The 115343-nt window shown below is 47.9% G+C and carries 107 protein-coding genes and 2 tRNA genes (1 of these 109 running past the window's edge); 53 read left to right on the top strand and 56 right to left on the bottom strand.

Annotation, left to right across the window (positions count from 1 at the left end):
• The 9 genes from AMJAP_RS00540 to AMJAP_RS00500 form a co-directional block, all read left to right on the top strand.
• Positions 1-1595, top strand: the 3' portion of a protein-coding gene (locus AMJAP_RS00540; protein WP_019621133.1) for an ATP-binding protein. The gene continues 349 nt to the left of window position 1, outside the view; only the last 1595 of its 1944 coding nucleotides appear in the window; the start codon falls outside the window, past its left edge; its stop codon occupies positions 1593-1595.
• The gene (locus tag AMJAP_RS00535) at positions 1592-2944 is read left to right on the top strand and encodes a sigma-54-dependent transcriptional regulator (RefSeq protein ID WP_019621134.1); all 1353 of its coding nucleotides are present in this window, start codon (positions 1592-1594) and stop codon (positions 2942-2944) included. The genes AMJAP_RS00540 and AMJAP_RS00535 overlap by 4 nt, the downstream gene beginning before the upstream one ends.
• Positions 2945-3176: 232 nt before the next feature.
• Positions 3177-4157: a TRAP transporter substrate-binding protein gene (locus AMJAP_RS00530; RefSeq protein WP_019621135.1), complete on the top strand. Its 981-nt coding sequence runs from the start codon at positions 3177-3179 to the stop codon at positions 4155-4157.
• A 57-nt stretch (positions 4158-4214) separates the two neighbouring features.
• The gene (locus AMJAP_RS00525) at positions 4215-4733 is read left to right on the top strand and encodes a TRAP transporter small permease (protein ID WP_019621136.1); all 519 of its coding nucleotides are present in this window, start codon (positions 4215-4217) and stop codon (positions 4731-4733) included.
• Entirely contained in the window at positions 4733-6040 is a 1308-nt protein-coding gene (locus AMJAP_RS00520; RefSeq protein WP_019621137.1) for a TRAP transporter large permease, read from the top strand. Before AMJAP_RS00525 ends, AMJAP_RS00520 begins: the two co-directional genes overlap by 1 nt.
• A 233-nt stretch (positions 6041-6273) precedes the next feature.
• On the top strand, positions 6274-9474 hold the full coding sequence (locus AMJAP_RS00515; RefSeq protein WP_019621138.1) for an NAD-glutamate dehydrogenase domain-containing protein: 3201 nt from the start codon (positions 6274-6276) through the stop codon (positions 9472-9474).
• Between the two features lie 68 nt (positions 9475-9542).
• Entirely contained in the window at positions 9543-10022 is a 480-nt protein-coding gene (locus AMJAP_RS00510) for a universal stress protein (RefSeq protein WP_019621139.1), read from the top strand.
• A gap of 81 nt (positions 10023-10103) precedes the next feature.
• Positions 10104-10658, top strand: coding sequence for a nuclear transport factor 2 family protein (locus AMJAP_RS00505; protein WP_019621140.1), 555 nt, complete (start codon positions 10104-10106; stop codon positions 10656-10658).
• Positions 10659-10775: 117 nt separating this feature from the next.
• The gene (locus AMJAP_RS00500; RefSeq protein WP_019621141.1) at positions 10776-11453 is read left to right on the top strand and encodes an SDR family oxidoreductase; all 678 of its coding nucleotides are present in this window, start codon (positions 10776-10778) and stop codon (positions 11451-11453) included.
• Between the two features lie 139 nt (positions 11454-11592).
• Here AMJAP_RS00500 and AMJAP_RS00495 read toward each other — a convergent pair whose 3' ends face one another.
• Complete coding sequence (locus AMJAP_RS00495; RefSeq protein WP_019621142.1) at positions 11593-12423, bottom strand: phytanoyl-CoA dioxygenase family protein; 831 nt, start codon at positions 12421-12423, stop codon at positions 11593-11595.
• A gap of 82 nt (positions 12424-12505) precedes the next feature.
• Here AMJAP_RS00495 and AMJAP_RS00490 point away from each other — a divergent pair, with 82 nt between their 5' ends.
• Positions 12506-13414 carry a LysR family transcriptional regulator gene (locus AMJAP_RS00490; protein ID WP_169336944.1) on the top strand — a complete coding sequence of 303 codons (909 nt, stop codon included), beginning with the start codon at positions 12506-12508 and terminating at the stop codon, positions 13412-13414.
• Between the two features lie 91 nt (positions 13415-13505).
• Here AMJAP_RS00490 and AMJAP_RS00485 read toward each other — a convergent pair whose 3' ends face one another.
• Positions 13506-14498, bottom strand: coding sequence for a GlxA family transcriptional regulator (locus AMJAP_RS00485; RefSeq protein WP_019621144.1), 993 nt, complete (start codon positions 14496-14498; stop codon positions 13506-13508).
• Between the two features lie 108 nt (positions 14499-14606).
• Between AMJAP_RS00485 and AMJAP_RS00480 the strand changes: the two genes are divergently transcribed.
• Positions 14607-15191 (top strand): peroxidase-related enzyme, encoded by a 585-nt coding sequence (locus tag AMJAP_RS00480; protein ID WP_019621145.1) that lies wholly within the window; start codon positions 14607-14609, stop codon positions 15189-15191.
• Between the two features lie 85 nt (positions 15192-15276).
• Here AMJAP_RS00480 and AMJAP_RS00475 read toward each other — a convergent pair whose 3' ends face one another.
• Both AMJAP_RS00475 and AMJAP_RS00470 read right to left on the bottom strand, forming a co-directional pair.
• Entirely contained in the window at positions 15277-15483 is a 207-nt protein-coding gene (locus tag AMJAP_RS00475; protein ID WP_019621146.1) for a hypothetical protein, read from the bottom strand.
• 84 nt (positions 15484-15567) lie between these two features.
• Positions 15568-16356: an AraC family transcriptional regulator gene (locus tag AMJAP_RS00470; RefSeq protein ID WP_019621147.1), complete on the bottom strand. Its 789-nt coding sequence runs from the start codon at positions 16354-16356 to the stop codon at positions 15568-15570.
• A gap of 101 nt (positions 16357-16457) precedes the next feature.
• Here AMJAP_RS00470 and AMJAP_RS00465 point away from each other — a divergent pair, with 101 nt between their 5' ends.
• Together AMJAP_RS00465 and AMJAP_RS00460 are read left to right on the top strand one after the other, a co-directional pair.
• Complete coding sequence (locus tag AMJAP_RS00465) at positions 16458-17654, top strand: YbfB/YjiJ family MFS transporter (RefSeq protein ID WP_019621148.1); 1197 nt, start codon at positions 16458-16460, stop codon at positions 17652-17654.
• 114 nt (positions 17655-17768) lie between these two features.
• Entirely contained in the window at positions 17769-19433 is a 1665-nt protein-coding gene (locus AMJAP_RS00460) for a formate--tetrahydrofolate ligase (protein ID WP_019621149.1), read from the top strand.
• Between the two features lie 19 nt (positions 19434-19452).
• Here AMJAP_RS00460 and AMJAP_RS00455 read toward each other — a convergent pair whose 3' ends face one another.
• Entirely contained in the window at positions 19453-20379 is a 927-nt protein-coding gene (locus AMJAP_RS00455; RefSeq protein WP_019621150.1) for a YeeE/YedE thiosulfate transporter family protein, read from the bottom strand.
• A 193-nt stretch (positions 20380-20572) separates the two neighbouring features.
• Here AMJAP_RS00455 and AMJAP_RS00450 point away from each other — a divergent pair, with 193 nt between their 5' ends.
• The 4 genes from AMJAP_RS00450 to AMJAP_RS00435 all read left to right on the top strand — a co-directional run bounded on the left by AMJAP_RS00450 (position 20573) and on the right by AMJAP_RS00435 (position 24159).
• Entirely contained in the window at positions 20573-21166 is a 594-nt protein-coding gene (locus AMJAP_RS00450) for a helix-turn-helix domain-containing protein (RefSeq protein ID WP_019621151.1), read from the top strand.
• A gap of 12 nt (positions 21167-21178) precedes the next feature.
• Positions 21179-21376 carry a hypothetical protein gene (locus AMJAP_RS00445; RefSeq protein WP_019621152.1) on the top strand — a complete coding sequence of 66 codons (198 nt, stop codon included), beginning with the start codon at positions 21179-21181 and terminating at the stop codon, positions 21374-21376.
• Between the two features lie 123 nt (positions 21377-21499).
• Positions 21500-22429 carry an MBL fold metallo-hydrolase gene (locus AMJAP_RS00440; protein ID WP_019621153.1) on the top strand — a complete coding sequence of 310 codons (930 nt, stop codon included), beginning with the start codon at positions 21500-21502 and terminating at the stop codon, positions 22427-22429.
• Positions 22430-22551: 122 nt separating this feature from the next.
• The gene (locus AMJAP_RS00435) at positions 22552-24159 is read left to right on the top strand and encodes an NAD(P)/FAD-dependent oxidoreductase (protein WP_019621154.1); all 1608 of its coding nucleotides are present in this window, start codon (positions 22552-22554) and stop codon (positions 24157-24159) included.
• Positions 24160-24189: 30 nt separating this feature from the next.
• Here AMJAP_RS00435 and AMJAP_RS00430 read toward each other — a convergent pair whose 3' ends face one another.
• The 8 genes from AMJAP_RS00430 to AMJAP_RS00395 form a co-directional block, all read right to left on the bottom strand.
• Positions 24190-25407, bottom strand: coding sequence for an efflux RND transporter periplasmic adaptor subunit (locus AMJAP_RS00430; protein WP_019621155.1), 1218 nt, complete (start codon positions 25405-25407; stop codon positions 24190-24192).
• A 7-nt stretch (positions 25408-25414) separates the two neighbouring features.
• Positions 25415-27796 carry an ABC transporter permease gene (locus AMJAP_RS00425; RefSeq protein WP_040404193.1) on the bottom strand — a complete coding sequence of 794 codons (2382 nt, stop codon included), beginning with the start codon at positions 27794-27796 and terminating at the stop codon, positions 25415-25417.
• A gap of 10 nt (positions 27797-27806) precedes the next feature.
• On the bottom strand, positions 27807-28526 hold the full coding sequence (locus AMJAP_RS00420) for an ABC transporter ATP-binding protein (protein ID WP_040404294.1): 720 nt from the start codon (positions 28524-28526) through the stop codon (positions 27807-27809).
• 159 nt (positions 28527-28685) lie between these two features.
• Positions 28686-29729: a 2Fe-2S iron-sulfur cluster-binding protein gene (locus AMJAP_RS00415; protein ID WP_019621158.1), complete on the bottom strand. Its 1044-nt coding sequence runs from the start codon at positions 29727-29729 to the stop codon at positions 28686-28688.
• A 119-nt stretch (positions 29730-29848) separates the two neighbouring features.
• Positions 29849-30874: a hypothetical protein gene (locus AMJAP_RS00410; protein WP_019621159.1), complete on the bottom strand. Its 1026-nt coding sequence runs from the start codon at positions 30872-30874 to the stop codon at positions 29849-29851.
• A 485-nt stretch (positions 30875-31359) separates the two neighbouring features.
• Positions 31360-32676 carry a sigma-54 interaction domain-containing protein gene (locus AMJAP_RS00405; protein ID WP_019621160.1) on the bottom strand — a complete coding sequence of 439 codons (1317 nt, stop codon included), beginning with the start codon at positions 32674-32676 and terminating at the stop codon, positions 31360-31362.
• 217 nt (positions 32677-32893) lie between these two features.
• Positions 32894-34978, bottom strand: coding sequence for an elongation factor G (gene fusA, locus AMJAP_RS00400; RefSeq protein ID WP_019621161.1), 2085 nt, complete (start codon positions 34976-34978; stop codon positions 32894-32896).
• A gap of 370 nt (positions 34979-35348) precedes the next feature.
• The gene (locus tag AMJAP_RS00395) at positions 35349-35912 is read right to left on the bottom strand and encodes a phosphoribosyltransferase (RefSeq protein ID WP_019621162.1); all 564 of its coding nucleotides are present in this window, start codon (positions 35910-35912) and stop codon (positions 35349-35351) included.
• A 194-nt stretch (positions 35913-36106) separates the two neighbouring features.
• On the opposite strand from AMJAP_RS00395, the gene AMJAP_RS00390 reads away from it, so the two are divergent.
• A complete protein-coding gene (locus AMJAP_RS00390; protein WP_019621163.1) occupies positions 36107-37405 on the top strand; it encodes an NCS2 family permease in 1299 nt (432 codons plus the stop codon).
• Positions 37406-37479: 74 nt separating this feature from the next.
• On the opposite strand, the gene AMJAP_RS00385 is transcribed toward AMJAP_RS00390, so the two are convergent.
• The 3 genes from AMJAP_RS00385 to cueR are packed head-to-tail and all read right to left on the bottom strand — an operon-like array spanning position 37480 to position 38797.
• A complete protein-coding gene (locus AMJAP_RS00385; RefSeq protein ID WP_156815145.1) occupies positions 37480-37899 on the bottom strand; it encodes a c-type cytochrome in 420 nt (139 codons plus the stop codon).
• Between the two features lies 1 nt (position 37900).
• Complete coding sequence (locus AMJAP_RS00380; RefSeq protein ID WP_019621165.1) at positions 37901-38380, bottom strand: DUF411 domain-containing protein; 480 nt, start codon at positions 38378-38380, stop codon at positions 37901-37903.
• A gap of 3 nt (positions 38381-38383) precedes the next feature.
• Positions 38384-38797 (bottom strand): Cu(I)-responsive transcriptional regulator, encoded by a 414-nt coding sequence (gene cueR, locus AMJAP_RS00375; protein ID WP_019621166.1) that lies wholly within the window; start codon positions 38795-38797, stop codon positions 38384-38386.
• 98 nt (positions 38798-38895) lie between these two features.
• Here cueR and AMJAP_RS00370 point away from each other — a divergent pair, with 98 nt between their 5' ends.
• From AMJAP_RS00370 to AMJAP_RS00360, 3 genes are all read left to right on the top strand, one after another.
• Entirely contained in the window at positions 38896-39129 is a 234-nt protein-coding gene (locus tag AMJAP_RS00370; RefSeq protein ID WP_156815146.1) for a hypothetical protein, read from the top strand.
• Positions 39130-39319: 190 nt separating this feature from the next.
• On the top strand, positions 39320-41527 hold the full coding sequence (locus tag AMJAP_RS00365) for a heavy metal translocating P-type ATPase (protein WP_019621168.1): 2208 nt from the start codon (positions 39320-39322) through the stop codon (positions 41525-41527).
• Positions 41528-41634: 107 nt separating this feature from the next.
• Positions 41635-41904 (top strand): hypothetical protein, encoded by a 270-nt coding sequence (locus AMJAP_RS00360; protein ID WP_019621169.1) that lies wholly within the window; start codon positions 41635-41637, stop codon positions 41902-41904.
• Here the strand turns inward: AMJAP_RS00360 and nhaB are convergent.
• Positions 41892-43391 carry a sodium/proton antiporter NhaB gene (nhaB, locus tag AMJAP_RS00355; protein ID WP_019621170.1) on the bottom strand — a complete coding sequence of 500 codons (1500 nt, stop codon included), beginning with the start codon at positions 43389-43391 and terminating at the stop codon, positions 41892-41894. The two genes, AMJAP_RS00360 and nhaB, sit on opposite strands and share 13 nt — an antisense overlap.
• Positions 43392-43651: 260 nt before the next feature.
• Between nhaB and AMJAP_RS00350 the strand changes: the two genes are divergently transcribed.
• The 7 genes from AMJAP_RS00350 to AMJAP_RS00320 all read left to right on the top strand — a co-directional run bounded on the left by AMJAP_RS00350 (position 43652) and on the right by AMJAP_RS00320 (position 52366).
• The gene (locus AMJAP_RS00350) at positions 43652-44383 is read left to right on the top strand and encodes a glutathione peroxidase (protein ID WP_019621171.1); all 732 of its coding nucleotides are present in this window, start codon (positions 43652-43654) and stop codon (positions 44381-44383) included.
• Positions 44384-44650: 267 nt separating this feature from the next.
• On the top strand, positions 44651-46120 hold the full coding sequence (locus AMJAP_RS00345) for a di-heme oxidoreductase family protein (protein WP_026340045.1): 1470 nt from the start codon (positions 44651-44653) through the stop codon (positions 46118-46120).
• Between the two features lie 132 nt (positions 46121-46252).
• Positions 46253-47530, top strand: coding sequence for an imelysin family protein (locus AMJAP_RS00340; protein ID WP_019621173.1), 1278 nt, complete (start codon positions 46253-46255; stop codon positions 47528-47530).
• A 3-nt stretch (positions 47531-47533) separates the two neighbouring features.
• A complete protein-coding gene (locus tag AMJAP_RS00335; protein WP_019621174.1) occupies positions 47534-48997 on the top strand; it encodes a di-heme oxidoreductase family protein in 1464 nt (487 codons plus the stop codon).
• The gene (locus tag AMJAP_RS00330; RefSeq protein ID WP_019621175.1) at positions 48994-50082 is read left to right on the top strand and encodes an imelysin family protein; all 1089 of its coding nucleotides are present in this window, start codon (positions 48994-48996) and stop codon (positions 50080-50082) included. Before AMJAP_RS00335 ends, AMJAP_RS00330 begins: the two co-directional genes overlap by 4 nt.
• On the top strand, positions 50072-51190 hold the full coding sequence (locus tag AMJAP_RS00325) for a DUF1513 domain-containing protein (RefSeq protein WP_019621176.1): 1119 nt from the start codon (positions 50072-50074) through the stop codon (positions 51188-51190). The genes AMJAP_RS00330 and AMJAP_RS00325 overlap by 11 nt, the downstream gene beginning before the upstream one ends.
• Positions 51191-51292: 102 nt before the next feature.
• Complete coding sequence (locus AMJAP_RS00320) at positions 51293-52366, top strand: LbtU family siderophore porin (RefSeq protein WP_019621177.1); 1074 nt, start codon at positions 51293-51295, stop codon at positions 52364-52366.
• A 41-nt stretch (positions 52367-52407) separates the two neighbouring features.
• Here the strand turns inward: AMJAP_RS00320 and gcvA are convergent, their stop codons facing one another.
• Positions 52408-53301: a transcriptional regulator GcvA gene (gcvA, locus tag AMJAP_RS00315; protein ID WP_236588735.1), complete on the bottom strand. Its 894-nt coding sequence runs from the start codon at positions 53299-53301 to the stop codon at positions 52408-52410.
• Between the two features lie 231 nt (positions 53302-53532).
• On the opposite strand from gcvA, the gene AMJAP_RS00310 reads away from it, so the two are divergent.
• Positions 53533-53730, top strand: coding sequence for an RSP_7527 family protein (locus tag AMJAP_RS00310; RefSeq protein WP_019621179.1), 198 nt, complete (start codon positions 53533-53535; stop codon positions 53728-53730).
• A 96-nt stretch (positions 53731-53826) separates the two neighbouring features.
• On the opposite strand, the gene AMJAP_RS00305 is transcribed toward AMJAP_RS00310, so the two are convergent.
• The 5 genes from AMJAP_RS00305 to AMJAP_RS00285 form a co-directional block, all read right to left on the bottom strand.
• Positions 53827-54222, bottom strand: a complete 396-nt coding sequence (locus AMJAP_RS00305; protein ID WP_019621180.1) for a hypothetical protein — start codon at positions 54220-54222, stop codon at positions 53827-53829.
• Positions 54223-54520: 298 nt separating this feature from the next.
• Positions 54521-55477, bottom strand: a complete 957-nt coding sequence (locus tag AMJAP_RS00300) for a DUF3179 domain-containing protein (RefSeq protein ID WP_019621182.1) — start codon at positions 55475-55477, stop codon at positions 54521-54523.
• A 151-nt stretch (positions 55478-55628) separates the two neighbouring features.
• Positions 55629-55715: transfer RNA gene (locus tag AMJAP_RS00295), tRNA-Leu, on the bottom strand.
• An 81-nt stretch (positions 55716-55796) separates the two neighbouring features.
• Positions 55797-55883, bottom strand: a tRNA-Leu gene (locus tag AMJAP_RS00290).
• Positions 55884-55951: 68 nt separating this feature from the next.
• Positions 55952-57013, bottom strand: a complete 1062-nt coding sequence (locus AMJAP_RS00285) for a zinc ABC transporter substrate-binding protein (RefSeq protein ID WP_019621183.1) — start codon at positions 57011-57013, stop codon at positions 55952-55954.
• A gap of 85 nt (positions 57014-57098) precedes the next feature.
• On the opposite strand from AMJAP_RS00285, the gene AMJAP_RS00280 reads away from it, so the two are divergent.
• From AMJAP_RS00280 to znuB, 3 genes are read left to right on the top strand one after another with little or no spacing between them, the layout of a single operon-like run.
• Positions 57099-57593 (top strand): Fur family transcriptional regulator, encoded by a 495-nt coding sequence (locus AMJAP_RS00280; protein WP_019621184.1) that lies wholly within the window; start codon positions 57099-57101, stop codon positions 57591-57593.
• Positions 57590-58378, top strand: coding sequence for a zinc ABC transporter ATP-binding protein ZnuC (znuC, locus tag AMJAP_RS00275; RefSeq protein ID WP_019621185.1), 789 nt, complete (start codon positions 57590-57592; stop codon positions 58376-58378). The genes AMJAP_RS00280 and znuC overlap by 4 nt, the downstream gene beginning before the upstream one ends.
• On the top strand, positions 58378-59169 hold the full coding sequence (znuB, locus tag AMJAP_RS00270) for a zinc ABC transporter permease subunit ZnuB (protein WP_019621186.1): 792 nt from the start codon (positions 58378-58380) through the stop codon (positions 59167-59169). The genes znuC and znuB overlap by 1 nt, the downstream gene beginning before the upstream one ends.
• A gap of 1 nt (position 59170) precedes the next feature.
• On the opposite strand, the gene AMJAP_RS00265 is transcribed toward znuB, so the two are convergent.
• Positions 59171-60043 (bottom strand): DMT family transporter, encoded by an 873-nt coding sequence (locus AMJAP_RS00265; protein WP_019621187.1) that lies wholly within the window; start codon positions 60041-60043, stop codon positions 59171-59173.
• A gap of 235 nt (positions 60044-60278) precedes the next feature.
• Between AMJAP_RS00265 and AMJAP_RS00260 the strand changes: the two genes are divergently transcribed.
• The gene (locus AMJAP_RS00260) at positions 60279-61373 is read left to right on the top strand and encodes a PQQ-dependent sugar dehydrogenase (RefSeq protein WP_019621188.1); all 1095 of its coding nucleotides are present in this window, start codon (positions 60279-60281) and stop codon (positions 61371-61373) included.
• 3 nt (positions 61374-61376) lie between these two features.
• Here the strand turns inward: AMJAP_RS00260 and AMJAP_RS00255 are convergent, their stop codons facing one another.
• The 3 genes from AMJAP_RS00255 to prlC form a co-directional block, all read right to left on the bottom strand.
• Entirely contained in the window at positions 61377-61964 is a 588-nt protein-coding gene (locus tag AMJAP_RS00255; protein WP_019621189.1) for a DNA-3-methyladenine glycosylase I, read from the bottom strand.
• 30 nt (positions 61965-61994) lie between these two features.
• A complete protein-coding gene (locus tag AMJAP_RS00250; protein ID WP_019621190.1) occupies positions 61995-62252 on the bottom strand; it encodes a YheV family putative zinc ribbon protein in 258 nt (85 codons plus the stop codon).
• 153 nt (positions 62253-62405) lie between these two features.
• Positions 62406-64439: an oligopeptidase A gene (gene prlC, locus AMJAP_RS00245; RefSeq protein WP_026340048.1), complete on the bottom strand. Its 2034-nt coding sequence runs from the start codon at positions 64437-64439 to the stop codon at positions 62406-62408.
• 129 nt (positions 64440-64568) lie between these two features.
• On the opposite strand from prlC, the gene AMJAP_RS00240 reads away from it, so the two are divergent.
• Entirely contained in the window at positions 64569-65108 is a 540-nt protein-coding gene (locus AMJAP_RS00240) for a gamma carbonic anhydrase family protein (RefSeq protein WP_026340049.1), read from the top strand.
• Between the two features lie 124 nt (positions 65109-65232).
• Here AMJAP_RS00240 and AMJAP_RS00235 read toward each other — a convergent pair whose 3' ends face one another.
• From AMJAP_RS00235 to AMJAP_RS00225, 4 genes are read right to left on the bottom strand one after another with little or no spacing between them, the layout of a single operon-like run.
• On the bottom strand, positions 65233-66990 hold the full coding sequence (locus tag AMJAP_RS00235; protein WP_019621193.1) for a DUF2326 domain-containing protein: 1758 nt from the start codon (positions 66988-66990) through the stop codon (positions 65233-65235).
• 7 nt (positions 66991-66997) lie between these two features.
• Positions 66998-67231, bottom strand: a complete 234-nt coding sequence (locus AMJAP_RS17845) for an ABC-three component system middle component 6 (protein ID WP_376787803.1) — start codon at positions 67229-67231, stop codon at positions 66998-67000.
• Complete coding sequence (locus AMJAP_RS00230; protein ID WP_019621194.1) at positions 67225-67815, bottom strand: ABC-three component system protein; 591 nt, start codon at positions 67813-67815, stop codon at positions 67225-67227. The genes AMJAP_RS17845 and AMJAP_RS00230 overlap by 7 nt, the downstream gene beginning before the upstream one ends.
• Position 67816: 1 nt before the next feature.
• Complete coding sequence (locus AMJAP_RS00225) at positions 67817-68086, bottom strand: hypothetical protein (RefSeq protein WP_156815147.1); 270 nt, start codon at positions 68084-68086, stop codon at positions 67817-67819.
• A gap of 184 nt (positions 68087-68270) precedes the next feature.
• Here AMJAP_RS00225 and AMJAP_RS00220 point away from each other — a divergent pair, with 184 nt between their 5' ends.
• The gene (locus tag AMJAP_RS00220; RefSeq protein WP_328702002.1) at positions 68271-68513 is read left to right on the top strand and encodes a gamma carbonic anhydrase family protein; all 243 of its coding nucleotides are present in this window, start codon (positions 68271-68273) and stop codon (positions 68511-68513) included.
• A 182-nt stretch (positions 68514-68695) separates the two neighbouring features.
• Here AMJAP_RS00220 and AMJAP_RS00215 read toward each other — a convergent pair whose 3' ends face one another.
• The 12 genes from AMJAP_RS00215 to AMJAP_RS00160 form a co-directional block, all read right to left on the bottom strand.
• Positions 68696-68968, bottom strand: a complete 273-nt coding sequence (locus tag AMJAP_RS00215) for a hypothetical protein (RefSeq protein ID WP_019621197.1) — start codon at positions 68966-68968, stop codon at positions 68696-68698.
• A complete protein-coding gene (locus tag AMJAP_RS00210; protein ID WP_201356397.1) occupies positions 68958-69359 on the bottom strand; it encodes a hypothetical protein in 402 nt (133 codons plus the stop codon). Before AMJAP_RS00210 ends, AMJAP_RS00215 begins: the two co-directional genes overlap by 11 nt.
• A gap of 453 nt (positions 69360-69812) precedes the next feature.
• Positions 69813-70451, bottom strand: a complete 639-nt coding sequence (locus AMJAP_RS00205) for a hypothetical protein (protein ID WP_019621199.1) — start codon at positions 70449-70451, stop codon at positions 69813-69815.
• 2 nt (positions 70452-70453) lie between these two features.
• The gene (locus tag AMJAP_RS00200) at positions 70454-70687 is read right to left on the bottom strand and encodes a DUF2188 domain-containing protein (RefSeq protein ID WP_019621200.1); all 234 of its coding nucleotides are present in this window, start codon (positions 70685-70687) and stop codon (positions 70454-70456) included.
• Between the two features lie 28 nt (positions 70688-70715).
• Complete coding sequence (locus AMJAP_RS00195) at positions 70716-71162, bottom strand: hypothetical protein (protein WP_019621201.1); 447 nt, start codon at positions 71160-71162, stop codon at positions 70716-70718.
• A 246-nt stretch (positions 71163-71408) separates the two neighbouring features.
• Positions 71409-73784 carry a Lon protease family protein gene (locus AMJAP_RS00190; RefSeq protein WP_019621202.1) on the bottom strand — a complete coding sequence of 792 codons (2376 nt, stop codon included), beginning with the start codon at positions 73782-73784 and terminating at the stop codon, positions 71409-71411.
• Between the two features lie 132 nt (positions 73785-73916).
• Positions 73917-74747: a shikimate dehydrogenase gene (gene aroE, locus AMJAP_RS00185; protein WP_026340050.1), complete on the bottom strand. Its 831-nt coding sequence runs from the start codon at positions 74745-74747 to the stop codon at positions 73917-73919.
• A gap of 1 nt (position 74748) precedes the next feature.
• Positions 74749-75663 carry an oxygen-dependent coproporphyrinogen oxidase gene (gene hemF / locus AMJAP_RS00180; protein WP_019621204.1) on the bottom strand — a complete coding sequence of 305 codons (915 nt, stop codon included), beginning with the start codon at positions 75661-75663 and terminating at the stop codon, positions 74749-74751.
• 52 nt (positions 75664-75715) lie between these two features.
• Positions 75716-76273 carry an L-threonylcarbamoyladenylate synthase type 1 TsaC gene (locus tag AMJAP_RS00175; protein ID WP_019621205.1) on the bottom strand — a complete coding sequence of 186 codons (558 nt, stop codon included), beginning with the start codon at positions 76271-76273 and terminating at the stop codon, positions 75716-75718.
• Between the two features lie 5 nt (positions 76274-76278).
• Positions 76279-76791: a 5-(carboxyamino)imidazole ribonucleotide mutase gene (gene purE / locus AMJAP_RS00170; RefSeq protein WP_019621206.1), complete on the bottom strand. Its 513-nt coding sequence runs from the start codon at positions 76789-76791 to the stop codon at positions 76279-76281.
• Between the two features lie 119 nt (positions 76792-76910).
• Positions 76911-78026 carry a DNA-processing protein DprA gene (gene dprA / locus AMJAP_RS00165; RefSeq protein WP_019621207.1) on the bottom strand — a complete coding sequence of 372 codons (1116 nt, stop codon included), beginning with the start codon at positions 78024-78026 and terminating at the stop codon, positions 76911-76913.
• A gap of 27 nt (positions 78027-78053) precedes the next feature.
• Positions 78054-79097, bottom strand: coding sequence for a LysM peptidoglycan-binding domain-containing protein (locus AMJAP_RS00160; protein ID WP_019621208.1), 1044 nt, complete (start codon positions 79095-79097; stop codon positions 78054-78056).
• Between the two features lie 143 nt (positions 79098-79240).
• Here AMJAP_RS00160 and def point away from each other — a divergent pair, with 143 nt between their 5' ends.
• The 5 genes from def to AMJAP_RS00135 are packed head-to-tail and all read left to right on the top strand — an operon-like array spanning position 79241 to position 84895.
• Positions 79241-79747: a peptide deformylase gene (gene def / locus AMJAP_RS00155; RefSeq protein WP_019621209.1), complete on the top strand. Its 507-nt coding sequence runs from the start codon at positions 79241-79243 to the stop codon at positions 79745-79747.
• A 3-nt stretch (positions 79748-79750) separates the two neighbouring features.
• Entirely contained in the window at positions 79751-80719 is a 969-nt protein-coding gene (gene fmt, locus AMJAP_RS00150; protein ID WP_019621210.1) for a methionyl-tRNA formyltransferase, read from the top strand.
• Positions 80719-82017, top strand: a complete 1299-nt coding sequence (gene rsmB, locus AMJAP_RS00145) for a 16S rRNA (cytosine(967)-C(5))-methyltransferase RsmB (protein WP_019621211.1) — start codon at positions 80719-80721, stop codon at positions 82015-82017. Before fmt ends, rsmB begins: the two co-directional genes overlap by 1 nt.
• A 40-nt stretch (positions 82018-82057) precedes the next feature.
• Complete coding sequence (trkA, locus tag AMJAP_RS00140) at positions 82058-83434, top strand: Trk system potassium transporter TrkA (RefSeq protein WP_019621212.1); 1377 nt, start codon at positions 82058-82060, stop codon at positions 83432-83434.
• A gap of 12 nt (positions 83435-83446) precedes the next feature.
• Positions 83447-84895 carry a TrkH family potassium uptake protein gene (locus AMJAP_RS00135; protein WP_019621213.1) on the top strand — a complete coding sequence of 483 codons (1449 nt, stop codon included), beginning with the start codon at positions 83447-83449 and terminating at the stop codon, positions 84893-84895.
• A 65-nt stretch (positions 84896-84960) separates the two neighbouring features.
• Here AMJAP_RS00135 and AMJAP_RS00130 read toward each other — a convergent pair whose 3' ends face one another.
• A complete protein-coding gene (locus AMJAP_RS00130; RefSeq protein WP_019621214.1) occupies positions 84961-85845 on the bottom strand; it encodes a lysophospholipid acyltransferase family protein in 885 nt (294 codons plus the stop codon).
• 123 nt (positions 85846-85968) lie between these two features.
• Between AMJAP_RS00130 and AMJAP_RS00125 the strand changes: the two genes are divergently transcribed.
• From AMJAP_RS00125 to AMJAP_RS00095, 7 genes are all read left to right on the top strand, one after another.
• Positions 85969-86415 carry a YtoQ family protein gene (locus tag AMJAP_RS00125; RefSeq protein ID WP_026340052.1) on the top strand — a complete coding sequence of 149 codons (447 nt, stop codon included), beginning with the start codon at positions 85969-85971 and terminating at the stop codon, positions 86413-86415.
• Positions 86416-86522: 107 nt separating this feature from the next.
• Positions 86523-87497, top strand: a complete 975-nt coding sequence (gene glyQ / locus AMJAP_RS00120; protein WP_019621216.1) for a glycine--tRNA ligase subunit alpha — start codon at positions 86523-86525, stop codon at positions 87495-87497.
• Complete coding sequence (gene glyS / locus AMJAP_RS00115) at positions 87497-89587, top strand: glycine--tRNA ligase subunit beta (protein WP_019621217.1); 2091 nt, start codon at positions 87497-87499, stop codon at positions 89585-89587. Before glyQ ends, glyS begins: the two co-directional genes overlap by 1 nt.
• Before the next feature lie 83 nt (positions 89588-89670).
• Positions 89671-90225: a D-glycero-beta-D-manno-heptose 1,7-bisphosphate 7-phosphatase gene (gmhB, locus tag AMJAP_RS00110; RefSeq protein ID WP_019621218.1), complete on the top strand. Its 555-nt coding sequence runs from the start codon at positions 89671-89673 to the stop codon at positions 90223-90225.
• Between the two features lie 13 nt (positions 90226-90238).
• Complete coding sequence (locus AMJAP_RS00105) at positions 90239-90544, top strand: hypothetical protein (protein ID WP_236588734.1); 306 nt, start codon at positions 90239-90241, stop codon at positions 90542-90544.
• Between the two features lie 908 nt (positions 90545-91452).
• Complete coding sequence (locus tag AMJAP_RS00100; protein WP_019621220.1) at positions 91453-92289, top strand: hypothetical protein; 837 nt, start codon at positions 91453-91455, stop codon at positions 92287-92289.
• Positions 92290-92506: 217 nt separating this feature from the next.
• A complete protein-coding gene (locus AMJAP_RS00095; RefSeq protein ID WP_019621221.1) occupies positions 92507-92809 on the top strand; it encodes a hypothetical protein in 303 nt (100 codons plus the stop codon).
• A 250-nt stretch (positions 92810-93059) separates the two neighbouring features.
• Here AMJAP_RS00095 and AMJAP_RS00090 read toward each other — a convergent pair whose 3' ends face one another.
• From AMJAP_RS00090 to AMJAP_RS00080, 3 genes are all read right to left on the bottom strand, one after another.
• Positions 93060-93986: a hypothetical protein gene (locus AMJAP_RS00090; RefSeq protein WP_019621222.1), complete on the bottom strand. Its 927-nt coding sequence runs from the start codon at positions 93984-93986 to the stop codon at positions 93060-93062.
• Entirely contained in the window at positions 93976-95670 is a 1695-nt protein-coding gene (locus tag AMJAP_RS00085) for an AAA family ATPase (RefSeq protein ID WP_026340055.1), read from the bottom strand. Before AMJAP_RS00085 ends, AMJAP_RS00090 begins: the two co-directional genes overlap by 11 nt.
• 111 nt (positions 95671-95781) lie before the next feature.
• On the bottom strand, positions 95782-96717 hold the full coding sequence (locus AMJAP_RS00080) for a hypothetical protein (RefSeq protein WP_019621224.1): 936 nt from the start codon (positions 96715-96717) through the stop codon (positions 95782-95784).
• 273 nt (positions 96718-96990) lie between these two features.
• Between AMJAP_RS00080 and AMJAP_RS00075 the strand changes: the two genes are divergently transcribed.
• The 4 genes from AMJAP_RS00075 (at position 96991) to AMJAP_RS00060 (ending at position 99965) form a co-directional block, all read left to right on the top strand.
• Positions 96991-97182, top strand: a complete 192-nt coding sequence (locus tag AMJAP_RS00075) for a hypothetical protein (protein ID WP_201356396.1) — start codon at positions 96991-96993, stop codon at positions 97180-97182.
• Positions 97183-97205: 23 nt separating this feature from the next.
• Positions 97206-98150, top strand: coding sequence for a hypothetical protein (locus tag AMJAP_RS00070; RefSeq protein WP_201356395.1), 945 nt, complete (start codon positions 97206-97208; stop codon positions 98148-98150).
• Between the two features lie 3 nt (positions 98151-98153).
• A complete protein-coding gene (locus tag AMJAP_RS00065; RefSeq protein ID WP_019621226.1) occupies positions 98154-98930 on the top strand; it encodes a hypothetical protein in 777 nt (258 codons plus the stop codon).
• A 114-nt stretch (positions 98931-99044) separates the two neighbouring features.
• Entirely contained in the window at positions 99045-99965 is a 921-nt protein-coding gene (locus tag AMJAP_RS00060) for a DUF6216 family protein (RefSeq protein WP_019621227.1), read from the top strand.
• A gap of 401 nt (positions 99966-100366) precedes the next feature.
• Here the strand turns inward: AMJAP_RS00060 and AMJAP_RS00055 are convergent, their stop codons facing one another.
• The 5 genes from AMJAP_RS00055 to AMJAP_RS00035 form a co-directional block, all read right to left on the bottom strand.
• The gene (locus AMJAP_RS00055) at positions 100367-102244 is read right to left on the bottom strand and encodes a TniQ family protein (protein ID WP_019621228.1); all 1878 of its coding nucleotides are present in this window, start codon (positions 102242-102244) and stop codon (positions 100367-100369) included.
• Positions 102241-103185 (bottom strand): TniB family NTP-binding protein, encoded by a 945-nt coding sequence (locus AMJAP_RS00050; protein WP_019621229.1) that lies wholly within the window; start codon positions 103183-103185, stop codon positions 102241-102243. The genes AMJAP_RS00055 and AMJAP_RS00050 overlap by 4 nt, the downstream gene beginning before the upstream one ends.
• Positions 103182-105134, bottom strand: coding sequence for a Mu transposase C-terminal domain-containing protein (locus AMJAP_RS00045; protein ID WP_083935290.1), 1953 nt, complete (start codon positions 105132-105134; stop codon positions 103182-103184). The genes AMJAP_RS00050 and AMJAP_RS00045 overlap by 4 nt, the downstream gene beginning before the upstream one ends.
• The gene (locus AMJAP_RS00040) at positions 105058-105786 is read right to left on the bottom strand and encodes a TnsA endonuclease N-terminal domain-containing protein (protein ID WP_019621231.1); all 729 of its coding nucleotides are present in this window, start codon (positions 105784-105786) and stop codon (positions 105058-105060) included. The genes AMJAP_RS00045 and AMJAP_RS00040 overlap by 77 nt, the downstream gene beginning before the upstream one ends.
• Before the next feature lie 223 nt (positions 105787-106009).
• A complete protein-coding gene (locus tag AMJAP_RS00035; RefSeq protein WP_019621232.1) occupies positions 106010-106384 on the bottom strand; it encodes a helix-turn-helix domain-containing protein in 375 nt (124 codons plus the stop codon).
• A gap of 645 nt (positions 106385-107029) precedes the next feature.
• On the opposite strand from AMJAP_RS00035, the gene AMJAP_RS00030 reads away from it, so the two are divergent.
• Both AMJAP_RS00030 and AMJAP_RS00025 read left to right on the top strand, forming a co-directional pair.
• Positions 107030-107791: a HipA family kinase gene (locus tag AMJAP_RS00030; protein WP_156815149.1), complete on the top strand. Its 762-nt coding sequence runs from the start codon at positions 107030-107032 to the stop codon at positions 107789-107791.
• On the top strand, positions 107788-108657 hold the full coding sequence (locus AMJAP_RS00025; protein ID WP_019621234.1) for a hypothetical protein: 870 nt from the start codon (positions 107788-107790) through the stop codon (positions 108655-108657). The genes AMJAP_RS00030 and AMJAP_RS00025 overlap by 4 nt, the downstream gene beginning before the upstream one ends.
• Positions 108658-108790: 133 nt before the next feature.
• Here the strand turns inward: AMJAP_RS00025 and gyrB are convergent, their stop codons facing one another.
• Genes gyrB through dnaA form a run of 4 tightly spaced genes read right to left on the bottom strand, consistent with a single transcriptional unit; the run spans position 108791 to position 115043 of the window.
• On the bottom strand, positions 108791-111217 hold the full coding sequence (gene gyrB / locus AMJAP_RS00020; protein WP_019621235.1) for a DNA topoisomerase (ATP-hydrolyzing) subunit B: 2427 nt from the start codon (positions 111215-111217) through the stop codon (positions 108791-108793).
• 18 nt (positions 111218-111235) lie between these two features.
• Positions 111236-112324 (bottom strand): DNA replication/repair protein RecF, encoded by a 1089-nt coding sequence (gene recF, locus AMJAP_RS00015; protein ID WP_019621236.1) that lies wholly within the window; start codon positions 112322-112324, stop codon positions 111236-111238.
• Between the two features lie 42 nt (positions 112325-112366).
• A complete protein-coding gene (gene dnaN, locus AMJAP_RS00010) occupies positions 112367-113470 on the bottom strand; it encodes a DNA polymerase III subunit beta (RefSeq protein WP_019621237.1) in 1104 nt (367 codons plus the stop codon).
• A gap of 28 nt (positions 113471-113498) precedes the next feature.
• A complete protein-coding gene (gene dnaA / locus AMJAP_RS00005) occupies positions 113499-115043 on the bottom strand; it encodes a chromosomal replication initiator protein DnaA (RefSeq protein WP_019621238.1) in 1545 nt (514 codons plus the stop codon).
• Positions 115044-115343 lie beyond the last annotated feature (300 nt).

The raw sequence follows: 115343 nt of genomic DNA, 5'->3' as shown, positions 1-115343 counted from the left end.
CTGAACAGATAGAAACACTAAATAAGACCCTGACAGAACTGGATACTAATGTCATCCAGAAGCTCGAGATACAGCAGAAGAAAAGTGCTGAAAACCAACGCCTAAGATGGGTCGCATCAAGCTTTCTCAGTGATATAAACCGACTCATTGAAGATGAGCAGCAATATCTGTTCAGTCTGTTTAATCAGGAGTCCTCTGATTCCTGGATCTCTATGAACAACTTCGGCAAAGATGCTGTCAGCACAATCAATGCGGACCTACAACGGCTGTACCGTATCAAGGCTGATGTAAACCTGCTGATAAACTTAGTAGACAGAGCTCAACATCTACCCGACCTCAACTCTCTGATCGCAACCCAGACCCACTCCGATGAGATCATTCAGCGAATTAAACAAGACATCGAAGCGGTGGGAAATTTACGCGGTATCCAGGCCTTGAAGCAAACCATTATCAATATCGTTTTTCTGACCCGGGGGGAAAACAATATGTTTACCATCCGCAGTAAGGAACGCGCTATTCTGCAATCCGGAGAATCTCTACTCAGCCGTATCAGAGAAGAGCTTGGTGTCTTGAATCAACAGATTAAGATTCAGACCGATCAGGCTGAATCGGCCGCACAGATCTCCGCACAAAATGCCCGAGAGACAATTAAGAAAGGTCGTATCTGGATGCTGTTAATGGTTGCCGCCAGTTTAATATTCTCCATTCTGATTGTCTGGCTCTATGTGGGCCGGAATATGGTGGGCAGAATTACCAGCCTGGATCGCAGTATGCGTTCAATTGCCAGCGGTAATTTGGAGGAACAAGTACAGGTAAAAGGTAGTGATGAAATTGGTACTATGGCGCGCTCACTGGTCAGCTTCCGGGATCAGATAAGTGCCCAGCAGGAAGAGTTGGTACAGGCAGGCAAACTGGCTGCGCTCGGCCAGTTATCCGCCGGTATTGCCCACGAAATTAACCAACCGTTATCAGCCATCGGGCACTACTCGCATAACGGCTTACGCCTGATGAAGTCAGGACGGCTGGACGAAACAGAAAAAAATCTGAACCAGATATCCAACCTTACTAAGCGGGCAACCACCATCATTACCCGCCTTAAATCAATGGCCCGTAAGCAGCAGGAAAACCTTGTTATGGTCGATCTGCGCCTTGTACTGGATAACGTGCTGTCGATGCTTGAAGGGGATGAGGTTCGAAAACTCACCACAATAGAACTGAGCTTTGACAACGATCGCAGCCTGGTTAAAGCCGATCAGGTGCAATTGGAACAGGTCGTCCTTAACCTGATCACCAATGCATTGGATGCGATAAACAATCAGCAGGAAAAAACAATCATCATTGATTGCCGGCATATTCAGGACCGGTTTGATATTCATATAAGTGACAACGGCCCGGGCATTAGCAGGGAATTACGTGAACAGATTTTCGAGCCATTTTTCACTACCAAACGCCGTGGGCAGAGCCTGGGCCTGGGTCTGTCCATCTCCTATAACATCGTAAAAAGTTTTGGTGGCCGGCTCACTGTCGCAGATGAGTCAGCCAGCGGCGCATCATTTTGTATCCAGTTACCCGAATACCGGAGAAGTAAGTCATGAACTCAGCCGTAGCTGATGGCCAGGTAATTATCATTGATGATGAAGAAATTGTCCGTGAATCTATGACTCAGACACTGCAACTCGAAGGCTATAACGCAATTGCTTTTGAGAACCCTCTGAGCGCGATTGCGCAGTGCTCAATGAGTTGGCAAGGGGTCATTATCTGCGATGTACGTATGGATATTATGGGTGGGCTTGAGGTATTACAAAAGATCCTCGAGATCGACCCTGAGATCCCGGTAATAATGTTTAGTGGTCACTCGGATATCGCCATCGCTATTCAGGCAATACGTCTGGGAGCATACGATTTTCTGGAAAAAACCGATGACCCTCAACACCAGATCAATACCGTACAACGGGCCTGGAAAAAACGTCGACTGGTGCTTGAAAACCGTAGTCTTCGCCAGGCGATAGAGGGGCAGCACGAAATTGAGAATCGCCTGGTTGGTCAAACGCCTGCTATCGTCCGACTGAGAGAAACCACTTTACAACTGGCACAGGTCGATGTGGATCTGATTATCAATGGTGCAACGGGCACCGGTAAAGAGGTTGTCGCTAAGTGTCTGCACGACTTTAGTCCCCGGGCTGAAAAACCTTTTGTTGCGCTTAACTGTGGTGCGGTCACGGAATCAGTTATCGAAAGCGAGTTGTTTGGTCATGAAGCCGGGGCATTTACCGGGGCCAATAAAAAGCGTGTCGGAAAAATAGAGTACGCCAGCGGCGGCACTCTGTTTCTCGATGAGATAGAAAGTATGCCAGCTTCACTGCAGGTGAGACTGCTACGGGTATTACAGGAACGAACGCTGCAGCGCTTAGGCGGCAATGCCACTATCAGCATTGATATCCGGGTTATTGCAGCATCTAAAGTGAACCTGCGTGAGTCTGCGGATCAGGGCATATTTCGGGAAGACCTTTATTACCGCCTGAATGTGGCCAGTATCGAGATCCCCTGCCTGGATCAACGTAAAGAAGATATCCCGGTGCTGTTCAGTAATTTCGTCGAACAGGCTAATCAACGCTTCAACCGTGACAGTCGCCCCATACCAGAGCAACTGTTACGGCAGTTACGTACGCAGAACTGGCCTGGCAATGTACGTGAATTACGTAATGCTGCAGAGCGATGGACTCTGGGTCTGTCGATCGGGGCAGATACTGACACTACGCAGACCAATGATGGAAGTCTGGATGACCTTATCGACAGCTACGAGCGTGAAATCATCTCGGCTGCTCTGATGGCCAATAAGGGTCAGGCCGAACTGACCGCAGAAGCTTTAGGGATTCCACGTAAAAAACTCTATCTGCGGATGAAAAAGCACGGCCTCGAGCGAAGTGATTTTGTTAGTGACTAGTTTGACAGGCCGCTCATTGCATAGATGAGTGAGTTAAAACTGACTCAGCACAATCTATCACGCTGAGTCAAAACTGACCCACGAAAGCAATTGACGCTCAAATCAAAAAAGCATAACCCTTTGTTTTATATCTAATTATTTTTAATTTTCAGGTCTGGTATAAGGTTTGCAATTTATCAGGGTAGCAAATGCCTTTGGTATCGCTAACAAACCATTGATCTGGAGAATAATAATGAAATTTGTACCTAAGAAAACCGCTGCCCTGCTAGCATCCCTACTGACACTGGGATCAGCAGGCAGCGCTTTAGCAGAGACTCAGTGGCATATGCCTACGCCTTATGGTGATGCTAACCTCCCTACTCAGATCGCTCACCAGTTTGCTGAAGAGATAAAAAGCAATACCGCAGGAGATCTGGACATTACTGTTCATTCCGGCGCTTCGCTGATCAAACACCCTGAAATTCCTCGTGCTGTAAAAACAGGCCAGGTACAGCTGGGTGAAGTATTTATCGGCATCATGGGGAACACCCATCCGGTCTTCAAACACGACAACATTCCGTTCTTAGCCACGACTTATGACAGTGCAGAAAAACTCTGGAATGCAGCCAAGCCTGAAGTTGAAAAGCAACTTAACAAAGAGGGCATGATGTTGCTGTATACCGTGGCATGGCCTGCTCAGAGCCTGTACACCAAAGCACCCGTTAATACTTTAGCAGATCTGAAAGGCTCAAAAATGCGCGCCTACAGCCCTTCAACTTCACGTCTGGCTGATCTGATGAATACATCTCCTACCACCGTTCAGGTACCAGAAATTCCTCAGGCATTCAGCACCGGTATTATCGATGCGATGATTACATCCCCTTCAACCGGCGTTAACGGTCAGGCCTGGGATTACCTGAGCCACTACACCGATGTCCGTGCCTGGATTCCTAAAAACGTCGTAGTAGTAAATAAGCGTTCTTTCATGCGTCTCGATAAGAAAACCCAACAAGTGATTCTTGCAGCGGCAGCCAATGCCGAAGTGAAAGGATGGGCAGGCGTTCGAGGAAAAGCACAGGAAGATACTAAGACGCTGGCTGAAAAAGGCATCGTTGTGTCAGAACCTTCTGCAGAGCTGATGGCTGAGCTGAATAAGATCGGTGCCACCATGATCGAGGAATGGAAAGCAGAAGCACCTGAAGTTGAAGCAATACTATCTAACTTCAATCAGTAATATTCGTCGCAACAGGTCCTGCTGATCCAGCAGGGCCCATTTAAGAGGTTTATTATTATGCGCTCACTACTCGATAAGCTTTATCTGGCATCAGGGTACTTGTCGGGGTTCTGTATTGTCCTGATTACGTTAATCATTACCGCACAAATTGTCGGTCGGTTGTTTGGCTTTATTGTACCTTCAGCTGAAGATTTTTCCGGTTACGCTTTGGCCGCCTCTACCTTTTTTGGCCTTGCTTATACCTTTCGTGAAGGCGGACATATCCGGGTTACTCTGGTTATCCAGCACTGGACTCGCGGCTCACGCTACATTCAAGAGTTACTAGTACTGTTTTTTGCACTGCTGCTAGTCAGCTTTATGTCTTTCTACTCAATCCATATGGTCTGGGAATCTTATATTTTTGAAGAGGTCTCCTCCGGCTATGTATCAATCCCGATCTGGATGCCTCAGGTGCCTGTTGCACTGGGCATTGTGGTGTTAAATATTGCCGTCCTGGATGACGTTATCGCTCTGATTAAACGCCATACCCCTTCTTATAAAGCCCATGAAGGCGAGCTTCATCTGGAGGAAATCTGATGGATACTACAATTATTGGCGTTTCCCTGGCTGTATTTATGCTGCTCATGCTGGCCCTGGGTGTCTGGGTTTCACTGGCTCTGTTTGGTGTAGGTGTATTGGGCCTGCTTCTGTCGGGTAACGATCAGATCGGTTTGCTCTTTGCGACCTCAACCTGGGGTGCCAGCACCTCCTGGTCCCTGACTGCTCTGCCATTATTTATCTGGATGGGTGAGGTTCTGTTTCGCACCCGGCTTTCTGAAGACCTTTTCAAAGGGCTATCACCCTGGTTAAGTGGTTTGCCTGGCAAGCTGCTCCATGTAAACGTATTAAGCTGTGGCATTTTTGCCGCGGTTTCGGGCTCTTCCGCTGCAACTGCCGCAACCATCGGCCGTATGACTTTGCCCGAGCTGAAAGCACAGGGATACAGTGATCGTATGGCAGTGGGTACACTGGCCGGTTCTGGCACCCTCGGGTTGCTGATTCCACCATCGATTATCCTGATCGTTTATGGCGTTGCCGCCGAGGTGTCTATCGGACGTCTGTTCATCGCCGGCGCACTACCCGGGTTGTTACTGGTAACTCTGTTTATGGGCTATACCGCTATCTGGGCCCTGTTGAATAAAGACGAGCTGCCTAAGCACGATAAAACCCATGTCTCTTTTGCTGAAAAGATAAAAGCGCTACGCCTATTGTTGCCGATAATGGGCCTGATCGGGTTTGTACTGGGCTCAATATATGGTGGTTTAACCACGCCAACTGAAGCAGCTGCTCTGGGCGTTGTCGGTGCATTGTTTCTGGCTGCCGTCACCGGTTCGCTGGATAAATCCAGCTTCGGTGAAAGCCTCACCGGTGCAGTTAAAAGCTCCTGCATGATCGGTATGATTCTGGCGGGCGCTCACTTTCTCACTCTGGCAATGGGTTTCCTTGGGATTCCCCGAGCGTTGGCTGAGTGGATCGGGCATATGTCACTTTCTCCAGGTCTTCTGCTGATTTACCTGACAGTGCTATTCGTCGCACTGGGCTGTTTCCTGGATGGAATCTCGGTGGTCGTACTAACCGTTGCCGTTGTACTGCCAATGGTGCAGCAGGCGGGTATCGATTTGCTCTGGTTCGGTATCTACATCGTTCTTGTAGTCGAGATGTCTCAGATTACACCCCCGGTCGGTTTCAATCTTTTCGTCATTCAATCACTAACCGGTAAGAACATCCTGTATGTGGCCCGCGCTGCATTGCCGTTTTTTCTGCTGATTTTGTTTGCCGTGATATTGATCTATATATTCCCGGAGATCGTCACCCACTTACCGATGTCCATGAGCCAACGATGAATTAAAGAGGGCCGCTGCGATGGAATGTTACGGCTCTCAGCTTTAAATCTCTATTAACTAAACAGTCTCACTAATTAACCCTGCCTCCTGCGCTTTACACAAAGCAAGGAGGACAGCTGTCTGACAAAAACGACTAGCACTGAGCATAACCGAATCTGGCACACACGGATTCAAATCGAAAACTGACAGAGATACATCCGGGTTTGATCACCCTTTAAGAGGTTAAACAGGTCATGAAAGCGCAACTTGATAAGAACAAAAATAAGACCGAAACAGGCCCTTCACTCATCCATCGCTGCAGCTTTAGTGAAGCCTTTCCGTCACAACAGAGTATTGATTTTTCGGTTATGGGTAGTGGCAATCTGATCGCACTATCAGACCTGCTACCCATGATCGAAAACCTGGGTGTTGATGTGCTAACGTCTGAAAGCCAGACTGAAGATAAAGCATGGCAGGTCAGGCTGACGCTGCGACCGCAAGCCCAGCAGTTACTGCTATCAGAATCGATGCAGTGTCAGTTTTCTGAAACCCTGTTAGCTATTGCCAACAGAGCCGTCGACAACGATGGCTTTAATAAGCTTATTACCTTGTGTGGATTCGAGCTGCGTACCTGTGTTCTGTTCCGATCCGTTGCCCGCTACCTGTTACAGATCAATCTGCCTTTCAGCCTGTCCTCAATGGAGTCCACCTTATGTCGACATCCAAAGATTGCGACACAGATTGCTGAACTCTTTATCCGTAAGTTCAACCCTGAAAAACAGGCCTCAGAACAGCAACTGAGTGATATTCGCACGACCCTGAACTGCCATATCGATGTGGTCGAATCTATCGATGATGATCGTATCCTCAACAGCTTCATTGAGGTGATCGAAGCGATGGTACGAAGTAACTTTTTCTGCGAGGAGATCTGGCACGATAGTTCACGCTGTCTGGCCTTTAAGCTACTACCTGCAAAAATCGCACTGATGCCAAAACCGGCACCGGCTTATGAGATTTTTGTCTTCAGTCCGGAAGTTGAAGGAGTACACCTGCGCGGAGGAAAAGTTGCCCGAGGAGGACTGCGCTGGTCAGAACGGATGGAGGATTATCGCACCGAAGTACTGGGGCTTGTAAAAGCTCAGATGGTTAAAAATGCGGTTATCGTACCGACAGGAGCTAAAGGTGGTTTTGTTTGTAAAACCCTTGAGGACGGCACCGACCCTGAGCAGAGAATGGAGCAGGTTCGTCATGCCTATTCGTCTTATATCCGTGCGCTGCTTGATCTGACAGATAACCGTATTGATGGTTGTACCCAACCGCCCAAAGATGTCATCCGCTATGATGATGACGACGCTTATCTGGTGGTGGCTGCGGACAAAGGTACCGCAACCTTTTCTGACACCGCCAATGCTATCGCCTGTGAGCAGGGATTCTGGCTGGGTGATGCATTCGCCTCCGGTGGATCGCAGGGTTATGACCATAAAAAAATGGGTATCACCGCCCGTGGTGCCTGGGAGTCGACCAAACGGCTATTTAAAGAGCTGGGGCATGATGCCCAGACTACGCCGTTTACCGTCGCCGGTATCGGCGATATGTCGGGGGATGTATTCGGTAACGGTATGCTGCTGTCGAACCAGATCCGTCTGGTCGCGGCCTTCAATCACCGTCATATTTTTATAGACCCCAACCCTACCCCTAAACTGTCATTTAATGAGCGATTGCGGCTGTTCAAACTGCCACGTTCATCCTGGAGTAATTACAATCCAGCACTCATATCACAAGGGGGCGGAGTATTTTCACGCACAGCGAAGAAAATCCCACTATCGACACCTATGCGACAACGTCTGGGGTTAGCTGAAGAGATTGAGCAACTCAGCCCCGATGAATTGATCCGGGCCATCCTGCGAGCCGATACTGACCTACTGTGGAATGGTGGAATAGGTACTTACGTTCGCGCCAGCCATGAACGGGATCAGGATGTCGGCGACCGGGCTAGTGATGCCCTGCGGGTAACGGCTCTTGAACTAGGTGCAAAAGTAGTCGTTGAAGGCGGTAATCTGGGCCTTACTCAATCCGCACGTATCGAGTTTGCGCGTAAGGGAGGTCTGATTAATACCGATGCTGTGGACAACTCTGCCGGAGTCGACTGCTCCGACCACGAGGTCAATATCAAGATCCTGCTGAATCCAATGATTGAGTCCGGCCGTATGGATGCCGCTGAACGCGATCAACTACTGGATCAGATGACCGATGACGTCTCAGCGCTGGTACTGCTTAACAACTACCGACAAAGCAAGATGCTCAGCCAATCGAATCAGACCGCGCCTCTATTTATCGCCAAACATGCGCAACTGATTCAATTACTGGAACGTGAGGGACGGCTCGACCGACAGTTAGAGCAGCTGCCCGATGATGCCGAGATTGAACGACGTATCGCCAACAAGGAAGGACTTACCCGACCCGAAATAGCGGTTTTGCTGGCCTATAGTAAAAGTCGTTTATTCGAAAAATTGATTGCTACCGACCTTATCGACGACGACCAGATCGCAGCTGAGCTGCTTAGTTATTTCCCGTCCCTGCTACAACAGCAGTATCGCAAAGAGATTGCCGCACACCCGCTGCGCAGGGAAATACTCGCCGCGCAACTGACCAATCAGGTCATGAATCGCATGGGTTCGACCTTCAGCATTTTGTTGTTGGAAGAGGTCAGAACAAACTGTGGCCAATGGATCCGCTCTTACACCGTGGCTCGCGAAGCGCTGGGTATTTCAGACATAGTAAAAGAGATCGATCAATTAGGATTTCAGATCACTAACGAGCAGCAGATGTCACTACAGCTGAGGATTCACCATCCGCTTGAAAAAGCGACTCACTGGTTGCTAAAGAATGCAGACTGGTCGATGACAACAGCGGCGATTATTGCGCACTTCAAACAGGCTGTAGGCCATACCAGTGAACAACTACACAAGAACCAGCTTAATCAGCGCGATCGGGATGATAGTGACACAGTCACTCCACCCCAACGCGTCACCCAAGCCAAAGTCGAGGCGCTAGAATTTCTCTACTACGGCTTTGATATCGCCAAAATTTCAGCAATGACCGGTTGTCATCTTAGCTTTGCTGCAGCGGCTTTTTTTGCCCTTAACACTCAGTTGGAGCTGTTTTGGCTACGGCGTTCGATCGACCAGTTACCGGCGATCGATAAATGGCATCGTAAGGCCAGACAGGCACTGATTCAAAGCCTTGATACCGGTATTCAGGAAAAAGCTATTCAGCTGATAAACAGCAATACGGAATTAAGCAACCTGACCGATTTTAACACTGCCACCTCAGAATCAGTTGGCCTTGGACAACTGACAGATTTGATTCGTGACATTAAATCAGAACCCCGCATAAACATGGCGATGATGACGGTCATAGTTAATCAGCTTCTCGAATCATTAAACGATCGCTAACTTCCGAGAACCTTGGCATTAACCCATAACTGTTCGCTGATAAACATCAGCGATGTAAGGAGTACATCATGTCTCTACCTGAAATTAAAACGATCCTTTATACCACTTCCCTGGGTAAGCATACGCGCCCGGTTTTTCGGCAAGCGGTCAAGATGGCCAGCCTGAATAAAGCCAGAATTATCATGCTACATGTGGTGGAGCCTATTGGTGAAACCGGTCAGGTATTAATACAGAAATATTTGCCTAAAGACCTGATTAAAACTGTCCACGATGAGGGTTTGAAAACAGTTAAACTGAATATGAAAGAGCGGGTACGTAAATTCTATCAGGACGAAATCGAGAAACTTGAAGAGATCCCCGGGGTAGAGATTGATCAGGTGGTCGGCGAAGGTAATCGCTCCGATGTTATTGTCGAACTGGCCAATAAGATTGATGCTGACCTGATATTGATAGGCTCACATAACAGCTTTGGCCGCAGCAGCCGCACTACGCGACAGGTAATTAAATATGCAACACAACCGGTGATGGTAATCCCGACCCGTAACTAAGAGTTACCTAATTTTCTAAGAGCCAGGACCTAAGGTCCATCGATTGTTGAGACGTAATACAAATATAACTGAAGAAGCATTATGAATAAGCGATATCAGAACCTGATCAGCCAATATATAAAGGCTAAAGATAATAGTAAGCCTCACATTATGGCTAAAGTATTTGCTGAGCAGGCAGTGCTGAAAATGGATGTGCAGACCGACAACATATCGTTTCCGGCTGAAGTACAAGGTGTGGATAAAATAACCCGTACACTGGTTCAGGATTTCAACAATAGCTACGATAATATCTACACTCTCTGTATCACCAATTCGGTTAATCAACATCAGCACCAAAATCACCTCAGTTGCCGCTGGCTGGTTTGTATGACAGAGAAATCAAGCGGATCATTACGACTGGGTTATGGGGACTACCATTGGCGTTTCGAAGGGCAATCTTCAGGCCTGATCAGTCAATTAAAGATCACTATCGATGATATGCAGATCCTGCCTGAAGGCATAGAGACTGAGATATTGTGCTGGTTTGATACTCTGCCTTATCCCTGGGCGCTCTCATCTGAGCTAAAAACAACGATGCCGGATATCGAACTCTTGTACAAAACGCTGCAGCCTCTTTTTCAGAAAGAATGCCTCTGAGTGCACAGGATTAAAATCGTATTTAAGGAACTGACAACCCCTTTAAAACAGCATTAACTCTAACGCAATAAAACCTAGATAATCCCTCAACTCTCTGCAGATAAGGAACCGGAACAGATGCCAACTATATTAATTACCGGTGCTAACCGGGGTATCGGACTTGCCCTGGCGCGATCATACGTTAAAGACGGATGGCGTGTCTTAGCCACCAGCCGCACGCCCGATGAATCCCTGATTAAAGGTGCTGAATCCTTGCCGCTTGATCTGACCGATGCGGACTCAATTAAAGCTTTGCAACAATCACTTGCGGGCGTTCCTATTGATATTGTCTGGAATAACGCAGGTGTCTATCTGGATAAAAATCAGCCCCTCGAACAGGTTGATAACCTGGACTGGCTACGGTCATTTGAAATCAACTGTATCGCCCCTATCCGTATCGCAGAAGCCTTATCTGAGAACGTTATGTTATCGCAACGAAAAGTAATTGCTTTCACTACCAGCAAGATGTCTTCACTCGCGGGGAATGGGGTCGGAGCGTATGCCTACCGCTCATCAAAGACAGCACTCAATATGGCCGTGCGCTGTTTTGAGCAAGACCATAAAGCTCAGGGAATCAGTTGCCTGCTGCTGCATCCAGGTCATGTAAGAACAGATATGGGAGGACTAGAAGGAGCTATCGACTTAGAAACCAGCGTTGCAGGTATGCGAAAAATAGTTGATCAGATTAACCCTACCCTTCGTATTGAAACGAGCAGAGGTTTTTTTGATTACGACGGTAGCAGCATTCCCTGGTAAGTAGGCCAAAGTTGCAAGCCATCCTCACGCCTGCTGATAAGAATTAGCCCGGGGGTTCGATTAGTTGTCTATCGATGACTTAACCACCTCTCTCAGAGAATGATTTTTTCACTACCCCCAAGCATCCTCATTCAAACACTTAAACAGTATAAAACTCAGGAAATATGGCATTATCCGCTGGATAACAGCCCGGCTTAACACGGACCTCTTCCGGATTTACACTTGGGTCAGTACCGGGTCTGGGATCCCAGATTGCATCGTCGCCCAACCAGCGCGTTGAGAATGCTATACGATCCTGAGTAGTTGACTGGTTGCCTGCTGAACCGTGCAGGGTCCAGGCCGAAAACAGCAGCGCATCTCCAGGCTGAAGATCGAAACCGGCAATGTCGTAGTCTTCACGGGCAGCTTCGATATCCGGACAAGGAATTCCCTCTCCTGTGCCCGTCCAGGTATTCTTTTTAACTCCTGAGGCACCAAAGGCTTCAGGCAAGTAAAACACATCATCCTTATGCGAGCCTTTCACGAACTCCAGACCGCTGCCTGCCACCGTTACGGGCGTCAGGGCCAGCCAGATCGATGCGATCTGTTTACCCCTGAATGGCCAGTAGGGTATATCCTGATGCCAGGGCGTGGGGGTCGCCGTTTCTGCTTTCTTGATCAATAGATGATCAAAATAGAAACGCGAGGTTTGGCTCTGCATCGCTTGAGCTGACAGACGAGCGCAACCAGAATTCTTGGCGTATTGGTAAACCAGATCATTAGAACGCCAAAGGTAGCGGTCGGTAAACATGCGCCCCTTTTCAGCCCCTGGATTAGCGTCATTACAAAGCTCCCCAGGGTTGTCGAGCTGATGTTTTCCGAAGGCAATCAATTTCTCCACCCACTCAGGGTCGACAGCGTTGCGTACACAGACAACTCCATCTTGCTGATACTGGCGAATCTCGTCCTCTGTTAGATCTCTCTGGCTCATGTCGACTTCCTTTTTATTTATTGTTGACCCGACTATAGCGCTAACAATAGTATTGATTAAGTCGATAATGCTGATACCTATTATGGAAAAATTTGATTACAGCGCGCTGAGTTTCAAAAGTCTCAAGACCCTAAAGCTTATCTATGAGCTGGGTTCCCTGACGGCGGCGGCCATTGAGCTTGGACAGAATCAACCAACCGTAAGCTATACGCTCGACCAAATGCGTGAAGCACTGCAGGACCCTCTTTTTGTGCGCTCTGGCCGGGGCGTGTCCCCTACTCAACGCTGTCATCAGATAATGCCTGAGATTGATAGCCTGCTCAGGGGTATGTCTGAGCTACTCCAGCCAGAAAGCTTTGAGCCCGCAAGTGCCAGGCTGGATATAACGCTGTCCTGTAATCAGTATGAATTACAGGTGATCGTTCCGAATTTGGTGCAACGAATCAGCCGTTTAGCTCCCAATATCCGAATGACATTCATTCAGTCCCATGTCAGTGGTCATCAGCAGCTGCAACGCGGTCAGTGCGATCTACTGCTTTCGCCGGTCATGCATGATTACGAAGCTCTCTATAAACGCGCGCTCTTTCAGGATCGCTATGTTTGTCTAATGTCCGCAGAGCATTCATTGGCCAGGCAAGAGATCGGGCGTGATGAGTATATAGAGGCTAAGCATTTAGAGATTCATTATGAGGGGGGTTGGAAACCCACTTATTTAGACACCCCGGAGCTTCAAGGGGTGAATTTAAATGTCGCTCTACGCCTGCCGAGTATCTCTAACTTCATCCCGACCATCGCCAGCACCGATCTGGTGATGACGCTGCCAGAACGCTTAGCAAAGCTGATTGGCGGGCCTATGTTGATTAAAGATCCGCCCTTCACTAGTCGTTTTGAGCTATGCCTCTACTGGAACAAAATGACCCACCACTCGAAGGCCCATCAATGGTTACGTGAGCAGATAGTCGAGGTTTGTAACGAACTGGACAGCCCATAGCCAGTGCCTTCGCTATAACGAAGCTCTGAATTGACCTCTCAGAATTGAGTATATTTAAGAAGGTACACGACTTAATAAAACTGCGCTGGGATTATCCAGCTTCTTGCTTATGCTGAAGTCGATAATTGCTGGGGGAGAGCCCCAGTTCTTTATTAAATAATCGGCGTAGAGAGCTCTGGCTGCTATAACCTACTCTTTCGACAATCTGTTCGATACTGAGACTAGTTGTCTCCAATAGCAACTTAGTTTGCTCAAGTCGAATACGTTGATGGTAGTCGGACAAACTAATTCCATTAGCTTTTTTAAACCGACGCGAGAGTGTTCTCAAACTGACCGAATGCATCTTTGCCAACGCTTCCATGTTTAACTTCTGAGAAATATCCCTTTGTAACTGACTCTCAACCGCCAGAACCAGGCTGTCTTGATGGTCCGTTTGCTCCTGCATGAACAAGTACGGTGACGCGTAGCTTTTCGAGGCATCGATTAACATAGTCCGCGCTGCATTCTGGGCTAACTGCCTACCCACCTGCTGCTCAACAATCTGCAACATAACCCCCAGATTTGCAGTCATTGAACCGGTACAGTATGTTCCTTCATTGTTTACAAGTAGCTGATCAGCTCGATGGTTAACCCCGGGATAACGGCTTCGGAAAAGCCCGCCAAGCCACCAGCCTGTCGTTGCCTCTTGCCCATCCAGCCCCCCAGTTTCAGCCAATAAAAAAACCCCGCTACAATTAGCAGCGATCACTGCTCCTTGCTCAACTCTGCGCTGCAACCAGTTAATTTCTTTATCGAGAAGTTTCAGATTCTTAAGTAGCGATTTCGCATCCATGTGATGAATACCAGGCACCACAATTAAGTCCGCCTGAGGGGCGTCTTCTAAGGAAGAATCCATCAGCAAGCGCATGCCATTAGAGCAGGTGACAGGCTCCCCTGTGAGCGATGCCAGCTGACAATGGTATAGATCGCTTTCTTCTCCGCGCTGTTGTTTCCATATCGTATTGGTAACATTAAACACATCAAAGGGGGAGCTCAGACCAGAGGCCTGGCATCCATCAAATGCTAATCCGAGTATTTGATACATATTGTCCTAATTTGCACGCTAATTGACTGCTTTGTGTCTCATTTTTGTCGCTAGTGATAGGTAGACTAACTCACGAGTTATTTAAAATGAAGCCAAAGGTGATCATAAATGAGCCAATTACCCATCAGTCGCTACCCTGTTCCGGACCTGGATTCTTTACCCGAAGATATTCTCTCTCGTATTCTGGAAGTGCAGGAAAAAGCACGTTTTATCCCCAACGTTTTTTTAACGCTGGCCCATCGACCCGCCGAATTTAGAGCCTTCTTCATTTATCATGATGCCATTATGGAGCGCGAAGGCAGTACCCTAAGCCCGGCTGAAAAAGAGATGATTATCGTTGCAACCAGTGCCGCTAACGGTTGTCAGTACTGCGTAGTAGCGCATGGAGCTCTGCTTCGCGTCTTCGCTAAAGCGCCGTTGCTAGCGGATCAGATCGCCATTAACTATCTTCATGCGCCTATCAGTGAAAAGCAAAAAGCGATGCTGACCTTTGCTTTGAAACTCTCACGCTCTCCTGAACTTATAGCAAGCGAAGATTATGACCTGCTCAAAACGCATGGCTATGACGACGAAGATATTTTAGACATCACGGGCATAACGGCTTTCTTCGGATTATCCAATAGAATGGCTATCGTGACTAACATGCAAGCCAACAAGGAATTTTACACAATGGCACGCGAGCCAAAGGCTTAATCTGATCCATTGAAATGTAGCACATGGACGTGTTCATGATCTTTCAAAGCAACTAGAGAGCTTTTGCTAATATAACCTGACTCTGTCAGTTTTCAGACGCTTGGTGTTTATCAATATACGCCTGCATCGACGCTAAATTCAGCTGATCAACCTGAGCCTGAATTTCCAGCCTGACATTCGCCTTAGCCTCTGTTGAATAAGCACGATAAAGAACATAATTCACACCCAGCGATATAACAAACAGCAGTACGATAACAATAACCGCATCCAGATTCAGCTCAAACTTTTTCAACTCAGTATCCCTCAAAAACTAACGCTATATAATTCGGCTAAAACAGTAACACAAGGACGATTGTTGGAGATATGCATTCACTCCCTACCGGCTGTGCTTTCTGTATTGCGCTGGACTAATACCAAATTTCTCCCTGAACATATAGATAAAAGGAGACGCGGAACTATAGCCAAGCTCTAAGGCGATCGAGGTAATATTCTGCCCCGTATTCAACAATTCTATCGCCTGCATCAACCGTAACTGCTGGCGCCACTGTTTCAGTGACATACCGGTTTCCCGGCGAAAGCGGCGGTCCAGTGTCCGCAACGACACTGCCAGCGAGTCTGCTAACTGTTCAGACGTATCGCTGCTGTCTGGCTGCTCATAGAGTTGATTACAAAGACTAATCAGATCACCGCTTACCGGCCAGGGAAGGTGTTGGTCATTCCTTTCCAAACGGCTCAGAGACTGGAGCAGCAACTGCACCAAATCATTCTCATAGCCTTGTAACGGATACTCAACCTCGATATCCGCCGCCGCCAGGATAAGCTCCCGCATTAACGATGTGATTTGTAACACTGAAGCACTATCTGCAGCGAGGCCCTGATAGCTGGATTCGATATAGAGGCTTTTCAGATCAGCACCATACCCGCTATATACACTGTGCTGGCAACCACCGGGCAACCAGATCGCTTGTTCCGGTGGGATAAAATATCGCTCACCGATCAGATCCACCACCAGCACACCAGAAACAGCGTACAACAACTGATGCCAATCATGTCGATGGGGCGGGAAAAAGTGACCTGCGGGCATCACTTCCTGTCGTACATAAAGCTCTCGGGGCAAAGACTTCATCGCCAACAGGCTGAGTTCATTTGTAGAGTTGGATGTCATAAGCCATCTGTCTGGTTTTATATATATTTTGTCATTTTATAGAAAGATAACAAACACCTCACCCGTTAATCTACAAATCTCCACAAACCTGAGACCTGAGTATGCCCGATATTAGTAAATTCCGAATGCTACTCACCTGCGTTCTAGGGGTCGTCGCCACCATCGGCATCGCCCGTTTTGCTTATACGCCGATGATACCGGAAATGGCCCGGGGCACCGGCATGAGTGAGTCAGTCGCTGGCTATCTGGCTGCCGCTAATTACGCGGGGTATCTCAGTGGCGCACTGCTGATCTCTTTTATCCACAGCCTGGCGTTAAAAGCCCGCCTGTTCAAAATAGGACTGATAACCGCTGTATTAACCAGCATGGCAATGGCGCTGACAACACTAGAGCCCGTCTGGTATCTGTTGCGTTACCTGTCGGGCTTGAGCAGCGCTGCCGGTATGTTGCTTGGCGGTGGTTTACTGATGCACTGGCTCATGAAACGTAACCATAAAGCGGAGTTGGGCATCTTCTTTTCAGGCCTGGGCATCGGCATCGTTATCACGGCGATTCTTGCGGTTATCATCAAAGATATATTCAGCTGGGACCAGCAGTGGCTGGTTTATAGCGGCGTGACCTTAGTGCTGATCATACCCGTATGGTTCTGGCTGCCTGATTTTAGTGTTGAGCAGCCTCTGGCGAAACACTGCACTAAACACAGCGCTCTTCCTTCAAGCTTTATGCCGGTGCTACAACTTGCCTACTTCTGCGCTGGGGCCGGTTATGTTATCTCCGCTACCTTCCTGATTACGATTGCCGAGAGCATCGAAGCATTAGCCGGACAAGGCTGGATGATCTGGCTGGTTGCCGGGATAAGTTGCGCTCCCGCTAGCGCCCTATGGGATAAAATCATCAACACCACCGGCCAGTGGCAAGCGCTGTTTATTGCCTACATCCTCAATGCCCTGAGCATTCTGATTCTACTGCTTAGTCAGGATTTAGCGGCCGTCATCCTCAGCGCACTGATCTATGGCGCCAGTTTTATCGGCATCGTCAGTATGATGCTGTCGATGGTAGGCCGTTTATTCCCTGACAACCCATCCAAACCGATGAGTCGGCTGACCTTCAGTTACGGTATTGCTCAGGTCATCGCTCCCGCTATCGTGGGCTATATGGCGGAGTACTACGGTAACTTTAATAACGGCCTGATGCTGACGCTGGCAATAATGCTAACCGGCAGTATTGCCTTAATCGTCGCCCAGCGTATTCAACACCACGCAGGGCTGGCCTCTGCACCGTTAAGCCATCAAACGTAACAGCTAAAGCACTTAACATCAGAGAATAAAATCACTAAATAAATTGACTCTGGCCCTGTTTATTCCCATGTTTAATGAATCGTAGCGAAATAACTGATCACTTAGGAGCCTGTTATGGCCACAGATGTCGAGATCGCTCTACAGTTCAGCCCCCTGCCTATCACCGAAATCAGTGAAAGACTGGGCATAAATAGTGACCACCTTCACCCTTTTGGTCGGGATATCGCCAAGATAGACCTAAAAGCGCTAACCCAGAACAAACAAAAGCCAGGCAAGCTAATTCTGGTTTCTGCTACGACACCGACCCCCTCCGGTGAAGGTAAAACCACCACAACGATCGGGCTGGCTCAAGCATTTTCACAGTTGAATGAATCAGTATGTATGGCACTACGCGAGCCGTCACTCGGGCCTTGTTTAGGCATGAAAGGGGGCGCGACTGGTGGAGGCTATAGTCAGATAATGCCCGCCGACCGGATCAATCTTCACTTTACCGGTGATTTTCATGCCATCACCAGTGCTAATAATCTGGTATCCGCCGCCATCGATAATCACATCTATCAAGGCAATGACCTGGGTATCGACCCCCGACAGATCGTCTGGCGACGGGTGATGGATATGAACGACCGAAGTCTGCGTAACATTGTCCTCGGCCTCGGCGGAAAAATGCAGGGGATTCCGCGGGAAGGAGGCTTCGATATTACCGCCGCCTCTGAAGTCATGGCGATGCTCTGCCTTGCTGAAGATGCTGAAGACCTGAAGCGGCGCCTGGATCGCACGCTAATTGGCTATACCTACGCAAGTGAACCCGTCTATGCTGCTCAGCTCAAAATTACCGGCGCGATGATGGCCCTTCTGCGGGATGCGCTTCAACCAAACCTGGTACAAAGCTTTGAAGGCACACCAGCCTTTGTTCATGGAGGCCCTTTCGCCAATATCGCCCATGGTTGTAATAGCGTTATCGCCACCCGAATGGCGATGCAATACGCCGACTGGACTATCACTGAAGCCGGTTTCGGCTTTGATTTGGGTGCCGAGAAGTTCTTCGATATCAAGTGCCGCACAGCTAATCTGGACCCTGATGCCGTGGTTTTGGTCACCACCGTACGGGCATTGAAAATGCACGGCGGTAAATTGAAAAACAATTTGGAAACAGAAGATCTTGTAGCGGTACAACAAGGGCTGGGGAATCTGGATAAACACATTGAAAGTGTTGCGATTTTTAATAAACAACCCGTCGTAGCGCTGAATCGGTTTGCCACCGATACCGATGCTGAAATAGCGATCATTCGAGAGCGTTGCGCGGCGCATGATGTCGCCTTTGCGGAAACAACCCACCATGCCGATGGTGGTAAAGGGGCTATCGAACTGGCCAAAGCGGTCATCCGGTCGGTGACTCAGAACGCACCCTTTAAGCCGCTGTATGATCTGGATTTAACGGTATTGGAGAAGGTCCGGGCAGTCTGCAAATCAATGTATGGCGCAGACGATGTCGCATTTACAAAAGATGCCGAAAAAGACCTCAAGTTAGTCCAACAACTTGGGTTAACTCATCTGCCAGTGTGTATCGCCAAAGCCCCCAGCTCACTGTCAGATGACCCGGAACTACACGGCAGACCACGGGACTTTGAAGTGACCGTTAGGTCGATTCAAATTAATGCAGGGGCGGGGTTTCTGGTCATCCTGACCGGTAAGATCATGCGTATGCCCGGACTACCAAAAGAGCCCGCCGCCAATGGTATTCAACTACTCAAAAACGGTGTCATCGAAGGGCTTGAATGACGACAGCAGATAGCAATAGTTAAGCACATTTCCCCTCATCCAGCCGGAGTCTGTCGTAGAGATTCACCCCCAGGGCGATACCGATCAGCATCGCTATGACGGTGACAAAACCGGACGGAGAAAATGCGGGCAGGGCTAGCAATAGCTGCGAGTCATTGCCTCCCATTGCCAGGGCTGCACCCAGCCCCATCAAAATACCCGCCAGCAAGTGAATCAACCAGACGTTCCAGCGTGGGAATCTGAATTCAAACTGTTTGATCCGCCAAGCCGCGAGAATCATGCCGCCAAGCAACGCGAGAAGCAGATAGTATCTTGGTAGTAGCGGCCACCTTGTACTTTCACCATGCAAAGCTGCAGCGCTCAGATCATGTAGCAGACCACTGGGCGTCCAACCAGGCTCATACAAGAAAAGAAAACTAGCAAGAAGACCTATTCCCATCATGCCAAGCCAAAGCCCTTTACGTAATCTGTCACCCAGTAAAGCCCAGACAGTAATCGCGACAGACAAACTAGCAAGGGCAACATAAGTAAGTGTTGATGGTGCGGGTAATTCAGTAGCGGCGGTATCTAGTTCTGCATTCGCCAACGCACACCAGCCAATAATCCAACCAGCCAAGGTTGCCAGCATCTGCAAATGCCCGCGTGATAGTTTGCTCAGCGTCGATACGCCACAGCCCTGATTAAAAGCCGTGCCTAACCCAAACAGTAAACCTCCCAAAGCAAACCAGCCATTGGCCTCATAGACTTTAAACGGAAGACTGCCGCCCATAAAGATAGCAGTAGATGCTGCCACCCAGGCCCACACGCCCGATAAAAGAATGGCCAGCATAAACATCGGATTCCCGCCCAGCCACTCTTTTATACCCCGTACCATGCACAGGCCCGTGCTTTGAGCCAGATAACCCAGCAGAACAGCCAACAATAGCGCGCCAAGAAAGAAAACCATTATTTTTCACCTTTATAAGCTTTAACCATAATAGCCCAGACTGATTTTTAGCTGAAAAGTGAACATTAAGATCGGTTTAGCCAAACAGGCAAACCAAATACCCATACGAAACTTGCGTCTAAAGGATACTTTATCCTCTGATTGAATCCTGTAATGTCTAAAACTCACAAGCAGTGCAATGGGTAGGTTTCCGATGAGTGACTGGCCTTTTTTAATACAGACATATCGCAAAGATAACGGGCTGAAGCAAGATGCTCTGGCCTATCTGCTAAGTGTCGACCAAACTACCATCTCACGCTGGGAGCGAGGTAAAGACACGCCATCACTGGCCATTCAAAAACGCTTACGCGACCTGTTCCTCACCAAAGAAGATAGCGCCTTAATGGCGGCAACCCGCATGGTTCGATCTGCATTTGGCCGAGCAACCATCACTATACCCGGCACCAAAATCATCGAAGTGTCAGACGGCTATGCTGAGCATTTCAAATCCAGCCGCAACGATATGAAAGGAGCGCTAATACGCCATTTTGTCGGCGATGACTTTTACGAAAGGTACATGGTGCCCGTGGGGGATATAGGAATCTACAGTGGAGAAATTGCCCGTGTTGATTACGTCGCCCCAGTCATTTTTGATGATGGTTCTTCCGGCTATAGCCAATCCTCCGTGGTACCGGTTTTTAACGCAGGTTCAGTCTATACAGTGTCACAAAGCCAGTTTGTAAGTGAACAAGTTTTCCGCAGTCGCCCCCCTATTCGGATATACCGTTTTGATGAATTGATTGATTAGGAGATTTATTCGATGACCACCTCAACACTCTGTACTAACAAATTATTAATGACCGCTCTGTGCAGTGCATTAACCGTCTGGATTCTCACACCGGTTTTTATCCAATTCGGTGAAACATTGATCCAAACAAGCGGACAGTTTATTCAGGATGCAAATCAAAACGTGCAAAACCGCGTACTGCCGTCACTCTGCATGACATCGGCTGACTGATTTTTTCGAATCATCTCGTTCAGTCGCTGACTCCACCTAAAAACACCTGTGAAGATTGTTGTTTGAAATAAAGTACTGCTGAAAAATAAAGCCGTCGATCTGCTTTATTGAGGAAGTGCTGAAATGAAAACACTCATAAAAAAACTATGTGTAATACTAGCAACCCTGCTTTGGATTCAAACGGCACAAGCCGCCAATAAACTCACCCAACTGTCAGAAAACGCCTATGTCTTTTTGGGCACAGAGGACTATTCGGCCAATAATAGCTATGGCGCGAATGCCGGTATTATTATTGGCGACAAATCGGTTTTAGTTATCGATACACAGATCTCTTCGCTGCGGGCACAGGAATTTATTCAAGCGATTCGCGAAATCACTGACAAACCTATTCGCTATGTTTTAAATACCCATTTTCATTCGGATCACACCTTTGGCAATGCTGACTTTTCTGCATTAGGCGCAACTATTATTTCTCATCACATGGCTGATGTGTATATGAAGAAGTGGTCACAAAAAATTCTTGATAACGGCTGGTCAGGACTGACCTCCGATCAGGCGCAAGGAACCCGTATTACTTATCCAGATATGACTTTCCAAGACAAACTGGTTATCGATTTAGGCGGTATAAAACCCGAAATTATATTCCACACTCACTCCCATACTCAGGGCAGTGTATTTGTGCACCTGCCTAAACAACAAATAGTCTTCGCCGGAGATGTCTTATTCAATGACTATCACCCGAATATGAGCGCCTCAGACGTTGCTGGCTGGGTTAAAACACTTGATCTGATAAGTGCGTTGAACGCCAAAACAATTGTCCCAGGACATGGAGAGCTCTCCGTAAACAAAGACCTGACTGAGCTACGCAGTTACTTGCTATTCTTTGATGAGAAAGCGAAACAGTTTGCTGAAATGTCAGATGACAGAAAAGAGGTACAGCTAAAACTTCTAAAGGTATTGCCCCATCGCGCCCATGGTGAGAGCGCGATAAACTCCAGCCTGAAGTGGAAATATATGCGCAAGCCTGCATCTGCAAGTAAAACCCAAAAGTAGTGCAGCCTGCTAAATCAAACTCTTCGGCATCCACCGCAGAAATACAGTAAAATGCCCGCTTTACTATAACTAAGTAACGTCAAGAGCGGTTTAAGCCCGCTCTTTTTTCGGGTTTTTATCAGATGATACGTGTTTCAAATATTAAACTGCCGCTGGATCATGACGAGCAGGCTTTCACCGACGCCATTTTAACAACTCTGGGCATCACCACAGAGCAGCTCACCACGGTGGAGATACGCCGGCGCGGTTATGATGCCCGCAAGAAGAACACGATCTTCCTGATCTATACCCTCGATATCGACACCACCATTAACGAAGCGGTATTGGAAAAACACGCGGGCAATCAATCGATTCGCCTGACGCCTGATATGACTTATAAGTTCGTCGCTCAGGCACCAACCGATCTGCAGGAACGCCCATTAGTCATTGGCTTTGGTCCCTGCGGACTGTTGGCAGGTCTGGTGCTGGCGCAGATGGGCTATAAGCCGTTGATTATTGAACGCGGTAAAGCGGTACGAGATCGGACTAAGGACACTTTTGGCTTCTGGCGTGAGAAAAAATTAAACCCGGAATCCAACGTACAGTTTGGTGAAGGCGGCGCTGGCACCTTCTCTGACGGCAAGTTATCGACTCAGATTAAAGACCCGAAGCAGTATGGTCGAAAAGTTCTGACCGAGTTTGTCGAAGCCGGCGCGCCGGAAGAGATTATGTATGTCAGCAAGCCGCATATTGGTACTTTCAGACTGGTATCGATGGTCGAAAAAATGCGCGCTAAGATTATTGAAATGGGCGGAGAGATCCGTTTTAGCGCCCGGGTAGATGATCTGCATATCGAAGCGGGCCAGGTCACCGGCATAACTCTGGCGAATGGCGAAACGATAAAATCTAAGCATATCGCCCTCGCGATCGGTCATAGCGCCCGTGATACCTTTCAGATGCTATTCGATAAGAATGTTTATATGGAAGCCAAGCCCTTCTCGGTCGGTTTCCGTATAGAACACGAACAGTCACTGATCGATCAGGCCCGGTTCGGTAAGAACGCAGGGAACCCCATTCTTGGTGCGGCGGATTATAAGCTGGTGCATCACTGCAAGAGCGGTCGTTCCGTATACAGTTTTTGCATGTGCCCTGGTGGCACCGTAGTTGCAGCCTCCTCTGAAGAGGGTCGGGTCGTCACCAACGGTATGAGCCAGTACTCCCGTCAGGAACGTAACGCCAACAGCGCTATCGTAGTAGGAATCGACCCTGCCGATTATCCCGGCAATCCACTAGCCGGTATCGACCTTCAACGGCAATTAGAAAGTAACGCCTATCTGATGGGAGGCGAAAACTACGATGCTCCAGCTCAGAAAGTAGGCGATTTTCTTAAAGGCGGTTCATCTGAAGCACTCGGCACCGTTAAACCTTCATTCAAGCCCGGTATAAAACTAACCGACCTATCGAAAGCTCTGCCCGATTTCTGTATTGAAGCTATTCGTGAAGCAATTCCTGAATTTAACAAGAAAATCAAAGGCTTTGCCAAAGACGATGCACTACTAACTGGCGTTGAAACCCGTACCTCCTCTCCGGTTTCGATTAAACGAGGCCATGATATGCAGAGCATCAACACTCAGGGCTTATACCCTGCAGGGGAAGGCGCAGGTTACGCCGGTGGCATTATGTCAGCAGCGATCGACGGTATTAAAATAGCCGAAGCGATTGCGCTGAGCATCAACGAGCAGCAGGGGTAACGCCGAAAAGCTCTCATACAGAGAACTGACTCAGGAGCGAGAGCTCACCTTGCTCCCGTCAGTCAGTTCTGCAGGGGGATAGAGCACGATCTGCTCGCCCTCCTCGAGGCCGCCCAAGACTTCAGCACTGATACCGTTGTTATGATCAACCTCTACAGTCCTCAGCGCTGCCACACCCGACTCAATCACATAGACCGCCCAACGGCTGCCCTCCCGGAATAAAGCGCTGGAGGGAACAATTAGTGCGTCAGACTGCTCCCAGATAACGATACGAGTCTCTACTCTGAAGCCATGCCCAAGGCTGGCACGCTGTTCGATATCACCCACAAACTGAATAGTGGTTTTAACCCGTTGCTCTTCGACCCCCAGGGCGGAGAATTTAGTAAACCCCCAGGGTTCAACTTTCTCAACGACACCCTTCAGTGCATCCGCGCCGCCCCAGTTTTCGATAATCACCCTATTACCCGCCTTTACCTTTACCGCATCGGTAGAGAGCAGTTCTACAACCACTTCCAGGGCTTCGTTGATATCACCAATCTCCAAAATAGCCTGCCCAGCCGGCAGCGTCGTTTCACTTTCCTGTAGCACCCGCAGAATACTACCGGAGTGCGGTGCCAGTATGTTGATCACGTCAGAGCCTGCTGCACTGTTATCGGTCTGCCCCGGAACAAAGGTAATCAGCTGTGACCGGGCGGTTGCCAGATCCGCCTGACGCATTGAAATAGCGGCTTTTGCCATATCCAGCTGGGCGCTGGTCGCTCGAGAAGTCCGCTTAGCCTGATCCAAAGCAGATACACTGATCGCTCCGCGTTTTTGAAGATCACTGATACGCGCAAGTTCTGCACTGCTTAATTCGGTATCAGCCATCGCTTTATTCAGCTCTGCCCGGGCCAGTCGTACCGCCGCTTCCGCAGATGAAACAGCGGCACGGGCCTGTTCACGACTGCGGCTATCCAGTGCCACAGGGTTGGATGGCAGCATACGGGCTATTACCGTTTTATTCTGAACAACCCGGTCACCCGGCTCAACATCGATACGTAATAGCCTTCCGGTAACCGGCGTTGAGACAACATAGGCATCCCGCACCTGTGTTTTACCCTCATCGTCGATGGTTTCATGCATTGCCCCCCGCTGGACAGCACCAACATCCACCAGCAGTGGTCGTGGCATAAACGCCCAGACCAACAGCAACACGATAACAGCAACACAACCCAGTAATAACCAGTGTCCCGACCGTTTTGATGCCATAACGTCTCTACTCCCTCACTTTCAAAGCTGAAACCAGATCTATCCGGTCGATATCTCGCTTTACCAACCAGCCGGACAACAGTGCCGCGATAATCACCGCCAGCGCCGCTATGCCATAGCTTTGCGGCACAAACACCGCCGATACCCGGTAAAGATCGGTACTGAAGCCTTCAGATATCGCAAACACCAAAAAATATCCGAGCAGTCCGCCCAACGGTAACGCCAGTAACGTAATAATACTCAGCTCAGCCAACAGCACAAACGCTGTTTCCCCACGGGTAAAACCTATGACTCTGAGACTGGCAAGGTCCCGGGCCCGCTCAGCAAAAGCGATACGCGCACTGTTATAGACGATACCAAAAGTAATCACCCCGGCGATGGCCGCCATCAGATAGCGCACCGCGCCAGCGCTGGTGTCAATCAGCGTCTGAAACGCCTCCCGGGCCTCCTGCTTAAGACTCACCCCAGCAATCGCTGGTAACAATTTAATCTGCCTATAAATTGCATCCTGCTTTGCACTGTCGATACGCAGATAGGCCCCTGATACCCGATGCGGTTCGCGCAGCACACGATTAAGGCTATCCAGTGCCATATAAGCAGGCGAACCAATTAATGAATCTGCCACCCCCGTCACCGGCACCTGTAGCTGCGGTTGACGCCCCTCTCTGACATCCAGACTCAACATATCTCCCGGGTTCACCTGGAGAATATCCGCCAGCGCGACAGCCAGCACAACGCCCTCTGTACGCAGCGGGATCGCTTGCTGTCGAACATCCAGCGCCCGGTTAAGTCTGGCAGCTGGAGGTAACCCGGTAACCGCTCCGCGGTAGCTGTGCTGCCCATTGCTGAACAGAACAGCAACGGTGCGGACCGGCTCCACCTCTATAACACCATCGATGCTCTGTAATTCATACAAAACCTTGTCAGATAGCGGCTCAACGAAACTTACCGATAGATCACTCCGATCGATCAGACTAAAACTCAATTCCAGCGTTCGGTCAAAAGCACTCATTACATTGAGCATCGCCACCGCCAGCGACATACCTGCTGCTATGCCGATCACTCCACCTGCAGCCCTGCCGGGCTGGCGCAGTAGCCGCCGGGCAACCATCCGCCCCGGCGGGTCCAGAAAGCGCTTTAGAAATGAAGCCAGCGCAGCAGAACGACTATAGTCTGCGGGCGCCGGTGGCTGCATCGCCACCGCCGGGGTGAGACGAAAAACAGACTGCAACACCACCATTCCACCCGCTGCCGCGGCCAGAATACTCACCAGGACCCCGATGAGAAACGTTATCGGATCAACCTGAAACAACAGAAAAGGAAATTTGTAATAGCTTTGATATACCTGCGCCAGACTTCTACCGGAGAGCACCCCCAGCAAGCACCCGATCAGCGCCCCGCCAACGGCGATAACAAAAACAAACTTCATATAATGTAGCGTGATTTCAACGTCTCTGTAGCCAAACGCTTTCAGCAGACCGATCTGCTCCCGCTCCGCCTGAATCATTCTGGAAACAACGATATTGAGCAGAAAGGCCGCCACCGCCAGAAACACCGGCGGCACCGTACGACTGGAGACCCTCAGACCACTGATCTCCTCTTCGATAAAACGATTAGACACATGATCCGCCAACCCATAGGCGCCCAACCCCCCATAGGGTTCCAGCAGAGTATCGACCCGATCGAGCATCGCAGGCAGGGAACTGTCTGCAGAGGCTCCCAGCAGTAGTTGATTGAAGGCACCGTTCATATCGTAGACGGCCGCCAGCGCCGATTGGCTCATCCAGATCACCGCAAACCGGGCATCATCGGGCACAAACTCTCCAGGAGCCGCTGAATACAGAAATTCGGGAGCCTGTGCCAAACCAACGATCCTGAAAGCTCTGCGGGCTCCGTGCATTGTTGCAGACAAAGAATCACCGGGATTCAACCCATGGGCTCTGGCAAAATCCTGCAACAGGATGATTTCATCCTCATGGGAGGGATCGGGACGCCTTCCGGACGTAAGGTAGATATCATTAAGTCTGGCCTCTCCCCGATCAGGCAGCGATACAGCCTGAGCGCTCAGCGGCAGTGGCTGGCCCTGAATATTAATCAGCGCACTGCCGGTCACCCTGCCTGCGACTGCCGTTACACCTTCTAATTCAGCTATCCGATCCAGTAGTGACTGGGGAGCCCGCTGCAAAGGAGCAAAGACCTGCGCAAGTCGATGGCGCTCATAATAGGCCGTTCGGGTATCTTCAAGCGACCGAACTAAACCATTCATCATCACCAGCATCAGTACACCCAGAGCGATCACCAGTGCAATCGCCATCACCTGCCCCTTCATGCGCCACAAGTCTCGCAATAATTTACGATTAAGCGGTGAGATTCCTATTAGGGCAGGCATAAGACGATACTCACCAGACAAGATCTTGGGCTAAGGTTTTTTGAGTGTTCAGATCAACCTTTCTAATCAGTCCGTCAGCAAAATGGATCACCCGATCGGCCATACCCGCAATCGTTGCGGCATGAGTGATAATAATCACCGTAGTACCCAGTTCCCGATTCACCTGCTGCAGCACCTCCATCACCTGTCGGCCACTGGTACTATCCAGTGCCCCGGTGGGTTCATCACAAAACAAAACTCTGGGTTGCTTTGCCACCGCCCGGGCAATTGCTACCCGTTGCTGCTCACCGCCTGACAGCTGCGCCGGGAAATGATCCATCCGTTCACTCAGCCCCACCAGTGCCAGAGCCTCTTCCGGGCTAAGTGGGCTTTCGGCAATTTCGGTCACTAGCTCAACATTTTCGCGCGCGGTAAGACTTGGCATCAGATTATAAAACTGGAAAACAAAGCCGATATGGTCACGACGATAGAGGGTCAGATCAGCATCTGACATGCCGCTCAGGCTTCGATCAAAAAAGGTTATGCTTCCCTCAGTTGGCTGATCAAGCCCCCCCAATATATTCAGTAAAGTCGATTTACCGCTACCGGAAGCCCCCAGTAAAACCACCAGTTCCCCTTGCAATAGCTGCAGGTCTACCCCTCGCAGGGCCGATACTGCAGCCGGACCCTGACCATATACCTTAGTCAGCCCGGCAGTGCTAAAGACAACTTTGGCGTTTTCTGAATCCATATTTTCAATATCTGCGCTAAGAATCATTAACTATAAGAATACAAAGGGACTTGATGTTGCGCACTGAAAAATTATAGCCTCCAATAAAAAATATAACCCATAAATAAAAACGCCGGCCCTGATCTAAACCAGGGCCGGCGTTGGTAGATTATCTGGCTGTCAGACTAATCGGTCGGAAGCTGGCGTTTCCGGCAGAGCCTGATCAAAGAAGCCTTCGGTATGGATCATATCGTCCTGAGCACCTAACTGTTTTGCTGCAGAGATACAGGTATCAACAAATTCAGGGCTGCCCGCAATATAGATCGCATGCTTTGACAGGTCTGGGTAGTGATCTTTGAGAATATTAGGAATACGGCCACTGAGCACTCCCTCTTTCTCTTCCTGAGTTAAAGTTGGAATAAACTTAAAACGACGATGACGTACATTCCACAACTCTAACTGCCCCTTACAATAGAGATCTTCCTCTTTGCGGGCTGAGAACATCAGGTGAACCGGCTTATTATATCCACGACGCAATGCTGCATCCGCCAGGCCCATTATCGGTGCCAGACCGGTGCCTGCCGCCAGACAAAGTACCGGAGCATCGGTACCAGGGTCGCCGATAAACGTTCCATATGGACCAGACAGGTTAACCATCGTACCCGGGAGCACTTCATCATGTACCCAGTTACTGGTTTCCCCATCAGGCACTCGGGTGATCTGCAGTACAATCTCGCCATCCGGACGAGGAGCGTTAGCAATTGAATAGGATCGTGGTGTTACAGTGCGGGAAGTGTTCGTCAGACTCACGTATTGACCGGGCCAGAAACGAATGGCTTCACCAACCGGGCGTAGACGAATCTCAGCGATACGGGGAGTACGTTCGATCCGATCGACAATCATGCAGCGAACGTTTTCCTTAGGCGGAAACAGTTTCGGCATCGCGTCATCGGTTCCCCAGTCGATCTCAAGCGTCGGACTGAGCGGTTTACACATACACATCAGGCCAAAGCCCTCTGCTCGCTCTTCCTTAGATAACGCCATATCCATCACCAGGCCCTGGTCAAACTCGCCTTCCAGGACCTTTACTTTACATTCACCACAAGCACCTGCCCGACAATTATTCGGTAGGGCATAACCGGCATTTTCAAGGGTTTCCAGTACGGTTTCACCGGATTTAGCTTCAACTTCTTTACCTGACGGGGATAAACGGATCGTAGTCATACTTACCTCCGGGCTCTGATCTGCACCAGCTAGCCCTGTAACAGCATATTATTCTTATATAAAACAAAGCAGCCGATCGAATTTTGTCCGACGGCTGCTCGTTAACTCAAGGAAAATAATCAGAAAATTGGGATAATATCCGCAGAATCCAGATCAGCCTGAGTTACCTCTTCACCGGTGATACCCACTTCTGGGATCGCAGGGAAAGGCGTATCGTACTTATCCAACACAGCTTTAAGGTTCAGCATCGCCTCACGCCAGTTTTCTTTCTTCGCTTCATGTGAAGGAATACCGAAACCTGCGTCACGAGCGATCTGTTCAGCTTCACGCTGAGTCGCGATAAAGTCTTCTGGCAGGTCCCAGAACTCTGCTGGTGGCTCATACAATACAGCTGACAGGAACAGGTAACCGGCACGGATCTGCTTAGTGATAACGGACTTATCTTCCTGAGACAGGTTCGGATAATCACGCTCCATCAGAGACAGACAGATCGCCATATGACGACCTTCGTCACGGCCGATGTTCTTGAATGCTTCCTGGAACACCATCTCTTCACAGCTCACAGACATCTGCTTAAAGATAGTTGCTGCAGCAATTTCACCCATCAGGAATGAGGAGAACAGTACTGCCAGGCTGTATTTAGGCACGGCCTTTTTATAACCACCCCAGTAACGACCACCGTTGTAGTACAACCATGCCGCGTTACGCTTCAGGCGCTTACCCAGGTCTGTCTTTGGTTCATATTCCAGAGGACTGCTGCATTCCAGCAGTTTAGTGATCGCCATACCACACATCTGTTCGTGGTTCTGCTCGTCACGTGTTACTGAGAAGAAGCAACGACGAATCGCATCTTCTTCATGATCTTCATAAGTCTTGATAAACGCTTCTGCAAATACCGGCGGTGCAGACGCATCAAATACAGACAACAGAGTCCACCAGTACGCCATTGCTTCACGCTCTTCCCAGGAATAGCTGGTGACGTCAAACGTATCCCAGGGCAGGTCTTTCGGATTCCACGCTTCACGCAGGGAAGCATCCCAGATTTCCTCAGCCTTTGAGGTTTTGGTCTCCCAGCTCAGAGGATAAATATTTGGCTGAGGGGTTGCTGGTGGAAATTCCATTGTGTCGGCTAATTTGTCATGCATAGTAAAAAACCTCTGATCTGGTTATTTTTGTTTTGGGAGAGACAAATCTACCACTTATGACACACAAATCAACATCTATAATTTAATTTCGTATCACTTTAAATCTAATCAAATATCAATGAATAACATATAACAAATTGATTTAAATAAGCTTAATCCGAAAGAAGTCATTGAAAACTGCATGACTTTAATGATACATATATTAATTATATTGAGTAAAAATTGACTCATATCAATATTATTTAGAGCCTGAGTTCAACTTTACAATAGTATTTTAAAATTCAAACAGCTCTGATTAGCGATTAAAATCTGCATGGATAAAGAAAACGACACCGGCTTGTAGCAGCACTCCCGCCAAACCCGACATTCAGAATCAACCTGAAATTGGTTATGTATATTAAATAAGGGACGCTTAGAATAAGCCTGCCACTTTTGAGAATACTGCCACTTACAAAGCGGTAGTCCGCTTAATTCGAGACCTATCGTTACTGATTTAATTTGCGATAGAGAGTTCTTAAACTGCAACCAGCAATATCAGCTGCCTGGGTCTTATCAGCACAAACAGACATCAGCTCTTTGAGATAACGTTGCTCTAGTATCTCGAGGCTTATCCCCTGCTCTGCCAACTGACGCAGACTATTAAGGTTGCTATTTTTAGCTTGTGTAACCGGTAACAGATCAAGACTTCGCTGAATAACATCACGCCCGATTACATCTTCGTTTCGCAGCACAACCGCTCTCTCAAGAATATTTTTCAATTCCCGCACATTGCCTTTAAACGGCTGTCGGGCCAATAGCTCCAGCGCCTCCTCCGTAAGTTTCAGCGGCACCTTATCCTCAATTCTCATCAGAATACTTTCCACCAGCAGAGGAAGGTCCTCGATCCGGTCTGTCAACGATGGCAAGCGGATAGGAAAGGTGCTGATTCGATGGTAAAGATCTTCCCTAAACTCTCCATTCTCGACCATATCAGATAAACTTTTGTGGGTTGCGCAGACCAACCTGAAATCGGCCGCCGTAGGCTTAGTATCACCGACTGAACGGAACGTTTTGGTCTCAATTAAACGCAGGAGCTTTACCTGAAGATGCAGGGGAACATCTCCCACTTCATCGAGGAACAACGTCCCCCCCTGAGCTGATTGAACCAGACCGGTTCGCGAGTGTGTTGCTCCGGTAAAAGCGCCTCTGACATGACCAAAGAGCTCGCTCTCAAACAGACTATCGGTCAACCCGGAGCACTCTACCGTAACAAAGGGCATATTGGCACGGGAACTGGCAGAGTGGATGGCCTGAGCAGCCAGCTCTTTACCCGCTCCTGAAGCCCCCATTAGCAAGACATTAGTATCAGTTCTACCCACCCGCTGAATCAGCTCCACTAGCTCATTAAAGGCTCTGCTACGGCCAATCATTTTATTGGCAATAGGCTCAGCACTGACTTCACGAATCGGTTTCATCACCTCGATAAAGTAGGTCTGCTCGCTATCATCGGTTATGGGGATTGTGTCGATACCGACATGCTCTTTTCCCTGAGGCGTATTATGAATATGCAGCACACTGGCCCGCTGACCGCTGTAACGAGCCTCTTGCATGGGACAGGTCTCGCCTTCAAGATCACAGGGGCGCTGGTAACCGTGAGAGAGAAAGTAGCATTTTGCCGAACGGTGACCACTGAGCCCACCAAAACGAAAATCATAACTTTTATTGGTAGCAACGACGTTATAATCCACATCAATCAGCACCGCTGGATAACTATAGCTATCCAGTACATTACGCATCGTTTTCAACCAGCTTGCTGTCGTCATAGCCCTATTCCGTCAGTTATGGCAAGAGAATGACAATAATGGCAAGCCTCGACCAACAATACTAGCGAACTCAATTGTTATTTAAGCGATGCATGCCCCCAATCAAGACCATCTCACCCTTCTTTCATACAGCCTGAGCCTATATCGATAACATCTTATCCACAGGCACAAAAAAGCCTGCACACGGCAGGCTTTTTTAGCAGAGCTTCAGCAACAATTACTTGTTAGCTTTACGCTCTTTCTCTTCAGCAATAACCTTCTCTGCAACAGAGTTAGGACATGCAGAGTAGTGTGCAAATTCCATAGAGAACTGACCACGACCAGAAGTCATAGTACGCAGAGATCCGATATAACCGAACATCTCAGACAGAGGTACGTCAGCTTTAATACGTACGCCTGAACCTGCAGCTTCCTGACCCAGGATCATGCCACGACGACGGTTAAGGTCACCGATAACATCACCAACGTGATCTTCAGGAGTAAACACGTCAACCTTCATAACAGGTTCCAGCAACTGTGGACCCGCTTTAGGCATAGACTGACGGAAAGCACCCTTCGCAGCGATTTCAAATGCAACCGCAGAGGAGTCAACCGCGTGGAAACCACCATCGAACAGTTCAATTTCAACATCCAGTACAGGGAAGCCTGCCAGAGGACCAGTATCCATCATGCTCTTGAAGCCCTTCTCGATAGCCGGGAAGAATTCCTTAGGTACGTTACCACCAACAACAGTAGACGCGAACGTAAAGCCAGTGTTCTGCTCGCCCGGCTTGATGCGGTAATCGATCTTACCAAACTGACCAGAACCACCAGACTGCTTCTTATGGGTATAAGAATCTTCCAGAGGCTGTGTAATAGTCTCACGGTAAGCAACCTGTGGCTGACCCACAATCAGTTCAACACCGTAAGTACGCTTCAGGATGTCTACCTTGATATCCAGGTGCAATTCACCCATACCTTTCAGGATGGTTTCACCGGAATCTTCATCAGTTTCAACGATGAAAGTAGGATCTTCTGCAACCATCTTACCGATCGCAACGCCCATCTTCTCAGCACCACCCTTATCTTTAGGTGTTACTGCGATTGAGATTACTGGCTCAGGGAATACCATCGCTTCAAGCGTACATTCATTTTTAGGATCACAAAGGGTGTGACCTGTTTGTACGTTTTTCATACCAACGATTGCAATAATGTCGCCAGCCTGAGCAGTGCTCAGCTCTTTACGCTCATCGGCTTCCATTTCACACATACGACCGATACGTTCGGTTTTACCAGTGAAAGAGTTAAGGATGGTATCACCCTTATTCAATACACCTGAGTAGATACGAACAAAGGTCAGGGCGCCGAAACGGTCATCCATGATTTTGAATGCCAGTGCACGGAAAGGCTCATCAGTAGATACTGTCGCAACTTCACCTGTTGGCTCACCAACTTCGTCGGTCAGATCTTGTGGAATAACATCTGTTGGGCTTGGCAGGTAATCAACAACCGCATCCAGAATAAGCTGGATACCTTTGTTCTTGAATGCAGAACCACAGTAAGTTGGGAAGAATGTCAGATCACGAGTACCGGTACGGATACAACGCTTGATGTCTTCCATAGCAGGCTCTTCGCCGTCCATGTAGGCCATCATCAGATCATCGTCCAGCTCTACTGCTGTTTCAATTAGCTGCTCACGGTACATTTCAACATCTTCTACCATATCGGCAGGAATGTCGCGAACCTCAAAGTTTTCAGGCAGACCAGAGTCATCCCAAACAAAAGCCTGACGAGTCAGCAGGTCAACAACACCTACGAAGTCCTCTTCACGGCCAATTGGCAGAACCATGATCAGCGGCTTAGCAGCCAGTACATTTTCAACCTGATCAACAACGCGATGGAAATCTGCGCCCATACGGTCCAGCTTGTTTACGAAGATGATACGGGAAACGCCCGACTCATCCGCATAACGCCAGTTAGTTTCTGATTGAGGTTCAACACCACCAGAACCACAGAATACACCAACACCACCATCAAGTACTTTCAGAGAACGGTAAACTTCTACAGTGAAGTCAACGTGTCCTGGAGTATCGATGATGTTCATGCGGTGATCTTTCCAGAAGGTAGTGATCGCAGCAGACTGGATAGTAATTCCGCGCTCAGCTTCCTGTTCCATGAAGTCAGTTGTAGATTCACCATCATGAACCTCACCGGTCTTGTGGATCTTACCGGTCAGTTTCAGGATACGTTCAGTAGTCGTTGTTTTACCCGCGTCAACGTGGGCAAAAATACCGATATTACGGTAATGAGATAAGTCAGCCATTTCTTCACTCGAATAGGTAAGGGCACAAAAATTGGGCGCAATTGTACAAGATTTTATGGCGCTTGTAGATACATAAAAGCAATAAAATTATTCATCTGGCTTTTTGCGAAGGATATCACCACAAAAGTAGCATCTTATTGCCGTTTATCACCACATCAACGATAAAATCTAATCTTTTGCTCGACCACTGTCTGTTTTTTAGACAATTCAACTTCTCAATTGTCAGTTTTAGGCCGCCCGGTAACGAAATAAAACAATTTTTAAGCGGTTTTCAGCAGAAAAAAGCTGACATCATCAGCTTCTCCCTCAGGGCCATCAACATCAGCTGAAGTAAATGACCCGGGCACCGGAACGATTAAAGCATAAGTATTCAGACTTCATACTCATCGAAGATCGCTTTCAATCCCGGCTTGCTTGCAATAATTTCTTCCCGACTCAAGCCCTGAAGCTCATGCGGGAACACCAGCCAGTCTTCTGATTTATGCAGATAATAGTGCGGTTCCAGATCTGTCTTGTTGTTTGCCGGTTTAAACCATGGCGTAGCGATCCGAATATCATGGGGTGCATTCAGACGCGCTTTTTCGTTTAGCGTATCAATCACCGCTTTCACACTCAGACCGGTATCGAAGACATCATCTACAATCAGCAGGGAATCAGGCTGGTTTACATTGCGAATCAGATAATCCAGCCCATGTACCCGTACCTCTTTACCGCGAGTACCGATACCCGTATAGGATGAGGTTCGAATAGCAATATGGTCCGTCTTCACGCCCATATAATCCAGCAGTTCCTGTACGGCGATCCCCACTGGCGTGCCTCCACGCCATACACCCACAATAAAGTCAGGGCGAAAGCCGCTGTTATAGACTTCCAGCGCCAAACGAAAAGAGTCCTCAAGAAGGTCCTGCGCACTCAGATAAACTTTTTCAACCATAACCTTGCCTATAATTTGCCCGATGCCGGGCTACTGGGAAAAAGCGCTAATGTAAGACTATTACTACGACGGCGCAACTTCAGTCGAGTAATTGTTGACCTGAATGCTTGTCCTGTCAAAGCAAAGACTGGTAGCCTCTGCTTCTTTCTTTGGCTGTAGCCGAAACAAAGCACCGATGTGAACGGAAGTACTCCATGAATGCACTGAATCGATACTTTAAAATTTCAGAACGTGGCAGTGATATCTCTACTGAGATTCGGGCAGGTTTTACAACCTTTCTGACCATGTCCTATATCTTGTTTGTGAATCCACAAATTCTCAGCCTGGCGGGGATGCCAGCCAATGATGTCGCCATTGCGACCGCCTTAGCCGCAGCAGTCGCCACATTTATCATGGGCGTCTTTGCTAATTACCCCTTTGCGCTGGCTCCGGGAATGGGCCTGAACGCTTACTTTACCTTTGGTGTCGTAAAAGGCATGGGGGTCGATTGGCAGGTAGCACTGGTCGCCGTCTTTATTGAAGGCCTGATCTTTATGGCCCTGGCCATGACCGGTGTGCGGACCAAGTTAATCAATGCCATTCCACACTGTATAAAAATCGCGACCATGACCGGTATAGGCCTGTTTCTGGCCATTATCGGTTTTCAGGGGGCGGGGCTGACCGTAGATCACCCTGCGACGCTGGTAACCTTAGGCAGCCTCCACGAGCCCAAAGTACTCTTAGCACTGGTGGGTATCGTACTTATCGCGACACTGATCGTAAAACAGGTAAAAGGCGCAATTCTGATCGGTATTGTCAGCCTGACACTTGTCGCCTGGGTAACAGGGCTATCACCGGCGCCTGACTCCATTGTTGCCTGGCCAAGTCTGCCAAAAGAAACTTTTATGGCGCTGGATTTCAGCCAGATTTTTAACGCCACTCTCATCACTGTTGTGATTGCCTTTTTGTTTGTCGATATCTTTGATACAGCGGGTACATTACTGGGCGTTGGTCGTCTGGGCGGTTTCCTCAACAAGAAAGGTGAACTGCCGGGGGCTGACCGGGCGTTTATGGCCGATGCCACCGGCACCACTGCGGGCTCTTTACTCGGAACAAGTACCGTTACCACTTACATTGAATCAGCCACGGGTATTGAAGAGGGTGGTCGTACCGGCTTAACGGCCGTTACCGTAGCAGCGCTATTTCTGTTGGCGCTGTTCTTTACGCCGCTGTTTACCTCAGTACCGGCATTAGCGACGGCACCGGCCCTTATTGTAGTCGGTGCGATGATGATGTCTGCTGCGCGAGAGATGGACTGGAATAAACTGGAGGATGGCGTCCCTGCGTTCTTGACCATCATAGCCATGCCTTTCACATACTCTATCGCCCATGGTATTACCTTAGGCGTTGTCTCTTATGTGCTGATCTATACCCTGACCGGTAAAGTCAAAGAGATCCACCCACTGATGTTCATTTTAACTGCTGCACTGATCGCTTATCACACCTATATCTGATCGAAACAGTATAAAAAAAGGCGCTGGACTCGTTAGAGCCCAGCGCCTTTTTTGTCTCTTGAAGATACCCCGGTTTAATTCAACCCGCCCCGATCGATCCAGGCCTGATAAATCTGATCCGGCCACTTACTTTGAAAGTAACTGATCACCGCGTCAGTCTCCGAGTCGGAAAGCTTATCGCCAAATCCGGGCATGCTACCACCGATGGCGATCCCGCCATTAGCAATGGATTGCTTCAGGCCTTTTAATGGATGGTGCCAGGCATGGGCTTTACCATTCAAAGGTGGTGGTGGGTATTTACCATCTGCTTCAGGCTTATTCCAATCCCGGGTTCCCTGCGCGGCTACCCCATGGCACTCAGCACAGTTATCAAGAAATAACTGCTTCCCCGTATCCACCTGTGACTGTGCATACCAACGCCCCTCAACCCTGGGTTCTGAGTCACTACAGCCACTCAGTAAAATAACTCCGATTAATATCACTAAGCCCTTCATCTTAATAATCCGCATACTGGCTAAAACTGCTTACCCGGTTCTGGCTATCCATTGAGAATACCGTAAAGGAATCCTTACGAGCGCCCTCGGTATCCATCCCCGGACCACCTGAGGGCATCCCGGGCACAGCCAGTAACTGAATATCACTCTCGACTGCCAGAAGGCGTTTAATATCCTGTGCAGGCACATGCCCCTCTATCACTTTGCCATTCACTTCTGCGGTATGACAGGAGGCCGCTTTCGGCGGAACCCCAAGACGGGTTTTATGGGAATTCACATCATTTACCACCACATCTTCAACTGTGAAGTTGTGATCTTTCAGGTGGCTGATCCAGCCTTTACAACAGCCACAGCTGGCACTGCGATATACCGTAATTTCATACTGCTGCTCTGTTTTGCCTTTCAGCCACACAGGATCTGCAGCATAACTGTTCAGTGACAGGCTAAGCAGACCTATCCACATGAATACGATCTTTTTCATTTTCTACTCCTGGCTATCGTTATCGACCGCCACACCATTTAACTGGTCTAAGATTGGACAGTCAGCACTATCATCACCACGACACTCCCGGGCAACCGCCTCGAGTAGCGAACGCATCTGCTGTAATGATTCAAGCTGCTGATCAATTCGTTTAATCTGTTGCTCCGCTTTCTGTTTAACGCTTGCGCTGGTGCGCTGTGGATCCAGTGATAGTTGTAATAGCTCGCGACTCTCATCCAGCGAGAACCCCATATCTCTGGATCGTCTGATAAAGCGCAACATATCCACCTGTTGCTCAGTATAGATACGATAGCCATTTGCCGACCGGGCAGCCGCAGGAATAACCCCTTGCTGCTCATAAAAGCGAATGGTTTTACTGGTCAGTCCAGCTGCCGCTGCAGCCTGGGAAATATTCATACTGAACTCCGTCTATTTTATTCAGACAGTGATAAATTCATCAGTGCATTAAACAGATAAGACCGTTGAGCGGGGAGGGTGGTATACCGGAGGGGATATTGCCGAATGGTAGGCTGGCAGAATCCAGACAGGAGGGCTCTGAGCCGGTGAAAATTCTTGAAAGCCGGCTGGCCAGAGAAACAGTGCCACTGATAGCTGCAGACAACATCCCGGCAACTCCGTTTCACAACCGTCCATATCAACCCTATCGCAGTTATCGCCCGCGCAATCCATCGTCTGATGGGATGCCATGGAAGGCACATCAGGCGAAATCGCTGCAACCGCAGGGCTAAGAGCCACTACGCTAAGCAATAAAATCAGAAGGGCACGATAGCAGATCAAAACAGGTCAGATTCTCTTATGACTTTCTTGTATTCCTATACAGATTCGCCCGTTCTCTGAAAAAAAGCAACTGTCGATTGACCTTACAGTGACTGGAAGCTCTATGCTTTATTCAGGACAAAACAATTCTGAGAAAGCAGTATGACGATTACCTTGTTACTTGAAAATGTGAGTTGTGCTGGCTGCGTTAAAAAAATCGAGACTAAGATTAACGCCCTGCCCGATGTCGAACAAGCGTTAGTCGATTTCCCCCAGCGACGCCTGAATGTAGAAGGCTCGATCAGTAACGATCATCTGATTCACGCCCTGACAGAGATCGGTTATCGCAGCCGTCTGGCAAGCAACGATATAGAAGACAGGGCTCGACAAAAAGCCCAGCAAACCGCTCAGTACAAGACTCACATCCGCAATACGCTATTGGCGCTCGGTGTGGGCATTCCACTGATGATCGCGGGTATGCTGATGGATGAGATGACCGTCCGCACCCCTCAGGATCAAATTATCTGGGGCATTGTGGGCCTATTAACACTAGCCATTTTACTGGGTCCCGGGCGTCACTTTTTTAACGGCGCCTGGTCCTCGTTGAAAAACCGCTCCACAACGATGGACAGTCTGATAGCACTGGGAACCGGAGCGGCCTGGCTTTATTCTACCGCCGTAGTACTGTTTCCTGAGATGCTTCCGGAAAACTCGCGCCATCTGTACTACGAAGCCAGCGCCATGATCATCGGTTTGGTTAATTTTGGCCTGGCGATGGAGATTCGCGCCCGCGGCAAAACCTCAGAAGCGGTCGAACGACTGCTCAATCTGCAACCCAAAACAGCACGGGTAATCCGCAATGATAAAGAACTGGATCTACCGCTGGATCTGGTTGAAGCAGGCGAAATATTACGTATTCGTCCCGGCGAGCAGATCCCGGTTGATGCTTTAGTAGTGGAGGGCAACAGTCTGATTGATGAGTCAATGCTCAGTGGCGAACCACTACCTGTGAATAAGTCTGTCGGCGACCAGGTTAGCGCGGGAACGCTGAATAAGTCCGGCGCATTGATCATTAAAGCAGAGAAGGTCGGCAGCGAGACAGCGCTGAGCCGGATCATTGAGATGGTCAAGCAAGCTCAGGCCAGCAAACCTGAGATATCCCGAATGGCGGACAACGTTGCCGCTATCTTTGTCCCGGTGGTAATACTTTGCAGCCTGCTCACCGCGCTGCTCTGGTACCTGCTTGGCCCTGAGCCTCATCTGGCTTACATGTTGATCACCGCAACCACCGTGCTGATTATTGCCTGCCCTTGCGCTTTAGGACTGGCAACACCGATGTCGGTCATGGTCGGCGTCGGTAAAGCCGCTGAATACGGCATCCTGATCCGTAATGGCCAGGCCCTGCAAAGCGCGTCTCAACTGCAAACTCTGGTGCTGGATAAAACGGGCACCATAACCGAAGGGGCTCCCCGGGTGACCGATATACTGGGTGAGCAGCCAAACATGCTCCAGCTGGCGGCCTCACTTGAAACCGCCTCAGAACATCCTCTTGCCGAGGCGATTGTTCGCCATGCACAAGCGCGGCAAGAAACGCTACTACCGGTCGAACGTTTTAAGGCCATCAGCGGACGCGGGGCCAAAGGGGTTATTAATAATATTAAGGTCACCCTCGGCAATAAGGCCTGGATGGCTGAACAAAAAATAGACTGCTCACGCTTTGAAACTCAGGCTCTGACACTGGCTGAACAGGCTAAAACACCCGTATATGTCTCCCTTGATGGGCAGTTAGCCGGAGTACTGGCGATCGCAGACCCGGTCAGACAGGATTCAGTCACCGCGATTGCCCGGCTTAAAGCCGCTGGCATTAACGTCATTATGCTCACCGGCGATAATCCACAGACCGCTGCTGCAGTAGCTCAGCAAGTGGGTGTGGATAACTTTATTGCCGGGGTGTTGCCTGCAGGTAAGGCGCTAGAGGTAGAAAAACTCCAGCAGGCAGGCAGTAAAGTCGGAATGTGTGGGGATGGTATTAATGATGCCCCGGCCCTTGCGCGGGCCGATGTCGGCTTTGCTATCGGCAATGGAACCGATGTAGCGATTGAAAGTGCCGATATGGTATTAATTCGCAACAGCCTGCATTCGGTCGCCGACGCCATTGAACTATCCCGGGCCACCTTGAGCAATATTCGCCAGAACCTGTTTGGCGCTTTTATCTATAACACCCTGGGCATACCGGTGGCTGCTGGCATTCTATTCCCATTAACCGGCATGCTACTGAGTCCGGTCATTGCCGGTGCAGCAATGGCCTTCTCATCCGTGACAGTAGTCAGCAATGCAAATCGATTACGTTTGTTCAAGCCTGGACAATAGCCCAAAACATATTCCTACAGTGACCTGGAATCGAGTTGAGAAACTTTCAGCTCGGTTCCCGAAACCACTGCCATAATTAAGGTATCCTCAAAGTCGGATACATTATCATGTGCACAACCTCCAAAATTCACCACCAGACACTAGGTGGTAAACGTTCAATAAAGTACGACATACAACTGAGTGGTGAGCAACAATTTGAATTCGCTAACCTTGCCAATGCAGCATGGGAGCGTCGTAAGGCTAAACGTTACATCGACCGAATCTTCTATAAACGAACAGAAGAATTGATTAAGTACGAAGCCAATTCGAAGCCCGTTTTACCTACCATCTGGTCTTTAATGGTTAACTACTTTTCCCACACTGATCAGATCAGATAGATCACCGCTAGCAGTCCCGAGATACTCAGCACAATAGTGTAGGGCAGTGCCATAATGACCATCCGCATATACGAGAGTCTGACCAACGGCGCGGCCGCTGAGGTCAGCAGAAACAGAAAAGCAGCCTGACCATTCGGTGTCGCAACACTCGGCAGGTTAGTACCAGTGTTGATCGCTATAGCTAAACTATCGAAGTGTTCACGGCTAATCCGGCCAGTCCGAAACGCTTCAGCAACCTCATTAATATAGACCGTCGCAACAAACACGTTGTCACTGATCGCTGACAGCAAACCGTTGGCAACAAAAAACATCGCAGGCTGGTTACGCAGATCCATACGCAATACCCATTCGATCACCGGGGTAAACAGATGCTGATCGTGGATAACAGACACTATCGTGAAAAACACCACTAAAAGGGCGGTAAAAGGGAGCGCCTCTTCAAACGCACGGCCAATCCGATGCTCTTCTGTAATGCCGTTCATGCTGGTCAGTAAAATAATGACTGTCAGACCGACAATACCGACTTCAGCCAGATGAAAGGCCAGTGCAAAAATCAGAAAGATGGCCACGGCAAACTGCATATAGAGCTCAGCTCGTTCCTTTACTCCCCATTGCGACTGAGCTTCCTGATCAAACGCTTTGAGAATATTAAACACCGGCTCAGGAATTTCGGCACCGTAGCCAAACCAGCCGGTTCGCTCCAGCACAATGGTCGTGAGCAAGCCACACAAGAGCACCGGCATAGACACCGGTGCCATATAAATAAAGAAGTCGACAAAATGCCAGCCCATTTTCTCGCCGATCAGCAAGTTTTGGGGCTCTCCTACCAGCGTACTGACACCACCCAACGCCGTGCCTACCGCACCATGCATCAGCAGACTACGCAAAAAAGCACGAAACTTATCTAACTCTATCCGGTGGCCTTCATGCAGGAGATCATCAATTGAGTAATCATGAGCCTCACCTTTATTACGGCCTGAAACAACCCGGTGATAGACGGAATAGAAACCGACTGCCGCGCTGATCAGCACGGCGGTCACTGTCAAAGCATCCAGAAAGGCTGAAAGAACCGCTCCCATCAGAGTAAACAGGAGCGAAAGGGCAGTTTTATTCCGTACATTCAAGAGCAGCTTGGTAAAGACATAGAGCAGCATCCCCTTCATGAAGTAGATTCCCGCCACCATAAACATCAGCAGCAAAATCACCGGCAGGTTAGAGGACACTTCATGGTAGAGATTGGACGGTTCGGTCAGATGGAGCACCACTGATTCGATCGCCAGCAGGCCACCGGGCAGCAAGGGATAGCACTTAAGCGCCATAGACAACGTAAAGATAAATTCGAAGATTAGCAGCCAACCCGTGATTACCGGTCCGAAGAGCACCAAAAGAACGGGGTTAAGCAACAAAAAACTAATAATCGTCAGCTTATACCAGCTAGGCGAATTACCCAGAAAATTACTATAGTAGGCTTGTAGCAGAGGGCGCATGAGTGAATCCCGGAACAATAAAATAGACAACAGAAAAGGCGCGCTAATCGTAAGTGATTTAAGCCATATAGGCTAGCCAGGGAGCCGGGACTCAGGTGTAAATTGTCAATTTTTTGACCAGCTTAGACAAGATAATCCTAAGACAAGGTCTTAATTAGCTTTTAACTATCAGCTTTGTTTATTTAATTAATTTTATTAAAAGACCGCTCTTTGGCATTATCTCTCTATCGAAACAGCACACATTTGAAGGAAAACGAAAAATGTCCACCAACAGCGAAGGTCAAACCGTTCCACAAGTAACCTTTCACACTCAACAAAATAATCAATGGGTTGATGTCACCACAGATGAGCTGTTTGCCGGTAAGAAGGTAGTTGTATTTGCCCTGCCTGGCGCATTCACCCCGACTTGCTCAACGACTCACCTGCCCCGGTATAACGAGCTAGCACCGGTATTCGCTAATGAAGGCGTTGATAGCATTATCTGTCTGTCGGTCAACGACACCTTTGTGATGAACGCATGGCAGGGTGACCAGGGGGCTGAAAACATCACCTTTATTCCTGATGGCAACGGTGAGTTCGCTGCAGGAATGAATATGCTGGTAGGGAAGGACGAGCTGGGCTTTGGCAAACGCAGCTGGCGTTACTCTATGCTGGTAGTCGACGGCGTAATCGAGAAGCAATTTATTGAACCGGATCTGCCTGGCGATCCGTTCAAAGTATCCGATGCCGATACCATGCTTAATTACATCAACCCTATCGCTGAGCAGCCAAAGCGGGTCAGCATTCTGACCAAGCCAGGATGCCCACACTGCATACGCGCAAAAAAACTGCTGACCGAGAAAGGCTTAAGCTATGAAGAGGTAGAATTGGGCAGTCACGGCCTAAGTTACAGCTCTTTAGCCGCGATCAGTGGCCAGGGCACGACACCGCAAGTCTTTATTGATGGTCAGCGAATCGGCGGAGCAGACGAATTAGAAGAGCACTTTTCATAGGTATTGCGGGAGGCCAGCAATGATTGCTGGCTTCTTTTTTTTGGCTGACAGCGGCCCTTAAAACCCCGATGAGGACGTATATTCCGGTTACCAATACCATTAGCGCCAAGCACTACGCTAACCCCAAAGCCCCACCCGATATCTCTGACAATATCCACTATAGTCTCACCTCAATAAGACCAAAAAGGATCGTAATGTCTTTCAGGGACAGTATACTCAAATTAACGATTCAACAGCGTCCCCTTGTATGAATAATGGAATAACTCTGTGCCGCTAGCCCTACCCTACAAGCTCTTAATCCTGCTTATAACGCTGAGCATTCCCGTTACGGAGCCAGTAACGGTGCTTGCTGAAGGAATGGCGATATACAACCCTGGAGAGGAGCTGCCCGGTGGCGATACCAGTCACCACAAACCCCGGAATCGTGATGTTTTCACTCACGCATCGGCGAATATGAGGCTTGCTAACCGATTGCGCTTTGAGCTTGGGGACAGCGTTTTTGCAGATATCTGGCTGCCATCCCCCTCAACATCCACCGCAAGCGACGGACTCGGCCCTCTATATAACGCACACGCTTGCGAGGAGTGTCATCCAAGGGATGGCCGTGGCCATCCTCCTACCGCAAACTGGCCCAATGACAGAGCCGTATCGATGTTTCTGCGTCTGAGCATCCCTCCGCAGACTCTTGAGCACCACCAACTGCTCAAGAGTGGCAAAGTTGGCGTTATTCCAGAGCCTGTCTATGGCGGACAACTGCAAAATTTTTCCATCAACGGCCTCTCGGAAGAGGGTCATATGCATATCAGCTATACCGAGAAGACGGTTAACATGGCGGATGGAACTGAGATCAGACTGCGCAAGCCCGAATACACCGTAAGTGAATTGAATTTCGGACCGCTCCATCCGGATGTCATGCTCTCACCCAGAGTCGCTCCACATATGCTGGGACTATTATTGCTGGAAGCGATCCCTGAAAGCGATATTCTTAGCTTGAGTGATCCCGATGATACCGATGGCGACGGCATCTCAGGCCGACCCAACCGGGTATGGGACATGTTTAGCGAACAGCAAGCACTGGGACGATTTGGCTGGAAAGCCGGTAACCCTACAGTTATACAACAGACTGTTAGCGCACTCAGCAATGATATTGGCATTGCCACGCCTTACATGCCCTCCTCAAGTGGTGACTGCACCTCGGCCCAAATAACCTGCTTAAGCCAGCCAAATGGTAATACTCCATTACAAGAAAACACTGAAGCCTCCTCAATAGTTGTCGAACAGTTGGTAATCTATACCGGTAATCTGGGGCCTCCTGCCCGGCCTGATGCCTTAAAGCCGGAAGTTTTGAGGGGTAAGAGAGTGTTCCAGCGCATTGGCTGTCATAAATGCCACCAACCCAGCTTTCAAACGGCGTACAGACCCGATCTTGCCGAACAGTCTGCGCAGCTGATCTGGCCCTATAGCGATCTGTTACTCCACGATATGGGGGAAGGCCTGGCGGACCATCGTCCGGAGTACTTAGCCAGTGGCCGTGAATGGCGAACTCCGCCCTTATGGGGCATCGGCCTGACCGAAACTGTCAGCGGTCATAGCAACTTTCTCCATGATGGTCGGGCACGAAACCTTTTGGAAGCGATTCTCTGGCATGGAGGAGAGGCTGAAGCGTCCCGACAGCAGGTTATCAATTTAACATCATCAGAGCGGCATGCCCTGATCACTTTCCTTAATTCGTTATAAAGGAGGCCCTTTACACCCTGATGATCAATTAACTGACTAATTTTTCAGGACATATTCTAAAATCATAAAAGATATTGCGAATCATTCTCGTTTGCATTAGCATCTACATCCTGAACTTACAGGAGACTTGCTATGCAATTCAAAACCTTACTGACTTCCACCATCCTCGCCGGAACATGCCACTATTCCGTAGCCTTATATGCTGCACCAGCACCCGCTGAAATTATTAAAACTTACGCGGATATTGCCCTTGCAACCTATGAAGATTCTCTCAATAGCGCAAAAGACCTACAGCTAAGCACCAACAATCTGTTAGAGAACCCAACCCAAGCCTCACTCGACAAAGCACGTACAGCCTGGATAGCCGCCCGTGTTCCTTACCAGCAATCTGAAGTATTCCGTTTTGGTAATCTCCTCGTGGATGACTGGGAGGGGCGGGTAAACGCCTGGCCACTGGATGAGGGGCTGATCGATTATGTCGACAGTGGTTACTACGGTTCAGAATCTGACGAGAACACCCTCTACCGCGCCAATGTCATTGCCAACACCTCTCTTCGGGTCGGTGGCGTGCAGATTGATGCCAGCCACATCACCCCTGAATTTCTGTCAGACACTCTGCATGAAGTCGATGGTATAGAAGCTAATGTGGCGACGGGTTATCACGCCATCGAATTTCTTCTCTGGGGCCAGGACCTGAACGGCACATCCCCTGGCGCGGGTAACCGCCCAGCAACAGACTTTAATCTGGAACACTGTACCGGAGGCCACTGCGACCGGCGCCGGGACTACCTGCAAGCGGCAACACAGCTTTTGATCACTGATCTTCAGGAGATGGTTGATAACTGGAAAGAGGGAGGAGAAGCGCGTCAACAAATCAGTGAAAAAAGTGAAAAGCATGCCATTGCAACCATCCTGACCGGTATGGGGAGCTTGGCCTACGGCGAACTGGCAGGAGAAAGAACCAAACTGGGACTGATGCTACATGACCCTGAAGAGGAACATGACTGCTTCTCTGATAATACTCACTGGTCCCACTACTATGACGCTAAAGGGATCCGCAATGTGTATCAGGGCAGCTACACCCGTATCGACGGCTCAACGGTTTCCGGCCCAAGCCTTTCAGACTATGTTGCTGCTCAAGCGGCTGTCACCAATCAGAATATGCTGAACAAGCTACAAACAACCGAAAACGCAGCCCAGAAGCTGGTAGACCGTGCAGCACAAGGTGAAACCTTCGATGTTTTAATTGGTGAGGGCAATACCTCAGGTAACCTGGTGGTACAAAACTTCGTCGATGCGCTAACCGAAGAGACCCGCGCCATTGAAAATATTATCGCGCTGCTGCACCTGGAAGGGATCCAACTGGAAGGCTCCGATAGTCTGGATAATCCCGCTCAGGTTCTGGAGTAAACGATGGCCTGCAGACATTTGTTTACCCCTATTGCTGTCGTGATTGCCACGATAGCAATGGCCTCTTCAGCGACTGCAGCGATAGAGCAGCCTTTGCCGGAACCCGGTGAAGCACGGCCCGGCGGCAGTACAACCCATCATAAACAGTTGAATATAAATGCCTTTTCTCAAAGCTCAGCCAACATGAGTTTTGAGAACGAGCTTAACTTCAAACTGGGCAACGGCATTTTCAAGAAGATATGGGTGCCCGCGCCCTCTTCTACCACAGCCAGTGATGGACTGGGGCCTCTCTACAACGCCCGCTCTTGTCAGCGTTGTCACCTGAAAGATGGTCGGGGGCATCCACCGGAAGCAAACTGGCCGGAAGACAACGCTATATCAATGTTTCTACGTCTCAGCATTCCGCCGCAGAACGATGCTCAGCGCCAACTGCTTGAAAGCGGCAAAGCGGCGGTCATTCCCGAGCCAACCTACGGTGGCCAGTTGCAGGATATGGCCATCAATGGCATGGCCTCAGAGGGGCGGATGGTCATCAATTACCGCGAAATACCCGTGACCCTGGCTGACGGTCTTCAGGTAAGCCTTCGCCAACCCCAATACAGTGTTTCAAACCTAAGCTATGGCCCACTGCACCCCCAGGCCATGCTATCACCACGAGTGGCACCGCAGATGATTGGCCTGGGCTTGCTAGAAGCGCTGGCTCCTGCCGATATTGAGGCGCTGGCTGATCCGGATGATCGTAACAAGGATGGAATCTCTGGCCGGACCAACCGGGTCTGGAACAGTTTCACCCAGCAGCAAGACCTGGGGCGATTTGGCTGGAAGGCGGGGAATCCGACGCTGATCCAGCAGGCTGTGGGCGCTTTCAGCGGAGACATGGGGATATCGACTCCTTTCGTTTCTGCCGCGGCCGGTGATTGCACCCGCTATCAGAAAGACTGTTTGCTCCAACCAGACGGCATCACGCCACAGCAGGATAATGCCGAGGCATCCGGAGAGATGGTTAAGCTGGTTGAATTTTACAGCCGTAATCTGGCACCACCTGCACGCCCCGACTTCAACAAACCCGAAGTATTACAAGGCAAAGCTGTATTTCATCAGAGTGGTTGCGCCGCTTGCCACCAGCCAAGCTTTACGACCGCCTCACGTACAGATATGCCCGAGCAATCTAACCAACTGATCTGGCCCTATACCGACTTGCTGCTACACGATATGGGAGAAGGCCTGGCGGATAACCGGTCAGAGTTTCTGGCGACTGGAAACGAATGGAGAACGCCGCCTCTCTGGGGCATCGGACTGACTAAAACAGTGAGCGGCCATACCTACTTTCTCCATGACGGGCGCGCCAGAAACTTACTCGAGGCGGTTTTGTGGCATGGCGGTGAAGCTAAAGCATCACGGGAGAATATCATCAACCTGCCGACCCACGAGCGAAACGCGCTTGTTACTTTTCTGGAGTCACTATGAATTCCAATTCTAAGGCCCTGTGGCCGGTCTTTTTGGGCATTTCTCTTCTACTTACCGTAGCAGGAAAGCTCCATGCAGCCCCCTCAGAACAGCAATGGCAATCGCTTAACCATAACCTTGTCGAAGAGCACATACTGCCCCGCTACCGGGCGCTGCAATACAGCAGTGCTAAGCTGGCGGCCAGTACGACTACCCTCTGCCGCCAGCCGGAATCCGTGCAATTGGAGAGCGCTAAGAAAGACTTCCAGCAAACTATGGACGCCTGGCAGGAAGTTCAGCATATCCAGTTTGGCCCGATTGAAACCCTGATGCGCAATTTCAGTATGCAGTTCTGGCCGGATAAGAAAAACCTGATCGGCAAACAACTCAATCTACTGCTGCAACAACAAAACCCTGAGACTCTGAGTACAGATTATCTGTACAAGGCCAGTATCGGAGTAAAAGGATTACCCGCTCTGGAGCGTTTGTTATTTAGCAGTTCGTTAGCTCAACTAACCAACAACAGCTATCGCTGTCAGTTAAGCCAGACCATCGCTGCCTATATAGCGATAAACAGCCAGGCAACGCTGGATGAGTGGGTCGGTGGTTACAGTGGCTCTCTGTCTCACGCCGGTAGCCAGAATAGCTACTTTGATAGCCACCAGGAAGCGGCTATCGAGATGATGAAATCACTGATTGAACCGATTGAAGCGATCCGGGATCAGAAGATCCTCAGGCCTCTGGGAGATGGCCGTGTACGGCCAAAACGTAGCGAATCCTGGCGCAGTCAGCGCTCGCTTCGCAATATCCAGCTCAACATCGCCAGTATCCGACACCTTTATTCAGGCACCACCAATAACCTCGACAGCCTGCTTCGACAGCAGGGAAGAGCCGCTCAGGCGGATAATATCAGCACCCTGTTCACCCGACTCGAAAAACGGCTCGAAACAGTTCCGGGGCCACTGATCACCAGCCTGTATCAGCCTGAAACAGTCGGAGAGTTACTCCAGATAAGCGATACCCTTCAGCAGCTTGACCGGGGGCTAGCGGCAGAGATGCTTGCACTGAACATTCAACTGGGATTTAACAGCCGTGATGGAGATTAATCGCCGGCGTTTCTGCCGGTTACTGGGAAGCGCCATGCTGCTGCCTTCGCTAGCGCTGGCCGCAGATTACGATAGCCCCTCAGCGGAACCGATGTTCGCCTCAGCAGCCAGAGACAGCGCCGGACAGTTCCACCTCTACCTCATCGGCCAACAAGGGGAGGTATTGCTGGATCATCCGCTACCGGGCCGGGCTCATCATACCGAGGCACACCCGCATCTACCGCTACTGGCCTGCATAGCACGACGGCCGGGTAACTTTATCGATCTGGTTGATTATCGTCAGCAACGTCTGGTTAAGCGGATTACAGCGGGAAGCGGGCGGCACTTTTTCGGCCACGGTATTTTCTCAGAGGATGGTCGCTGGCTGATCACCACAGAAAATGAGATCGAAAGCGGGCAGGGTCGGGTGGTCATCCGTGCGCTTGAAACTAATTATTCGATTATCGCCGACTACCCCAGCTATGGCACAGGTCCCCATGAGCTGATTCAGCAACCGGGAAGCCCGATCTTAACCGTGGCCAACGGCGGGATTCTCACCCACCCGGATCATGGCCGGGAGAAACTCAACCTCGACAGTATGCAGCCTTCGTTACTGCGACTGAACCTGCACTCCGGGGAACGACTGGAACAACAGCAACTACCTGCGCATCTGCACCAGCTGAGCATCCGCCATATCGATACCAATCGCCAGGGCTCTACCGTTATCGCCCTGCAAGATCAGGCCGGCAAGGGTCACAACCGGCCACTCGTTGCAGTACACCACCCAGGGCAGCCGATTGAATTATTACAGGCACCCCAAGCGGTTTATCTGGCAATGAAAGGTTACTGCGGCAGCGCCAGGTTTGATCACAGCGGTCGCTTCGCAGCGGTATCAGCGCCCCGGGGGAATCTGATCTCCTTCTGGGACCTGCATGAGAACCGTTTCATCTCCGCCATCAAGAGCCGGGATGGCTGTGGCCTGGCCGCTACCGGTAATAGTGCTGAATTTATTATCAGTGCGGGCACAGGCCACTGCCTTCGGCATAACCTGAAACAGGGTACAACAAAGCGACTGCCATCAACCATGGCAACCGCCTGGGATAATCATTTGGCCACTCTCTCTTTCTGACACCCAGATAGAACACTTTTAACAACGCCCATAAACAGACCAGAAGCTCGCTTCTGAGCCTGTTCACGGGCGCAATTTATAATCAACAACGAAGGAAATACAATGAAAAAGACCCTACTGGCATCCCTGATCACAGCATCAGTAGCCGCGACACCGACGGTTCAGGCAAGTGATCTGCAATCGGAACTCAGTATGTTGAAAGAGCGAATAACGCAGCTCGAATCCCAACTGAGCGACACCATGGCCGAACAAACCGGTATCAAAAACAACAGCAGCCCGGTGACTATCAGCGGCAGTGCAGAATTTTTAGCGACAGGGTCTGAACAGGCGGATGGCAGTAGCGAAAACGATCTGGATGTTGATGCTGTCGAACTAACCATAGACGCCACAGTGAATCAGTATATGGCGCTATCAACCACCCTTAAATATGAAGATGAGGGCGAGGATCAGGACCTGTATGTCGATGAAGCGATTGTAACGATCAGTTCGGAAGATAATCCCTGGTCTCTGATTGCAGGCCGCACAGCGACACCCTTTGCAGTAATCAACGGCAATGCCTGGTCAGACCCACTAACCGACGATCTGACCGATAACACCGATGACCTGCTGCTGGTCGGCTTTAGTCAGGGAATATTCAGCGCTGAAGGTTATCTGTTTAAAGGCCAGAGCGATGAAAGCAAAGTCGACAACTTGGGACTCAATGCTGCACTGACCTTCGATAACGGCATTGCGGTGGGCGTCGGTTATCTGAATAATATCCGCAATACTGACCCTTATCAGGCCGACAGCCTGACCGCTGATAACAAGGTCAGTGCCTCCCGAATAAACCTGAGTTATGAGATAAACGCTCTGTCACTCTCTGCGGAATACCTGAAAACAGCACAGTTCGATGAGCTGGCAGGTACGCCAGAGCTTTCTGTCTGGCACCTCAGTACCGATTACGCCACTGAGTTGATGGGGGCTTCGGGCAACCTTTCTCTGGGCTACAGTAAAACCGACAACGGCGAACAGCTAACCGATGCCGGAGAAAACCTGTTTGCCCGTTCTCGAATGACGCTGGGAGCATCCAGAGAGCTGAACGACAATGCTGAATTCATTGTTGAACTGGTGAGAGAGGAAGACTATCAGGGCGATGATACTGACACTCTGAATCTGGTGCTATCGACTCACTTCTGAGAGGCGGCGGCTGCACGGGGGCTATGTCACCGGGCAGTCGCCTATTCGGCTGCTTTATTCAGCCCCATCACTTCAAGTAACCACTCACGGAACACCCTCATACCGTAAGTAATCTGCCGATCTTTAGGGTAAACAAGATAAAACGCTTTACCTGTCAGCAGCTCCACATCTACCGGCACTACCAACTGACCATACTGCAGTTCACGACTGATCAGGGATTTATCAGATAACGCGATACCCAAACCTTCCAGCGCCGCACCCAGTGCCAGCTGAGTGCTGGAAAAAGATAAACCTTTCTCCCCTCCAGTCATACTCACCCCTGATTTATGCAGCAAACGCTGCCACTCATTACGGCGGCTGGTGACATGAATTAACGGTTGTTTGCGCAGATCCGACAGAGACTCGATCTTATCCTCTTCCATTTTGCGCGGGCTACAAACCGGAACGACGACGGAACGATGCACCAGATGCACCTCCATATTGTCATCCCCTGGTTCATCACCAAAGTACACCGCCATATCCAGATCACTGTGATCAAAATCGATTTTATTAACCGCACCGGTGCTCAGGCGCAGCTCAACATCGGGGTATAGCGCCTGAAAATCTTTAATTTTTGGCATCAGCCAGCGGCTCAGAAATGCAGGAGGGGCCTCAAAGGTGAGCGAGCTGGTGTTCGGCGCAGAGATTAATCGCCGGGTTGCAGCATCCAGTTCATCCAACGCATGGGATACCGCCACCAGGTACTTTTCACCAGCAACAGTAATCTGTACCTGCCGTTTTTCGCGCTGAAACAGCTTTAACCCCAGAAATTCCTCAAGCGATTTAATCTGATGACTCACCGCTGATGGGGTGACGAACAGCTCCTCGGCCGCCCGGTTAAAGCTACCCAGCCGGGCTGCGGACTCAAAGCTACGCAACGCATTTAAAGGGGGCAAGCGTCTGATAAACACCTCAATACATGAATTTATTTCACATTAAAGCTGAAAAACTGTCGTTTGTTTTATCAACAGTGCGACCTTAGTATAAACATCAACTTAACGATGATCCAGCCGACAGACACTATAGATACTGATTTTACTGAAGCACTTATTAATAGGCATCAGAATTAGGCTCAGGCGGATCAAGCCATTCACGTGGCGTTTTAATGAATTTTATTGGTGGTAATAATGCATACATTCGAACAGGAAATTAAACTGGATCAATTTGGTAACGTTGACACGAAGCATTACATTGCCCATGCCAAAGCACAGCGTAGCGAATTCCTGGTTGGAATGTTCCGCTCTCTGGTTCGCAATCTTAAGAAACTTAATTTGAAGCGACAGCAAAACATTTTTAACAGCACTCGTTCATTCGGGACCGTTTAGGTCTTAACGAGACTCCTTTGGGCCACTTTTTAGTGGCCTTTTTTTTACCCTGAAAACACCAGGAAGTGCTTTAACCTGCAATCACTTCCCGGTTAATCATTCTTGCATAACGATCGGGTTTTCACTCCGGTCAAAAATCAGATAACGGGACAGGTCTTCACCCATTGCCAGGCCGTTAGCCATCTTATTCAGGTACGGATCGGCATCTTCAGTCGTGGGCGCCTGGCCATTTTCGCCAGCAAGACCGGCAATAATAATGAAGTTCCACTCTTTAGATATATTATCCGCTTCAGCCACCAGCTGCGTAAAAGACCCGACCTCTTCAGGCAGTTTATCTACACACATAACCGGCTCAATAGTACCGCGCTGTTGTTTGCGCTGCTTCTTCGGGTTTGTTGAACCCCCTTCGGCCTTGGCAAACAGCATCAATAAGCGCTGCGGTTCATCCTCTTTAGCAACCGCATCCAGCAGATCAGAAAACTTCGAAATCATCTCTTTCACCTCTGTTTATCTCTGGGTTGCAGAATACTGACTCTGCAAAACCTTGGCTTGATATATATCATCTTCAGCTCTGGAACCCAGAATTCATTAGAGGTATAGGCAAAAATCAAAAACGAATATTGATCATCTCTCTGTCTTCTCCCCCCGGTATTAAAGGGCTGTAGAAGGAAGATAACTCAGGCGAGTGCGGCAGGTTCGGATTATTTTTACTCATCCCCTTCGGCCACCCAGCCTCATTCAGAACCGCAAATGCCGACATCCGCCCCCTTAGAGCGCCTTCTGATGGGTTTTATTCAATAACACGATAAATCTGTGTGTTCGGATGAAACCCGTACCATGAGAACCAGAAAAGATTCACCACGGGGATCTCTTCAGCCCCTTGAAACACTCGTGCACTCTGAGATTCTGCATCATATTCAATCTTCAGAAGATTCTCTCCTACACGGTCTTCCAGCACCCCGCTCAGGGCGACTTTTGCCAACTCAGAAAAAGGATAGGCCTTAGCCAGACCATTTAATTCAACCCCGATTACCCGCGCTTTAGGGTGAAAAGCCTGACTCATAAACTCCACTGAAAAATAGAGAAGCTTAGACTCTTCATAGCCGTCATAAGGGTTTCTGTTGTAATCCCGGGTCGCCCCGGTATTGCGGGACAGTACCAGCGTATCCGGATTATTTTTCAGCCATTTCCCCCACTGGGTATGTTCAGAAGGCAGCTGAACCAGCGCTCTTCCCTTCATCGGACCTGAAATGGCGTGATGATGAAGTTGTGACCAGAGTGAGTCGGTCTGACGGTCATAGAGCAGCACATCACTGTTATACAGTAGCCCGGACACACCGAAGGTCAGGTCCTGGTTATCCATTCTCGCCCGATAAACAACCCCACTGCCGCACAGAGGGCAATAGGTCACGACGACGGGATCATCTGCAAAACGATCATTCACAATCTCATGCCAATTGAGGATCGCCAGAGGATAAGCTTTCGCCACACCGTTATGTTTAACGCCGATTACCCGTTGCTCAGGCTCAAGCCAGTTAACATCCTCAGCCTGATTAAACACCGGCTGATCGATGGCAGGAATGCCCCCTTTTGCGGGTCCGCCAGGGACAATATGGCCTTCGTATATCAGACTACCTGTGAGATCAAAGCCATTTAAAGTACGAGCTGATACAACAGATGAGCAGATAAGCAGGCCGATACAGAGCAAAACAAGTGGTTCGCCAAATGAACGCAGAGTGACCACCATAACTTTCTCCAAGCGATAAAAAACAACGCAGGCAATTTACCGCCGTCAGCGAAAAACAATATGAGAGAGTATAGTCGGAGAAACTGAAATATAGATGAAGAGGGTACTGAAGAAAAGATTATAAATAGAGAGGATTCTAAAGAAGAAAAGTTGGTGCAGATGGGGAGACTCGAACTCCCACGCCCTTGCGAGCACTAGCACCTGAAGCTAGCGTGTCTACCAATTCCACCACATCTGCGTATCAACTTGTCACGTTTAAGGGCGTCCCCCTGGCCGTTAAAACAGCCTTCTCTTTCGAAGCTCAACCGCCGAAAGCGGTTGGTGCAGATGGGGAGACTCGAACTCCCACGCCCTTGCGAGCACTAGCACCTGAAGCTAGCGTGTCTACCAATTCCACCACATCTGCTCCAAAAGAGGAGCGCATTATAAAGACGCCCTTTTCATTTGTGAAGAGAAACCACTACTTTTTTTCTTTTATTTCCCCGATAGACAGCCACTGAAGCTATCTGCCAGTGATTCCAGGTAGTCAACGTAGCCTCCACTCACGGCGCTCACTTCTGTAGCAAGGGGATCCAGACGTCCCACACGGATATCCAGTCCACGAATCAGGCTATCCACCACCGGTGCTTTAAACTGAGGTTCCACAAAGACACACTGAGCCTGCTCATTCTCCAGCGCCTCTCGGATTTCACTCAACCGACGCGCACCCGGTTTACGACCCGGATCAACTGTAAAGTAACCCAGTTGACGCAACTGGTAGTGCTCAACAAAGCCGCTGAAAGCGTCATGAAAGACAAAAAATCCAACATCACTAACAAGCTTTAATTGTTCCTGTAGCTGTTGATCCGCATGCGCCAGTCGTTGTTCAAAACGCTGATACGCCTGTTGGTATAGCGCTGCATTGTCAGGGTATAGCTCAACCAAGCGGTCTTTAATCATATCCGCGGCAACCAATGCCCGCTCTGGCGTCATCCAGAAGTGCGGGTCACCACTGTGTTCATGTCCCGCCTCGTGACCGTCTTCGTGACCGTCTTCGTGACCGTCTTCGTGACCGTCTTCGTGACCATCTTCATGACCGTCTTCGTGGCCCGCTTCATGCTCGTCTTCATGACCAGTTTCATGCTCGTGTTCATGACCATCTTCGTGGCCAGCTTCATGCTCGTGTTCATGCTCGTCTTCATGCCCAGTCTCTTCCGACTCAACCGGATGGCCATCTGTATCATCCAATAAGGCCAGAGCAGGGCGCTCCAATTGGCTAACACTTTTAGTCAGAAACAGCTCAAGATCCGCCCCCCCCCATATAAACAGGTCAGCACTGTGAATCTTTCTGATAGAGGAGGGTTTCAGTGAGTAGTGATGCGGTGAACTACCCGGTGGCAAAAGCACATCTACCTGAGCCAGCTCACCCAGCATATCGGTCGCGATCAGCTGAATCGGTTTAATACTGGTGAGCAGCTTCACCGGCACTGTTGGAGCCGCCCAGGCAGAGGTGCTTAGCAGAAAAGATACGAACAATAGAGGTAATTTAGCTGGCATCGGTAGAAGTCACTGTTATTCAAAGAAACGCAAAGTTATAATATAACAATTCAAAGTTCAACTAATTAGATCAACCGGTTTTATTATGGCCCCACAAAGCATAGACAATATCGCCTATCAGCCCGACCACGATCATAGTCACTGCATCAAGACTGCGTTACTGCAGGCTCAGCAGTTATGTAAAGCGAATGGTCAGCGGCTCACCAGTATTCGCGAGCTGGTCCTCAAGCTCATCTGGCAAAGCCATAAACCGCTGGGCGCCTACGACCTGCTGCCCGCGATTGCTGAGGCGGGATTTAACTCGGCGCCGCCGACCGTTTATCGCGCGCTGGATTTCCTCCAGGAACAGGGGCTGGTGCACCGGTTAGCATCCCTTAACGCATTTATCGGCTGTAGCCACCCGGACCATTTCCACCACGGCTATTTCCTGATCTGCCAGAGCTGCGGTACCACGGTTGAACTTGAATCACCCGCCCTGCAAAGCAGTATTCAAAGTGTTGCCGCAGACGCCGGATTTTCCGTTGAACAGGAAAATATTGAGATTCTGGGGCGCTGCCCGAATTGCCAGGAGGCCAAATGAGCCCGGCAACCCTGGTAGAAATCACCAGTCTGAATATCAAATTTGGCGCGAGCAAAGTGATCGATAATGTCTCTATGACATTAAAGCAGGGGGAGATTACCACGCTGATCGGCCCTAATGGCGCGGGAAAAACCACACTGGTCAAAGCGGTTTTAGGGCTGCTATCACCGACTGACGGGGTTATTAAGCGCTCACCAACGTTGAGAATCGGTTATATGCCTCAGAAGCTGCAGATCGATGCCACTTTTCCACTGACCGTCGAACGGTTTCTTAAAACCGCCGCCTTTGCCAGTGCCGAAGACCGCCTTCAGGCCTTACAATCGGTCCGGGCTGAAGCCCTGCTCAAGCAATCCGTTCACAGCCTCTCCGGGGGAGAGATGCAGCGCGTCCTTCTGGCAAGAGCACTGCTGCGAAAACCTGAGCTATTGGTGCTGGATGAACCCGCTCAAGGAGTGGATATTAACGGCCAGATCGAGCTGTATAACCTTATCGCCAGTATCCGTGACCGCTACAACTGCTCGGTACTGATGATCTCCCACGACCTGCACCTGGTCATGGCCGCCACCGATCAGGTCATCTGTCTGAACCGCCACATCTGTTGCTCCGGCCATCCGGAACAGGTCAGTACCGACCCGTCCTACATTGAGCTTTTTGGTGTGCCTGGGGCTGAGAATCTGGCGCTCTATAGCCACCATCATAACCACCAGCACAACGAGCATGGCGATATAGTGCCGTTAGAAGAGGCGGCAGAACATGATCATAGCCACTGCGGAGGCCACCACTGATGGCTGATTTTCTCCTGTTTGCGCTGTTAGGCGGTATCGGTGTAGCACTGGTAGCCGGGCCGCTGGGCTCCTTTGTTGTATGGCGTCGCATGGCGTACTTCGGTGATACTCTGGCGCACTCGGCTCTGTTAGGGATCGCGGTAGGCGTGCTCTTTGATATCAACTTCAATCTGGCGGTCGTCAGCTGCTGTGTTATTTTGGCGCTGATTCTGGTTAGCCTGCAGCGACAGAAAATAGTCGCCACCGACACCCTCTTAGGCATCATGGCACACAGTAGTCTGTCGCTGGGTCTGGTCGCCGTTGCCCTGTTAGATGATGTCAGGGTCGATCTGATGGAATACCTGTTCGGTGATCTGCTGGCTATTACCCCGGATGATCTGCTGTGGATCTATGGCGGCGGGGGTATCGTCATGCTGCTGATCTGGCGACTCTGGAACCCCTTGCTGGCGGTGACCATTAACGAAGAGCTGGCGCAGGTAGAAGGAGTACCGGTCACGCGTATACGGCTGGCGCTGATGCTGTTGATCGGTGTGGTGATTGCGATTGCGATGAAGGTGGTGGGGATACTTCTGATCACCTCGCTGCTGATTATTCCCGCCGCCAGTGCCCGTCGGCTGGCCAACTCCCCGGAGCAGATGGCGGTTATTGCCAGTCTTCTGGGTGTCGTTTCGGTCTGCCTTGGGCTCTATGCCTCCTGGAATTTTGATACCCCAGCCGGGCCTTCAGTGGTGGTCGCAGCACTGGCGCAATTCCTGCTGCTCTACAGCCTGCCCCTGCGCAGAACAGCCTGATTCAGCGCTTCCAGAGCACGTTGATCAATGCGCCGATAACGATCAGTCCGCCGCCGAGCAGCGTCCAGAGCGAGGGCAGTTCATTGAAGGCAAACCAGCCCAGCAGCATAGACAGTATCACCTGAATATAAGAGAAGGCGGTCGCCTTACTGGCCGCCTCATGCTGCATCGCTTTGGTCAGCCCCACCTGACCTATCTGTGTGAAGATACCGACCAGAATCAGCAGCAGTAGAGCGTAGCCATCGGGCATCACCAGCTCCCCGCCGGACAGAATCAGCGCGGCAGGTAAAGCGATCAAGGGGAAGTAGAGAATAATCACCGAACTGTCTTCGGTCTGGCTCAAGCGTCTGACAATGACATAAGCCACGGCACTGCCAAACGCCCCCAGCAAGGCAGCGATAACACTGAACAGCGGCAGCTCAACCTCGGCAGCAAAGAACAGATCCGGTTTCACCATCACCACCAGCCCGGTAATACTGAGGAAGATACAGATCATCGTCGATACCTGAACCCGTTCCCCCAACAACATAAAGGCCAGCAGGGCGGTAAATACCGGGTGCAGATACTGCAGTACCGTAGCCTCGGCCAGAGGCAACGTCGTGACCGAATAATAGACGCAGATCAACGCCGCGGCACCGACAACACCCCGGGCACTCAGCAGCAGTTTATTGTGGCCCCAGATCGCGATACCTTTACGCTTTACGTCGACATAACTGATGATCAGCGACACCAGCGCCCGGGCAATAACGATCTCCATCAGCGGAATACCATACTGACTCACCGCCTTCACCGATGCCCCCATCAGCGCAAAGCCCAGCGAAGAGAGCAGCATAAAGCGTAATCCCAAAGGGATGTTCTGTATCTGTTGCAACATAGACTCAATCGTTACGAAAAATATTAAGACCCGGAGGACAAAATCCGCACACCGCTCTTATAGGATGGAAGCCGACTCGATAGATATCACTCAAACGGAACAGCAGGGAATAAATCCCCCCTGAACGGCTGCTGCAATGTGCAGAGATGCAGATCATCGGCTATGTTTTGGTGAGTGTAACCGATTCTGGTTACGCAGGCATAACTATCAACCCCACACCGGACAATGATCAACGATGACCCAGAGAATCCTGCTGTTCACACTGCTTTATAGCCTGTCACATGCTTCACTGGCAGACCTGCCTCTGGAGCGGCTAAGGCTACCGGCTGGCTATACGCTGTCGGTAGTGGCCGAAGTAGATAACGCGCGGCAGATCGCCCTAGGGGAGCCAGGAACCCTGTTTGTCGGCAGTCGACGCGCAGGTAAGGTCTACCGCCTCAGAGACAGCGATGGTGACGGTATTTATGAACAGCAAGAGATTCTGTTGAAGCGGCTCAATATGCCCAGCGGCATCGCCTATCGGGATGGCGATCTCTACATCGCCGCCGTGAACCAGATTTTGCGGATAACCGATGCTGGCACTCAGCCTCAGCGACCTGTTGCCACAGAGCTGATCACGGATTACCTGCCTGACATAAAGCACCACGGCTGGAAATATCTGAAATTCGGGCCTGACGGAGAGCTGTATTTTAATCTCGGGGCTCCCTGCAATATCTGTCTCAGTGATGACCCTCGCTTTGCCTCCATCCTGAAGCTCAACCTGCAGACAACGCGACAAACGATTGTGGCGCACGGCGTGCGTAACTCGGTTGGCTTTGCCTGGCATCCCAGCAGCCACGAACTCTGGTTTACCGATAATGGCCGGGATCATCTGGGGGATGACCAGCCCGATGATGAACTCAATCGCCTCAGCGAACCGGGCCAGCACTTTGGCTACCCCTATGTGCATGCCGGTGATATTCCTGATCCGGCCCTGCATCAGGGCCAGTCCTTTAGCGACTATCAATCCCCGGTACTGAAGCTGGGCGCACATGTCGCCCCGCTAGGCTTGAGTTTCTACACGGGTAATCAGTTTCCCGATGCGAATCAGAACAGCCTGTTTATCGCCGAACACGGCTCATGGAACCGTTCCAGCAAAGTCGGTTACCGGGTAGTTCAGGTGGATACCTCGGCCACGCCGATCACGCAACGGGTGTTTATTGAGGGCTGGTTACAGGGGGAAAGCGCCTGGGGCAGGCCGGTGGATATCGTTACCGATCGGGATGGCAGCCTGCTCATCTCAGACGATAAAGCCGGGGTTATTTACCGAGTCAGCTATCGCAAACCCTGATAGTTAAAGCTGTAAACCTTCTGCCAGCTCAAGACAGGGCTGATAACGGATACAGTTCACTTCGTGATCATTGACCATCCCGGTGGCCTGCATGTAGGCATAGCAGATTGTCGGACCGACAAATTTCATACCCGCTTTCTTCAGCGCTTTACTCATCGCCTGAGACTGCGGGGTTTCAGCGGGGACTTCGCTGAGGCTTTTCCAGCTGTTTTGAATCGGTTTCCCCTCAACAAACTGCCAGATATAGTTGGCAAAACTGCCATGTTTAGCGGCCAGCTCAAGAAAGACATTCGCGCCTTGGATCGAAGACTCCACTTTAAGCCGGTTGCGGACGATACCCGGATCAAGCAGCATCTGTTCCGCCTTCTCTGGTGAAAACGCAGCCACAGTGGCCGGATCAAAGCCCTCGTACTGACGGGTGTAACCCTCACGCTTTTGCAGGATAGTACGCCAGCTCAACCCCGCCTGAGCGCTCTCCAGGATAAGATATTCAAACAGCTGCTGATCATTTGTCTGGGGCACACCCCACACCTGATCATGGTACTGCTGTTCCAGCTCTGTCGCGGTCGCCCAGGCACAACGGTGGCACATAGCTCTCTCCCGAAAAGCGTTATTCAGCGATTAATGCTTAGTCGTACCGGGGTTCGCCACAAAATTCAGTGGCTGGGCGGGCTCTAACTCAACTTTTCCGCCACGGTTTACCCGGGTATCCAGCTCAGCTTCAGGTTGATCTGAGCCATCCAGCGCCATCGAGTCAGTGTAGTCACAACGAACACACTCTTTATACTCGCGGTTCTCATCGCGATACATTTTCAGCGTATCCATCTCGGCACAGCGTGGGCAGACAGCACCGGCAATAAAACGTTTAACAATCGTCATAATTCTCTCAACTGTTTTTTAACTCTCAGATCATCAATCGATTAATCGATCTACAATAAACCTAAACCATGAACTGACCTGAAACTGAGTATGCAGGGGGTCACCCCCCTGAAGGTTTTCTGAATTATACCTCAGAAACACCCTGCTATCGGTTTACCCTGCGATACCACAATGGCGCAACAGTGGTTCAACACTCGGTTCACGACCACGGAACGCAACAAACAGTTCCATCGGCTCTTTAGAACCGCCCATTTCCAGGATATTTGCCCGGAATGAGCTCCCCGTGTCGGTATTGAATACGCCTTCCTCTTCGAATCGGGAGAAAGCATCGGCGGACAACACTTCGGCCCACTTATAGCTGTAATAGCCCGCCGCATAACCACCGGCAAAAATATGACTGAAGCCGTGTTGAAAACGATTAAACTCCGGCGGGGTAATCACTGCGACCTGGCTGCGAATCCGATTCAGAACCGACTGCACATCGGTGACACCGGCCTGATATTCCCGGTGCAGCTCAAAATCAAACAGTGAGAACTCCAGCTGACGGACCATCATCAGGCCGGACTGGAAGTTCTTCGCCGCCAGCATCTTTTCTAGCATCTCGGCAGGCAGCGCCTCACCGGTTTGATAATGACCGGAAATCATCTCCAGCGCTTCAGGCTCATAACACCAGTTTTCCAGGAACTGACTGGGCAACTCGACCGCATCCCAGGCAACACCGTTGATACCACTGACATCCGCATAGGTGATACGGGTGAGCATATGGTGCAGACCGTGACCAAATTCATGGAACAGGGTGGTCACTTCATTATGGGTCAGCAGGGCAGGGTCATCCCCAACCGGCGGGTTAAAGTTGCAGACCAGATAAGCCACCGGCAGCTGCAGAACACCGTTATCCATGCGTCGAACCCGGCAATCATCCATCCAGGCCCCACCGCGCTTTTTCGCCCGGGCAAACGGGTCGAGGAAGAAGCGGGCGATCAACTCGCCCTGACGACTAACATTGAACAGGCGGGCGTCGGCATGCCAGCGGTCAAACTCAGCCACCTCTTCAATCTCGATACCAAACAGTTTGCCGGTCACCTGAAACATACCCGCCAACACTTTTGTCATCGGAAAGTAGGGGCGCAGCTCTTCCTGAGAGATCGCATAACGCACCTGCTTCAGTTTCTCACTGTAATAGGAGATATCCCATGATTGCAGTTCTGGCTCACTGAACTCTTCTAACGCGAAAGCTTGTAGCTCCTGAAACTCTTTCTGCGCCTGGGGACGGCTCTTCTCACCCAGATCGGTCAGAAAACCGACCACCTGATCGGTGGTATCAGCCATCTTGGTCGCCAGGCTGTATTCGGCATAGTTACCAAAGCCAAGCAGTTTCGCCAGCTCGGCACGCAGGGTCAGAATCTCGGTCATTACCGCACTGTTATCCCATTTACCTTCACCCGGCCCCTGATCAGATGCCCGGGTAGCAAACGCTTCATACACCTCACGCCGCAGTTCCCGGTTATCCGCATAGGTGATCACCGCGAAGTAAGAGGGGAAATCCAGCGTGATCAACCAGCCCTCATCACCTTTAGCCCCGGCTAACTGCTTTGCTGCCGCCAGCGCACTTGCCGGAAGCCCTTCTAGCTCAGCCTCATCGGCAATTAATTTTGACCAGCCATCGGTCGCATCCATCACGTTTTCAGAGAACTTAGTGGTCAGCTCAGACAACTTCTGCTGCAGTTCGCCGTAGCGCTGCTTATCCGCGTCATTCAGGGCGATCCCCGATAAGCGGAAATCCCGCAGGGCGTTATCGATAACCTTACGCTGCGGCTCATCCAGCGCCTGATACGCGTCACTGCCTGCCAGTTTCTCATAGGCCTCAAACAGCCCCTGATGCTGACCCATCTCCGTCCAGAACTGAGACAGCTTAGGCAAGCAGGCGTTATACGCATCCCGCAGTTCATCGCTGTTAACAACCGAATTAAGATGGGACACCGGTGACCAGGCTTTCGCCAGACGGTCCTGACTCTGCTCCAACGGCACCACAAGATTGTTCCAGTCAGGTGAGCCATTGCCATCCAGCACCTGCTCGATCACAGCACGACTGTCAGCCAATAACTGATCGACAGCAGGCTCAACATGCTCAGGGGTAATCTCAGAAAACGGGGGCAGCAGGTGGTCTTGCAGCAACGGATTGGTCATAGGTACTCCTGAACAGGGCAGAATATAAATAACAATATCTACTAAATGGGGTGATGATTCACTGTTTTCAATCGTGCTGCAGGGTTTATTATAGAAACCCCACCGGAACAGCAGAGTGAGAATAAACAGATGACCATCCGCAGCTATCAGAACACCACACCCAAGCTGGGTAAAGCAGCCTTTGTCGACCCAACCGCCGTCGTTCTGGGGGATGTCGAACTGGGTGACAATGTGTCCATCTGGCCGCTCACCGTCATCCGTGGCGACATGCACCGCATCCGTATCGGTAACCGCACCAGCGTACAGGATGGCTCGGTACTGCATATCACCCACGCAGGCCCCTTTAACCCGGATGGCTACCCGCTGATCATTGGTGACGACGTCACCATCGGCCACCAGGCGATGCTCCACGGCTGCACTATCGGCAGTCGCGTATTAGTCGGCATGGGCGCGATGGTCATGGACGGCGCCGTGGTAGAAGACGACGTCATCATCGGCGCAGGCAGCCTGGTGCCCCCGGGTAAAACCCTCAAAAGCGGCCACCTCTACGTCGGCCGCCCGGTCAAAGAAGCCCGCGCACTCACCGAGAAGGAGATGGAATTCTTTACGTATACGGCGGGGAATTATGTGAAGCTTAAGGATAAGCATCTTTCGGAAGGATACGAATAATCTTTGCCGTAGCTCGTTGTTCGACGTAAAACTTCGTTTTACTTGCTCGAAAAAGAAGGGGCTGATCTATTTCCTAAGCTACTTAAACAATAGAAAATAAATCTGTGCCCTTTATTGCTACGTATTAGAAAGCAGGCATTCTGAAAAGTCTTCCGGAGTTACCTTCGTCATGCAACTCACGAATTATTTCATCCTGTGAAAAATATGACCGTTCTCCTGTTTCTGAAATAGGAATATCACTATCAAGTACACTAATAATGAACTGCAAACCATGGCTCTCAGAAATTTCCCTCATTTTATCAATGAGCTTAAATTTGACTCTGTCATCAAGACTCTCAAAGAGACCATCATGGTAACTAAACTTGTAGAAGCTATCATTTGAGTGTATTGAAAGTAGAGTAATATCAAAAATAGCCGATAATGTTCGTGTATATGAAAAACCATCATTAACTGACGTTTGATCTTTTAAACCTATTTTAAACTCTATATTTCCCTCAGAGTTAGTATTTGTAAAAATAAAAGCTGACATCGAGAGCACATACTCAACAATCTCACTGAAAACTTCAACAGCATGTTTCATTTGTGCATTTTCACGAACTCGGGTTGCTTTTTCTAATAATTTAGCTGCGTCGCTTTGTGAGCTTACTGCCGACTCGAGCCTGTCTGACAAAGATGAAGCGTAGTCTAACTTTTCAACTCTTTCTTGCAATACGGCAAGTCTACTTTCCTCTCTACTCAACCGAGCTTGCATTACTTTGTATTTAGAGAAGGCATCCTTTTGTAGCAGTATACTTGCAAGTTCTTTTTGTTTTTCTGTTGCAAGACTCAAATATTCTTCTGTACTTTTTCTTTCCTTAAGCAATTTTTTCTTTGCACTTTTTAGTCTGATTTTTCTGCCCTCAGACATCTGAGTATTTAAATTAATTAGATCATGATATGAGTGTGCAAGTTGATCCGGAAAATGAATCTCTACTTCGCCAAAAAGTTCAACAACTTTATCCAAATCAAAAGAGAATTCTGTTCTCAGTGATTCATTTATCGCATGGAGTCTCTGGTCTATTTCATATAGCTTCTTGTTAAAATCGGATACTTGTAGAGAAGTATTATCGATAAGCTCGCTATTGATTTCTGTGTCAGCTTTTCTAAAATCAAATTTATCTAACTCAGCCTGCATCCTTGAAATATGAGCCCCTAATTGGGCAATTTCAGCCTCTAAACTTTGAGTGCTTTCTTGGGGTAGAGATTCAATCTGTTTGATTGCATTCTTTATAGATTCAACTTGCTTATTAGCAGCGTACTTTTCTTTTACAAGAATAGAATTTATGCCTAGTACCTGTGCCAAATATGGTTTCCATGCAGAGTCGGTCTCTCGGCTAGCATTTACTTTGAATGTGTTTTCGTATTGAGTTTGCTTTCTCAAACAATATCTCAAACCATTTCGAAAAGTGAAATCATTTTTCCTCAGATCTTTTATAAAAACAATAGAATCAAATATTTCTTTTGCTTTTTTCAAGCTAAGGGAGCTGAAGTCCCAGTCTTTATCATCTAAGTAATTAAGCTTGTCTTTTATAGAAACAGAATGTATGCAAATTTTACCCTTTACAGGCCTTTTTATAGTAACAAATTTGTTTGAATCGTATTCAATTTCTAGGTAAAAAATAAAATCTTCAAAGACTTTGTTTTTTAGAAAAAAAGATTTGTCAATTTGTTTTAATAGAGAAAAATTCAACAGTTCAAGTAGGGTAGTTTTTCCTAAGCTGTGAGACGATTTGTCTTTCTGCTCTTTTGTTACATTCGCAAAGATAATGTTCAGGCCGTCCCTAAATATTATGTCCGGAAAAATGCTGTTATTATTTGCGTATAAACGACTCAGTTTTAGCATAATTCTCTCACACAAGCGTAACAATATCGGTTTCGATATTGTATTTTGCTTTACTAAGTAGATATAAAAAGCTTACTGCAAGCGTTATATCTTGTTCATTTATTTCAGTACTTGAAGCTTTGCAGTATTTGTATAGTTCGCTTAAGTTTGAATCACCTCTGTATATTAGGCATTCAATAACTAATGAGGACACATAAACAAGACAGTAATTAAAATTTGTAAATCTATGAGGAGTTAGCATTTCTTTTCCTCATCAGTTTTTTTCCCGATAAGACAGCAAGCATATAAATAGTACAAGAAAAAGCTAATTGTATACTCTTTGCCTTGGAGAGCCTTGAATTCTGACTCCAAGAGAGCTTCTTCAATGGAGGTTAAGAGGTCTTCAAAGGCATCAAAGTACTTTCGTTTTATAAAAATCTTTCTATTTAAACTTGCAACAATATTGTGCACTTTCTTTTGAAGATCTTCATTCTCTCGTTGCTTTAAAAATACATCTAGCTCTAGGAAGTATGGCTCATAATTTATCGAAATGAATTCGTCATAATACTCTTGTGTCAATCCATTAAGTTTATTTTTCTTTTCTACGTCAATGATATCAAAATCACTTTGGCTATCGTTAATACTCTCAAGTGAGTGATCTATTGACAAAATTGCTTCGCGCATCGCCACAGGATCAAATACTATCGCCCCTGTAGCAGTTTCTGCAAGATTAACTAATCCACCAAGTCGGATTGTAGTACTGTTATCAATGTGTTGAGGGCCATTGCCATGATTGACGGCAGCAACTGACCCTTCTTGCGCCTCTGCGTTATTTCTATTAATCATGCTATTTTGTGTCGTTGATTATAGCTACAGAGCTATTCGTTGCTTTGGCTGAATTGATTTTAATTCCTTTCAACATGTAAGCTGTCACAAGCACAACAAGACTAAGAAAAACCAACCCTAAGAAAACCAGCATAATGATAAACGTTTGATCTGCTGATAGTTTTGAGAAAATATCGAGTGCTAACCAATCTTTGTATAAGCCAAAAAATACAGCAGCGCCTACTGTTCCTAAGCCTCCTACACCAAGGGCTGCTTTAAAAAAACTATCCAAAGTAATCTCCATAAAATTTAATATCCATTACATATGATTCTATCACGTATGCACGATGGTTCGATATTAGTGTAACGCCCGAAACAGCGGAAAATTGGGGGCACAGCGAATAATTTTTCCGACTGCTTGCGCTTGTTATAAGGTAATACACGGATATTAGCATTGAAGGGATCAGGACCCTTTAATCCTCACCATCGGCAGCCGGGTATTAGTAGGCATGGGCGCGGTGGTGGTAGAAGACGTCATCATCGGCGCAGGCAGCCTGGTCCCGCCGGGTAAAACCCTCAAAAGCGGCCCACTCTACGTCGGCCGCCCGGTCAAAGAAGCCCGCGCACTGACCGAGAAAGAGATGGAATTCTTTACCTACACGGCGGGGAATTATGTGAAATTGAAGGATAAGCATATCGCAGAAGAGTACTGCGAGTAGCTCGTTGTTCGTTGCTCGATGTAAAAATTCGTTTTACTTGCTCGAAAAAGATTGGGAAAACAGCATAGCACTGATTCCCCCTTTCTTTATATTCAGATAGCAGACCAACGGGTTCGAGATCTGTTGCTCACCCTTCCAACAATCAAATCAATCACTCTGTTCAGGTCTGCCCCTTTGTTTCTTTAGGTGCCATCTTGGTACATTGCCCAGATTTTAAGAACCCTTTCCTCACCAATTTTCTCTAATTCACTATTTTTAGTGGTAAGTACCTTAACTTGCTCTCTAGAAAGAGAAAGCAGTTCTTTTGTATTATCAAGATCACTACTTAAAGATGAAATTTTGTCTTTTAAATCAAGGTTAGCACTTATTATTTGTGCCTTAATAAACATAGTGGATACAACGATCAAAGCCGAAGCGAGAAAAATCATCACCACAAAACATTTTTTATAAGTCATTATTACCAGCTCTAGTAATATTAAAATTCACTATTGAATTTAGTGAAAGGTAAATAAGCGCATACGCGATGTATGGTGTCGGAGACAATAATAAAAAAAACCTAATAATTGCAAACCAGTCACCAACCTCGTCATACAAGGCAACAGATTGAACATTAACCTTCAGGTATAAGGCTGTTCGCAAGGTATGCTGAAGATAGATGTAAGAGTGCTTAATATCATCCATCACATAAAGAGGTATATCTATATCGAAAGGTTCTTTCACTCTGCTATCAACGGGTAAAAAAGCATTATACGTCCCATCTAAAATCACGGTAAAAAGCACGACAATAAAAACGACAGAGAGGCGGGAAAAAGCCTTAGCAGGAAGTTCTTTAAACAAAGAATTCATTGTGCTTTTTACTGGTAGCACGAGAAAGCTGAGAAGAAAACCAGAGAAAACAAAAAAATAAAGCTCGTTATACTCATTCGTATTTACATGAACAAATAGATAAAATGAAAAATAAAGTGAAAAAACGCCACTTACAAAATAATTTAAAATACGATTTTCTAAAAAAACAAAATTAGCTTATTTTCTGTCAAAGCCTCAGCATACGTCTTGACGAGCGAACTCTTAATTTGAATTAATTCAGCAAAAATAAATACTGCTACAATAAGGACAAAAAAAATGGCCCCCTCTATTCCTAAATCGATCTTTAAAAACACTAAAAAAATCAAAGAAAGCACAAGAACAAGCACTCTTTTAATGAACTCTTTAAACCTCAAGATACTCTCCATGTACATTTAACGCCGTAATAACAATACGGACAACTCAGTAGCCGTTTAAAAGTTTCGAGCCAACAGACTACCGATAACCGGTTGCTTTGTTATCTGTTTCCATACTGAACCATACTGTCATGTGTTGCATAATCTCTGATACTTGAGCGTCATCAACAGATTCATGCCCATCGTTCTCGATAAGCTCATCATAAAGGTAAGCTTGGAAATCATTATACGAATTCCAAATTTTATTTCCGCTATCTGCACGTATAGATTCTGTCGTTACAAACCAATCTCTAACAGCCTTAATTATCTTTGAGGGCTCATCATCATGATTTTTTATATCCGATCCTGAAAGGTCTGAAAGTGCTTTCTGATAACGATATTTTTCTTTTTCAAGAATCAAAATTCTCTTTTGAGACCAAGCACCCTCTTTGAGTTTTTGGCAACCGTAATCAATACCAAGCTCAAATGGCATATTCATTCGGTAATGCTCATTTCCTCCTTCTGAAACAATCCTAGATAAATCATGAATCCCATACTTCGATTGATTTATTAGACCAACTATTTTGTCGATTCGTGATTCAGCGGAATCAGCCCTCTCTAAAGAGAGCCTTGGATTGTAACCAAGGTGCTTTACAGTAAAAACAACTGAAAGCAATAATTGGCGATAGTCATCATCAAAGGGGCAGTTTACAAAAACATTTCTGTCAAAACCGTCCATGGCTACTTTTTATCCTTTGGAGGATGCGGGTCATTACCATAACTGTCTTTAGATCGAATTTTTCCGTCTCTTCCGTGGACATAAAACTCAGCCTTTTGATTCTTTGCTACCTGCCTTCCGTAATCGATTGCTTCCTCTTGAGTATCGAAGTGACGGCTTGCTTTTTCACCGCCCCCTTTTTTTACATCCCAGCCTCCTTTACTGCCTTTAACGACATGCTGTGACTTCTTACTCATAAACTTCTCCTTGAAACATAAAGCCCCATTATAGCGTGGCAGCTTTATCGCCACCGTTATGGCCTTTGAATGGCTTGTTAAGCGACTCTGGCGACGATTCATTGATAAGACTTAGCAATCGATTTGTAACAGCGTTTTCTTGTGCCAACCAAATATTTGGGGCTGCGTATCCCGCCAAAATGGAAAGAGCTACTATTTTAGCAAGTGTTGTTGGTGTTTCTTGAATGGCACCGATGAAATATAACCCTAGAACTAGACCGAGAATACCACCGAGAACGAGACGTAAACCAAGCCATACGCCCCTTGCTTTGCTTACATGGGCATTAGCAAATTCATAATCGTCTTCTTTTGTTGGCGGCTTGTGAGATATTGTTTCTGTTATTGCATATGCAAAGCTACCTAGTACAGCTCCAGCAGGGCAAAAAAAGAGCAACGCAATATCGTAACTACTGAAACCTAGAGTTAGTAGATTCATGACTCTTCCTTGATGAATTGACGCCTAATTGTAGATTATAGTGCCTGTAGAGGCTGCATTTTTTCTAATAACCTACTCTTCACCGACTTTGACAGGCCGTCGTAACTGTCATTTTTAATTAAATCAAAGCGCTAACTCAACGTTTACCCGCTGCTCTTTCTTAGATTTTTCAAGCAACGAGCTAGTCACGTTTTTTGTGACGTTCCAGCGACGAGCTAGCCGCACAGCAGCGGTCTAAAGCCAAGGCTACGCCTTAGCTTTTGCGATTTCCCTCAACCGCTTCACCACCTGCGCATTAACCGAGCGCTGGGTGAAGGTGCCGTCCTCTTTCAACTGTCCGGCTTTGCGGCCCATCAGAAGTTCCAGACACTGGTCGACGGTTGAGACGCCGTGGATGCAGAATTGCCCTTCGGCGACCGCGTCGACCACTTCGCGCTTGAGCATCAGGTTACGAACATTGGCTTTCGGGATGATCACCCCTTGTGAACCGGTGAGTCCGCGGGTTTTACAGAGGTTGAAGAAACCCTCTATTTTCTCATTCACACCACCGATAGCCTGCACTTCACCGTACTGGTTGATCGAGCCGGTAATGGCGAATTGCTGTTTAATTGGAATATCGGTTAATGCGGAGATTAGGGTGCAAACTTCCGCCATTGACGCGCTATCTCCGTCGACATAGCCGTAAGACTGTTCTAACGCGATACTGGCGGACAGGGTCAGCGGGAAGTCTTTGGCGTATTTATGGCCCAGATAGCCGGAGAGGATCAGCACCCCTTTCGAGTGGATCGGCTGCCCCAGGGTTACCTCACGTTCGATATCGACAATGCCGCGATTACCCGGATGCACCGTCACCGTAATACGCGCGGGAAAGCCGAACGATACATCACCGACACCCAGCACCGTCAGTCCGTTGGTACGGCCTGCTTCTTCACCATCGGTATCAATCAGGACGGTTTCATTGAGAATACTGTCTAAAATCTTCGATGAGATACGGCTGGTACGGCGCTCTTTCGCCTGTAGCGCCATTTCGACATGCTGATCGTTAATAATCTCATCTTTCTGACGGATCCGCTTGTAGTCTGCTTCACAGAGCAGGTCTACCAGCTCACCCACATGAGCGGAGAGCAGTTCCTGATCTTCCGTCAGACGGGAGCTGTGTTCCACCAGCCGGGCAACAGCCTGACGATTGAGAGGAGCCAGATTTTCTTCATCGGCCAGGGTTTTCATCAACCGGGCATAGCTACGGATCGTCGCCGGTTCGCGTTTTACGTCTTCATCAAAATCCACCACCACGCGGAACATCTTCTCGAAGTCGTGATCCAGCTCTTGTAGCAGATAGTAGGTTTCCCGGGTGCCGATCAGCACCACTTTGACACTCAGAGGGATAGATTGGGGTGCCAGCGTGATCGTACCCATGCCCGTCATCTCTGACATCGGATTTTCGATACGGATCTCATGGGATTTGAGCGCCCGCTTCAGGGCACCATAAACAAAGGGCTGCTCCAGCAGTTTCTCTGATTCCAGCACCAGATAGCCACCATTGGCCCGGTGCAGTGCACCGGAGCGAATCAGTTGGAAGTTGGTGCTCAGGGCACCCATTTCGGAATTGTATTCGACCCGGCCAAACAGATTATCGTAGGTAGGGTGGGTCTCAAAAACCACCGGCGCACCTTTGGTTTTTTGGTTATCCACCACCATATTGACGCCAAAGGTGCTCTCCATGTACTGCCGACGAGCCAGATCGGTACGCGCCTCGTTGGGTTTATCATCCTCGATAATATCCAGCGCGTTTTTAACCAGATTAGATTCCAGCTGTGTCAGGTAATCCGGTACACCGCTGTTGCTATGGTATTTCTCACGCAGGGGTTGAATCAGCGGGGCTACTGCACTGCGCGCAGTTTCACGATCCAGCGCTTTCATTTTATCGCCCGCTTCACGGCGCCACTTCGGCATACTCGCGAGCTCTTCGTTCAGGTGTTCTTCCAGCTTCGCGATGTTGCGGGTGAACTCATCCCGGACATCTTCCGGCAGTTGGGAGAACGCCGCCTCGTCCATGCCCTGACCCTCGGCGACCGGCGTGAAGCCGATACTGCCAGCATCCCGGTACAGCGCGATACTGTGCTCTCTGGCCAGACCATCGACCAGTTCGATCGCCTGATCATAGAGACGGTTAAAGTCCCGCTCGACTTTGCTTTTCTTGCGCTGATACGCAGGGCTTTCAAACGCCGCCGCCAGCTCGGTAAGAATACCTTCGATCAGGTGCTTTATATCCCGCCGGAATGCCCAGCCTTTACCAGCGGGCAGCTGAATAACCAAAGGGCTGCGGCTCTCATCAAGGTTATTGAGATAGCACCAGTCGCTGGTTTTCTTCAGCTCTTTCTTGGCAATACTGCGAATACTGTCGATGGCGAATGAAAATCGGCCGGTATGAGGGTTACCCATGACAAACATGTTGTAACCGGGCCGTTTCATGCCGATACCAAACTCCATCGCTTCGACCGCACGCTCCTGACCAAAGAAGCCGGTGTAGGGTTCCAGAGTTTCAGTGGTTTTGAAGGGCAGCAACTCAGTGTTGCAGTGACGGTACAGCTGATCGGGGGACAGGCGGGTCTCTTTTTCCATAACGGATCATTCCTGCGGCTGGAGTTCGGAACCTGAGAATGAGTCCTGATGAAACTCTGCAGAACGCATTATTCAGCTTCTTCTTTTATAACCCGATGAGAAACTCCGCGCAAGGAAGGATTTTAGTGACCGTTATTTTGACGATAACTGATGTCTAAGCTCTTGAATTAGTTCAGAAGTATCCGGGCGGATTCCACGCCATATAGAAAACGACTCAGCCGCCTGTTCTACCAGCATCCCCAGCCCATCGATCGCTTTTTCTGCACCATGGTCGGTTGCCCACTGGTTAAAGGCGGTAATGTCAGCGCCATACATCATGTCATAGCACCAGGCGCCTTCACGCAGCAGATCATCTGGCAGGGGAGGGACCTCTCCCTGTAAGCTGGCTGCTGTGCCGTTGATCACCAGATCAAACTGCTGACCCGCTAACTGATCAAAGCCACAGGCTTCGATCGCACCCAGCCCCTGAAAGACCTCGACCAGCACTTCAGCCCGGGCCAGAGTGCGGTTAGCGATCACAACCCGCGCAGGGTTATGAGCAAGGATAGGTTCCAGAACACCGCGAACAGCTCCGCCAGCGCCCAGAATCAGCAGATCTTTGCCGCGTATTTCACCGCCGTTATTCAGGGTGATGTCTGCCACCAGCCCCAAACCATCGGTGTTATCGCCGCAGAGCTGGCCCGCTTCGTTTCGGTAAAGGGTATTGACGGCTCCCGCCAGTTTCGCCCGATCAGAGTGTGACTCCGCTTTTTTCCAGGCATCTTCTTTGAACGGGACGGTGATGTTCAGCCCTTTGCCCTCGCCCGACAGAAAGTTATCCACAGCCTCGTCGAAGCCATCTTCTGGCACCAGCATCGCATTGTAGCTAAGCGTCTGGTGGGTCTGTTGAGCAAATGCCGTATGAATCAGCGGTGATTTAGAGTGCTTAATCGGGTTTCCAAAGACTGCGTAACGATCACTCACCTCAAATCTCCAACCAGTTCTGCGGTTTAAGGTAGAAGTCATAAAGCTCGGCCTCTTTAGACCCCGGCTCCGGCTTCCAGTCATAACCCCAACGCACTTCCGGAGGCAGGGACATCAGGATCGACTCGGTACGGCCACCGGATTGCAGGCCAAACAGCGTCCCACGGTCAAACACCAGGTTAAATTCGACGTAGCGACCGCGACGGTTCAACTGGAAATCACGTTCAGTCTCTCCGTATTCAGTATCTTTACGCTTTTCAACAATCGGGCAGTAAGCGGGCGCATAAGCATCACCGATAGAGCGCATCAGCGCGAAGCAGTGATCAAAGTCTGGTTCATTCAGATCATCGAAGAACAAACCACCAACACCGCGTGGCTCATCACGGTGTTTAAGATAGAAGTATTCGTCACACCACTCTTTATAACGGTCATAAACGTCTTCGCCAAAAGGATCACAGGCATCTTTCGCTGCCTGGTGCCACGCGCGACAGTCATCTTTGTTGCCATAGTAAGGGGTCAGGTCAAAACCACCACCAAACCACCACACCGGATCCTCACCCTCTTTTTCAGCAATAAAGAAGCGCACATTGGCATGGGACGTTGGTACATAGGGGTTATGGGGATGAATAACCAGCGATACACCCATCGCCTGAAAAGTCCGGCCCGCCAGTTCAGGGCGGTGAGCCGTTGCCGATGCCGGTAGCTTATCGCCAAAGACATGGGAGAAGTTCACCCCTCCTTTTTCGATCACAGCACCGTTCGCTAAGACCCGGGTACGACCGCCACCGCCACCTTCGCGCAGCCAGCTATCTTCCGTAAACTTAGCCTTGCCCTCAACCTTTTCAAGTTGTGCGCAAACGCTGTCCTGGAGATTTAGAAGATACGCTTTTACCGCATTAATGTCCGGTGCTGTCATTTATATTACCTTTAAGGTCTCGATGTGATTAGTTATCACTAACTGTACTGATTTAACTTCTTACCGGTTGGTCACTGTCCAGACGATATATTTTTGTCGGCCGACTTAACTTGCCGAGCTCACCAGGCACGATAACATCCACTTTTTCCTTAAAGTGAATACTTACTTTCATTTTATCTCTTGCAGGGTGTTTATCTGAGAAATTTGCCGATGTGGATATAATCATGGAACCAAAAGCATCACAGAGACTTTTTACCTGATAGTGATCACTTACTCTCACAGCAACAGAACTATGATTTCCTTTAACCCAGGTGGGGATCAGATTGTCCGGATCAGGAAGAATCCAGGTCACTGGACCGGGCCATGTCGCCTTGATTCTCTCTTGCTCTTCAGGCGCAATATTATCCAGCAATGGCTGCACCTGTTGTATCGAGGAAGCCACCAGAATCAGGCCTTTATGCAGAGGCCGACGCTTAATTTTAAGCAACCGGTGAACCGCGGTTTCATTGAACGGGTCACAGCCAAGCCCCCAAACCGCTTCAGTAGGATAGGCGATAACACCTCCAAGGTGCATCGCCCTGGCTGCCTGACGAATATGCCACCAGCCCATAGCGATCAGATTTCGCCGTTCGCCAGCTTTTCCTGTAGCGCGTTATCTTTAGCGATAACCGCATCAGTGTTTGCCTGACGCTCTGCTTTGATACGCTCAGCCAGTTCAGCATCCTGTACAGCAGCAATCTGTGCCGCCAGGTAAGCTGCGTTTTTCGCACCGGCTTTACCGATAGCAACAGTTGCAACTGGAATGCCACCCGGCATCTGTACCGTAGACAGCAGGGCATCCAGACCATCTAAAGAGGATTCGATTGGTACACCGATCACAGGCTTAGTTGTGTTTGCCGCAACTGCACCCGCCAGATGAGCCGCCATACCTGCTGCACAGATAAAGGCAACAGCACCACGCTGATCAGCGTCTTTAACGTAATCGTGGGTCTGAACCGGCGTACGGTGAGCGGAGCTAACTTTCATTTCGAAAGGAACATCCAGGCCGCGCAGGATTTCAGCAGAAGCTTTCATAATCGGAAGGTCTGAGTCAGAACCCATCAAAATAGCAATAAATGGTTTAGTCATGATTTTCTTCAAAATTTGTGAAGTTAGTCGGGAAAACGTGGAAAAATACTCTAAAACTGTACAACATTCAACCACGAAAAAAGATGGGTTTTATGCCGTACTGCGAAAAGGATTCAGGTTCAGATCAACCGTTGATAACCATCCGGCGTATTTTCGATATAACCAGACAGCTCCATTCCCACCAGTTGCGGTAACAATACAGAAGCGGGCTGGCCGGTCAGCCCGATCAACTGTTCTAACGTAACTAGCTGATAGCCCATCTGGTCCAGTAACAGGGTTTCACTTTCTGACAGCCTGACTGACTCAGCGTCGGCCTGCCGTTCCTCATAGTGGTAACTGCCTAACAGGCTCGCTAAAGGCTCAATAATCTGCGCACTGGTTTCCACCAGAATAGCCCCTTCACGAATCAGGTCATGACACCCATGGCTCTGCGGGTTATTCAGCGCCCCGGGGAGGGCAAACACCTCTCGCCCCTGTTCAAGGGCTAACCGCGCTGTAATCAACGAGCCGCTTCGCTTTGCCGCCTCTATCACCAGAACACCGGCACTCAAACCGCTGATAATACGATTGCGCCGGGGAAAGTTATACGCCAGTGGTGGCATCGACAACGGGTATTCAGACACCAGCGCGCCACCCTGCGTAATAATAGAGTCGGCAAGCCGTTGATGCTGCCGTGGATAGATTTTCTTCAGGCCTGACCCCAGCACTGCGATGGTCGGCCGCGAAAGCTCCACAGCCGCCCTGTGAGCGGCGCCATCAACACCCCTGGCCAAACCACTAGTAATGGTCATTCCAGCCGCTGTCAGCGAACTGGCGAATGATTTACTCAACTCTACGCCGTTGCGGCTGGCCGCGCGGCTTCCCACGATCGCCAGTTGCGGCAGATGCAGCACACCGGGGTCACCACTGACATAGAGCATCAGGGGAGGGTCCGGGATCGCTTTTAGCAATGGCGGGTAGTCGGGAGAGGCATAACTGATCAGGTGATTGTGTGGTTCCGCCAACCAGGCTTCAATACTGTTGAAGTATTCATCACCGGGCCATTTACCCTGTTTATAAGCCAGAATATGCTGGGTAGTGTCGGGACGAAGCTTAAGGGCTTTGAGAGAGTCATCGCTTAGATTAAGCAGTTCAACGGGGGCGGTTTGCGTTCGCTGAACCAGCTGAAGCAAAAGCCCGGGACCGATCCCGGGCAGCTCTGACAGGGCAATCCATTCCCTGAGATGATGAAGCATGGACACTCCTTGTCCAGTGGACCTGCATTAAGAGGGGTTGCGCACCTCATCATCGATAGCGATAACGTTAGTGGCCTTAAGAATCAGTGCATAACTGACTTTTTCATACGCTTTAAAGATCATCATCAAACCTGACTTTTCAGCCGGCAGAATAATCAATTCTTTCGTCACCGGATCTTTCAGCCGTTCACCGGCTTTATAAATAGTCAGCACATCTCCCGGCTCAAGACCTTCGCGCGCACCCTGGTTGATTGCGACAACATCATACTGACCCGCTTGTCGCACACCTCGCAGCACAGAGATTATGCGTCCATTAATTTCATCTTCTGCAGAACTGGGATAGAAAATGGACTGAATTACTGTCTTTTGACTAGGATAGACCCGATCCAATGCCGAAATTTCTTCCCGGGTTTTACGCAAGTCCAAGGTAATAATGTCGTCTTTTTTACTGCCAACAGCGGCTTCACCGATCTTGAACAGCTCGTAACCCAGGTGTTCTTTCGTCACCGGATCAATATATTCACGCGCCGGACGATAAATATTCTGACGGGAAAGATCTTCAATCAGTGTTCCCCGGGCGTACACGCGATCACCGGCACCGGCAACGATGCGATTATTTGTGCTGCCAACAATATAGGGCGCTGCCAGAAGCTCATCACTATCCATGACGATATTGTCAGACAGAAAAGCGATGATATCTTTGAGTGGAATGGCTGGAATCGCATCCTTCAGCTGAGTCACTTTAGCCTTCGGGCTGAGGCGGATAATACCGTCATTCTTGACTAACCGGGGCTGACCATCGATCCACTTCAGCGTTAATACATCCCCAGGGTAGATCCAGTGCGGATCATCGATCTGCTGGTTATAACCCCAGAGCTGCGGCCATTTCCAGGGAGATTTAAGAAACATCCCCGAAATATCCCAAAGAGTATCGCCTTTAACGACCACATAGGTTTTAGGATGATTATCCTGTAACGCCAGTGTGTCTTTACGAACCTCAGCCTGAACAGGCATCACTAATGCGATACACATCGCCAGAGCGCCCAGAAAACCTGCAACCAGTTGTTTCATATTCAAATCCTTGTCTCAGACCGCCATATTTTTGAGAGTCTATAACAGTATCGGCAATACATTGTGTATCTATATCAGTATAATGAAAAGATTATTGATTTCAGTGTTCTTTTTTTTCAACCTATTTCTTTTCTGCAGCGACCATGTCATTACTTCCAATACTAGAATTTCCAGATCCACGCCTGCGTACAGTTGCTGAACCGGTGACTGTATTTAACGATGAGTTACGTCAGCTTATCAAAGATATGTTTGAAACCATGTACGATGCACCAGGCATCGGTCTGGCAGCAACACAGATCAATGTACATCAGCGTATCATCACTATCGACACCTCTGAAGAGAAAAATGACCCTCTGGTGGTTATTAATCCCCAAGTTGAGATACTTACTGACGAAACAGAGAAGTTGCAGGAAGGGTGTTTATCCGTTCCTGGCTTCTATGAAGACGTGATTCGGCCGAACAGAATCCGTCTCACGGCACAGGATGAGCAGGGTGAAACCTACAGTCTCGAAGCTGACGACCTTCTGGCCGTTTGTATTCAACATGAGATTGACCACCTGGAAGGTAAGTTGTTCGTTGACTACCTGTCACCCTTAAAGCGCACCCGAATCCGCAGCAAGCTGGATAAACTTCACCGTCAGAAGGCTTGAAGCATGTCAGACTCAGCTAAACGACTGCGTATCCTGTTTGCCGGCACGCCGGATTTTGCCGCTTCGAGTTTACAGGCTCTGATTGCAGCGGGTCATCAGGTTATCGGCGTATACACCCAACCAGACCGTCCGGCAGGCCGGGGCCGCAAGCTGACCCCCAGCCCCGTGAAGAAAGTCGCTCTGGATAACGACCTGCCGGTTTACCAGCCACTCAACTTTAAGCTGGATGAGGACCGTCAGGCGCTGGCCGACCTGGGTGCCGATCTGATGATCGTCGTTGCCTATGGATTGCTACTGCCTAAAGCGGTCCTTGATGCCCCCCGTCTCGGCTGTATCAACGTTCATGCATCCCTGCTGCCACGCTGGCGCGGCGCCGCACCCATTCACCGATCACTGCTGGCAGGCGACAGTGAAACCGGTGTAACCATCATGCAGATGGATATCGGTTTAGATACCGGCGCAATGCTACTCAAGAAAAGCTGCCCAATCACTCCGTCAGACACCAGTGGTGAGCTCCATGACCGGCTTGCCGGGATTGGCTCCGCAGCGTTACTCGAAAGTCTTCCAGGCATTGCCGATCAAACGATTATCCATCAAGCTCAGGATGACAGTCTGGCCTGCTATGCCCATAAACTGGAAAAAGCCGAAGGGCAGATCGATTGGCAACAACCGGCAGTGGAGATCGCACGACAGGTAAGGGGACTTTCTCCCTGGCCGGTGGCTTTCACCTCTCTCAACGGAGAAACCTTGCGGGTATGGTATGCAGAAGCAGATACTGATATTGAGCCAGGCACAGCAACTCCGGGAACCATCATCGGTACCGATAAGAAAGCGATTATCGTTGCCAGTGGACAGGGCGTTGTCAGATTGTTGAAGATCCAGCTTCCGGGTAGCAAAGCGATGGAGACCAGCGCGGTGCTTAACTCCAAGAAAGAACTCTTTAGTAACGGCACGCAACTGGGGCAGTCTTAATGGACATTCGCGCTATTGCCGCCCGCGCCCTCGGCCCAGTAATCGCACGCAAAGAATCGCTGAATACGGCACTACCCAGAGCGCTGGAATACTGCCAGGAAAATGAACGCGCGCTCCTGCAGCAGTTTTGTTACGGCACCATGCGTTTCCTGCCCCGATTAGAGCGGCTAGCCAAACATTTACTTAAAAAGCCATTCAAAGAGCAGGACCAGGATGTATACGCCCTGGTACTACTCGGTCTTTATCAGCTCTTAGAGATGCGCATTCCCGCCCATGCTGCCATCAGTGAAACCGTCGAAGCCACCAGTCAACTGAACAAAGACTGGGCAAAAGGCCTGCTCAACGCCATATTACGGCGCTTACAACGTGAACAAGATGAACTGCTTGAAAGCCTGTCTGAGAAAGAAGCGTTCAACTATATTCACCCCCAGTGGATGATCGCAAAACTACAGCACAACTGGCCAGATCACTGGGCAGACATTCTTGAGCAAAATAACCAGCATCCGCCGATGACGCTGCGGGTTAATCGTCAGAAAACGGATCAGGCAAGCTATCTTCAGCAGCTGTCCGATGTTGATATTCAGGCGTCCGCGACACCATACTCCGATGTAGGTATTCAGCTTAAAACCCCGATTGATGTAAGCTTGCTACCGGAATTTGATGACGGTTTTGTCAGCATTCAGGACGAGGCAGCACAGCTCAGTAGCGACCTGCTGGATCTGCAGGCCGGACAACGGATACTGGACGCCTGTGCAGCGCCTGGCGGAAAACTCTGCCATATTCTTGAGCACCAACCGGCCCTGGATCATGTCACGGCGATCGAGCTTGAAGACAACCGAGCGCAACGAATCCAGGAAAACCTGCAACGGTTGCAACTAAATGCTGAAGTAATCATTGCCGATGCCGCTACAAAAGACTGGTGGGACGGGGTGAATTACGACAGAATTCTGGTCGACGCTCCCTGTTCGGCGACCGGTGTCATCCGGCGTAACCCTGACATAAAGCACATGCGTCAAAGTGAAGATATAAAAGCGCTGGCAGAACTACAGTTAGCCATTCTTCAAAACTGCTGGCAGATGCTCAAACAGGGCGGGCGGCTGGTATATGCAACCTGTTCAGTATTTCCTCAGGAAAACGAACGGGTTATAGAACGCTTCCTGAAGTCCCAGCCCGATGCTCAGCATCTTGCAATTGAGGCTGACTGGGGCATAGAACGAGCCTTTGGCCGTCAGCTTTTCCCTCAACCTGGGGGACATGATGGCTTTTATTATGCCGTATTGGTAAAAGATCAGAATTAGTGATGGCGATGCCGCCCGCTGATCGGAGACTCATCATAATATGAAAATTATTATTCTCGGGGCAGGACAGGTCGGTGGCACACTGGCTGAGAACCTGGCTAGCGAAGCGAACGACATCACCATCGTCGATACCGATATGGGTCGGCTACGAGAGCTCCAGGATCGTCTGGATATCCGTACGGTCGAGGGTAAAGCCTCGCATCCCACCATTCTTGATCAGGCCGGTGCCCGCGATGCTGACATGCTCATCGCGGTAACCAACAGCGATGAAGTTAACATGGTCGCTTGTCAGATCGCTCAGACGCTGTATCACACACCCACCAAAATCGCCCGGGTTCGTGAGCATGACTACCTGTTGAAAAAGAATACAATTTTCACCGATAAATCTATTCCCATCGACGTCTTAATCAGCCCGGAAGAGCTGGTTACCAAGCACATTCACCGACTCATCGAACACCCCGGTGCACTTCAGGTACTCGACTTTGCCGACGGCATCGCTCAGCTTGTCGCCGTAAAAGCTTATTACGGCGGCCCACTGGTAGGCCGTGAAATATCCTATCTGCGCTCTCATATGCCCTCGGTCGAAACCCGGGTAGCGGCCATATTCCGTAAAGGAAGCCCTATCATTCCGAAAGGAGACACCGTTATCGAAGCCGATGACGAAGTGTTTTTTATCGCGGCTAAAAAAGATATCCGCTCGGTTATGAGTGAATTGCGTCGTCTGGACAGACCCTATAAACGGATCATCATCGCTGGCGGCGGCAATATCGGTGCCCGGCTGGCAGATAAAATTGAAGATAAATACCAGGTAAAAATAATCGAGCGGGATATTCACCGCTGTAACAGCCTGGCAAAACGTCTTAACAACACTATCGTGTTGCAGGGAAGCGCCTCCGATAAAGAGCTATTGCTGGAAGAAAACATCGAAGATACCGATGTGTTCTGCGCGCTGACAAACGATGACGAAGCTAACATCATGGCATCGATGCTGGCTAAACGTCTGGGTGCCCGCACGGTCATGACGCTGATTAATAATCCCGCCTATGTCGATTTAGTGCAGGGCGGGGTGATCGATATCGCCATCTCGCCTCAGCAAACCACCATAGGCAGCCTACTGACCCACGTACGACGTGGCGACGTCGCGGCAGTGCATTCACTTCGCCGAGGCGCAGCGGAGGCACTTGAGGCCGTTGCCCACGGCGACAGCCGCAGCTCAAAAGTTGTCGGCAAAATGATCGAAGAGATAGATCTGCCAAAAGGCACGACTATCGGCGCGATTGTACGTAATGATGAAGTACTGATCGCCCACGATGATGTCGTTGTAGAAAACGATGATCATGTCATTTTGTTCCTGGTCGACAAACGTAAGATCGGGGAAGTTGAGCGCCTATTTCAGGTTGGTCTTGGCTTCTTCTGATCGGAGAGAACGATGCACTATAAAGTAATCCTGCGGATTCTCGGCCTGTTGCTGATGATATTCAGCTTCTCTATGCTGCCGCCGATCGCCATCTCATACAGCTACCATGATAGCTCCCACCTGGCGTTCATCTCCGCTTTCACTATAACTCTGTGTACCGGTTTTATTATCTGGGCACCTGTTTATCGAGTGCGACAAGACCTGCGGACCCGGGACGGCTTTCTTGTTACCGTATTGTTCTGGGTGGTATTGGGGCTGTTTGGTTCTATCCCTTTTATGCTGGCCGACAACCCTAATCTTTCCTTTGTCGATGCCGTGTTTGAGTCGCTGTCAGGCCTGACAACTACCGGGGCAACCGTTATCACCGGAATCGACGCGCTGCCACAATCGATCCTTTTCTATCGACAGCAGCTTCAATGGCTTGGCGGCATGGGTATCATCGTACTGGCTGTCGCTATTCTGCCGATGCTGGGTATCGGTGGCATGCAGCTCTATCGTGCAGAAACACCAGGCCCAGTGAAAGACAGCAAGCTAACTCCGCGTATCACCGAGACCGCTAAAGCACTTTGGTACATTTATTTATCACTCACCGTTGCCTGCGCCTTAGGGTATTGGTTTGCCGGAATGACTTTGTTTGATGCAGTAGGGCACAGCTTTTCTACCGTTGCTATTGGCGGCTTCTCAACCCACGACGCCAGCATCGGCTATTTTGACAGTCCGCTGATTGAAGGAATTTGTACGTTCTTTATGATCATTTCAGCCGTTAATTTCGGCTTACATTTTTTCGCCTGGCGTCAGCGTTCGATTACCCACTACTTTCAGGATCCTGAATTTAAATTCTATCTATCGATGCTGGGCGGCATCACGGTACTGGCAGCTGTCGTACTGGTTACCACCCAGACATATGCGCCGGTAGAGTCTATTCGTAAAGCCATATTTGAAGTTGTCTCAATCGCAACAACCACCGGTTTTGCGACAGCAGACTTTGCCCAGTGGCCGGTCATGCTTCCCTTTCTGCTCTTCGTAGCGGCGTTCGCCGGCGGCTGTGCCGGATCAACCGGCGGCGGCATGAAGGTCATTCGTATTTTACTGATTCTTAAACAGGGCCAGCGGGAGATAAAGCGACTCATTCATCCGAACGCGGTGATCCCGGTTAAATTTGGCAACAAGCCAATTCCTGACCGCGTTCTGGAAGCCGTATGGGGTTTCTTCTCGGTCTACCTGATTGTCTTCGTAGTGATGTTGATTATTCTTCTGGGGACAGGACTCGACCAAGTTACAGCCTGGTCGGCTGTGGGCGCCACTCTGAACAATCTGGGTCCCGGACTAGGGCAGGTAGCGGCACACTATGGCGACCTGAATGAAACCGCCAAGTGGGTTCTCGCCTTTGCCATGCTCCTTGGGCGGCTTGAAGTATTCACCCTTCTGGTGCTCTTCTCCCCGGCATTCTGGAAGCGCTAACTCGTTTTGAAGGCAATAAAAAAGGGGCTATAGAAGCCCCTTTTTAATACCTGCGCCTTTAACTTCTAATACCTTCTCGTGCCATCCGAGCAGTGTTGAAAGCGCTTATATTCCCACTGATACTGTTCAGGAACCTGCCTGACACAGAACTCAACTTCCGCATTCATCGCCGTTGCAGAACTCAAAAGATCTTTGTCATTAATCTTATCGGAAGCGCGATGAAAGAAAATCTCATAGCCCTCAGCACCCGGCAGACGCTTAGCATATGCGGAGAGAACCACGGCCCCGGTTTGGGCTGCAAGTTGTGGCAGCAACTTCATGCTGTAACTATCCTGCCCAAAAAAAGGGGCGAACACACCACTCCCTTTATCGGCTTCCTGATCCGGTAAGATACCCAGCACTTCACCTGCCTTTAACGCCTTCATCGCCATACGCACCCCCTTCACATTAGCCGGGGCAAGCTTTGAACCTAATCGGGCTCGCTTACGCCTGACCAGCCGATCCATCAATTCAATCTTCGGGGGACGATACATAGAGGTAAGCTTGTACTTTGTGCTTAAATGCAGCCCTAGTACTTCCCAGTTTCCCAGGTGTGGTGCAATTAAAATCACACCTTTCCCATTCGCCAGCGCTTCTGACAAAAGCTCTTCATGATGAATTTTTCGGATCTTTTTTATTACTCGCTCGGGCGACCAGATCCATGACATTCCCATTTCTCCAGCCAACCGACCGGTCTCAATCAAGCTCTCTTTTACCAGCGTCTCCTGTTGCTCTGCATTCAGCTCAGGGAAGCACAGCTCTATATTCATTCGTGTTATTTTGTATGCTTTACTTTTTTGTTTATAGGTCCGCTTTCCAATATAGCTTCCCAACAACTGAGCCACGCTCAACGGAAGAAGTGCGAGTAGATAGAGAACGGATATGGATAGCCAGCCTTTAAGATGTTTCACGTGGAACCTTTTCACAACATGGAATAAAAATAAGCACTTATAACCAACTAAGCGACTGCCGAGATTATATAATGGGGAATCTGATAAAGACCAACAATGAAACAAAATCAACGAGGCAACACGATGCGATATACCGTTTACCTATCAGGCGAGATCCATACTGACTGGCGAGAAAAGATAAAAACAGCCATCAGCGAGAAGAACCTGCCCATCGATATACTGACACCCAATACCGATCACGGCAGCAGCGACGACTGCGGTACTAATATTCTAGGCGCTGAAGAAAAGCACTTTTGGAAAGACAATAAGGCTGCCAAGATAAACAGCATCCGACACATGACTGCCATTAAACGCGCTGACATTGTCGTCGTACGTTTTGGCGACAAATACAAACAATGGAACGCAGCCTTCGATGCTGGCATCGCCACCGCCCTCGGAAAATCACTTATCGTAGAGCACGCCGAAGAGATCACCCACCCCCTGAAAGAAGTTGATGCAGCAGCAATGGCTGTCGCTGAAAACACCGAACAGGTAATTGAGATACTGGAATATCTCAGCAGGGATTATTAAAACCGCGTAAAAGCCACCGAAAAACAACCTTAATCGAGCAGCTAGGCGCTTTCACAGCTTCTAATTCGTGTATAATTTCGCTCTATTTTTGTACAAACAGATTTCAAATGGTGAACTCAGTGACAGATAAAGCGAGACCGGATGCCAGCACCTTTCAGGGGCTAATCCTGGCGCTGCAAGAGTATTGGTCAGAGCAGGGCTGCGTATTAATGCAACCACTGGATATGGAAGTGGGCGCCGGCACATTCCACCCAGCTACATTTTTGCGCGCCATCGGTCCTGAGACCTGGAACTCAGCCTACGTCCAGCCAAGCCGACGTCCAACCGACGGTCGCTACGGCGACAACCCAAACCGACTACAACATTACTATCAGTTCCAGGTAGTAATGAAACCGTCGCCTGATAACATTCAGGAACTCTACCTCGGCTCACTGCAACGCATGGGCTTAGATCTTAACGTTCACGATGTTCGCTTCGTAGAAGATAACTGGGAATCACCAACACTGGGCGCATGGGGCCTGGGCTGGGAAGTCTGGCTTAACGGCATGGAAGTCACCCAGTTCACTTATTTCCAGCAAGCAGGCGGTATTGAGTGCTATCCGGTAACCGGAGAGATCACTTACGGCCTAGAACGTATTGCTATGTACCTGCAGGATGTCGATAGTGTTTATGACTTAATCTGGACATACAACGCAGACGGTAGCGCGGTGACATACGGAGACGTATACCACCAAAACGAAGTAGAGCAGTCTACCTATAACTTTGAACACGCTGACGTACCTCAGCTATTCAAGAGCTTCGACCATCATGAATCCGAGTGCAATAAATTGTTAGCACTGGAGACACCACTGCCGCTGCCAGCTTATGAGCAGGTTCTGAAAGCATCTCACACGTTCAACTTACTGGACGCTCGCCATGCGATTTCAGTTACCGAACGCCAACGCTATATCCTGCGCGTTAGAACACTTGCTCGTGAAGTTGCTCACGCCTATTTCAACACCCGTAAAGCGCTTGGCTTCCCGCTGGCGGAAGAGGGCATCCGCAATGAAGTACTGGCCGCCTGCGAAGAGGAGAGCAAGTGATGAGTGATTCAATCAACCGTCAGGACTTTCTGTTCGAACTCGGTACAGAAGAGCTTCCACCGAAAGCACTTAAAACCCTGTCAGCCGCATTAGAAAAAGAAGTCATTGCTGGCATCAAAGAACTGTTCGGCAAGCAAGCCGCTGAGATCTTTGAGGGCACCACTGTTAACTCATATGCAGCACCCCGTCGCCTTGCTTTATTCCTGAGCAACCTGGCTGACGAAGTACCTAGCAGCACTTTTATGATGCAGGGCCCACCCGCACGCATCGCCTATGATGAGCTGGGAAACCCCAGCAAAGCACTTGAAGGCTTCGCTCGCAAATGTGGTACTACCGTCGACAAGCTGGTCGATATAGATGGCAAGATGAGCTTTAGCCGGGAACTGCCAGCCAAAGCACTGGCCAACGAACTACCCGCTATTATTGAAACCGCACTCGGCAAGCTACCTATCCCAAAACGAATGCGCTGGGGCGCCTCACGTACTGAATTTGTACGTCCGGTAAAATGGCTGGTCATGCTCATGGGCGACCAGGTTGTAGAATGCGAAATCCTTGGCCTGAAAGCCGACCGTAATACACGCGGCCACCGCTTCCATCACAACCAGGAAATCGTACTTAGTCAGGCAAACGAATACCTGGAAAACCTCGAGAGTGTCGGCTGGGTAATGGCTGACTTCGAAGAGCGCCGCGAGAAAATCCGCGCCCAGGTTGAAGCCGAGGGACGTTTGGTAAACGGTATCGCTCAGATTGATGAAGACCTTCTTGATGAAGTCACCGGACTCAATGAATGGCCTGTTGCACTAACCGGCCGCTTCGAAGACCGGTTCCTCGAAGTACCCGCCCAGGCACTGATCTCTTCAATGAAAGAGCATCAGAAGTATTTCCACGTCACTGATAGCGATGGCAAGCTAATGCCATTCTTCATTACGATTTCAAATATCGAGTCTACAGACCCTGCTCAAGTCATCGCTGGAAACGAAAAAGTTATCCGCCCTCGTTTATCCGATGCGGCATTCTTTTTTGAGACCGACAAGAAGCGCACACTTGAATCACGCGTCGAAGACCTTAAGACGATCGTCTTCCAAAAAGACCTCGGCACACTGCACGACAAAGCCAGCCGCGTTGCAACCCTGGCCAAGCATATTGCAGCAGCTCTCGGCCAGGATCAGGCCAAAGCAGAACGGGCCGCACTGCTCGCCAAGACCGACCTAATGACGGATATGGTTTACGAATTTACCGATCTTCAGGGCTTGATGGGATACCATTACGCGCTTAACGACGGTGAAGACGAAGCCGTTGCTCTGGCACAAAATGAACAGTACATGCCACGCTTTGCCGGCGACGAGCTTCCTCAAAGCGAACCCGGAATCGCGGTAGCACTTGCTGATCGCCTGGACACTCTGACAGGTCTGTTTGGCATTAATCAGCCACCAACCGGCTCCAAAGACCCCTTCGCACTGCGCCGGGCTTCTTTAGGCGTACTACGCATTATCGTAGAGCGGCAGCTTAACCTGGACCTTGAAGACCTGATTAAAGTAGCCGCCGATTGCCACTCAAACCTGCCTGCACGGGAAGGTCTGGAATCTAAAATCGTCGACTTCATGCTGGAACGTTTCCGTGCATGGTATGACGATGAAGGGATTGCAATTGAGGCCTACTTAGCGGTTCATGCACTTCGCCCAACCCGACCGCTTGAATTTGATCAGCGAGTGAAAGCGGTAAGTCACTTCCGCACACTCAACGAAGCTGAAGCCCTTGCTGCCGCCAACAAGCGTGTATCAAACATCTTGAGCAAGCAAGACACCAAGATCGCTGACAACGTATCTGAAGCGCTTCTGATTGAAGACGCAGAGAAGGCGCTTGCCAAAGCAGTCGCAAACAAGTCAGCAGAACTTGCGCCACTGTTTGCAGCGGGCAACTTCAAGGAAGTACTCGAAGCGCTGGCTGAACTGCGACCTACCGTCGATAAGTTTTTTGATGAAGTTATGGTGATGGCCGACGACGAAGCGGTTAGAAACAATCGCCTTGCTCTGCTAAACCAGCTGCGCAATCTGTTCCTAGGTGTCGCCGATATTTCAGCGCTTAGCTAAGCGTTTTATCAGCAAGCTAATTATAAGGCCGGTTAACTAACCGGCCTTTTTTGTTTCTGCTTTATAGGTTTACAATAAACACTATGAAATTAGTAATCCTTGATCGGGATGGCGTAATAAACCACGACTCCGATAATTACATCAGAACCGTCGATGAGTGGCAGCCTCTGCCTGGCAGTATCGAGGCGATTGCCCGACTGTCCAAAGCTGGCTTTGATATCTGCGTGGCAACCAATCAATCTGGACTGGCCCGAGGCTATTTTAATCTAACCACCCTTAACCAGATGCACCATAAGATGGAGCAACTGGTTGTAGAGCAGGGCGGGCGAATTGATAAGATCGAATACTGCCCCCATTCACCCGATGATAACTGCTTCTGTAGAAAGCCTCTGCCAGGGATGTATCAACACATCCTCAGCTGCTACCCCGATATCGACCCGGGACAAGTCTATGTTGTTGGTGACTCGTTGCGCGATCTGGAAGCTGCTGAAGCCGCTGGATGCCCCTCAATCCTGGTCAAAACAGGCAAAGGGAATCGAACGCTTTTAAAAGGAAACACACCGAAAAACACAACGGTTGTCGATGACCTAGAAGCGGCTGCGCTTCATATTATTTATCATCAACGACGTTCAGATTAACCAGGCGTTCCACGTGAAACATTCAACTATGGAATCTAAACCGGACACAAAAGAAGCGATGAGAAACCTGATAAAGGACATTCGCTCAGGCATTCCATTCGACACCCCTGTTGCCGAAATGTGTAATGGCCCTTGTACTGGCTGTTCAAAAAAACTGATGGATTATCTGGATATGGAACTGGAAGAGAAAGAGACTCTACTGGCAACAGGGCATAATCCGACATTAGGAGAGATAAACCGACTTAAGAAAACTGCGATAAAAATACACGGCGTCTTATCCCAGAATGGGCTAGTAAAAACCTCAAATAGCCCTCGCTGAAATTTATAAAAAACATCCGACGAGCGACAAAGAAGACACAAAAAAGCAGCGAGCATCCGCTTCGAAAAAAAATCCATAGCAGTGTAAAAAGAAGCACCACTGCAAACAGCTTCACAAATACACGAACTCAACCAACGCTCAAAAAGGCGCAGCGCAACAATTAAAACTTAAAAACTATTCTCTGCCTTTGCCTGGATAGACTTATTTTTACCGATTCAGCCAAAAAACGACCTCCTAAGAGAGCTTCTGAGCGGCTTTTTATACATACCCAGCCCAGTTGAATGCATAACAAGCAACATTTACCATGCGCTCTGACAGACGCCTCAGAGAAGAGCGCTGAAATTTCAAAATACACGCTCTCTGAATAACAGGATAAATTCGGGTGTGACTGAATCAATCAGCAAAAAATATGATAACCCGGAATATGCCTGCCTCTTTTTAGAGATGAGCCATTAATGTCAAAATTAAGTGTCTGGTAAAACCAGAGGTCATTCAAAATTCTTTACGAGCACAAATTTGTGACAATAAAAAAGCAGCCCTCAGGCTGCTTTTTAAATTTCTCATTTAAGTCTAAATGAGATTCGACATGTCGTTTCTCATTTGACGTGAAATGAGAAAGCCCCGGTACATACGGTGTTTCATTCTATATGAGAAACGACCTTAGCCCCAATTTCTCATATAGAATGAAATATCCGAGTAAACTCTCACTTAAGGTGAAATACCTTAAGGCCATAATTGCCTCATCATCCAAACCCTCCATAGGATAGGGGAGGATTACCCTCATAATCATTTGTTAATTATATTTATTAAGTCGATGAGAGACTGTTTAATTGTTTTATCAATCACTATCAGGCAGCATCAACCTGACAATAATCACTATGACGACCCCTCATACAACGAGACAACTTATGGAAAATGTAATCGAAAAGGAAATTGAAGAGTCGACGACCTCAATAGCAAACCAGCATTCTCAATGCCAGTGGTACGTTAAGACCTATCTATTATCCATAACAGGTCTATTTGCTATAGCTGCTTTCTTTTCAGGTGACCAAAAATTAACCGCACAAGCAGCAACGATTGGCACCGTATACTCATTCGTAGTCTTTTTCATGGGTTGGGGCTTCTTATCTGTAATAGCTCACAAGGTTTCATTGATCCATATGCTCTATAAACATGTTGCAGGTATGCGGACTTTGCGTATCAAATCACACCCCAAATTGGATGACGTCTATGCCTTAGCTAAGGGAAAAAATCAGATTAAATACGGAAGCTTGATCAAAGAGCTACCTTATCTTTTCTTTGCCTTTAACTTTATTTTTTTCGCAGGAGGGCTTTCCTATTTCCTAGCGCCACATACTGATTACCATCAGACAGTATCAACAGTTTCAGCAATTTGTATCTTTTTTGGCACATTCTACCCAATAGTATGTATTTCATTTAAAAAGCATATTGCCTGCGCTTACAAAGCACAGAATATGGAACATAAGAACCGATTAGAAGAAAAGTGGGCTAATACTGTAAGTAGAAGAAAAAAGAAATATATGATGCCCAGAGTGATCTTTTTACTCATATCAAACACTGGAGCCAGCATCCTAGCATTACTGTCTTTCTATCCTCAAGAAGTACTTTCAAGCTCTTCTATCGTAATTTTGAGCTATATAGGAATAGCATTATTCGCATCACTTCGCTATTCAATTGAACGATGGCGCCTAAAAATAGGGGTCAAAGCCATACATAGCGCATAACTAATATCGCTATTTAGATTTCAAGGCCTGAATCGACTTTGAAAACAACAGATCAACAAGTAGTAAAACGTCAACGAAAAGCTGGTCGATTCATTCCTTATCTGTACTAGTTCCATACTTAACTACTTGATGAACGTAGATAACATTAAGAGTTGAATGTAATGCTGCTAGATACACAAACCAAGATAACTCAAGAAACAAATCAAAATAGCCAATAATGATCAACCAAGACAAGCTGATTAACAGAAGTAACAATGCTTCTAAATACTCAGCTATCGAGCACCAAGCCTTTGGCCTCCATGCAACGACCACTATGCAAAAAGTTGCAAGAGTGATGGTCATAGAAGAAAAACTATCAGTTATAGATTTATTTTGTGTAAACACTGTAACCAAAGCAGGGATAGCTACTGAAGCCACTGTTATAAGAAGTGATATCATTGTTTCCCCTGACGGGGACTTTATTTCTTCTATTAGAGCCTTGAAGAACTTTCCTTTTCTCACAACAGCAATCTTCCTTTAATTACCTGAAAATTTTAATGTTAAAATATTTTCTTATTTATCAAACCATTACAACACAACTCTACTGAGCATCCACCCTCTAAACCATATAATCCCAATCTCCCATAGCTCCTATCAAAGCCGAAATCTCCTTCACATTAACTAGGTCATACCTGTAGAAAATACGATTCATGTAGCGCTCTTCTTTAGGTAGTTCATGGTCGATTCATATTAAGTAGATCGGATAATGCTTGCCTGTGGGTCAGTTCGATTCAAAACAAGCCTGGCAAATCAGCGTTATCTAAGTAATCCAGCAAATCTGGGTTAGATAGAACACCACGGTAGAATATAGCTTCCCAGCGGTTGTGTGATTGCACTGCACTTTTAATTAAAAACCTTGGTAGAATTCGCCTTGCACTATCTGGATTATCTCCAGCTCTTTCTGCTGTAAAAAGTGAAAGCAGGTCCGAGTACTCATCTATACAAAACTCTTCGAACCTTTCTCTAAAATTAATCTCAGACAAATGCCTTTCAAATAGAGATCTTATTTGCTCAGGGACATCTTGATGAACCTCTACATTAAACGAAGTAGGGCTTTCATATGGTTCAGATATCACAAGACTAAGAGAAGCATCTTCAATTGGATCATAATAGGGATGAATAAAGAGCTTATTTCCCTCCTCATCGACGGCAGATGTACCCTTTTTTTCTTGGCAAGCCTCACACATTGGTGTCAAATTTTCTAATACAATTGAAAACTCGGGATACTCAGTTTTCGGTAAATAGTGGTCTAGAGTTCCTGGCTTTCCGGGTTCTCCACATGAAGGACAGAATCTAAGCCCATGCCTCCTTCTCATAGCATCTAAAGTCGTATGCAAATTTGTTCCAGCTGCTGCCGAATACAGATTTATCAGAGATTTTTTACGCCTTTGATATAACCTCTCTGCTGGATCATCGCTTTCTCCTCTTCCTGGCTCACTAGCGGCTTCATTTTGTAGCCTCTCAGCACTGATATATTGAGACAAATCTATGGGTGCTATAGCCGTTGGGTCACCTGAGAGGCGATTATAATCATCAATAAGGGCCAACCAATCCTCTTGAAGAGCTCTGAAGAAATCTCTATGTTGTCTCCTATTCGCGATTGAGTCTCGAACAACTTCTGCCGAGTCATGAGCTGGAGGTAACAATTTAGCTACCATTTAACCTCCTTGATATACGATGAATCCGCATCATAAGCTCTTCATTAATCTCTTCTCCAAGCTGATCAATTAAAGTATCAGCCTGCTTACCGCCCGCCATCTGCTTTTCAAGCCATTCATCAAACGGTTTTGAGACGGATCGATCACCGAACACATATGCAGAAATTCGTTGGACACTCCCTCCAAAAGTCTCAAAAGGAGGAGGAATCACATCAAAGCCATCTTTGCCTTCTCTGAAAATATGTACACAGTTTGAAGGTACTTCGCGAACAACAGACAATGAATGAGTAGCTAGTATTGCTTTAGACTTGAATGGCTTTAAAACAGATTTTAATAGAGATAAAAACTCTATCTCAAGAGTTGGATGGAGGAATAGCTCCGGCTCATCGATAACAACTAGTGAATTTTCTCTGATTGATCCGATAACGTTAATTACAATATAAGAGAACAGCAGCTGACCAGAACTAAGGTCGCATAACTTCTTATTTTTAATGAAATAAGCTCCCGATTGCATATCACAACAGTCAATCAACTCTTGCTTGAAGACGATTGCAGGGAGAGAGCTATCGAGGATAAGATAGCTTGATCCTTTAATATCTTTTATATACTTTTTTAGTGCTGATAAGTTTTGATTGCTATCTAACTTTAAGTAGATTTCATCAAATCCTACAGCCTTTTTGAGAACTTTGAGACAGGTGTCAAACTTGTTTATCCACCAACTTTCTTCTTGATACTTATGGTCTTCATAAATTGCATCAAGCAGCGATTCGCTTGCGTTTAGTTTTGGTAAGCCTCGACTAATGCCAATACGCCCATTTTTTAACTTCTTACGAAAGCCAAAATATCGATAAGCACTTGTATCAAGCACCTTATCTTTTTTCTTAAGCCCTAAGCTGAACTCTTCAAACGGACTATATGAAACAAGGATAAGACGACTGATATTAGGTCTATGGTCAAAAGGATCATACCCAAGCTCGCTAAGCTGATCTGGAGCCCCTTTATCAATTTGTAACCAGTATTCAACCAGTGACCTTAAACAGTATGATTTACCGATACCATTGGGACCAATCAGTACATTGATATCATAGGGTAGAAGGTCTGACTCAAAGCTAAAAGGAATATCGCAAACACCACCACTTTGTGTATTAAGGCGGAACTTGAAGTCTCGAATCGAGCTATCCTGATGCTCTAATATCCGCCAACCATCCTGAAAGCATTTGTTACTTCCACTCCCACGAAGTAGAGAAGTATTAAAAATATCTAACTGAGTCAGTCTAGTTGAACTCTTATCTTTTTTAACCTCCACCAAATAGCCGGCGTCACCTAGAAGAGCTAAGAACTTAGACATTTCTTCTGAAGAAAGGCGAGAATGAATTGTCTTATAGAAATCAATGTCTGTTGGAACAGATACATACTTCTGATCAGGAATAGGAAATCTACCATTCCATCCTTCTTTGCAGAGGTTATTTAGGTGCTCTCGTGTATATTCGACATCATCTATCAGCATCTTGATACTAAAATCAAGATCAATGGCTTCTCCATCAAAGAAGATCCTAGCATTAAGTGTTGTTCTGTAACCAAAGTCATCCCAGTTATTTCCACTGAGAGACAAGTAATCTTTCTCTCCAGAAATAGCTGGGGGTTCAGCTCCCCAAGGAAGGTTTGGTGTATATATAATTTTCAAAGATCAATTGTTCCTAAGATTAGTCTTAACACAATCATACTGCGCAGCTTTTAAAGCAAGCGGTGAATAGACCAGCTTTTCGTAGACGCTTTACTGCTTGTTGTTCTGCTTTTACAAGAACTTTTCAGCTAAAGCGCGCTTTCCCAAAGGTTCTGTATATGTAGGTCGATCTTCTCGTAGATAGAAAAAACCCGAGACATATAAATCATGATCACCAATTACAACTTGAACTGACAATTCCTGACCATCACCCCACGTATCACGAATATTAACCTTGCAAGTTTCACCACGTAATTCAAAATCAAACTTTTCGCTATGCTTATCCCAACTGCTCACAGCAGCTCGAATGAGAGCCTCACAAATTGTGTCTCTCTTCTTTTTTGATAACATTTCGAGTGAAGATTCTTTTATTGGGCCAAACATACCGCTGTTATTGAAAGCTTCTAGAATTTTTCGCATATGAGCACCTGAGTGCTGATTCACAAATAAAGAAGAGCGAGATCCATGGGGATGACCCAAAATCAGAGAACGAATATTCCACCAAGTTTCGGCAACTTCTGAATTCGAAGGATCATTAAGTAAGTGCTGTGAAAACCAAATTAAAGCATCACGGCTACGAATAGTACCATCCGCTTCTAACTGAACAATATATGCTTCTACCACCACTGGGTAAGCACTGTCAGCATATAAAGGTTGATGTAGCCGGTAAGCACGAAGCCCTTCTAACTGCTCGACAGCTTCCACCAAACGGTCTGCTTTATCTTCACTATATGGGCATGTCACAAACCCACGAACAAACATCACTGTGTGATCAATAGTTTTATAAGCATCCAGTCCATTTAACGAACAAGCCTCTTTAGTTGAGTCTTTCGCAGGAATAGTCAATATTGGGTGCCAATCTGGAAAGTTCTCAACAACGTTTCCTAACTCGTTTATAAGAGTATCTAAAACTGCTCTTCCTGCATTTGGATCTTCAAGATTTTTCGTGAGGTACTTTGCAGCACGTGCGGTTTGTTCTGTAGCAACTGAAGGTGCTCGAAATTCCATAAAGACTCCATACAAAAATAAAAACATAATAAACACTATAACGCAAAGTAAGACTTTACGTCAAACTAAGAATTACGTATCTAAACTAGACTTGAATTAGAATTGAATTTACCCGCGTAGAGCTATTACAGGACGTCTCTATCGAACTGCAGGCGATGTATGTACATTCTTAACTTACATCATGAGTAGGTTAGAATTACTATTTACAGCATCTATAGGCTATTTCAATTATGTACGCCTCATCAGCTGAACGTCAGGAAAAGGAACTAATCCGTGCTGTTCGAAGAAAAAGAGCGTGAATTCCTAGGCCCCAAAAGCCGTTCTGAGCTTGAGTTTCATTACTTAGACCGCTCAGGAACAGAAGAAGCCAAAAAAGTAAGAGACTTCCTTGAAAGAATCTATGAGGAATTCCCGGACGAAGAAAAAAAGATATTCGCTCAAGGATACAGTCCAATAGGAATATAAACTTTAAGTCTGCTGCATTCGAGATGATTCTTTTTGCATCCATGAAAGCCCTAGGATGCTCTCTAATTCCTCACCCTGTACTCAATAACGGCTCACCAAAAAGGCCTGACTTCCTTGTCACCACACCAGAAGGGGACGAATTTTATTTGGAAGCAATTGTCGTGACTGAGCAGGATTTAGTGCCTGGTGCAGAAGCTAACAAAAATGCCGTTTTAGATACATTAGATACACTAGAATCACCTAATTTCTTTTTGGCAATTGATGCTGACGGCCACCCTAACTCCAGACCAAGCAGTAGAAATCTGAACGCTTCAGTTTCCGAATGGCTAGAGACGTTAAACCCGGATGAGGTCTCTCGCGAATTCGAGCTTAATGGTGTAACTACATTACCCAAATTAGAATGGCAGCATGATGGTTGGGAAGTGGAATTCCTAGCTATTCCCAAGAATGAAGAAAGTAGAGGTACCGGTGACAGATTGATTGGTATGAACATGCCAGAAGTACGACCTTTAGATACTGGACGGCAAATTAAGAAGGCCATAAAAACAAAAGGAAATAAATATGGTGAATTGAGTAAGCCATTAATTATCGCTATTGGTGTGGATTCAAAGCATGTTGATAAGTTAACGGCTATTAGTGCGCTTTTTGGAGATGAAACAATAACCATCGATAGGAATTCCGGTGATGTTGTAGGGAGGGGAAGAAAGCCGAATGGTGCTTGGCTCTCTTTCGGAGGTCCTCAATACACCAGAGTCAGCGGAGCATGGCTCTTTAAGGGAAACTCTCCTTGGTGTATTGCAAAACTAAAACAAGGATTATTCATGAATCCTTGGGCTAACTACCAAGTTCCATCATATCTAGATGCATTTCCACATTGTAAAGCCAATTCAGAGGATGAATTAGTCTTCGAGGAGGGGTTCTGTTTGGGTTGCCTATTAGACCTACCCCAAAATTGGCCTGAGAATTAGTTTATGAAGCAGTTTGTTCTATTTCAAATGTGGGAGCCTAGCCGAAAATCCTTCATTGCCGTCCATGAGTTTTATGTAACCCAGGCTAACAAGCGATTGTTAGCTCAATTTAAAGATATAGAAACTGAAGCAAGAAAAGCGGCTGAGCACTGGCTAGAAGATAACAATCATAGGTTTGATCCTGACCGACACGACCCTGGTAGTTTCTATGAACAAGCACATGATATTGAGATCGAGTTCTATCAACTTCTTTCTGGTATGCATAACACTACGCGCTTAAGCGTTGTGGCAGGAATGTACCATGAGTGGGATAAGCAATTCCGTGACTGGATGATTACAGAGGTGAATCACTGGCATCATGGAAACCATACTGAGGCTAAAATCTGGAGCGTAGATTTTGGGAAAATAGCTGAACTATTTAAGTCCTTAGGCTGGAATATTCAAAGTAAAAGTTATTTCCGAAAGCTTGATGCTTGCCGCTTGGTGATTAATATCTATAAACATGGAAAAGGTAAATCACTGGAAGAACTAAAGAAAAAATACCCCGAATACCTACGTAATCCTTACGGTACGTTTGGGGATGATTTTTTCGAACTGGACTTTTTGGATCATACACATCTCTCGATAACGGACGCTCATGTAGAGGAATTTTCAAGCGCTATTACAGGATTCTGGGAAGACGTGCCCAAAACAATACTTAAATCTCAAGACTTCATTGTGCCGAACTGGCTTGAGAGTGCTATTCTCAAGGATCTAAATAGTCGCACTATAAGCAAGTAAGAACATTCTGGACTTGTGCCATATAAGTGGCCGCTCATGTAATAGAAAAGTAAAAAATCTATATTATTTAAAGCTATTGAACCTGATTCGATTACTTTTCACGGAAGAAATATCATGGATGACTCACCTCTAAATGCATTTTTAAGTTTGCCCGCCTGGTTAGTGACGGGCCTCTTTCTGCTTGCTATAGCAGGATATTTTCAATTTAAATCTGGAAGTTCATACGCCCTCATGAATAGGCTGTACGCCCTACTTATAGGTGGATCAGAGTTCAGCGACCGTAAGCTCAAAAAGTTCTGGCAAGAGCGAACAGATATAGAGCGATTCAATGCCTTATTTCATATGCAGACCAAATCACTCAAAGAGATTCATTGGATTCAGCAACGAGTGCAAAAAAACGAATTGAATATTAAATTTTTCTCCAAGATGAGAGGAGGGTTCGACTCACAACTGAGAAAAGTTAAGAAAATTAACCCTTGGATAACAGTGTTCCCTGGAGTTGTTTTTTTAGGAATAGCTTTAAGCATTCAGCCATTACTTTTTATAGCTTCCTCAAATGGTGCAATCGTAAAGCTTAAAAACGAGTCTCAGTGGGTTTCTTTGAATAAGAACGGCTTCTCTAGTATCAGCTATCTCATTATTTTAGAGGAAAGCAAGGAGTGGGCGTTTGATAAATCCGCTTGTGAGTCACTAGGGCAAGTCGGGGTAGTCAATACAACAGGACTTTCGATAGAAAGCGTTAAAATAATTTGTAGCTCGTTTGAGGACCCTGAAAGCATTGCATACTTTAATCAGACAATAAAAGACCAAAAGATCTTCTGGTATATAGGAACCCTATACTTTTTTGTTGCCATTCTTATTAGTAGATTACTTATCAGTATGATTCACACAATCAAAGCAAGACCTCAGCTATATGAAGCTTTGATCAAGGCTAGAAGGGACAGAATCCTACGAAGTGGCTCGATTAAGCAATCTAACTCACCTATAAACGAACAGATAGAAAATAGTCCTCAGCTTGAAGAAGCCACTAACTAACAGTCATATCCGGCGGATTTTTGTTGTTTAACGGAGAGAGAGGAGGGTAATCTTTCCTCTTTTAGTAGGAGCTAAGCGGCCATCAATGATGATTTACCCCAGTCCCTCCAGAACCAACAAGGCTAAAATATCTTTCACGCTGATACGCCTCTAAACCCGACTAGCCCATCACAAGCCACTAACTTTAGGAACAAAAAAGCCGCCCCGAGAGGGCGGCTTCTTGCTATCAAACCAGTTGGAAGCTGGATTGATCAACTCGTAGAGTCATCTAGCTGATATAAGCAGTATATAACCAAAATTCTTCATTTAACAAACAGTTCATGGGCGTTCAGGAAAATACGCGCTTTCATCCAAAAGGTTCAGTCTGGACCATAAGTTGGAAGAATAGGGCATCCCTTTCTCTACCCCATGTATTCCCAGTCCTTCATGGAAGAAACCAAAGGCGCTATTTCCTTCTTTTCCAGCATTTCGTGTCTGTAGTAAATACGGCTTAAAAACTTGGCATTATCCGATACCCCTTCATCAATCGACTGAATACCAAGTGACTCGACTATCGACTTCATTCGATGCGTGGAGACACCACTACACTTTGCAAGCTTGGAAAGGATCACGTATTTCTCCTGAAACTGCTGTACTGAGCGTATTGTAATCCTCTTTCCCGACAAATCTGGAACATAGTAAGAAGACAATGCCCCAATACCCAACAAACTGGTTATCAAGCCTGGCAACACCTGCATCTCTTTGGCCAATTCTTGAACACTATAGAACCTATCTTCGACCGTTTTTGCTGAATACCAATCGGCTAACTCCACTTCTGATAAACATAAGCTTCTCAAACCAACGAGTTGAGGATTTACCCTTGTAGAGATATCACCACCTTCAATAGCCTGCAGTAAACGAATAAATGGGCTTTCAATTCTATTTCCAATTTTTCGTATAGCATCCGGCAGAGGGATATACTGATCATCCAGAACAGGATGACCTTTTGTAAACCTCTCTAACAAATCCTTGAGATCACTCCTGTTAACACGCCAAGACGAGCCGCTCTTTTTGGAGGGAGCCTCTCCATCGATATAACTACTATCCAATAACTGATAAAACTGCTTTTTGGTGACACCTAATATACCGGCGGCAGTCACCGCATTAACAAGGTTCTCGTTAATATCGAGGTATTTCAAGACATCAGGCAGGTATACCAATGTAAGCGTTCGCTCAGAATCAAAATAGTAATTTTCTTTAGATCTCACAGCCCCTTTAGCAACGGCTCGCTTAAGCTCACTCTTAGTGATATCAAATCTGTTGCTTGCAGTTTGCAATGGAAGCCACATGTGTCTATCTATCATTGACTCAGTAAAGAGAGAGTTTTTTTGGGAGAGATAGTATTGCCAGTTATGATTAACGTACTGCTCTACTGCCTGATAAAGAGGATCAATGGCAACTCCAATCTGATGAAAGAAGTATTTGTAGAATCGTTTAAATAGCTTGTCTCCATCCTCCTGATTTTCATAAACCTGCTGATGTAGGTGATAAAGAAAGGGGGTAAAACCATCTGTATCTGTAAAAAACGTATCTGCGGCTGAAAGCACATACGCCTTAGCCGTTTCAATATCACTAAAACCAGAGAAAGTCCCAGTCCTGGCAAGTGAGTTGTCTTCAACTGGTTGCCACAGAGAGAACCCATGCACCAGCTGAACCCGTCTTCTTAAATTAAAATCAGATGGATTTAAACTCTCACTAAGCCAGTAATTGCCTCCTTCAAAATAGGTGTCTACACCATCTATGAACTGTTGAAACCTAATCACATTATTGGGTATTTCTTGGATCGGTGTGTCGAACAATGAATAACGACAATGACAGTTTTCGACCGATGCCAAGCGCCCATATTTCAATGGCTCCTTACACTCAAAACATCGATCTACCAGCCAACACTGATGCTTTACACATACCGTAGTGCATTTCAGATGCCATTGAACCCGAAAGTAGGGCTCTTCCTTTAAGCACAGAGGACAGTACCTTAGCACTGTAATATTGAGATCGACTGGGCTTAAAGAGCAATAGGGTGAGATACCATCTTTTACGTTCTGAAATCCTGACCAGGGAGAGCTTACTAGCTGCTCTAAAATTTCTGTTGGCTGCAACGAGAATAACTTACCTTCCTCAGGGTAAAGCCATCGAATGTTATTAAATTTATTGGCCTGACAGACCCGTATCAAATAGCCAACCGGCGATTCATCATCATAAGGCTGTGGATAGCAAATTGGTTGAATCAGTCCCGTCATATAGCCAGCTCCTTCGTTTCAATCTTATGGAAGGGCATACCTGGCTTTATGAGCCGATTGAAATTGAAGCTTTTACTGAACGGGTTAAGTCTTCCTTCTCCCTCAGACCAGATTGATTCGATAAAGGCTTGCTCTAAACACTCTTGATGAATAGAAGCATAGCCTTCTCGTTGTGCGACCTGATACGCTGAAATAATCAGGTTAACCATATACGCCATGATGCCATTCGTAGCAAAGTGCCAACGCTTGAAAAGGTCCTGGCTAAGCTTCCCCGACAAGGGCATATCGGCAGTACGATAGAGCCCTTTGATCACTTTGGTGAAGTCCCGAAAGCTACTACTGCATGCAATTGAGAAGGGTTTAAGGTCCACTCTTCGACTGAACCTGCGGCGCAACTGCTCATTTATCCTAAGTATGTACTCACTTTGCTCTAACCCCATGAGAACAGCTGATGAGCCGGACTGATCAATTAACGTTTTTAACCAATCTGATACTTGCCGTGGCGCAGCGCGACTTCCCTGATCAATAAAATGCTGGAGCTCATCAAAAATAATTAGCCTGACCTGGCAGCTCTTGATGTAATTCAGAATCCTACCGGTTTTATCAACCGCGGATCCCTTGAAAAACGCAGGATCTCCTAACTGAAATAGCATGCCTTCAGCCATATTTTTAACTGTTGGAAGGGAGGGAGTATCAATCACCAGTACTGGTACGATTTTTCGGTCCTTCGCATATGACTCTGGGTATTTTTTTACGAGCCTTCGTTTCAGGGTCGACTTGCCTGTTCCTGACATTCCGATGCAAATGAGGTTCAGCTGAAAACCGATCTCATCATTCAATTGATAAGCCTCTTCGATCTTGCTAAATGCTGATTCAAACTGAGGATGTTTGATGACGCGATGATTAAATTTTGAAAGCACCGCTAATTGCTCTTTATTCATTTTTCAGCCCTCCAATCCATATCAAGCTCGTCCAATTCATCCATATCAAACTCATCCATTTCATCAATATCAATAAGAGGTAATTGTTCTTCTCTTTTAGGGACTGAGAGCTGATCGACATCCACAATAGGCAGTTGTGAGAGCTGTGCCGCTTTAGTCCGCTTGCGAAGTCCTTTTGCTTTAGACGCCTCTCGAACATCCCGCTTAAACCTAACCTTTCTCTCCAGCAATTCATCAGTATCTAAAGCCTTACGGGTGTTCGTTCTATGCTTAAGAATATATTCGTGTTGGCGCTGACTAAGACCTTCCGCATATTCCGGGTCGATGCAGGGGACTGAGAAGAACGAGCCTTCTCGCTCGTCATAGGCCCACACCTGGCCTAAGTTCTCAGGATCAATTCTGACCTTTACTAACGCTTTCTCTGTTAATTGACGCCGCAGAAGGCCAAGCTCATGGGAGTTATATTTAAGTCTGAAAAGACTAACCCCCTCATGATTGATCGTTCTTTCAAACTCCTTGGTCAAGGTAAGATCCAAGCGTTCACGACTAAGAGGCAAAGTCGGCTCTACATGCTGAAGGCCTTTCGTCCAGACATTCACCGGACTATCTCCTAAGCCTTCATGATACTCACGGCTGTAGATATTGATGATCCAGTCGTGAATGAGACGTCTGAGTTTTTCCAGCGTAATTGAGGCTTCTTGGGCTGAATTATAATTCCCCCTTTGCTGAATATTAGACCGGGTGGAACCTGAAGCAGAGTGACACACCGCTCTATTTAAAGTGCCCAGAAAACGTTCAACAGCTCCTTTGTAATAGGGGTGCTGCTTAGGACAGTAGAACAGCTCAATATTCAGCTCATTTGCCATTCGTTGGAGCTGATGATCGTGGAATTCAGAACCGTTATCACAGACCAGCACCCAAAAAACCCCATAGGCAGGCCAACCATTTTCAAAGTCTGGATAATCATCGTTAACATAACTTTTGGGCATGATGGCGTGTCTGATAGCTCTCATAACAGCAACAGAAGAAGGGGGTTCAAATCCTAAATAAAACCCTAGGGGCATTCTTGAGTAATGATCTAGAATCATGGTTAACGTAGGACGACCAACCGCTTCTCCAATACGTTCATCCACAACGATAAGATCTATCGGTGTATGATCAATCTCTACACGTTCCAATATTCGAGTTGATGTAACACCTTTCCCGCTAACCCGAAACTCCATTTCAGCTGCTCGCTTTCCATGCCGTGCTGCAGTCAACTCTTGGGGATCTATCAAACTTTTCAATAAACGATAGAATGTAGCTCTAGAGGGCATATCTAATGGATCTAAGCGAATCGAATTCAGTTCATTCAGCTTCACTTTAAATAGATCAAAGGCATCCTGCCTTGAACCATACTCAGGTGTCATTAACACCTCATCAATCACTTCATAAATAACTTCACGGTATTCTTTTAAATACACAGAAGCTCGTCCTTCCGAGCGAGTAACCAGTGAAATAATATCTTTCCCTGATTTAATCCAGGTAACCCACCAACGATATAGTGTGATCGAGCTTGGGGGGTTGGAGTCTTGCAATCGATCCGCAAATAGGTCGATGTAATTCTTTAACTTCTGATGGCAGGGCTCCTCTCCAAGAGCTTTAACGGCAAGATTAATATAAGACTGCTTCCGTAAAGCCTCTCGTTGCTGCTCTTCAGTAAATGAATCCAGGGGTTTAAGTTTGTCAGGTTTGTTGGCTTTAGATTCAAGACCCAATTCATCTTTGATAATAAATTTAAGCGCACCAGCGCCAAAGGCTTCTATAAGCTCATTTCTGGACCGAGTAATTAATCCAAGATCTGACTTTCTTTGTAAAATCACATCTTTGTTTTCAAGAATTCTCTGCATCATGTACGGTACAGAGTCTAAAGTCAGGTGCTGTCCTGTATGAAAATAAAAGCGTTGCATAACTATTCTCCTCAAGAAGAAACAATTCCGAATTGAGATTGAAGGGATCAGAAAGGTCGGTGCTAATCAGGTTCTGAGATAAAAGAGCATAAGCAGTTGCCTTGTCGCCAAAGTACTCGTGCAACCCACCGAGGGTGGGGGCGTCTATATGATCAAACCAATGACAGACATGACTAACCGTGGACTCATTAATCTCATGAGTTTGAAAGTGTCTTAGAAAGGCTAGATTTGATTCCAAGTCAGGATGAATCAGTTCTTCATCCGTTATCACAATGAATTTATATCCATTGCGCTTGAACCAACCTGCAGCCAATGAAAGACGCTCTGCTAGTTCTGGCTTCCGTAGATGATCCAGAGGTTTTATCTCAACAAACCAGGTCTCCCCATTGACCAATTCCAACTCAAAATCTGGCGTATACTTCGCCAATTGGTCACCAATTCGAAATCGAATAGGCTGGGGTTGCTCTTTGAAAGATAAGACAGCAGGAGAGAACTCAAATCGATAGCAAGCTCGCCTTTCAAGTTGCGACTCCCAATCAACCATTCTTCCCATCTTCGCTGATGGGAAACGCCCTCTTACTGTCATTCTTGAGCGAGTAACGGCTTCTCTAGATCGTTGATGCGCCTTTTTAAGTCTCGTTTTTTGAGGCATAGAGGCTCCTTATCGCTGGCCAAATGGCACGACATTCTGAATTTTTGGCATACTAAATCCTTACCGATATCGGTAATGAAAAATGTTGTATGAGTACTGGAGCTTGACGAACTGCCGGAAGGAATAGATACTTTGATTACCAGTCGAGGTATCTAATACCTTACAAAAGCGGGCCAAGCATTAGCTTCGTCCGTTTTTTTACATATGTTTATCCTCCCGAATCCTATTGAATTTGCTCTTGCTGAAAGCTACGTATAGATAGCGTCGCTCGAATAATTGTAATTTGCTCTTTAGATAGTGAACCAAAAGAGCGCTTAAGATCATTAACGACAGCGTATTCCTCTAATGGCAGGTCTTCAGGTATGCGTAGTACTCGAATAGATTGCTCTGCATAGTCCCACAACAAAGAGGCTTCTTTAGAACTTAGTTGCAAAGCTTTAATCATGGACTCGATGATGTCATGAGAAGGGGGGTTCTTGCGGCCAAGCTCAATAGCACTTATATAGCAGGAGCTAACGCCAACTTCATTTGCGAAGTCCTTCTGCTTAATTCTGCGGCTTCTGCGCAATGATTCGAGATAAGAGCTAAATGGGGTCATGTGCCTACCTGAATAATTTTCTAACTTCAGTAAACTTATATCCAAAATCTTCAAAAATCAAAAATAAAATCAAAAAACTTTATTAAAATCAATATGTTAATATTGCAATATTAGAAAAACAAAAATATTTCCATCTGTCATTCAGGTTACTCTATGATCTTTTTTGATTAAGAAATATACAGTTATATTTTGTAATGAAGGAAAGCCGCTAATCTAATGTCATCGGCATAATACAGATAGGAGATAGGAAGAATTGAAATTTCTAGCGAGGCTTCAGTCGTACTAGCGTATCGCCTAGTTTTGACCTTATTAGGAAGAGTTTAGATAGTGAGAAAAGACGACAAACGTGCGACTTGTATTTTTCACATACCTAACCACTTGATTTAAAATGATTTATTTTTTCACAAAAGTGGAAAGTCATTTCACACAAGAAAGCATTAGTGCTGATTTAGAACTTGTGTAGTTAGCAAAACAGCAATTCCTACTTGAAACCAACGAATCTGACTCCATTGACCCACCACAGTCTTAACAAAGCTCTGTAAGCTTTCTTCGCCATTACAATCATCATGCTTTTAATAACAATACCTTGTAAACTCAAAATGCATTGCGCCTAAAAATACGGGCCAGAAAAGGGAAGTGATGAACATGGAACAAGTCGATGTCGGCATAATGCTGCCTGGTGCACAACTTTTTAATGACCAAAATGTTAATCCAACATGGAAAGGTCATGTAAAAACACACGATAAGATTGTTGTGGCTTTTGTTAAACAGTTACCTCCCCAAAAGCTTTACATTGAATGTGTCTGCGCAATTTTAGGAAGATACTTAGGACTACCAATTCCAAAGCCGTTAGTTGTAAAACTGACAAATGACTCTTTTCCAAATATCCCTGAAGATAATTACGAACTCGCATTTGGTTCCGAGGATGCTAATTATCCTAGTTTTCGAAGACATGCGCACTCCGAAGAGGCTATGCTAAAATTAAGGGAGTTTGCAAAAACCCTAGATGTAGGCCTTTTTGATGAATGGATTGCTAACTGGGATAGAAATGTTGGAAATATCCTCTATGACGGCGGCAATGAATTCTCATTTATTGATCACGAGAATGCTATTGGTGAAGAGATAGAATTTAAAGAAGGGGCTCATTCGAATCAGATTGTGGATGTAATATATTCTGTGAAGAGTGAGTTTGAGAAATATAAGGTGAACAGGCAAGTTCAGACCTCACTTATCCCCCAATACCAAGAACTACCTTTTTCGATTCTCTCAGAGAAAACTTATGCAGGGTCATACTTAAGAGATGATGAAGTTCTTCGTGTAATCGATTTTTTGGAGAGTAGAGCAAGTTTGCTTCATGAATTATTTTCGAAACGATTAAAACTGCAACAGCAAGAGATGGCCATATGAATACTTTAGAGTCTCTTTTCCCAGCGCAGCCCGATTATAGTGGGTCTTGGCAGGCCATTTACCTTGAACCTATAATTGGTTCAGGTGAAAAAATTGCAATAGTAGCGACCGCAATAGGGGTAGATAAGCAATGTAAAGTTATTCAAGCCATCCGGCCTGAATTGCTTGATTGTCTTTATGGCTCTCAAGCAGAAAAAATGCAGGCCATGATTGATTGGGTTATGAATTCCGCCAACAATGAAATAAATACTAACGGCACACTTAGTAATTGGTCACCTCCATTTGATGGAGTGAAACTTGGTCAGGAGCATATTGCCGCAGATGAAAATATAGAAGGTATTCTTAAGCAAGCTATACGTATATCCGCAAGCCTCAGTACATTAGCTTTGGATGCTGAACGAGAAGACGACGAGGAACAGCCTAGACAATATAGTGAAAACTGGACTCGAAGTATTGCTGATGAAATAAGGCTAATTAGCCCTCATTTTGCCTCACACTTCAATAAGAGAATAAAGATCAGCGATACAGATATACTCACTTCGTATGGATTTCTAACAGACAAATACGTTTCCAATTTTGGATTACTTGTCCCTTCGCGACTTTCTGCTTCATTAAATTCCATGAAGGCGAAACTATTTGATTTAGAATCATTGAAAAAGTCTCAGCTTTTAGTGAAACCAGTCACATATGAAATGATTATTGGAATGCCCGCTTTCGATGATCCAACACTCTCTAATAAAGCAGTGAACCGTCTGCAAGATACAGTAAAAATGGTTTCTGAACTGGCCAATTCTGAAGATATCAATTTGATACAGACTAAAAATGCAAAACAAGCAGCTGAGCACTTAATAAGCTTAGCGGCTTAATTTCAAAACTTTTCACACAAAAAAAAGCAGCCACTGGCTGCTTTTTTATTTCCCATTTCATTCTAAATGAGACGGCATTTCACTATTCTGAGACGCCGTTTCACTCTAAATGAGATTCGACACGACACAAACATCAGATATCGAGGTTGGACACATTCAATGCATTGGTTTCAATAAACTCTCTGCGAGGCTCCACTTCATCGCCCATCAGAGTAGTAAACAACAAGTCCGCAGCGATGGCATCGTCGATGGTTACCTGCAGCATACGACGCTGTTCTGGATCCATAGTGGTTTCCCAAAGCTGTTCCGGGTTCATCTCACCCAGTCCCTTATAGCGCTGTATGTAGTGGCCACGTTTCGACTGCTCCATCAGCCAGTTCAGGCCAGCGGAAAATTCAGTGGTCGCAAAGGTGCGCTCGCCACGTTTGAAGTAAGCGGTCTCTTCTAACAGCCCCATCAGCGTATCACCCAAGCCTGCCAGTGCCGCGTAATCTTTCGATTCGAAGAACGACATATCGAAGGTGTAGTGATGACTAACACCATGCTGCATCACTTTTACACTTGGCAGGAATACGCCCTGGTGCTCCATATCCTCAGCAGCAGAAGATGTGTACACATCACCGCCATCAAGGGTATCGCCCAGACCATCGCAGACCTGATCGATCCACTCAGCGACAGTCTGCTCATCTTTCAGACCTTCCGGTGTCAGACGCGTAGTATGAATCATCTGACGCAAAATGGGCTCCGGATAGAGACGCGACAAACGTGCCAGCATGCGATCGACCGCACGGTAGCGATTGACGATCTCTTCAAGACCCGTTCCGCTGATAGGAGGGGCATCCGCTGTCACATGCATTGAAGCACCTTCCAGCGCGCCCTGAAGCAGGTAATTATCAAGCGCATCATCATCTTTCAGATACTGCTCCTGCTTACCTTTCTTAATCTTATAAAGCGGAGGCTGTGCAATAAACACATGACCCCGCTCAATAATTTCTGGCATCTGACGGAAGAAGAAGGTCAGCAGCAACGTTCGGATGTGTGATCCATCCACGTCGGCATCGGTCATGATAATGATCGAGTGGTAACGTAGCTTATCCGGATTAAACTCTTCCCGGCCGATACCGGTACCCAGTGCGGTGATCAGAGTACCCACCTCAGCAGAGGAGAGCATTTTATCAAAACGGGCTTTCTCGACGTTAAGAATCTTACCCTTAAGCGGCAGAATCGCCTGTGACTTACGATTACGCCCCTGCTTGGCTGAACCGCCAGCAGAGTCACCCTCCACCAGGTATATTTCAGAGAGGGCCGGATCTTTTTCCTGACAGTCTGCCAGCTTTCCTGGCAGGCCGGCAATATCCAGCGCGCCCTTACGACGGGTCATCTCACGGGCTTTACGCGCGGCTTCACGGGCACGGGCAGCGTCGATCATCTTCGAGACAACCGCCTTAGCATCCTGTGGATTTTCTTGCAGGTAATCGTTCAGCTGCTCATACATCGCTTGCTCAACCGCTGTTTTCACCTCAGAAGACACCAGCTTATCTTTGGTCTGGGAGGAGAACTTAGGATCGGGTACTTTAACCGATACGATAGCGGTCAAACCTTCACGGCAATCATCACCGGTCGTTGAGCCCTTACCATTCTTGTTGAGGTTTTCCGCTTCAATATAGTTATTCAGCGCCCGGGTAAGGGCGGTACGGAAGCCAGACAGGTGGGTACCACCGTCACGTTGTGGAATATTGTTGGTAAAGGAATGGATACTTTCCTGATAGCTGTCATTCCACTGCATCGCGACTTCAACACCGACACCGTTATCGTGCATCACGTTGATGTGGAACATCTTATTAACAGAGGTCTTGTTGGTGTTGAGGTAATCAACAAAAGAGCTCAGACCACCTTCGTAGGCAAACAGTTCTTCATCACCACTGCGCTCATCGGTCAGACGAATCGCAACACCGGAGTTCAGGAAGGAGAGCTCACGCAGACGCTTCGCCAGAATATCAAATTTAAACTCCAGCTGATTATGGAAAGTATCTTCAGAAGGCCAGAAGCGAACCGCCGTACCGGAGGTTTCAGTTTGACCTACGACTTTCAATGGCTCATCCGGCACACCATGACGGTAAGTTTGCTCAAACACTTCACCTTTACGGCGAATCGTCATTTTAAGTTCTGCCGACAGGGCGTTCACCACCGATACACCCACGCCGTGCAGACCACCGGAAACCTTGTAAGAGTTATCATCAAACTTACCGCCGGCATGAAGCACCGTCATGATAACCTCTGCAGCAGAGACGCCTTCCTCTTCGTGCAGATCGGTAGGAATACCCCGGCCATTGTCTGACACAGTGACACTGTTATCGCCGTGGATAACCACTTTGACTTCACTGCAATAACCCGCCAGCGCTTCATCGATCGAATTATCCACGATCTCGAAAACCATATGATGCAGACCAGTACCATCGTCGGTATCGCCTATATACATTCCCGGGCGCTTACGAACCGCATCAAGTCCCTTTAGGACCTTAATACTGGAAGAATCGTATTCCTGATTTTCGCCGCTCATTCAGTTCTCCTGGCTAGCTTACTGAGTGCTCAAAGCACCCTCTTGTATGTTGAAAAAACAGGTCTCGGTCGACTCCGACCAGAGGCCTGTCAGTGACTCTTTATCTACACAAGTGATAAAGCACTGACTGGCTGTTTTTTCCAAATAGTTACAGAACAGCCTGCTATGTTGTCTATCTAACTCTGACGGTAGGTCATCGATCAGATAGATACAGGAGCGACTGTTCAGCTTATAAAACAAAACGCCTTGTGCCAGCTTAAGGGCGCTCACTACTACCTTCTTCTGTCCCCTGGAGAGACGTTCTGAGGCAATATGGCCATCTACCTTAAGCCGCAGATCTGCCCGCTGGGGGCCGGCACCGGTATAACCCTGTCGCAAGTCGCGCTCAAAGTTCTCTTCCAGCACCTGATCCAGGCCGCGTTTTTTATCCCATCCGGGACTAAAACCAAGCTCGATGCTGACGCCCTCAAGCAGATCAGCAAGGATTAAATCAAATTCGGGTTTTAAGGCTTCAATATACACTTCGCGAAGTGTATTTAACTGTTCAGCATATTTAATAAACTCGCTGTCCCAGACCGCACGAAGCCGTTGATCGATTTTACCATATTTCAGCAAAGAATTACGCTGTTTTAATACCCGTCTAAACCCTCTCCAAAGCCTTATAAATTCAGGATTTGAGTGAAACGCACCCCAGTCTAAAAACTGTCGCCTGACACCCGGACTTCCTTCAAGAATCATGAAGGTTTCTGAGTTAATTACCTGTATGGGCAACAGCTCTGCCAGGGTGGTCAGATCGATGTTCTTTCCGGCAAAACGAATCCTGCTTTCACCTGCCAGATCTCGCTCGACACCTAACGGCTGGCTGATGCCACTGCCCATTGCATCTAACTGTGCGAATACCGTACAACGCTCACCCCCAGACTGAATAAGGTGATTCAATTTGTTGGTACGAAATGAACGGCACAACCCTAACAAGTGAATCGCTTCGAGCAGGCTACTCTTACCGCTGCCGTTGGCACCGTAAATAATATTGATACTGGAGGAGGGCGTCAGGCTGAGTTCACTCAGATTGCGAATCGCTTGAACATTGAGTTGGGTTATCGGCATAGAGAGAGGAGAGTAGGAGGCCCGGAAGGCCTCCAGGCAACATTACATCCGCATCGGCATAACAACATAGATCGAGTTCGCATCATCCAGACCCTCAATCAGCGCACTGCTGTTAGAGTCGGAGAGAGTAAAACGAACCACTTCAGAGCTTACAATCGACAACACATCCAGCAGATAGTTGACGTTGAAGCCGATCTCCAGGGTATCACCTTCGTAATCTACTGCGACGGTTTCCTCTGCTTCTTCCTGCTCCGGGTTATTCGCCATAACCTGCAGATAACCGTTTGTCAGGGAGAGCCGGACGCCACGATACTTCTCGTTTGACAGAATCGCGATGCGGCTGAATACCTGACGTAATTCCTGGCGGGTACCAAGAACAAACTTGTCACCACCTTGCGGGATTACACGCTGATAATCCGGGAACTTGCCGTCAACCAGCTTAGAGGTAAAGGTATAGTCGCCCGCATGCGCACGAAGGTGATTAGCACCCACAACCAGCTTCACCTGATCATCACCGCTTTGTAGCAGACGGGCCAGTTCAAGAATACCTTTACGTGGCACGATAAACTGAGAATTAGTCGGACCGTTAGTATCAACTTCAGCAACACTGGTCGCCAGACGGTGGCCATCAGTAGAGACTGCACGAAGACTGTTTTCACTGATCTCCAACAGCATCCCGTTGAGGTAGTAGCGAACATCCTGCTGAGCCATTGAGAAGCCGGTCTGATCGATCAGATGGCGCAGCTGGCTTTGCAGCACATTCAGCTCAAAGGACTCAGGGCTATCTTCGACATTTGGAAACTCAGCCGCTGGCAGTGTAGACAGAGTAAACCGACTACGACCCGCTTTGATTACCATCTTCTGCCCGGTCAGAGTCAGCTCGATCTGTGCTGTATCCGGTAGTGACTTACAGATATCCATCAGCTTACGGGCTGGCACCGTAATAGACCCTGCTTCAGCAGGCTCATCTAACTGCACCCGGCCAACCAGTTCAACCTCGAGATCGGTTCCGGTCATCGACAGCTGATCGCCTTCGGCAACCAGTAGGATATTGGAAAGCACAGGCAGAGTCTGACGACGTTCCACAACACCTGCAACCAACTGCAGTGGCTTAATTAGCGCTTCTCGCGAAATAACAAATTTCATCTTTTGCTACCCTTAATTGATCAGTCTGTTACGCAGTCAGATGACGCAACAAGTTCTGATAATCCTCTCTTATATCCGTATCAGTTTCACGCAACGAGGCAACTTTCCGGCAACCGTGCAGTACTGTTGTATGATCCCGTCCGCCAAAAGCATCACCAATCTCAGGTAAACTGTGATTAGTCAGCTCTTTAGACAGGGCCATGGCAACCTGTCTGGGCCGGGCCACAGAACGACTGCGTCGCTTAGAAAGCAGGTCCGATATTTTGATCTTATAATAATCGGCAACAACCCGCTGAATGTTATCAATACTAACCTGTTTATCCTGCAATGCCAGCAGGTCTTTCAGTGATTCTTTAATAAAAGGCGTGGTTATCGCATTTCCAGTGAAATGGGCGTTTGCGATCACTCTTTTTAAGGCGCCTTCAAGCTCTCGTACGTTGGAGCGAATTTTTTGTGCCAGAAAGAAAGCTGAGTCGTCCGGCAGGCGAACCTGCGCTTCTTCTGCCTTTTTCATCAGAATCGCAACCCGGGTTTCCAGCTCTGGCGGTTCGATAGCAACAGTCAGACCCCAGCCAAAACGGGACTTAAGTCGTTCTTCAACACCGTTAATCTCTTTAGGATAACGATCACTGGTCAGAATCATCTGCTGCCCCCCCTCTAACAACGCGTTAAAGGTATGGAAAAACTCTTCCTGAGAGCGCTCTTTACCGGCAAAAAACTGAATATCATCGATCAGCAATGCATCTACTGAACGGTAATAACGTTTGAAATCATTAATGGCATTCAATTGCAGCGCTTTTACCATATCCGCAACAAAACGCTCTGAGTGCAGATAAACGATCTTAGCGTTTGGGTTGCGCTGCATCATCTCCATACCCACCGCATGCATCAGGTGGGTTTTACCTAAGCCAACACCACCATATATAAACAGCGGGTTGTAGGAGCCACCCGGGTTATCTGCCACCTGTTGAGCCGCCGCCAGTGCTAACTGATTAGATTTACCCTGAACAAAAGAGTTAAACGTAAACGACTGATTCAGATTTGACTGATGACCAACACCGCCGTCGACATCAACATTACGTGAAGGCGCAGGAGAACGGGCTACCGAGGGAGGGACGATAATTTCAGTCTGGCTGATTGTCTGAAAACTACTTTCATCAATTGCTAATTGCATCGGCGGATTATCATCAACCGGCGCACTCTGCCGCTCTGGGGCAACAGATTGTGGCGAGGTAAAAGGCTTAGCCTCAGCAAAACGGCTAGGCGCACGTCGCGCCGGAGCGGGAGGAGGAGATGGGCGAACAGGTCGTGAAGCAAAGCCTCCATTACGGCCCGCGATATCAATACTTACCTGCGCCGCAATGTCGCCGGTAACCGTATTAACAATCTCACGAATACGCTTCAGATACTTATCACTGACCCAATCTTTAACGAAACGGTTCGGTGCTAATAGCACCAGTCCGGTTTCTGATTCACCAGAGACTTTCAGTGGCCTGATCCAGGTATTGTATTGTTGTGAGGGAAACTCATCCTGGAGATTCTGAAGACACTGTTCCCACAACTCAGCCGACATAGCTAATCCTTAATAACCTTGCTGTTTCACTCCACCTTTAAGGAGTCACAAGACAAGACCAAAACCCTAAAAAATTATCAGCAGATAATACCTTGTAACTGCTCTCTTATCCACAATTAGAGACAATCTGTTACTAATTATTTTTTTCATGCAATTCAACCAATTAGGCATAAATCCAGAAGATACGCGGTGAACAGAAGAATAGATAAAAAACTATCCATAATTTAAGAACAGGTAATATCCAGACTTAACAACAAGACAAGCTATTGTATTAATTATACTTTAGCCACTTAACCACAA

The sequence above is a fragment of the Amphritea japonica ATCC BAA-1530 genome (assembly GCF_016592435.1).
GTDB classification, from domain to species: domain Bacteria; phylum Pseudomonadota; class Gammaproteobacteria; order Pseudomonadales; family Balneatricaceae; genus Amphritea; species Amphritea japonica.
Note: the sequence above shows the minus strand (reverse complement) of the source record. Positions and strands in the feature narration are given on the sequence as shown.

What these genes read in the sequence shown, in the direction of transcription:
- AMJAP_RS00240 (WP_026340049.1), top strand. Translation starts at nt 64,569, where the DNA reads ATGACCATCCGCAGCTATCAGAACACCACACCCAAGCTGGGTAAAGCA.
- AMJAP_RS00050 (WP_019621229.1), bottom strand. Translation starts at nt 103,185, where the DNA reads ATGAATAAAGAGCAATTAGCGGTGCTTTCAAAATTTAATCATCGCGTC.
- recF (WP_019621236.1), bottom strand. Translation starts at nt 112,324, where the DNA reads ATGCCGATAACCCAACTCAATGTTCAAGCGATTCGCAATCTGAGTGAA.
- AMJAP_RS00450 (WP_019621151.1), top strand. Translation starts at nt 20,573, where the DNA reads ATGAGTGACTGGCCTTTTTTAATACAGACATATCGCAAAGATAACGGG.
- AMJAP_RS00390 (WP_019621163.1), top strand. Translation starts at nt 36,107, where the DNA reads ATGAATGCACTGAATCGATACTTTAAAATTTCAGAACGTGGCAGTGAT.
- AMJAP_RS00250 (WP_019621190.1), bottom strand. Translation starts at nt 62,252, where the DNA reads ATGACGATTGTTAAACGTTTTATTGCCGGTGCTGTCTGCCCACGCTGT.
- AMJAP_RS00430 (WP_019621155.1), bottom strand. Translation starts at nt 25,407, where the DNA reads ATGGCATCAAAACGGTCGGGACACTGGTTATTACTGGGTTGTGTTGCT.
- AMJAP_RS00210 (WP_201356397.1), bottom strand. Translation starts at nt 69,359, where the DNA reads ATGAATTCTTTGTTTAAAGAACTTCCTGCTAAGGCTTTTTCCCGCCTC.
- AMJAP_RS00045 (WP_083935290.1), bottom strand. Translation starts at nt 105,134, where the DNA reads ATGCAACGCTTTTATTTTCATACAGGACAGCACCTGACTTTAGACTCT.
- AMJAP_RS00515 (WP_019621138.1), top strand. Translation starts at nt 6,274, where the DNA reads ATGAAAGCGCAACTTGATAAGAACAAAAATAAGACCGAAACAGGCCCT.
- AMJAP_RS00485 (WP_019621144.1), bottom strand. Translation starts at nt 14,498, where the DNA reads ATGTATCAAATACTCGGATTAGCATTTGATGGATGCCAGGCCTCTGGT.
- AMJAP_RS00060 (WP_019621227.1), top strand. Translation starts at nt 99,045, where the DNA reads ATGGATGACTCACCTCTAAATGCATTTTTAAGTTTGCCCGCCTGGTTA.
- AMJAP_RS00160 (WP_019621208.1), bottom strand. Translation starts at nt 79,097, where the DNA reads ATGAAACAACTGGTTGCAGGTTTTCTGGGCGCTCTGGCGATGTGTATC.
- AMJAP_RS00495 (WP_019621142.1), bottom strand. Translation starts at nt 12,423, where the DNA reads ATGAGCCAGAGAGATCTAACAGAGGACGAGATTCGCCAGTATCAGCAA.
- AMJAP_RS00065 (WP_019621226.1), top strand. Translation starts at nt 98,154, where the DNA reads ATGAAGCAGTTTGTTCTATTTCAAATGTGGGAGCCTAGCCGAAAATCC.
- AMJAP_RS00235 (WP_019621193.1), bottom strand. Translation starts at nt 66,990, where the DNA reads ATGCTAAAACTGAGTCGTTTATACGCAAATAATAACAGCATTTTTCCG.
- glyS (WP_019621217.1), top strand. Translation starts at nt 87,497, where the DNA reads ATGAGTGATTCAATCAACCGTCAGGACTTTCTGTTCGAACTCGGTACA.
- AMJAP_RS00335 (WP_019621174.1), top strand. Translation starts at nt 47,534, where the DNA reads ATGGCCTGCAGACATTTGTTTACCCCTATTGCTGTCGTGATTGCCACG.
- fmt (WP_019621210.1), top strand. Translation starts at nt 79,751, where the DNA reads ATGTCAGACTCAGCTAAACGACTGCGTATCCTGTTTGCCGGCACGCCG.
- AMJAP_RS00395 (WP_019621162.1), bottom strand. Translation starts at nt 35,912, where the DNA reads ATGGTTGAAAAAGTTTATCTGAGTGCGCAGGACCTTCTTGAGGACTCT.
- AMJAP_RS00285 (WP_019621183.1), bottom strand. Translation starts at nt 57,013, where the DNA reads ATGCCAGCTAAATTACCTCTATTGTTCGTATCTTTTCTGCTAAGCACC.
- cueR (WP_019621166.1), bottom strand. Translation starts at nt 38,797, where the DNA reads ATGAATATTTCCCAGGCTGCAGCGGCAGCTGGACTGACCAGTAAAACC.
- AMJAP_RS00035 (WP_019621232.1), bottom strand. Translation starts at nt 106,384, where the DNA reads ATGACCCCATTTAGCTCTTATCTCGAATCATTGCGCAGAAGCCGCAGA.
- AMJAP_RS00320 (WP_019621177.1), top strand. Translation starts at nt 51,293, where the DNA reads ATGAAAAAGACCCTACTGGCATCCCTGATCACAGCATCAGTAGCCGCG.
- AMJAP_RS00025 (WP_019621234.1), top strand. Translation starts at nt 107,788, where the DNA reads ATGAATACTTTAGAGTCTCTTTTCCCAGCGCAGCCCGATTATAGTGGG.
- AMJAP_RS00325 (WP_019621176.1), top strand. Translation starts at nt 50,072, where the DNA reads ATGGAGATTAATCGCCGGCGTTTCTGCCGGTTACTGGGAAGCGCCATG.
- AMJAP_RS00080 (WP_019621224.1), bottom strand. Translation starts at nt 96,717, where the DNA reads ATGGAATTTCGAGCACCTTCAGTTGCTACAGAACAAACCGCACGTGCT.
- AMJAP_RS00305 (WP_019621180.1), bottom strand. Translation starts at nt 54,222, where the DNA reads ATGATTTCGAAGTTTTCTGATCTGCTGGATGCGGTTGCTAAAGAGGAT.
- AMJAP_RS00435 (WP_019621154.1), top strand. Translation starts at nt 22,552, where the DNA reads ATGATACGTGTTTCAAATATTAAACTGCCGCTGGATCATGACGAGCAG.
- AMJAP_RS00310 (WP_019621179.1), top strand. Translation starts at nt 53,533, where the DNA reads ATGCATACATTCGAACAGGAAATTAAACTGGATCAATTTGGTAACGTT.
- AMJAP_RS00055 (WP_019621228.1), bottom strand. Translation starts at nt 102,244, where the DNA reads ATGACGGGACTGATTCAACCAATTTGCTATCCACAGCCTTATGATGAT.
- AMJAP_RS00255 (WP_019621189.1), bottom strand. Translation starts at nt 61,964, where the DNA reads ATGTGCCACCGTTGTGCCTGGGCGACCGCGACAGAGCTGGAACAGCAG.
- AMJAP_RS00135 (WP_019621213.1), top strand. Translation starts at nt 83,447, where the DNA reads ATGCACTATAAAGTAATCCTGCGGATTCTCGGCCTGTTGCTGATGATA.
- AMJAP_RS00505 (WP_019621140.1), top strand. Translation starts at nt 10,104, where the DNA reads ATGAATAAGCGATATCAGAACCTGATCAGCCAATATATAAAGGCTAAA.
- AMJAP_RS00190 (WP_019621202.1), bottom strand. Translation starts at nt 73,784, where the DNA reads ATGGAAAAAGAGACCCGCCTGTCCCCCGATCAGCTGTACCGTCACTGC.
- AMJAP_RS00405 (WP_019621160.1), bottom strand. Translation starts at nt 32,676, where the DNA reads ATGACGACAGCAAGCTGGTTGAAAACGATGCGTAATGTACTGGATAGC.
- def (WP_019621209.1), top strand. Translation starts at nt 79,241, where the DNA reads ATGTCATTACTTCCAATACTAGAATTTCCAGATCCACGCCTGCGTACA.
- dnaA (WP_019621238.1), bottom strand. Translation starts at nt 115,043, where the DNA reads ATGTCGGCTGAGTTGTGGGAACAGTGTCTTCAGAATCTCCAGGATGAG.
- AMJAP_RS00415 (WP_019621158.1), bottom strand. Translation starts at nt 29,729, where the DNA reads ATGACTACGATCCGTTTATCCCCGTCAGGTAAAGAAGTTGAAGCTAAA.
- trkA (WP_019621212.1), top strand. Translation starts at nt 82,058, where the DNA reads ATGAAAATTATTATTCTCGGGGCAGGACAGGTCGGTGGCACACTGGCT.
- AMJAP_RS00175 (WP_019621205.1), bottom strand. Translation starts at nt 76,273, where the DNA reads ATGGGCTGGTGGCATATTCGTCAGGCAGCCAGGGCGATGCACCTTGGA.
- AMJAP_RS00090 (WP_019621222.1), bottom strand. Translation starts at nt 93,986, where the DNA reads ATGGTAGCTAAATTGTTACCTCCAGCTCATGACTCGGCAGAAGTTGTT.
- AMJAP_RS00260 (WP_019621188.1), top strand. Translation starts at nt 60,279, where the DNA reads ATGACCCAGAGAATCCTGCTGTTCACACTGCTTTATAGCCTGTCACAT.
- AMJAP_RS00265 (WP_019621187.1), bottom strand. Translation starts at nt 60,043, where the DNA reads ATGTTGCAACAGATACAGAACATCCCTTTGGGATTACGCTTTATGCTG.
- AMJAP_RS00490 (WP_169336944.1), top strand. Translation starts at nt 12,506, where the DNA reads ATGGAAAAATTTGATTACAGCGCGCTGAGTTTCAAAAGTCTCAAGACC.
- AMJAP_RS00340 (WP_019621173.1), top strand. Translation starts at nt 46,253, where the DNA reads ATGCAATTCAAAACCTTACTGACTTCCACCATCCTCGCCGGAACATGC.
- AMJAP_RS00040 (WP_019621231.1), bottom strand. Translation starts at nt 105,786, where the DNA reads ATGCCTCAAAAAACGAGACTTAAAAAGGCGCATCAACGATCTAGAGAA.
- AMJAP_RS00350 (WP_019621171.1), top strand. Translation starts at nt 43,652, where the DNA reads ATGTCCACCAACAGCGAAGGTCAAACCGTTCCACAAGTAACCTTTCAC.
- AMJAP_RS00030 (WP_156815149.1), top strand. Translation starts at nt 107,030, where the DNA reads ATGGAACAAGTCGATGTCGGCATAATGCTGCCTGGTGCACAACTTTTT.
- AMJAP_RS00205 (WP_019621199.1), bottom strand. Translation starts at nt 70,451, where the DNA reads ATGGACGGTTTTGACAGAAATGTTTTTGTAAACTGCCCCTTTGATGAT.
- AMJAP_RS00195 (WP_019621201.1), bottom strand. Translation starts at nt 71,162, where the DNA reads ATGAATCTACTAACTCTAGGTTTCAGTAGTTACGATATTGCGTTGCTC.
- AMJAP_RS00535 (WP_019621134.1), top strand. Translation starts at nt 1,592, where the DNA reads ATGAACTCAGCCGTAGCTGATGGCCAGGTAATTATCATTGATGATGAA.
- AMJAP_RS00510 (WP_019621139.1), top strand. Translation starts at nt 9,543, where the DNA reads ATGTCTCTACCTGAAATTAAAACGATCCTTTATACCACTTCCCTGGGT.
- znuB (WP_019621186.1), top strand. Translation starts at nt 58,378, where the DNA reads ATGGCTGATTTTCTCCTGTTTGCGCTGTTAGGCGGTATCGGTGTAGCA.
- AMJAP_RS00445 (WP_019621152.1), top strand. Translation starts at nt 21,179, where the DNA reads ATGACCACCTCAACACTCTGTACTAACAAATTATTAATGACCGCTCTG.
- AMJAP_RS00125 (WP_026340052.1), top strand. Translation starts at nt 85,969, where the DNA reads ATGCGATATACCGTTTACCTATCAGGCGAGATCCATACTGACTGGCGA.
- hemF (WP_019621204.1), bottom strand. Translation starts at nt 75,663, where the DNA reads ATGACAGCACCGGACATTAATGCGGTAAAAGCGTATCTTCTAAATCTC.
- AMJAP_RS00460 (WP_019621149.1), top strand. Translation starts at nt 17,769, where the DNA reads ATGGCCACAGATGTCGAGATCGCTCTACAGTTCAGCCCCCTGCCTATC.
- AMJAP_RS00425 (WP_040404193.1), bottom strand. Translation starts at nt 27,796, where the DNA reads ATGCCTGCCCTAATAGGAATCTCACCGCTTAATCGTAAATTATTGCGA.
- AMJAP_RS00280 (WP_019621184.1), top strand. Translation starts at nt 57,099, where the DNA reads ATGGCCCCACAAAGCATAGACAATATCGCCTATCAGCCCGACCACGAT.
- AMJAP_RS00420 (WP_040404294.1), bottom strand. Translation starts at nt 28,526, where the DNA reads ATGGATTCAGAAAACGCCAAAGTTGTCTTTAGCACTGCCGGGCTGACT.
- znuC (WP_019621185.1), top strand. Translation starts at nt 57,590, where the DNA reads ATGAGCCCGGCAACCCTGGTAGAAATCACCAGTCTGAATATCAAATTT.
- AMJAP_RS00440 (WP_019621153.1), top strand. Translation starts at nt 21,500, where the DNA reads ATGAAAACACTCATAAAAAAACTATGTGTAATACTAGCAACCCTGCTT.
- AMJAP_RS00530 (WP_019621135.1), top strand. Translation starts at nt 3,177, where the DNA reads ATGAAATTTGTACCTAAGAAAACCGCTGCCCTGCTAGCATCCCTACTG.
- AMJAP_RS00525 (WP_019621136.1), top strand. Translation starts at nt 4,215, where the DNA reads ATGCGCTCACTACTCGATAAGCTTTATCTGGCATCAGGGTACTTGTCG.
- AMJAP_RS00410 (WP_019621159.1), bottom strand. Translation starts at nt 30,874, where the DNA reads ATGCATGACAAATTAGCCGACACAATGGAATTTCCACCAGCAACCCCT.
- glyQ (WP_019621216.1), top strand. Translation starts at nt 86,523, where the DNA reads ATGGTGAACTCAGTGACAGATAAAGCGAGACCGGATGCCAGCACCTTT.
- AMJAP_RS00200 (WP_019621200.1), bottom strand. Translation starts at nt 70,687, where the DNA reads ATGAGTAAGAAGTCACAGCATGTCGTTAAAGGCAGTAAAGGAGGCTGG.
- AMJAP_RS00365 (WP_019621168.1), top strand. Translation starts at nt 39,320, where the DNA reads ATGACGATTACCTTGTTACTTGAAAATGTGAGTTGTGCTGGCTGCGTT.
- AMJAP_RS00360 (WP_019621169.1), top strand. Translation starts at nt 41,635, where the DNA reads ATGTGCACAACCTCCAAAATTCACCACCAGACACTAGGTGGTAAACGT.
- AMJAP_RS00455 (WP_019621150.1), bottom strand. Translation starts at nt 20,379, where the DNA reads ATGGTTTTCTTTCTTGGCGCGCTATTGTTGGCTGTTCTGCTGGGTTAT.
- rsmB (WP_019621211.1), top strand. Translation starts at nt 80,719, where the DNA reads ATGGACATTCGCGCTATTGCCGCCCGCGCCCTCGGCCCAGTAATCGCA.
- gyrB (WP_019621235.1), bottom strand. Translation starts at nt 111,217, where the DNA reads ATGAGCGGCGAAAATCAGGAATACGATTCTTCCAGTATTAAGGTCCTA.
- AMJAP_RS00100 (WP_019621220.1), top strand. Translation starts at nt 91,453, where the DNA reads ATGGAAAATGTAATCGAAAAGGAAATTGAAGAGTCGACGACCTCAATA.
- AMJAP_RS17845 (WP_376787803.1), bottom strand. Translation starts at nt 67,231, where the DNA reads ATGCTAACTCCTCATAGATTTACAAATTTTAATTACTGTCTTGTTTAT.
- dnaN (WP_019621237.1), bottom strand. Translation starts at nt 113,470, where the DNA reads ATGAAATTTGTTATTTCGCGAGAAGCGCTAATTAAGCCACTGCAGTTG.
- fusA (WP_019621161.1), bottom strand. Translation starts at nt 34,978, where the DNA reads ATGGCTGACTTATCTCATTACCGTAATATCGGTATTTTTGCCCACGTT.
- AMJAP_RS00230 (WP_019621194.1), bottom strand. Translation starts at nt 67,815, where the DNA reads ATGATTAATAGAAATAACGCAGAGGCGCAAGAAGGGTCAGTTGCTGCC.
- AMJAP_RS00500 (WP_019621141.1), top strand. Translation starts at nt 10,776, where the DNA reads ATGCCAACTATATTAATTACCGGTGCTAACCGGGGTATCGGACTTGCC.
- AMJAP_RS00480 (WP_019621145.1), top strand. Translation starts at nt 14,607, where the DNA reads ATGAGCCAATTACCCATCAGTCGCTACCCTGTTCCGGACCTGGATTCT.
- AMJAP_RS00300 (WP_019621182.1), bottom strand. Translation starts at nt 55,477, where the DNA reads ATGGTGGTCACTCTGCGTTCATTTGGCGAACCACTTGTTTTGCTCTGT.
- prlC (WP_026340048.1), bottom strand. Translation starts at nt 64,439, where the DNA reads ATGACCAATCCGTTGCTGCAAGACCACCTGCTGCCCCCGTTTTCTGAG.
- AMJAP_RS00465 (WP_019621148.1), top strand. Translation starts at nt 16,458, where the DNA reads ATGCCCGATATTAGTAAATTCCGAATGCTACTCACCTGCGTTCTAGGG.
- AMJAP_RS00215 (WP_019621197.1), bottom strand. Translation starts at nt 68,968, where the DNA reads ATGACTTATAAAAAATGTTTTGTGGTGATGATTTTTCTCGCTTCGGCT.
- AMJAP_RS00095 (WP_019621221.1), top strand. Translation starts at nt 92,507, where the DNA reads ATGATCAACCAAGACAAGCTGATTAACAGAAGTAACAATGCTTCTAAA.
- gmhB (WP_019621218.1), top strand. Translation starts at nt 89,671, where the DNA reads ATGAAATTAGTAATCCTTGATCGGGATGGCGTAATAAACCACGACTCC.
- nhaB (WP_019621170.1), bottom strand. Translation starts at nt 43,391, where the DNA reads ATGCGCCCTCTGCTACAAGCCTACTATAGTAATTTTCTGGGTAATTCG.
- AMJAP_RS00520 (WP_019621137.1), top strand. Translation starts at nt 4,733, where the DNA reads ATGGATACTACAATTATTGGCGTTTCCCTGGCTGTATTTATGCTGCTC.
- purE (WP_019621206.1), bottom strand. Translation starts at nt 76,791, where the DNA reads ATGACTAAACCATTTATTGCTATTTTGATGGGTTCTGACTCAGACCTT.
- AMJAP_RS00470 (WP_019621147.1), bottom strand. Translation starts at nt 16,356, where the DNA reads ATGACATCCAACTCTACAAATGAACTCAGCCTGTTGGCGATGAAGTCT.
- dprA (WP_019621207.1), bottom strand. Translation starts at nt 78,026, where the DNA reads ATGCTTCATCATCTCAGGGAATGGATTGCCCTGTCAGAGCTGCCCGGG.
- AMJAP_RS00380 (WP_019621165.1), bottom strand. Translation starts at nt 38,380, where the DNA reads ATGAAAAAGATCGTATTCATGTGGATAGGTCTGCTTAGCCTGTCACTG.
- AMJAP_RS00385 (WP_156815145.1), bottom strand. Translation starts at nt 37,899, where the DNA reads ATGAAGGGCTTAGTGATATTAATCGGAGTTATTTTACTGAGTGGCTGT.
- AMJAP_RS00070 (WP_201356395.1), top strand. Translation starts at nt 97,206, where the DNA reads ATGATTCTTTTTGCATCCATGAAAGCCCTAGGATGCTCTCTAATTCCT.
- AMJAP_RS00330 (WP_019621175.1), top strand. Translation starts at nt 48,994, where the DNA reads ATGAATTCCAATTCTAAGGCCCTGTGGCCGGTCTTTTTGGGCATTTCT.